110 protein-coding genes, 1 tRNA gene and 2 pseudogenes are annotated in these 110,945 nt (G+C 61.5%); 35 read left to right on the forward strand and 78 right to left on the reverse strand.

Annotated features, from left to right (window positions below; all coding sequences use genetic code 11):
- Positions 1-241, forward strand: a pseudogene (locus tag AC1DS5_RS19000) (IS4 family transposase); the annotation flags it as partial.
- A gap of 160 nt (positions 242-401) precedes the next feature.
- On the opposite strand, the gene lolD reads toward AC1DS5_RS19000, so the two are convergent.
- Complete coding sequence (lolD, locus tag AC1DS5_RS19005; RefSeq protein WP_477719813.1) at positions 402-1,079, reverse strand: lipoprotein-releasing ABC transporter ATP-binding protein LolD; 678 nt, start codon at positions 1,077-1,079, stop codon at positions 402-404.
- Between the two features lie 118 nt (positions 1,080-1,197).
- Positions 1,198-2,454 (reverse strand): lipoprotein-releasing ABC transporter permease subunit, encoded by a 1,257-nt coding sequence (locus AC1DS5_RS19010; protein WP_477719814.1) that lies wholly within the window; start codon positions 2,452-2,454, stop codon positions 1,198-1,200.
- Between the two features lie 174 nt (positions 2,455-2,628).
- On the opposite strand from AC1DS5_RS19010, the gene AC1DS5_RS19015 reads away from it, so the two are divergent.
- Positions 2,629-3,675: a hypothetical protein gene (locus AC1DS5_RS19015; protein ID WP_477719815.1), complete on the forward strand. Its 1,047-nt coding sequence runs from the start codon at positions 2,629-2,631 to the stop codon at positions 3,673-3,675.
- Between the two features lie 76 nt (positions 3,676-3,751).
- The gene (gene recJ, locus AC1DS5_RS19020; RefSeq protein ID WP_477719816.1) at positions 3,752-5,554 is read left to right on the forward strand and encodes a single-stranded-DNA-specific exonuclease RecJ; all 1,803 of its coding nucleotides are present in this window, start codon (positions 3,752-3,754) and stop codon (positions 5,552-5,554) included.
- 303 nt (positions 5,555-5,857) lie between these two features.
- Here recJ and AC1DS5_RS19025 read toward each other — a convergent pair whose 3' ends face one another.
- Positions 5,858-6,529: a glutathione S-transferase gene (locus tag AC1DS5_RS19025; RefSeq protein WP_477719817.1), complete on the reverse strand. Its 672-nt coding sequence runs from the start codon at positions 6,527-6,529 to the stop codon at positions 5,858-5,860.
- Between the two features lie 166 nt (positions 6,530-6,695).
- Between AC1DS5_RS19025 and AC1DS5_RS19030 the strand changes: the two genes are divergently transcribed.
- The 6 genes from AC1DS5_RS19030 (at position 6,696) to AC1DS5_RS19055 (ending at position 11,983) form a co-directional block, all read left to right on the forward strand.
- Positions 6,696-7,556, forward strand: a complete 861-nt coding sequence (locus AC1DS5_RS19030) for a 3',5'-nucleoside bisphosphate phosphatase (RefSeq protein WP_477719818.1) — start codon at positions 6,696-6,698, stop codon at positions 7,554-7,556.
- Positions 7,556-8,461, forward strand: coding sequence for a DMT family transporter (locus AC1DS5_RS19035; protein WP_477719819.1), 906 nt, complete (start codon positions 7,556-7,558; stop codon positions 8,459-8,461). The genes AC1DS5_RS19030 and AC1DS5_RS19035 overlap by 1 nt, the downstream gene beginning before the upstream one ends.
- 9 nt (positions 8,462-8,470) lie before the next feature.
- A complete protein-coding gene (locus AC1DS5_RS19040; RefSeq protein WP_477719820.1) occupies positions 8,471-9,118 on the forward strand; it encodes an L-threonylcarbamoyladenylate synthase in 648 nt (215 codons plus the stop codon).
- A gap of 22 nt (positions 9,119-9,140) precedes the next feature.
- Positions 9,141-9,809 carry a site-2 protease family protein gene (locus AC1DS5_RS19045; protein ID WP_477719821.1) on the forward strand — a complete coding sequence of 223 codons (669 nt, stop codon included), beginning with the start codon at positions 9,141-9,143 and terminating at the stop codon, positions 9,807-9,809.
- The gene (locus AC1DS5_RS19050) at positions 9,809-11,158 is read left to right on the forward strand and encodes a tryptophan--tRNA ligase (protein ID WP_477719945.1); all 1,350 of its coding nucleotides are present in this window, start codon (positions 9,809-9,811) and stop codon (positions 11,156-11,158) included. The genes AC1DS5_RS19045 and AC1DS5_RS19050 overlap by 1 nt, the downstream gene beginning before the upstream one ends.
- Positions 11,159-11,398: 240 nt before the next feature.
- Positions 11,399-11,983 carry a LuxR C-terminal-related transcriptional regulator gene (locus AC1DS5_RS19055; protein WP_477719822.1) on the forward strand — a complete coding sequence of 195 codons (585 nt, stop codon included), beginning with the start codon at positions 11,399-11,401 and terminating at the stop codon, positions 11,981-11,983.
- Here the strand turns inward: AC1DS5_RS19055 and AC1DS5_RS19060 are convergent.
- Complete coding sequence (locus tag AC1DS5_RS19060; RefSeq protein WP_477719823.1) at positions 11,931-13,391, reverse strand: sensor histidine kinase; 1,461 nt, start codon at positions 13,389-13,391, stop codon at positions 11,931-11,933. The two genes, AC1DS5_RS19055 and AC1DS5_RS19060, sit on opposite strands and share 53 nt — an antisense overlap.
- A 147-nt stretch (positions 13,392-13,538) precedes the next feature.
- Positions 13,539-14,393, reverse strand: coding sequence for an XRE family transcriptional regulator (locus AC1DS5_RS19065; protein WP_477719824.1), 855 nt, complete (start codon positions 14,391-14,393; stop codon positions 13,539-13,541).
- Positions 14,394-14,530: 137 nt separating this feature from the next.
- Here AC1DS5_RS19065 and AC1DS5_RS19070 point away from each other — a divergent pair, with 137 nt between their 5' ends.
- Entirely contained in the window at positions 14,531-14,908 is a 378-nt protein-coding gene (locus AC1DS5_RS19070; protein WP_477719825.1) for a helix-turn-helix domain-containing protein, read from the forward strand.
- A 78-nt stretch (positions 14,909-14,986) separates the two neighbouring features.
- Positions 14,987-15,316, forward strand: a complete 330-nt coding sequence (locus AC1DS5_RS19075; RefSeq protein ID WP_477719826.1) for a hypothetical protein — start codon at positions 14,987-14,989, stop codon at positions 15,314-15,316.
- A 77-nt stretch (positions 15,317-15,393) separates the two neighbouring features.
- On the opposite strand, the gene AC1DS5_RS19080 is transcribed toward AC1DS5_RS19075, so the two are convergent.
- From AC1DS5_RS19080 to AC1DS5_RS19090, 3 genes are read right to left on the reverse strand one after another with little or no spacing between them, the layout of a single operon-like run.
- Complete coding sequence (locus tag AC1DS5_RS19080; protein WP_477719827.1) at positions 15,394-16,353, reverse strand: PDR/VanB family oxidoreductase; 960 nt, start codon at positions 16,351-16,353, stop codon at positions 15,394-15,396.
- A gap of 10 nt (positions 16,354-16,363) precedes the next feature.
- Positions 16,364-17,539 (reverse strand): ABC transporter substrate-binding protein, encoded by a 1,176-nt coding sequence (locus AC1DS5_RS19085; protein WP_477719828.1) that lies wholly within the window; start codon positions 17,537-17,539, stop codon positions 16,364-16,366.
- Between the two features lie 36 nt (positions 17,540-17,575).
- Complete coding sequence (locus AC1DS5_RS19090) at positions 17,576-18,655, reverse strand: Rieske 2Fe-2S domain-containing protein (protein WP_477719829.1); 1,080 nt, start codon at positions 18,653-18,655, stop codon at positions 17,576-17,578.
- Between the two features lie 156 nt (positions 18,656-18,811).
- On the opposite strand from AC1DS5_RS19090, the gene AC1DS5_RS19095 reads away from it, so the two are divergent.
- Positions 18,812-19,492, forward strand: a complete 681-nt coding sequence (locus AC1DS5_RS19095; protein ID WP_477719830.1) for a TetR/AcrR family transcriptional regulator — start codon at positions 18,812-18,814, stop codon at positions 19,490-19,492.
- Between the two features lie 18 nt (positions 19,493-19,510).
- Here the strand turns inward: AC1DS5_RS19095 and maiA are convergent, their stop codons facing one another.
- The 12 genes from maiA to AC1DS5_RS19155 are packed head-to-tail and all read right to left on the reverse strand — an operon-like array spanning position 19,511 to position 29,880.
- Positions 19,511-20,161, reverse strand: coding sequence for a maleylacetoacetate isomerase (gene maiA / locus AC1DS5_RS19100; RefSeq protein WP_477719831.1), 651 nt, complete (start codon positions 20,159-20,161; stop codon positions 19,511-19,513).
- Positions 20,162-20,875 carry an ABC transporter ATP-binding protein gene (locus AC1DS5_RS19105; protein WP_477719832.1) on the reverse strand — a complete coding sequence of 238 codons (714 nt, stop codon included), beginning with the start codon at positions 20,873-20,875 and terminating at the stop codon, positions 20,162-20,164.
- Between the two features lie 19 nt (positions 20,876-20,894).
- The gene (locus AC1DS5_RS19110) at positions 20,895-21,650 is read right to left on the reverse strand and encodes an ABC transporter ATP-binding protein (protein ID WP_477719833.1); all 756 of its coding nucleotides are present in this window, start codon (positions 21,648-21,650) and stop codon (positions 20,895-20,897) included.
- Complete coding sequence (locus AC1DS5_RS19115) at positions 21,650-22,702, reverse strand: branched-chain amino acid ABC transporter permease (protein ID WP_477719834.1); 1,053 nt, start codon at positions 22,700-22,702, stop codon at positions 21,650-21,652. The genes AC1DS5_RS19110 and AC1DS5_RS19115 overlap by 1 nt, the downstream gene beginning before the upstream one ends.
- Positions 22,703-22,713: 11 nt before the next feature.
- Complete coding sequence (locus AC1DS5_RS19120; protein WP_477719835.1) at positions 22,714-23,631, reverse strand: branched-chain amino acid ABC transporter permease; 918 nt, start codon at positions 23,629-23,631, stop codon at positions 22,714-22,716.
- Positions 23,632-23,635: 4 nt separating this feature from the next.
- The gene (locus AC1DS5_RS19125) at positions 23,636-24,820 is read right to left on the reverse strand and encodes an ABC transporter substrate-binding protein (protein ID WP_477719836.1); all 1,185 of its coding nucleotides are present in this window, start codon (positions 24,818-24,820) and stop codon (positions 23,636-23,638) included.
- A 57-nt stretch (positions 24,821-24,877) separates the two neighbouring features.
- Positions 24,878-25,198 (reverse strand): non-heme iron oxygenase ferredoxin subunit, encoded by a 321-nt coding sequence (locus AC1DS5_RS19130; RefSeq protein WP_477719837.1) that lies wholly within the window; start codon positions 25,196-25,198, stop codon positions 24,878-24,880.
- Positions 25,199-25,201: 3 nt separating this feature from the next.
- The gene (locus tag AC1DS5_RS19135; RefSeq protein WP_477719838.1) at positions 25,202-25,690 is read right to left on the reverse strand and encodes an aromatic-ring-hydroxylating dioxygenase subunit beta; all 489 of its coding nucleotides are present in this window, start codon (positions 25,688-25,690) and stop codon (positions 25,202-25,204) included.
- Between the two features lie 55 nt (positions 25,691-25,745).
- Complete coding sequence (locus tag AC1DS5_RS19140; protein WP_477719839.1) at positions 25,746-27,023, reverse strand: aromatic ring-hydroxylating dioxygenase subunit alpha; 1,278 nt, start codon at positions 27,021-27,023, stop codon at positions 25,746-25,748.
- A gap of 52 nt (positions 27,024-27,075) precedes the next feature.
- Complete coding sequence (locus AC1DS5_RS19145; RefSeq protein ID WP_477719840.1) at positions 27,076-27,771, reverse strand: fumarylacetoacetate hydrolase family protein; 696 nt, start codon at positions 27,769-27,771, stop codon at positions 27,076-27,078.
- Positions 27,772-27,830: 59 nt separating this feature from the next.
- Entirely contained in the window at positions 27,831-28,877 is a 1,047-nt protein-coding gene (gene gtdA / locus AC1DS5_RS19150; protein ID WP_477719841.1) for a gentisate 1,2-dioxygenase, read from the reverse strand.
- A gap of 19 nt (positions 28,878-28,896) precedes the next feature.
- On the reverse strand, positions 28,897-29,880 hold the full coding sequence (locus AC1DS5_RS19155) for a 2Fe-2S iron-sulfur cluster-binding protein (protein WP_477719842.1): 984 nt from the start codon (positions 29,878-29,880) through the stop codon (positions 28,897-28,899).
- Between the two features lie 164 nt (positions 29,881-30,044).
- Here AC1DS5_RS19155 and AC1DS5_RS19160 point away from each other — a divergent pair, with 164 nt between their 5' ends.
- Positions 30,045-30,950: a LysR family transcriptional regulator gene (locus AC1DS5_RS19160; protein WP_477719843.1), complete on the forward strand. Its 906-nt coding sequence runs from the start codon at positions 30,045-30,047 to the stop codon at positions 30,948-30,950.
- A gap of 114 nt (positions 30,951-31,064) precedes the next feature.
- Here AC1DS5_RS19160 and AC1DS5_RS19165 read toward each other — a convergent pair whose 3' ends face one another.
- Positions 31,065-31,961: a LysR family transcriptional regulator gene (locus AC1DS5_RS19165; RefSeq protein WP_477719844.1), complete on the reverse strand. Its 897-nt coding sequence runs from the start codon at positions 31,959-31,961 to the stop codon at positions 31,065-31,067.
- A gap of 152 nt (positions 31,962-32,113) precedes the next feature.
- On the opposite strand from AC1DS5_RS19165, the gene AC1DS5_RS19170 reads away from it, so the two are divergent.
- Complete coding sequence (locus AC1DS5_RS19170) at positions 32,114-33,634, forward strand: MFS transporter (protein ID WP_477719845.1); 1,521 nt, start codon at positions 32,114-32,116, stop codon at positions 33,632-33,634.
- A 58-nt stretch (positions 33,635-33,692) separates the two neighbouring features.
- On the opposite strand, the gene AC1DS5_RS19175 is transcribed toward AC1DS5_RS19170, so the two are convergent.
- The 6 genes from AC1DS5_RS19175 to AC1DS5_RS19200 all read right to left on the reverse strand — a co-directional run bounded on the left by AC1DS5_RS19175 (position 33,693) and on the right by AC1DS5_RS19200 (position 38,721).
- Positions 33,693-34,217: a GlcG/HbpS family heme-binding protein gene (locus AC1DS5_RS19175; RefSeq protein ID WP_477719846.1), complete on the reverse strand. Its 525-nt coding sequence runs from the start codon at positions 34,215-34,217 to the stop codon at positions 33,693-33,695.
- A gap of 83 nt (positions 34,218-34,300) precedes the next feature.
- Positions 34,301-35,032, reverse strand: a complete 732-nt coding sequence (locus AC1DS5_RS19180; protein WP_477719847.1) for a substrate-binding domain-containing protein — start codon at positions 35,030-35,032, stop codon at positions 34,301-34,303.
- Positions 35,033-35,144: 112 nt separating this feature from the next.
- On the reverse strand, positions 35,145-35,933 hold the full coding sequence (locus AC1DS5_RS19185) for an SDR family oxidoreductase (protein WP_477719848.1): 789 nt from the start codon (positions 35,931-35,933) through the stop codon (positions 35,145-35,147).
- 31 nt (positions 35,934-35,964) lie between these two features.
- Complete coding sequence (locus AC1DS5_RS19190) at positions 35,965-36,936, reverse strand: Bug family tripartite tricarboxylate transporter substrate binding protein (protein ID WP_477719849.1); 972 nt, start codon at positions 36,934-36,936, stop codon at positions 35,965-35,967.
- A gap of 28 nt (positions 36,937-36,964) precedes the next feature.
- A complete protein-coding gene (locus AC1DS5_RS19195) occupies positions 36,965-37,945 on the reverse strand; it encodes a D-2-hydroxyacid dehydrogenase family protein (RefSeq protein WP_477719850.1) in 981 nt (326 codons plus the stop codon).
- Between the two features lie 11 nt (positions 37,946-37,956).
- On the reverse strand, positions 37,957-38,721 hold the full coding sequence (locus tag AC1DS5_RS19200) for an RraA family protein (protein ID WP_477719851.1): 765 nt from the start codon (positions 38,719-38,721) through the stop codon (positions 37,957-37,959).
- Between the two features lie 100 nt (positions 38,722-38,821).
- Between AC1DS5_RS19200 and AC1DS5_RS19205 the strand changes: the two genes are divergently transcribed.
- The 4 genes from AC1DS5_RS19205 (at position 38,822) to AC1DS5_RS19220 (ending at position 42,572) form a co-directional block, all read left to right on the forward strand.
- On the forward strand, positions 38,822-39,745 hold the full coding sequence (locus AC1DS5_RS19205) for a LysR family transcriptional regulator (protein ID WP_477719852.1): 924 nt from the start codon (positions 38,822-38,824) through the stop codon (positions 39,743-39,745).
- 131 nt (positions 39,746-39,876) lie between these two features.
- Positions 39,877-40,638 (forward strand): class II aldolase/adducin family protein, encoded by a 762-nt coding sequence (locus tag AC1DS5_RS19210; RefSeq protein ID WP_477719853.1) that lies wholly within the window; start codon positions 39,877-39,879, stop codon positions 40,636-40,638.
- Between the two features lie 6 nt (positions 40,639-40,644).
- On the forward strand, positions 40,645-41,622 hold the full coding sequence (locus AC1DS5_RS19215) for a Bug family tripartite tricarboxylate transporter substrate binding protein (RefSeq protein ID WP_477719854.1): 978 nt from the start codon (positions 40,645-40,647) through the stop codon (positions 41,620-41,622).
- A complete protein-coding gene (locus AC1DS5_RS19220) occupies positions 41,619-42,572 on the forward strand; it encodes a D-2-hydroxyacid dehydrogenase (RefSeq protein WP_477719855.1) in 954 nt (317 codons plus the stop codon). The genes AC1DS5_RS19215 and AC1DS5_RS19220 overlap by 4 nt, the downstream gene beginning before the upstream one ends.
- A gap of 64 nt (positions 42,573-42,636) precedes the next feature.
- On the opposite strand, the gene AC1DS5_RS19225 is transcribed toward AC1DS5_RS19220, so the two are convergent.
- From AC1DS5_RS19225 to AC1DS5_RS19255, 7 genes are all read right to left on the reverse strand, one after another.
- The gene (locus AC1DS5_RS19225; protein WP_477719856.1) at positions 42,637-43,134 is read right to left on the reverse strand and encodes a GlcG/HbpS family heme-binding protein; all 498 of its coding nucleotides are present in this window, start codon (positions 43,132-43,134) and stop codon (positions 42,637-42,639) included.
- Positions 43,135-43,176: 42 nt separating this feature from the next.
- Entirely contained in the window at positions 43,177-44,052 is an 876-nt protein-coding gene (locus tag AC1DS5_RS19230; RefSeq protein WP_477719857.1) for an alpha/beta fold hydrolase, read from the reverse strand.
- A 43-nt stretch (positions 44,053-44,095) separates the two neighbouring features.
- Positions 44,096-44,827, reverse strand: coding sequence for a molybdate ABC transporter substrate-binding protein (locus AC1DS5_RS19235; protein WP_477719858.1), 732 nt, complete (start codon positions 44,825-44,827; stop codon positions 44,096-44,098).
- 6 nt (positions 44,828-44,833) lie between these two features.
- Positions 44,834-45,754: a fumarylacetoacetate hydrolase family protein gene (locus tag AC1DS5_RS19240; RefSeq protein WP_477719859.1), complete on the reverse strand. Its 921-nt coding sequence runs from the start codon at positions 45,752-45,754 to the stop codon at positions 44,834-44,836.
- Positions 45,755-45,800: 46 nt separating this feature from the next.
- A complete protein-coding gene (locus AC1DS5_RS19245; protein WP_477719860.1) occupies positions 45,801-46,751 on the reverse strand; it encodes a Bug family tripartite tricarboxylate transporter substrate binding protein in 951 nt (316 codons plus the stop codon).
- Positions 46,752-46,826: 75 nt separating this feature from the next.
- A complete protein-coding gene (locus AC1DS5_RS19250) occupies positions 46,827-47,792 on the reverse strand; it encodes an ABC transporter substrate-binding protein (protein ID WP_477719861.1) in 966 nt (321 codons plus the stop codon).
- Positions 47,793-48,031: 239 nt separating this feature from the next.
- Positions 48,032-48,961, reverse strand: coding sequence for a LysR family transcriptional regulator (locus AC1DS5_RS19255; protein ID WP_477719862.1), 930 nt, complete (start codon positions 48,959-48,961; stop codon positions 48,032-48,034).
- Positions 48,962-49,083: 122 nt separating this feature from the next.
- Here AC1DS5_RS19255 and AC1DS5_RS19260 point away from each other — a divergent pair, with 122 nt between their 5' ends.
- Both AC1DS5_RS19260 and AC1DS5_RS19265 read left to right on the forward strand, forming a co-directional pair.
- The gene (locus tag AC1DS5_RS19260; RefSeq protein WP_477719863.1) at positions 49,084-50,058 is read left to right on the forward strand and encodes a tripartite tricarboxylate transporter substrate binding protein; all 975 of its coding nucleotides are present in this window, start codon (positions 49,084-49,086) and stop codon (positions 50,056-50,058) included.
- 31 nt (positions 50,059-50,089) lie between these two features.
- Positions 50,090-50,614, forward strand: a complete 525-nt coding sequence (locus AC1DS5_RS19265; RefSeq protein WP_477719864.1) for a GlcG/HbpS family heme-binding protein — start codon at positions 50,090-50,092, stop codon at positions 50,612-50,614.
- Here AC1DS5_RS19265 and AC1DS5_RS19270 read toward each other — a convergent pair.
- Entirely contained in the window at positions 50,595-50,834 is a 240-nt protein-coding gene (locus AC1DS5_RS19270) for a hypothetical protein (RefSeq protein WP_477719865.1), read from the reverse strand. The two genes, AC1DS5_RS19265 and AC1DS5_RS19270, sit on opposite strands and share 20 nt — an antisense overlap.
- Before the next feature lie 99 nt (positions 50,835-50,933).
- Here AC1DS5_RS19270 and hpaH point away from each other — a divergent pair, with 99 nt between their 5' ends.
- From hpaH to pheA, 3 genes are read left to right on the forward strand one after another with little or no spacing between them, the layout of a single operon-like run.
- Positions 50,934-51,716 carry a 2-oxo-hept-4-ene-1,7-dioate hydratase gene (gene hpaH / locus AC1DS5_RS19275; RefSeq protein WP_477719866.1) on the forward strand — a complete coding sequence of 261 codons (783 nt, stop codon included), beginning with the start codon at positions 50,934-50,936 and terminating at the stop codon, positions 51,714-51,716.
- A 13-nt stretch (positions 51,717-51,729) separates the two neighbouring features.
- On the forward strand, positions 51,730-52,506 hold the full coding sequence (locus tag AC1DS5_RS19280; RefSeq protein WP_477719867.1) for an aldolase/citrate lyase family protein: 777 nt from the start codon (positions 51,730-51,732) through the stop codon (positions 52,504-52,506).
- A 16-nt stretch (positions 52,507-52,522) separates the two neighbouring features.
- Positions 52,523-53,455, forward strand: a complete 933-nt coding sequence (gene pheA, locus AC1DS5_RS19285) for a prephenate dehydratase (protein WP_477719868.1) — start codon at positions 52,523-52,525, stop codon at positions 53,453-53,455.
- 463 nt (positions 53,456-53,918) lie between these two features.
- On the opposite strand, the gene AC1DS5_RS19290 is transcribed toward pheA, so the two are convergent.
- The 6 genes from AC1DS5_RS19290 to AC1DS5_RS19315 form a co-directional block, all read right to left on the reverse strand.
- The gene (locus tag AC1DS5_RS19290) at positions 53,919-54,137 is read right to left on the reverse strand and encodes a hypothetical protein (RefSeq protein ID WP_477719869.1); all 219 of its coding nucleotides are present in this window, start codon (positions 54,135-54,137) and stop codon (positions 53,919-53,921) included.
- 371 nt (positions 54,138-54,508) lie between these two features.
- Positions 54,509-54,596, reverse strand: a tRNA-Ser gene (locus tag AC1DS5_RS19295).
- Between the two features lie 254 nt (positions 54,597-54,850).
- Entirely contained in the window at positions 54,851-56,209 is a 1,359-nt protein-coding gene (gene serS / locus AC1DS5_RS19300; RefSeq protein ID WP_477719870.1) for a serine--tRNA ligase, read from the reverse strand.
- Between the two features lie 343 nt (positions 56,210-56,552).
- On the reverse strand, positions 56,553-57,494 hold the full coding sequence (locus AC1DS5_RS19305) for a threonine/serine dehydratase (protein WP_477719871.1): 942 nt from the start codon (positions 57,492-57,494) through the stop codon (positions 56,553-56,555).
- A gap of 8 nt (positions 57,495-57,502) precedes the next feature.
- Entirely contained in the window at positions 57,503-58,504 is a 1,002-nt protein-coding gene (gene ispH / locus AC1DS5_RS19310; RefSeq protein WP_477719872.1) for a 4-hydroxy-3-methylbut-2-enyl diphosphate reductase, read from the reverse strand.
- A 5-nt stretch (positions 58,505-58,509) separates the two neighbouring features.
- A complete protein-coding gene (locus AC1DS5_RS19315) occupies positions 58,510-58,983 on the reverse strand; it encodes an FKBP-type peptidyl-prolyl cis-trans isomerase (protein ID WP_477719873.1) in 474 nt (157 codons plus the stop codon).
- A 128-nt stretch (positions 58,984-59,111) separates the two neighbouring features.
- On the opposite strand from AC1DS5_RS19315, the gene radC reads away from it, so the two are divergent.
- Together radC and AC1DS5_RS19325 are read left to right on the forward strand one after the other, a co-directional pair.
- Positions 59,112-59,786 (forward strand): RadC family protein, encoded by a 675-nt coding sequence (gene radC / locus AC1DS5_RS19320; RefSeq protein WP_477719874.1) that lies wholly within the window; start codon positions 59,112-59,114, stop codon positions 59,784-59,786.
- Between the two features lie 127 nt (positions 59,787-59,913).
- On the forward strand, positions 59,914-60,588 hold the full coding sequence (locus AC1DS5_RS19325; protein ID WP_477719875.1) for a Smr/MutS family protein: 675 nt from the start codon (positions 59,914-59,916) through the stop codon (positions 60,586-60,588).
- 9 nt (positions 60,589-60,597) lie between these two features.
- Here the strand turns inward: AC1DS5_RS19325 and AC1DS5_RS19330 are convergent, their stop codons facing one another.
- The 16 genes from AC1DS5_RS19330 to apbC all read right to left on the reverse strand — a co-directional run bounded on the left by AC1DS5_RS19330 (position 60,598) and on the right by apbC (position 79,187).
- Positions 60,598-61,692: a patatin-like phospholipase family protein gene (locus AC1DS5_RS19330; protein ID WP_477719876.1), complete on the reverse strand. Its 1,095-nt coding sequence runs from the start codon at positions 61,690-61,692 to the stop codon at positions 60,598-60,600.
- Between the two features lie 218 nt (positions 61,693-61,910).
- Entirely contained in the window at positions 61,911-62,351 is a 441-nt protein-coding gene (locus AC1DS5_RS19335) for a group II truncated hemoglobin (RefSeq protein ID WP_477719877.1), read from the reverse strand.
- A 193-nt stretch (positions 62,352-62,544) separates the two neighbouring features.
- Complete coding sequence (locus AC1DS5_RS19340; RefSeq protein WP_477719878.1) at positions 62,545-65,106, reverse strand: ABC transporter permease; 2,562 nt, start codon at positions 65,104-65,106, stop codon at positions 62,545-62,547.
- Positions 65,107-65,140: 34 nt separating this feature from the next.
- Positions 65,141-66,691, reverse strand: a complete 1,551-nt coding sequence (locus AC1DS5_RS19345) for a C13 family peptidase (protein ID WP_477719879.1) — start codon at positions 66,689-66,691, stop codon at positions 65,141-65,143.
- Between the two features lie 23 nt (positions 66,692-66,714).
- The gene (locus AC1DS5_RS19350) at positions 66,715-67,731 is read right to left on the reverse strand and encodes a formate dehydrogenase accessory sulfurtransferase FdhD (protein WP_477719880.1); all 1,017 of its coding nucleotides are present in this window, start codon (positions 67,729-67,731) and stop codon (positions 66,715-66,717) included.
- A 62-nt stretch (positions 67,732-67,793) separates the two neighbouring features.
- Positions 67,794-68,192, reverse strand: coding sequence for a hypothetical protein (locus tag AC1DS5_RS19355; protein ID WP_477719881.1), 399 nt, complete (start codon positions 68,190-68,192; stop codon positions 67,794-67,796).
- A gap of 24 nt (positions 68,193-68,216) precedes the next feature.
- Complete coding sequence (locus AC1DS5_RS19360; protein ID WP_477719946.1) at positions 68,217-69,392, reverse strand: formate dehydrogenase subunit gamma; 1,176 nt, start codon at positions 69,390-69,392, stop codon at positions 68,217-68,219.
- 47 nt (positions 69,393-69,439) lie between these two features.
- Entirely contained in the window at positions 69,440-69,670 is a 231-nt protein-coding gene (locus AC1DS5_RS19365; protein WP_477719882.1) for a hypothetical protein, read from the reverse strand.
- Positions 69,667-70,287: a formate dehydrogenase FDH3 subunit beta gene (gene fdh3B / locus AC1DS5_RS19370; RefSeq protein ID WP_477719883.1), complete on the reverse strand. Its 621-nt coding sequence runs from the start codon at positions 70,285-70,287 to the stop codon at positions 69,667-69,669. Before fdh3B ends, AC1DS5_RS19365 begins: the two co-directional genes overlap by 4 nt.
- Before the next feature lie 187 nt (positions 70,288-70,474).
- Positions 70,475-73,450 (reverse strand): formate dehydrogenase subunit alpha, encoded by a 2,976-nt coding sequence (locus AC1DS5_RS19375; RefSeq protein ID WP_477719884.1) that lies wholly within the window; start codon positions 73,448-73,450, stop codon positions 70,475-70,477.
- 33 nt (positions 73,451-73,483) lie between these two features.
- A complete protein-coding gene (locus tag AC1DS5_RS19380; protein ID WP_477719885.1) occupies positions 73,484-73,690 on the reverse strand; it encodes a formate dehydrogenase in 207 nt (68 codons plus the stop codon).
- 236 nt (positions 73,691-73,926) lie between these two features.
- Positions 73,927-74,544: a TorD/DmsD family molecular chaperone gene (locus AC1DS5_RS19385; protein ID WP_477719886.1), complete on the reverse strand. Its 618-nt coding sequence runs from the start codon at positions 74,542-74,544 to the stop codon at positions 73,927-73,929.
- A 26-nt stretch (positions 74,545-74,570) separates the two neighbouring features.
- Positions 74,571-76,712 (reverse strand): 4Fe-4S binding protein, encoded by a 2,142-nt coding sequence (locus tag AC1DS5_RS19390; RefSeq protein ID WP_477719887.1) that lies wholly within the window; start codon positions 76,710-76,712, stop codon positions 74,571-74,573.
- A complete protein-coding gene (locus tag AC1DS5_RS19395) occupies positions 76,639-77,379 on the reverse strand; it encodes a DUF3306 domain-containing protein (protein ID WP_477719888.1) in 741 nt (246 codons plus the stop codon). The genes AC1DS5_RS19390 and AC1DS5_RS19395 overlap by 74 nt, the downstream gene beginning before the upstream one ends.
- Positions 77,372-77,944 (reverse strand): DUF3305 domain-containing protein, encoded by a 573-nt coding sequence (locus tag AC1DS5_RS19400; RefSeq protein ID WP_477719889.1) that lies wholly within the window; start codon positions 77,942-77,944, stop codon positions 77,372-77,374. Before AC1DS5_RS19400 ends, AC1DS5_RS19395 begins: the two co-directional genes overlap by 8 nt.
- Before the next feature lie 151 nt (positions 77,945-78,095).
- Positions 78,096-79,187: an iron-sulfur cluster carrier protein ApbC gene (gene apbC / locus AC1DS5_RS19405; protein WP_477719890.1), complete on the reverse strand. Its 1,092-nt coding sequence runs from the start codon at positions 79,185-79,187 to the stop codon at positions 78,096-78,098.
- A gap of 489 nt (positions 79,188-79,676) precedes the next feature.
- On the opposite strand from apbC, the gene AC1DS5_RS19410 reads away from it, so the two are divergent.
- Positions 79,677-80,150: a YbhB/YbcL family Raf kinase inhibitor-like protein gene (locus AC1DS5_RS19410; RefSeq protein WP_477719891.1), complete on the forward strand. Its 474-nt coding sequence runs from the start codon at positions 79,677-79,679 to the stop codon at positions 80,148-80,150.
- A 110-nt stretch (positions 80,151-80,260) separates the two neighbouring features.
- Here the strand turns inward: AC1DS5_RS19410 and AC1DS5_RS19415 are convergent, their stop codons facing one another.
- Both AC1DS5_RS19415 and lon read right to left on the reverse strand, forming a co-directional pair.
- On the reverse strand, positions 80,261-80,653 hold the full coding sequence (locus AC1DS5_RS19415; protein ID WP_477719892.1) for a hypothetical protein: 393 nt from the start codon (positions 80,651-80,653) through the stop codon (positions 80,261-80,263).
- A 167-nt stretch (positions 80,654-80,820) separates the two neighbouring features.
- Positions 80,821-83,190, reverse strand: a complete 2,370-nt coding sequence (gene lon, locus AC1DS5_RS19420; RefSeq protein ID WP_477719893.1) for an endopeptidase La — start codon at positions 83,188-83,190, stop codon at positions 80,821-80,823.
- 419 nt (positions 83,191-83,609) lie between these two features.
- Here lon and metG point away from each other — a divergent pair, with 419 nt between their 5' ends.
- Positions 83,610-85,679, forward strand: a complete 2,070-nt coding sequence (gene metG / locus AC1DS5_RS19425; protein WP_477719894.1) for a methionine--tRNA ligase — start codon at positions 83,610-83,612, stop codon at positions 85,677-85,679.
- On the opposite strand, the gene AC1DS5_RS19430 is transcribed toward metG, so the two are convergent.
- The 12 genes and pseudogenes from AC1DS5_RS19430 to AC1DS5_RS19485 form a co-directional block, all read right to left on the reverse strand.
- A complete protein-coding gene (locus AC1DS5_RS19430) occupies positions 85,628-87,367 on the reverse strand; it encodes a sensor domain-containing diguanylate cyclase (protein ID WP_477719895.1) in 1,740 nt (579 codons plus the stop codon). The genes metG and AC1DS5_RS19430 overlap by 52 nt on opposite strands.
- A gap of 764 nt (positions 87,368-88,131) precedes the next feature.
- A complete protein-coding gene (locus AC1DS5_RS19435) occupies positions 88,132-88,677 on the reverse strand; it encodes an NADH-quinone oxidoreductase subunit B family protein (RefSeq protein ID WP_477719896.1) in 546 nt (181 codons plus the stop codon).
- An 11-nt stretch (positions 88,678-88,688) separates the two neighbouring features.
- Entirely contained in the window at positions 88,689-90,239 is a 1,551-nt protein-coding gene (locus tag AC1DS5_RS19440; RefSeq protein WP_477719897.1) for a hydrogenase large subunit, read from the reverse strand.
- A 4-nt stretch (positions 90,240-90,243) separates the two neighbouring features.
- Positions 90,244-91,707 (reverse strand): hydrogenase 4 subunit F, encoded by a 1,464-nt coding sequence (locus AC1DS5_RS19445; RefSeq protein WP_477719898.1) that lies wholly within the window; start codon positions 91,705-91,707, stop codon positions 90,244-90,246.
- Positions 91,700-92,359 (reverse strand): formate hydrogenlyase, encoded by a 660-nt coding sequence (locus tag AC1DS5_RS19450; RefSeq protein WP_011481876.1) that lies wholly within the window; start codon positions 92,357-92,359, stop codon positions 91,700-91,702. Before AC1DS5_RS19450 ends, AC1DS5_RS19445 begins: the two co-directional genes overlap by 8 nt.
- An 81-nt stretch (positions 92,360-92,440) precedes the next feature.
- A complete protein-coding gene (locus tag AC1DS5_RS19455) occupies positions 92,441-93,388 on the reverse strand; it encodes a respiratory chain complex I subunit 1 family protein (RefSeq protein WP_477719899.1) in 948 nt (315 codons plus the stop codon).
- Between the two features lie 84 nt (positions 93,389-93,472).
- Positions 93,473-95,497: a hydrogenase 4 subunit B gene (hyfB, locus tag AC1DS5_RS19460; protein WP_477719900.1), complete on the reverse strand. Its 2,025-nt coding sequence runs from the start codon at positions 95,495-95,497 to the stop codon at positions 93,473-93,475.
- 128 nt (positions 95,498-95,625) lie between these two features.
- Positions 95,626-95,775: pseudogene (locus tag AC1DS5_RS19465) on the reverse strand (ribbon-helix-helix protein, CopG family); the annotation flags it as partial.
- A 72-nt stretch (positions 95,776-95,847) separates the two neighbouring features.
- Positions 95,848-96,603, reverse strand: a complete 756-nt coding sequence (locus AC1DS5_RS19470; protein ID WP_477719901.1) for a spermine/spermidine synthase domain-containing protein — start codon at positions 96,601-96,603, stop codon at positions 95,848-95,850.
- A 20-nt stretch (positions 96,604-96,623) separates the two neighbouring features.
- A complete protein-coding gene (locus tag AC1DS5_RS19475; RefSeq protein ID WP_477719902.1) occupies positions 96,624-97,391 on the reverse strand; it encodes a fused MFS/spermidine synthase in 768 nt (255 codons plus the stop codon).
- Between the two features lie 278 nt (positions 97,392-97,669).
- Entirely contained in the window at positions 97,670-98,461 is a 792-nt protein-coding gene (locus AC1DS5_RS19480) for a hypothetical protein (RefSeq protein ID WP_477719903.1), read from the reverse strand.
- Positions 98,462-98,575: 114 nt separating this feature from the next.
- The gene (locus tag AC1DS5_RS19485) at positions 98,576-99,388 is read right to left on the reverse strand and encodes a YoaK family protein (protein WP_477719947.1); all 813 of its coding nucleotides are present in this window, start codon (positions 99,386-99,388) and stop codon (positions 98,576-98,578) included.
- 104 nt (positions 99,389-99,492) lie between these two features.
- Between AC1DS5_RS19485 and AC1DS5_RS19490 the strand changes: the two genes are divergently transcribed.
- Entirely contained in the window at positions 99,493-99,690 is a 198-nt protein-coding gene (locus AC1DS5_RS19490) for a CopG family transcriptional regulator (protein ID WP_477719904.1), read from the forward strand.
- A complete protein-coding gene (locus AC1DS5_RS19495; protein ID WP_477719949.1) occupies positions 99,629-99,964 on the forward strand; it encodes a hypothetical protein in 336 nt (111 codons plus the stop codon). The genes AC1DS5_RS19490 and AC1DS5_RS19495 overlap by 62 nt, the downstream gene beginning before the upstream one ends.
- Before the next feature lie 50 nt (positions 99,965-100,014).
- Here AC1DS5_RS19495 and uraH read toward each other — a convergent pair whose 3' ends face one another.
- The 4 genes from uraH to AC1DS5_RS19515 are packed head-to-tail and all read right to left on the reverse strand — an operon-like array spanning position 100,015 to position 102,826.
- Positions 100,015-100,374 (reverse strand): hydroxyisourate hydrolase, encoded by a 360-nt coding sequence (gene uraH / locus AC1DS5_RS19500; RefSeq protein ID WP_477719905.1) that lies wholly within the window; start codon positions 100,372-100,374, stop codon positions 100,015-100,017.
- Positions 100,375-100,402: 28 nt separating this feature from the next.
- On the reverse strand, positions 100,403-100,930 hold the full coding sequence (locus AC1DS5_RS19505) for a hydroxyisourate hydrolase (RefSeq protein ID WP_477719906.1): 528 nt from the start codon (positions 100,928-100,930) through the stop codon (positions 100,403-100,405).
- Positions 100,927-101,454 carry a 2-oxo-4-hydroxy-4-carboxy-5-ureidoimidazoline decarboxylase gene (gene uraD / locus AC1DS5_RS19510; protein WP_477719907.1) on the reverse strand — a complete coding sequence of 176 codons (528 nt, stop codon included), beginning with the start codon at positions 101,452-101,454 and terminating at the stop codon, positions 100,927-100,929. The genes AC1DS5_RS19505 and uraD overlap by 4 nt, the downstream gene beginning before the upstream one ends.
- Before the next feature lie 16 nt (positions 101,455-101,470).
- On the reverse strand, positions 101,471-102,826 hold the full coding sequence (locus tag AC1DS5_RS19515; RefSeq protein ID WP_477719908.1) for an MFS transporter: 1,356 nt from the start codon (positions 102,824-102,826) through the stop codon (positions 101,471-101,473).
- 209 nt (positions 102,827-103,035) lie between these two features.
- Between AC1DS5_RS19515 and AC1DS5_RS19520 the strand changes: the two genes are divergently transcribed.
- The gene (locus AC1DS5_RS19520) at positions 103,036-104,019 is read left to right on the forward strand and encodes a LysR family transcriptional regulator (RefSeq protein WP_477719909.1); all 984 of its coding nucleotides are present in this window, start codon (positions 103,036-103,038) and stop codon (positions 104,017-104,019) included.
- 4 nt (positions 104,020-104,023) lie between these two features.
- Here the strand turns inward: AC1DS5_RS19520 and AC1DS5_RS19525 are convergent, their stop codons facing one another.
- From AC1DS5_RS19525 to AC1DS5_RS19535, 3 genes are all read right to left on the reverse strand, one after another.
- On the reverse strand, positions 104,024-104,521 hold the full coding sequence (locus AC1DS5_RS19525) for a nucleoside deaminase (protein WP_477719910.1): 498 nt from the start codon (positions 104,519-104,521) through the stop codon (positions 104,024-104,026).
- Between the two features lie 43 nt (positions 104,522-104,564).
- On the reverse strand, positions 104,565-105,080 hold the full coding sequence (locus AC1DS5_RS19530; protein WP_477719911.1) for an AmiS/UreI family transporter: 516 nt from the start codon (positions 105,078-105,080) through the stop codon (positions 104,565-104,567).
- Between the two features lie 226 nt (positions 105,081-105,306).
- Positions 105,307-105,825 (reverse strand): outer membrane protein assembly factor BamE, encoded by a 519-nt coding sequence (locus tag AC1DS5_RS19535; RefSeq protein ID WP_477719912.1) that lies wholly within the window; start codon positions 105,823-105,825, stop codon positions 105,307-105,309.
- Between the two features lie 166 nt (positions 105,826-105,991).
- Between AC1DS5_RS19535 and AC1DS5_RS19540 the strand changes: the two genes are divergently transcribed.
- The 5 genes from AC1DS5_RS19540 (at position 105,992) to AC1DS5_RS19560 (ending at position 110,894) form a co-directional block, all read left to right on the forward strand.
- A complete protein-coding gene (locus AC1DS5_RS19540) occupies positions 105,992-106,210 on the forward strand; it encodes a DUF3460 family protein (protein ID WP_011481865.1) in 219 nt (72 codons plus the stop codon).
- Between the two features lie 112 nt (positions 106,211-106,322).
- Positions 106,323-107,204 carry a segregation and condensation protein A gene (locus AC1DS5_RS19545; protein ID WP_477719913.1) on the forward strand — a complete coding sequence of 294 codons (882 nt, stop codon included), beginning with the start codon at positions 106,323-106,325 and terminating at the stop codon, positions 107,202-107,204.
- 11 nt (positions 107,205-107,215) lie between these two features.
- A complete protein-coding gene (gene nadB, locus AC1DS5_RS19550) occupies positions 107,216-108,868 on the forward strand; it encodes an L-aspartate oxidase (RefSeq protein WP_477719914.1) in 1,653 nt (550 codons plus the stop codon).
- Positions 108,869-109,143: 275 nt separating this feature from the next.
- Positions 109,144-110,292, forward strand: a complete 1,149-nt coding sequence (locus AC1DS5_RS19555; protein WP_477719915.1) for an AAA family ATPase — start codon at positions 109,144-109,146, stop codon at positions 110,290-110,292.
- Positions 110,292-110,894: a hypothetical protein gene (locus tag AC1DS5_RS19560; RefSeq protein WP_477719916.1), complete on the forward strand. Its 603-nt coding sequence runs from the start codon at positions 110,292-110,294 to the stop codon at positions 110,892-110,894. The genes AC1DS5_RS19555 and AC1DS5_RS19560 overlap by 1 nt, the downstream gene beginning before the upstream one ends.
- Positions 110,895-110,945 lie beyond the last annotated feature (51 nt).

Raw genomic sequence — 110,945 nt, forward strand, 5'->3', positions numbered from 1 at the left:
TGTGAGCTTCAAGCACACGGTGCAACTGTGGACAGAGTGGGTCTCGCGAGGCCTCTCGGCCACGAAGGATTGCGGGCGGCTATTCACGTTGATCGCACAATGCAGGGTCGGCCATCGACCCGGACGCATCGAGCCGCGAATGCGAAAACGAAGGCCCAAACCCTACCCCTGGTTGAAGGTGCCCCGCGACCAGGCTCGCCGACACGTCCAGAGGCATGGTCATGCCTATGAGCCAAAGTAAGTGCCATTCCGTTTAAGGAAACTCCCATGCGTCGGCGCATGGACAGCCGTTACGACGGCACGGCGCCGAAAAACAGGCCAGCGCGGCGCGATCCACCGGCTACATAACCCGACCTGCGGCAGGTTGACAGACTGAGAGACTGACGGTCAGCAGGTCAGTACTAGTTGGGATCCCACTCCGACAACCGCCCCGACACCAGCCCAAAGCGCCGGCCGCACCGCGTTGCCAGCGTTTCATCATGCGTCACCAGTACAAACGCGGTGCCGAAGTCGCGCGCCAGTTGCAGCATCAGTTCAAACACACCATCGGCCGTAGACCTGTCGAGGTTGCCGGTTGGCTCGTCTGCCAGCACGCAGGCGGGCTGCGTGACCAGTGCGCGCGCAATCGCCACGCGCTGGCGCTCGCCGCCTGAGAGCTCGGACGGGCGATGATGGATGCGGTCCTTCAGGCCCACGCTTGCCAGCATGTTGGTAGCGGTTTGCGCAGATTCCGCTGGGGTTTGGCGCCTGATCCATAAGGGCATGGCGACGTTGTCGAGGGCGCTGAACTCGGGCAGCAGATGGTGGAACTGGTAGACAAAGCCCAGGTGCTGGTTGCGCAAGCGTCCCTGCTCGGCCGCTGACAGCGTTGACAGGGTTTGGCCCATCAGCTCGACCTGCCCGCCGGTGGGCGCATCCAGCCCGCCCATCAAATGCAGCAAGGTGCTTTTGCCCGAACCCGAAGCGCCGACGATGGCCAACGTTTCGCCGGCGTGCACCTGCAGGTCTACGCCGCGCAGCACGGTCAGGTCAATGGGGCCTTCGTGGAAGCGTTTGGTGAGGCCTTGGGCTTTCAGCACGACTTTGTTTTGGAGCGGGGAGCCCTCACCCCCGCCCTCTCCCAGGGGGAGAGGGAGTGAAGCCCCGGGGAGCGAAGCCTTGGGGAGCGAAGCCTCGCGGAGTGAATCCATGTTGTCTTTATTCATAACGCAGGGCCTCGGCCGGGTTCACCTGGCTGGCGCGCCAGCTGGGGTAAATGGTCGCCAGAAATGCCAGCACCAGCGAGATGACAGCAATCGGCATGATGTCGGCGTACTGCGGCTCGCTGGGCATGCGGCTGATCAGGTAGATGTCGCGGGGCAGGAAGCTCGCATTGAGCAGCCGCTCCAGCGCCGGCACGATGACATCGATATTGAGGGCGATGCCCAGGCCCAGCAGCAGGCCCGAGAAGGTGCCGATCACGCCGACCAGGGCGCCTTGCACCATGAAGATCTTCATGATGCTCTGGGGGCTGGCGCCCAGGGTGCGCAGGATGGCGATGTCGGCGCGCTTGTCGGTCACCGTCATCACCAGCGTGCTGACCAGGTTGAAGGCCGCCACCGCCACGATCAGCGTCAGGATGATGAACATCATGCGTTTTTCGAGCTGCACCGCCGCAAACCAGGTCTTGTTCTGCCGTGTCCAGTCGCGAATCAGCAGGTCCCCGGTCAGGCTTCTGGACAGTTCCAGCGCCACCTCGCGCGCCTGGTGCAAATCTTTCAGCTTGATGCGGATGCCGGTAGGGCCCTCCAGCCTGAAAATCCTGGCGGCATCGTCCTGGTGCAGCATGACGAGCGCGGAGTCGTATTCAAAGTGGCCTGAATCAAAGGTGCCCACCACCGTCATTTGCTTGAGGCGCGGCACCACGCCCGCCGGCGTGACCTGGCCGCTGGGCGCAATCAGGGTGACGGTGTCGCCTTCGCGCACCCCCATGGACCGCGCCAGTTCGCCGCCCAGCACCACGCCAAAACCGCCGCTGACCAGCTTGGGAAAGGCGGTGTCCTTCAATTGCGCAGCCAGGTCGGTGACCTGCCCTTCCAGCGCCGGATCGATGCCGCGCACCAGCGTGCCTTTCATGTCTTCGCCGCGCGCGAGCAGGGCCTGCGCGGCAATAAAAGTGGCAGCGCCTGCGACCTGCGGGTTGGCCTTGATCTCGGCCAGGGTTTTCTGCGGGTCGGGCAAGGCAGTGCCATTGGGCGCGAACACCTCGATGTGCGAAATCACGCCAAGCATGCGGTCGCGCACTTCCTTCTGGAAGCCGTTCATCACGCTCAACACGATGATCAGCGCAGCCACACCCAGCGCGATGCCCAGCATGGACACGCCCGAAATAAAAGAGATAAAGCCGTTGCGCCGCGTGGCCCGGCCAGCCCGGGTGTAGCGCCAGCCCAGAATCAACTCGTAGGGGATTTGCATTCTTAACCTGGCAACCGCAGCTGACCGCTTGTGACTGATCTGAACGAACATTTGTAAATTGACATTTCTTGCCTTCACGACCGATATCGTTGAACGAACACGCTGCACACCCGAGGACGGGCGCGTCCAGCTACCGTTACCAGGTTCAATTGTGGCATCCCGGACAATAGCCCCATGCCAGCCCCGTCCTCATCCCCGCCAGCTTCCCCGCCCCCTCACCTGCTGATTCCATTTGCAGCCTGCAGCACGGAGGCATGGCTGCCGGCCATGCAGGCGTTGCCACGCGACAGCACGCGTCATCTCGGCGAGCTGCTGCGCGGCATGAAACAGACACACATGGATACGGGCGAGCCCTATTCGCTGTCGCCGCCGCATGAACGCGCTCTGGGCCGGGCGCTGGGCCTGGTTCAGCCCGGCACGCCGGATGGCCTGATTCCCTGGGCGGCCAGGGATGCAGCCGGGCAGCGGCATGACGCGGGCAACAAAGCCTGGGCCTGGATCACGCCCTGCCACTGGGCCATGGGGCGCGAACACGCCACGCTGACCGACCCGGCCGCGCTGGCCCTGCGCGAAGACGAATCGCGCGCCCTGCTGGCGGCCATGCAACCCTACTTTGAAACCGACGGCATTACGCTGCATTACCTGTCACCCGAGCGCTGGCTGGCCGAGGGCGAGCTGTTTCGCACCCTGCCCACGGCCTCGCTGGACCGGGTGCTGGGCCGCAACGTGGATGCGTGGTTGCCCGACGCCGGCAGCACCAGCCACCGCACGCAGGAGGCACACGATGTGAAAAGCGCAGCGGCCAAAATCATGCGCCGCCTGCAAAATGAAATGCAGATGCTGCTTTACACGCACCCTTTGAATGACGAGCGGGCCACGCGACGCCAGTTGCCGGTCAACTCCTTCTGGCTCAGTGGTACCGGCGCATTGCCGTCCTTGCCGGCGCCCGGGGTGAATGGGCAGGTCAGCGTGCCGCGCGGCCTGGCCCAGGCCGCCTTTCATGATGACTGGGCCGCTTATGCACAAGCCTGGGCCGCACTGGACGCGGGTGAAATCGCCGGCCTGCTGAAACGCCAGCGCATGGGCGAGTCCGTGCGCCTGACCTTGTGCGGTGAGCGCAGCGCCCAAACCTATGAAAGCAGCCGCCCCGGCCTGTTTGCCAGAGTTTCAAGCCTTTTAACCCCCACCCCACCGGTGGAAGAAGTACTCAAACAACTCTGATCAAACAGCTCTAATCAGGCAGTTCCAATCAGGCAGCTCTAGGAATGACAGCAAGAATGACAGTAAGAATCACGCCATGAAAATACAGGTACGCGACGTGCCGCCGCGCAGCGTCTGGGCGCTGCAGCAGGGCGGCGTTCACCCCTTGCTGGCTCAGCTCTATGCGGCGCGGGGTGTTCACTCGATGGACGAACTCGACGACGGGCTGGGTAAATTGCTGCCGCCGGCCTCGCTGCGCGGCAACCGCGAAGCCGCGCAGTTGCTGGCCGATGCCATGGCCGCCGGGAAGAAAATCTGCGTGGTGGCCGACTATGACTGCGACGGCGCCACCGCCTGCGCCGTGGCCCTGCGCGGCCTGCGCCTGCTGGGCGCACAGAACGTGAGCTACCTGGTGCCCGACCGGGTGATTGACGGCTACGGCCTCACGCCGCCGATAGCCGAGCGGGTGAAGGCCACCGGCGCGGATGTGCTGGTCACTGTGGACAACGGCATTGCCAGCCTGGAGGGCGTGGCACGGGCCAAGGCGCTGGGCATGCAGGTACTGGTGACCGACCACCACCTGCCGGCGCTGCATGACGGCCAGGTGGTGCTGCCCGCCGCCGACGTGATCGTCAACCCGAACCAGCCCGATTGCAGCTTTGAAAGCAAATCGATGGCCGGTGTGGGCGTGATGTTTTATGTGCTGCTGGCGCTGCGCGCCGAACTGCGCGAGCGTGGCGTGTTCGGCCGTCCCGCCGCCGGGCCGCCCCTAGGGGGGACAGCCCCCTCGGGGGGCAGCACAGCACACGAAGTGGCAAGCGTGGGGGCCATTCCTCAACCGAAGCTGGACACACTGCTGCCGCTGGTCGCACTCGGCACGGTGGCCGATGTGGTCAGGCTGGACGCCAACAACCGCCGCCTGGTGGCGCAGGGACTCAAGCGCATTCGTGCGGGCGCGCTGCCGGCCGGCCTGGCAGGCCTGTTCACCGCAGCCGGCCGCCACGCAGCGCTGGCCACCACCTTCGATTTCGGCTTTGCACTCGGCCCGCGCATCAATGCGGCTGGCCGCCTCGCCGACATGACGCTGGGCATTGAATGCCTGCTCACGGATGACGCGGCGCGGGCCGGCGAGCTGGCCCGCATGCTGGACGGCATCAACCGCGAACGCCGGGACATCGAGGCGGGCATGCGCGAGCAGGCCCAGCTGGCGGCTGACGCCATGATTGATGAGGATGAAGAACCGCCGCCGGCCATCGCGATTTTTGACCCCGAGTTTCACGAAGGCGTGGTCGGCATCGTGGCCTCGCGCATCAAGGACAAACTGCACCGCCCGACCTTTGTCTTTGCCGCCAGCCAGGCACCGGGCAAGGAGCACGAGCTCAAGGGTTCAGGCCGCTCGATTGCCGGCTTTCATCTGCGCGACGCGCTGGACCTGGTCGCCAAACGCCACCCGGGCGTGCTGTTGCGCTTTGGTGGCCACGCCATGGCGGCCGGCTGCACCATTGCCGAAGAGCGCTTTGAGCAGTTCGAACAAGCGCTGCAACAAGTCGCCCACGAGTGGCTGGATGCCGCCACGCTGACGCGGCGCCTGGACACCGACGGTCCGCTGCCGGCCGAGTACCGCCGTACCGATGTGGTGGACACCTTGCACCGGGAAGTCTGGGGACAGGGGTTTGCGGCCCCCACCTTCAGCGAGGAAGTCGAAGTGGTGTCACAACGGCTGGTGGGTGAAAAACACCTGGCCCTGAAACTGAAGCATCAGGGCCAACCGGTGGACGGTATCTGGTTCGGTCACACCACGGCACTGCCCGCGCGCGTGACGATCGCGTTCAGGCTGGATGCCGATGAGTGGCAGGGCGTCAAGCGCGTGCGCTTTTTGGTAGAAGGCGCCGAGCTTTAGCGTGGTTTTGCAGGGTGTGTCGCGGGGGCTTGCGGGCGAGACGGCAACACCGCGCTGGTTGTCTGCCTGCGTGTAGAGGGCCCTGTCCGACGGTGCTTGGGTGGAGCCGCCTACAGTCCGGCGCAGGGGCGGCGGCAATGATTGGCGTATAGCTACGCTGCATCGGCGCGTCAACCACCCAAAGGACATCATGAACACCATCATTTACATCGTAGGCCTCGTCGTGATCATCGGCGTCATCCTGTCGTATTTCGGTTTTCGCTGAGCTCAGCCTGGCGAGCTGCGATAGCCAACTGGCGATGGCTAGCTGATGATGGCATAGTCTCCGCCACGCTCCAGGGCACGCTGGTAAGCCGGCCTGGCATGAATGCGCTGGAGAAAATCCATCAACCGGGGCCGGCTTGCGTTCAACCCGCCCCGCGCGGCAGCGGCTTCCAGCGGGAAACTCATCTGAATGTCGGCGCCGCTGAATTCGTCACCGGCAAACCAGCCGCTCTCGCCCAATGAGGCTTCCAGATAATCCAGATGCTGCCTGATCTGCGGCTCGATGAAGGATGCCTTGACCTTGCCGGCAATCGCCCGGGCGATCGGCTTGACCAAAAACGGCATGGGCGCGGTCTCAATCCTGTCGAACACCAGCTTGAGCAAGAGCGGCGGCATGGCCGAGCCCTCGGCGTAATGCAGCCAGTAGCTGTAGCGCAGACGCGCCGGCGTACCGGCAGCGGGGGCCAGGCGCCCCGCACCATGACGCTCGATGAGGTAGTCGATGATGGCCCCCGACTCCGCCAGCGTCAGGCCGCCGTCGGTGATGACGGGCGACTTGCCCAGCGGGTGCACAGCGCGCAGCGAAGCCGGCGCCAGCATGGTTTGGGGATCGCGCTCGTAACGCTGAATGTCATAGGCCAGGCCCAGCTCTTCAAGCAGCCAGACGATGCGCTGTGAACGGGAATTGTTCAGGTGGTGAAGGGTGATCATGGGCAATTCCCCGGTGAGATCAAAGGTCAAATCAAAGGCAAGGGTCAAATTGAGCAGCCATGGCAGGCAATGGCCTCTCCCTCTCCAATAGCAAAAACTGGGCCCCACCCGCGCCCGGTCAGCCGTATTCGCTGCAGCCGCAGGTCATAGCGCCTAAAATGGGATTGTGACGTTCAAAAACATCCTCAATGCCGATCTGCATTGCCATTCCGTCGTATCCGACGGCACCTTGACCCCGGAGGCCCTGGCAGAGCGCGCCAAAACCAACGGCGTGGAGTTGTGGGCCCTGACAGACCATGACGAGATTGGCGGCCAGCAGCGTGCCGCGGCCGCCGCCAGTGCGCAGGGGCTGTATTACCTCACCGGCACGGAAATATCGGTCACCTTTGCCGGCGAGACCGTGCACATTGTGGGCCTGGGTTTTGATGCCGACGATGCAGACTTGCAGCAAGGTCTGCGCAACACGCGGGGCGGGCGTGAGCAGCGCGCCATGGAAATGTCTGACGGCCTGGCCAAGGTAGGCATCAAAGGGGCTTACGAAGGGGCCCTGAAGTTTGTCGGCAACCCCGAGCTGATTTCGCGCACGCACTTTGCCCGCTTTCTGGTGGAGTCCGGCGTGTGCCGCGAAACAGCCGACGTCTTTCGCAAATACCTCACCGAAGGCAAACCCGGTTATGTGCCCCATCGCTGGGCCAATCTGCGTGACGCTGTGGGCTGGATCACGAAGGCCCAGGGCGTGGCGGTTATCGCCCATCCGGGCCGCTACAAGTTCACACCCAATGAAGAGTACGCGCTCTTCACCGAATTCAAGACGCATGGGGGGCAAGGGGTTGAAGTCGTCACGGGCAGCCACACCCCGCAGGAATACCTGAAATACGCCGAAACCGCCAGGGAATTCGGCCTGGCGGCCTCGCGCGGCAGCGACTTTCACAGCCCCGACGAGAGCCACACCGACCTGGGCACCTTGCCCTTTTTGCCGGGTGAACTCACCCCGGTATGGGACCTGCTGGCGGACCGGATCCAGTAATGGCCGGCCCCGCAAGAACCGCTCCCCACGCTCTGACCGGCATCGCGCTCCAGGTGGCGGCGATGGCCTGCTTTGCCCTGCTGGACACCACCACCAAATTCATCAGCGCGAGTGTGCCGGTGCTGATGGCCCTGTGGTTCCGCTATGCCTTCCAGGCGGTTGCCACCACGGCGGCCGTGCTGCCGACGCGCGGCCGCTCGCTGCTGCGCACGGCTCACCCCCGCTTTCAATGCCTGCGTGGCGTGCTGCTGCTGACCTCGAGCATGCTGGCGTTCTTCAGCCTCAAGTACATGCCAGTAGGCGAATTCACGGCCATCGTGATGATCTCGCCGCTCATCATCACCCTGCTCGCCTCGCTGACGCTGGGCGAGCGGGTCTCGGTGCTGCGCTGGGCGCTGGTGGTCGGCGGCTTCATGGGCACCCTGATCATCATCCGCCCGGGCGACGACACCTTTGACTGGACGATGCTGCTGCCGCTGGCGCTGGTGGCCTGCCACGCCTGGTTCCAGATCCTGACCAGCCGCCTCGCCCGCACTGAAGACCCCGTCACCATGCATTTTTATACCGGCTGGGTGGGCACACTGATCGCATCGCTGGCGCTGCCGTTTGCCTGGACGTGGCTGGACTCCTGGACGCTGTGGGCCGGCCTGATGCTCATGGGGGTCATGGGCACCGTTGGGCATTTCATGATGATCCTGGCCTATGGCCGGGCACCGGCGTCGACCCTGACACCCTTTCTCTACACCCAGATCGGCTTTGCCATGATCGGCGGCTGGCTGGCGTTTTCACATGTACCCGATCGCTGGTCGATACTCGGCATAGCGCTGATTGCGGTATGCGGTGCAGCCGGCGCGTGGCTGTCTGTGCGCGAGACCCGGGTGCCCGTTGCCCCCCCTGAATCCTGAAACACCGCCATGGCCCAGTTTTTCGAAGTTCATCCCGACAATCCCCAAATACGGCTGCTCAAACAGGCGGTGAACCTGCTTGCGCGCGGGGGCGTCGCAGCCGTACCGACCGACTCCAGCTACGCGCTGGTCTGCCATCTGGACGACAAGGCCGCGGCCGACAGCCTGCGCCGTATTCGCGGGGTGGATGACAAGCACCACCTCACGCTGCTGTGCCGCGACCTGAGCGAGCTGGCCAACTATGCGCGGGTCGACAACAAGCAGTTCCGCCTGCTCAAGGCGGCCACGCCCGGGCCCTACACCTTCATCCTGGAGGCCAGCAAGGAAGTGCCACGGCGTCTGAGCCACCCGTCCCGCAAAACCATTGGCCTGCGCGTGCCTGGGCACAAGACGCTGCAGGCCTTGCTGGAGCTGCACGGCGCGCCGTTGCTGGCCACCACGCTGATCCTTCCCGGACCCGGCAGCCCGCCCCACGAACCGCTCAACGATGCGCGCGAGATCCGCGACCAGCTGGAGCATGAACTGGCCGCCGTGATCGACGCGGGCGCCTGCCACCAGGCGCCCACCACCGTGATCGACCTGACGCCCATGGGCGAGGGCGGCGAACCGGTGGTGGTCCGCAAGGGCCGTGGCGACCTAGCGGCGCTGGGCCTGTAAGCGCGTCTGAGACAATCCGGGGATGGATATCGCCAACCTCATTCAAACCATCGCCATTTATGCGCTCCCCGTGCTGTTTGCCATCACGGTGCATGAGGCGGCGCACGGCTACGTGGCCCGCCACTTCGGTGACAACACCGCCTGGGCGCAGGGCCGCGTCACACTCAACCCGCTCAAGCACATCGACCCGCTGGGCACCATCGTGATGCCCCTGGTGCTGTACCTGGCCACATCGGGCGCATTTTTGTTCGGCTACGCCAAACCGGTGCCGGTGGAGTTCGGCAAACTGCGCAACCCCAAGCGCGACATGGTCTGGGTGGCGTTGGCCGGCCCCGGCGCCAATCTCCTTCAGGCCCTGCTGTGGGGCATCTTGCTGTATCTGCTGCGCGGCGCCAACATGACCGAACCGTTTTTCATCAGGATGTGCCAGGCGGGCGTGCTGGTCAATGTGGTGATGTTTGTCTTCAACCTGTTTCCGCTGCCGCCGCTGGACGGTGGCCGCATTCTGGTCGGTCTGCTGCCCTACAAACAGGCGTTGCTGGTTTCGCGCATCGAGCCCTGGGGCTTTTTTGTGGTGATGGCGCTGGTGATTGCCGGCGTGATCAGCAATCTCTGGATGCGCCCGCTAATGGCGCTGACCTACACCTTTCTGGAAACCGTGTTGATGCCCCTGGCCATGCTGGTGCGATGATGATGACCAACCCACAAACTGACGCCAGTGTGCGTTCCACCCCCAGCGCCTCGCCGCTGCGCTTCCTGACCGGCATTACCACCACGGGTACGCCCCACCTGGGCAACTTCGTGGGCTCGATCCGGCCGTCGGTGGCCGCCAGCCGCCTGCCCGGCGTGCAGAGTTTTTACTTTCTTGCCGACTACCACGCACTGATCAAATGCGACGAGCCCGCGCGCATCCAGCGCTCCACGCTGGAAATAGCCGCCAGCTGGCTGGCCGCCGGACTGGACCCCGAGCGCGTGACGTTTTACCGCCAGTCCGACATCCCGGAAATTCCCGAACTCACGTGGCTGCTGACCTGCGTCACCGGCAAGGGCGTGCTGAACCGCGCCCATGCCTATAAGGCCTCGGTCGACAAGAACATGGCCGCCGGCAGTGATCCGGATGCCGATGTCACGGCCGGCCTGTTCATGTACCCGGTGCTCATGGGCGCCGATATCCTGATGTTCAAGACGCACAAGGTGCCGGTCGGGCGCGACCAGATCCAGCACATTGAAATGGCGCGCGACATGGCGCAGCGCTTCAACCATCTGTATGGCGAGCACCTGGTGTTGCCGGAAGCGGTGATTGAAGAATCCGTGGCGCTGCTGCCCGGCCTGGACGGGCGCAAGATGAGCAAGAGCTACGACAACACCATTCCTCTGTTCACGCCGCGCGAGCAGCTGCGCAAGGCCATCAGCGGCATCGTGACCGACTCGCGCGCGCCGGGCGAGCCCAAGGAAGTCGAAGGCTCCGCGCTGTTCCAGATTTACCAGGCTTTCGCCAGCGTGGAAGAGACGGCCGCGCTGCGCCATGCTTATGCCGACGGCATTGCGTGGGGCGATGCCAAACAGATGCTCTTCGAGCGCATAGACCGCGAAGTGGCGCCCATGCGCGAGCAGTACCAGACGCTGATCAACGATGCCGGCCGCCTCGAAGCCGTCCTTCTGGCCGGCGCCGAGAAAGCCCGCGCTGTGGCAAAACCTTTCATGGCCGAGCTGCGCCAGGCCGTGGGGCTGCGCAGCCTGGGCTCAGGCGCGGTGGCCGCGCCCAAAAACAAGGCGGCCAAAACCGCGGCCCCGGCCTTCAAGCAATACCGCGAAAAAGACGGCCGGTTTTATTTCAAGCTGCTGGACGCCGATGCCCGCCTGCTGCTGCAAAGCCAGGGTTTTGACTCGCCACGCGACGCAGCGCAAACCATTTCAGCCCTGCAGAAAGAAGGTCCCGCCGCGCTGGCCGCGCTGCAGGACAAGGTCGCTGCGGCACCCGGCATTTCAGCCAGTGATGTGGCTGCGGCTTTGCAGTTTTTTGCGGCTGGCGTTCACTGAGGACCGGCGGCACCGGGGGTCGGGACTGCCAGGGAGGCGTGGCGTCTGACCGCCCCGCCAGATGACAGGTATCGGGCATGACCGCAATCACCCGAGAGAAATCAGGGACTCCTTGAACTGTTGTTTTTTTGAAGCAGACCCGAGAAAATATACCGAAACTTCGGGATTTTCCATGCCCTGAATTTGACTTTCACCAGTTATGCTCAGCAGCTGCCGAATCGATACTTCACCCCTGAATTAATGAGCATTTTTGTTATAGACGACCATCCCCTGATGCGGGAAGCCGTTGTCATGCTGATACGCCGTTTGAGCAGCAAGGCCACCGTGACCGAGCTGGACCGGCTGGCCGCTGTCATGCCCGCCGTAGAACAGCATGGCGTGCCGGAATTGATCTGCCTGGATCTCAAGCTGCCCGACACCAATGGCGTGTCCGGGGTGCGCGAACTCAAACGGCAGTTTCCGGATGTTCCGCTGGTGGTGCTCTCGGCTGCGCCTGCCCAGGACTATGAAGACCTCTCGATCGAAGCCGGTGCCGACGCCTATATTCAAAAATCCGCAGGCGCCACCGAAATCTCCAATGTCTTGCGCATCTTCCTGAACGAAGAACTGGAGCCCGCATCCGCCGCTCCCACCGAAAAGCTGTCCAAGCGCCAGAAGCAACTGCTGGTCATGCTCGACAAGGGCATGAGCAACCGTGATATTGCAGAAGAGCTTCAAATCAGCGAGCACACCGTCAAAGTGCATCTGTGGCGCCTGTTCCGGCGCCTCAACGTCAAGAGCCGCTCGCAGGCCAGTCATCTTGCGCGAACCCAGGGCCTGCTGTAGCCGCCGGGCTCGCGCCTCCGGCGTCATCGCCAGGACTCGTCAGCTCTACCCAGAACACACTTCCCCGGCCGGCCCGGGATGACATGCCCACCGGGTGGTTGAGCACGTAGCTCAGACGGGAGACGATGGCCAGCCCCAGGCCGAAGCCATCTTCCGTGCCCTGCCGGGGAATCCGGTAAAACTCCTGAAAAATCGCCTGCTGGTGGGTTTGGGCTATGCCCACGCCGGTGTCCCAGATCTCAATGCAGCGCACACCGCGTCTTTGCCGCACAGCCAGCAACACGCCGCCCTGATGGGTGTTGCGCAAGGCGTTCGACAGCAGGTTGCCCACCAGCCGCTTGAGCAGCACCGGGTCAGACCTGACCTTGCCGGGCACCGTCCGGGTCCTCAACCGCAGGCCACGCTCCACGGCCAAGGGGGCATATTGCACCTCCAGGTCCTGGATAAGGCCCGTCAAGTCAACCTCCTGCAGGTTGACCTTCGACGGATCTGAATCCAGCCCGGCAAGATCAAAAAGGGAGTTGAACAAATCCTGGACGGCCTTGGTAGAGCGGACGATTTTGGGCGCGATCTGCGAGACGAATTGCGGTTCCGCAGCCAGCCAGTCGGCATACAGGCCCAGCGCGTGGACTGGTTGGCGCAAGTCATGGGCAGCACTGGCGATAAACCGGTTTTTGATGTCTACCGCCTCCAGCGCCGCCCGGCTTTTTTCGGTCAGGGAAGCGATCAGTTTCGAATTGTCAAATTGCAATACGAGATTGGACCGCTGCACTTCATGAAACCGTTTACCCGAAATGCGGATCACGGCCCAGTAAATCAGGATCAGTGCCACCATCCCATAGGTATTGAAAGTGGAAGGAATGCCACGCTCCAGGACGAGGTGGTAGACCAGGGCAGCCAGCACCGCAAGCACCAGTCCATTGACATAGCCTGAAAAGTACCGCAGGTAGGCTGAGAAAGTTCCCACGGCGAAACCGGCCATGCCGATCAGAACGGTCATGCAAATAAACTGGTCGTAGACCGGCGCCTTCAGGAAGAACACAAACATGGAGCTTCCCCAGATCACGGCGCTCAACGGCCATATCCAGCCGTAGCGCGCCATGAACGCCTGGAGCGGCGCACCGCTGACCCCCTTGAACTGACTGTGGTAGATGCTGATGACGCGAAAGCGTACCAGGGTGACAGCCACAATCGCCATCGCCCAGAGCCAGAGGCCGACGGGCTCCACGTGACCGTGCAGGATCATCACGATAACGACCACCACGGCCAATGCCGCATGCAAGGCGGGCCGGGCATACCGCATGAAGGTATGGATCAACTCCATTTCAACCCAGGCATCGCGCGGGATCTGCGGAACGCTCTTGGTTTGAACGCTCCTGTCGGTGCCGTTCACTGCAGTGGGGCTCATGGGTGCGAGTTTACCGTCGCACTTTTACTGCGGTCTTTTATTACCGTCTTTTATTGCCGTCTTTTACTGCTCGAGCGGCCACCAGACGAATAGACGGTGTTGCACGCAGCTGACGGCGTTGAAATGTGCCGGCGCCATCCGCAGCCATCAGTTAAAGGTCACCCCGGCCCAACGCACCCGGCCAAGCACCGCAAAATCCCGGTCGGGATCCTCATGGCCCTGAATGTCAAACGGCTCATAGGCCTGGTTATAGCTGCTCACACGCAGTATTTTCCTGGGCAGCCTCTGCAGTTTTTTCACGAGCAAGGCGCCGTCGAGCCTGACAACATGAATGCCTTCGGTGAGGGCATCGCGGTCCTGCAAGTCTGTGAGGACGGCGTCTTTTGAGTGCAACCACGGCTCCATGGAAACACCCACCACCATGGACATGGCAATGTCGTTGTGGGCAATGCCCAGGTCATACCTGATGAAGCGGGCATCAAAGGGACGCATTGCAACCACCGACTCGATGTCTTTGAACGCGTCCTTGCCGACCGAAGATTTGAGGTCGAACAACGGCACATAAATAAATGCGTCCACCTGCACTGCATGCACGCTGTTAGGCACCATGGCGGTGAGCCGGGCCTTGCCTGGCCGCTCATCGCCCAGCAAATGCGCCGGTGTGGTGTTGTATTCCTTGGCGAGCACTTCAAGCTCGAACGCGTCCGGCAGGCTGTCACCACGCTCAATGTTCCAGATGGTGTTGCGGTGAACGCCGACAGTGGCCGCCACGTCATTGATCTCCCTTGCCCCCCGCGCCATCCTGCAGCGCTGGCCAAACTGGCGCATGAAGGCTGTCCTGGCTTCGGTCCGCACTGTTTTCAGGCCAGCCTTGTCCGCTGCCGCAGCAGCGTGATGGAGGTACCAGGCGATCGGCTCCTCAACGCCGACCGGCGGCGCTGGCTCGAAGGAATACGGCTCGGCGTCATCGGGCTCCACCGGCGCTGTTTCTTTTGTGCTCATGAACACTATTCTGTGTCCATAGACACAAAAAAGCAAACACAACTGATCGAATGTCAGGAAAAAATCACAAAAATATCAGCGTTAAATAAATCCTTGAGCAAAAACTTGTTGACTTCATTTTGTTTGTGCTGAAAATAATGGACATGAGCACAAATAAATCGACACCAATACAAGAAGATATGCACCCCGCCGATGTCATTGCTGCTCTGCACAAGCGCGGCTCCAGCCTTCGAAAAATAGCCATTGAGAACGGCTACAGCCATATACAGCGCGTACTGACCAGCCCCTGGTTGGCGGCTGAGCAATTGGTGGCGAAAGCGCTCGATAGAAAGCCGGAAGACCTGTGGCCGTCACGCTACCTGAATCCCGCTGACCGTGCGCTTGCTTTTCAGCAGACCCGCAAGATCACGGTGACCATGCCGCGCCAGCGCAAGCAAACACCCTGCATCACGCACGAGTTGACTGTCGGCAACTTCGGCCCACTCAACGAGGGCATTCCCCATTCCCAGTCATAGCGATAGAGGCTCTGCAAAACAACATCGCAAATGACGCCAGCCGCACCGGGCACTCCAGGGCACAACCGGATGTCAACCATGGGTGACCCCATCACTCAAGACGTGCGCGCACTGTGGCTGCGGCTGCGCAGGGACGGCGGCTGGTGGACGCTGGACATGCTCACGCATCACTGGAAGCCGACCCACACACCGTGCACCGTCCAGCACGCCATGGATGCGCTGGAGGCTGGCGGCTTCGTGGAAAGCCGCGACCAGACGACCCGCCTGAGCTATCGCGTCACTTCGGACTGCGAAACGTTGCCCGGTTTTTTGAGCCGCTATGTCAACCAGGAGGCACCCGATGAGCTCTCGACGAACAACCCGGAAATGAAGCCATCGAAAACGACGCCTCTATTTCCAGTTTTTTGAACCCTGTCTGCTGTTCAGGTACTGCCTGTTGCCAAGGCATTTAAAAAACGGCCTGCTCAAGGATTGAATGTAAAAGGCTACAAATCCAGCACCAGTACTTTCGATCGGGCTCTCGAGCAGCATGGGGTGAATTGATCGTTTCTCTCGTGTTCTTCGCTTGTCAGGTATTGATCATGGTGATCCGGAACGCCCGCTGCCACGCGTGTCAGGCAGGTTCCGCAAATACCTTGCTCGCATGAAACCGGTATCTCTATGCCAAGCCGTGCAACCGCACTGACCACCGTCTCATCGGCAGCAACCACTACAGACTGTCCGGTGCTCGAAATGCGAACTTCGAAGGAATCGCCGGTTGTCGGCTGCGGCGGCGAAAAGGTCTCATAGTGCACCTGGCCGCCCGGCCAATCCAGCGCGGAGGCCGTTTCCAAAACGTGGTGCAGGAAACCGGTAGGGCCGCAGGTGTAAATATGCGCATCGCGCTGCAGGGTTTCGAGACGTGAACGCAAGGGCCTGGCGCCCGCGACAGCCTCATCATCCAGGTGCAACACCACATTTCCGGCAAAGCCGCTGTTCTGGAGTTCGGCAAGGAATGCCACGCGGTCCCTGGAGCGCGCGAAATAGTGCAGCGCAAAGGTGTTGCCCAGCGCGTGCAGCTGATACGCCATCGCCAGCAAAGGCGTCACGCCGATACCGCCTGCCAGCAGAATGCTGGCTTGCTCCCCTGCAGCCAGTCTGAAGAGATTGCGCGGCGCACTGATGCGCAGGGTATCGCCTTCGTGCACCAGGTCATGGACCGCCTCGGACCCTCCACGGGATTTCGGGTCCCTGAGCACCGCGATGCGATAGCGGTCTTTCTGGTGCGGCATTCCGCACAGGGAGTATTGCCGCACGAGGCCATTGGGGAGATGCACGTCCACATGCGCACCCGCCTCAAACGCGGGAAGCGCCTGCCCATTGACGGACACCAATTCATAGGAATTGATGTCCTGCGCCTCGCGGACTTTCCTCGCGACTTTTACGGCAATCTCATTGGCACTCATGACTTGCACATCACTTCAGGGGACATTGGGACGCGTAGGCATCCTGGTAGCTCTTGAACGGCGTGGAAACCGACTTCAGGTTCAGGCGGCCGCTGCCATCCCTGGCTACTTCCATGATGTGCATGCCCTGTATGGGAAAGTTGTTGTTGCCAAACCTGAAGTCGCCCCGCAGTGACTTGAAATCGGCCGCTTTCAGCGCGGCCATGAACGCCTTCTTGTCGGTGACATTGCCCTTGACCTTGCCGATGGCCGAGTCCAGTAGCTGGGCTGCGTCATAGCTCTGCGCTGCGTAGTTCGAAGGTATGCGTTTGTATTTGCGCTCGAATTCCTCGACGAACTGTTTGCTCTGGGCGTTCTGGAAGTCAGGCGCCCAAAAGCCGCCGCTCACGATCCCGATGGCCGAATCACCAATGGCCGGCAGCGACAGCGCGTCGGCGATGAAGGTCGACAGCAAAGGCAGGTTCTTCGACATGCCGGCTTGGGCGTACTGCTTGGCAAACGCCACGCCCAGACCACCGGGGAAGAATGCAAATACCGCATCAGGCTTGGCTGCAGAGACCTGCGACAGCTCGGCCGAAAAATCCATCTGCGTCAGCGAGGTGTAGACCTCGTCTGCCAGCGGCCCCTTGTAATAACGCTTGAAGCCCGCAACGATGTCCTTGCCGGCCTGGTAGTTGGGCGCCAGCACAAAGACTTTTTTATAGCCCTTGTCTTTTGCGTACTGGCCCACGGCCTCCGCCGCCTGGTCACCCTGCCAGGAGGTGATGAACTGGTAAGGCGAACACTGGCTGCCAGCGATCTGCGACGGGCCCGCATTCGACCCAACCAGAAAGACTTCCTTGTCGGTCACGTACTTGTGCACGGCCATCATGATGTTGGAGAAAGACACGCCGGTGATGATGGGCACGTTTTCTTTTTCAATGAGGCGACGCGCGGCCTGGTTGGCCACGTCCGGCTTGAGCTGGCTGTCTTCCTTGACCAGCTGCACCGGCACGCCGCCCAGCTTGCCGCCGTTGCGCTCAAGCAGCAAATTGAAGCCATCGAGCTGGTCTTGGCCCACGCCAGCCGTGGGGCCTGACAGCTCCCCCATGAAACCGATCTTTATCGGCGTCGTCTGCGTCCAGCCGGTGACCAGCGAGAGCATGAGGCCGGCGCCGGCCAGGCATTGAATCACTTGTCTTTTCATCACTGTCTCCGTTTATGAATTCGTGAAATGGTGATTTCAAACACTCGCGGGTGCAGCTCGAACCACCTTGATGGGCACCGCTGGCGTCTCGATGGCGGCGTCTACTTTGACCATGCGTTCGATGGCCCGGCGCATGCGCACCGGACCCGCATCCACACTCAACAGCACCGGCTTCATCTCCCAGAAGTCGTTGTCGCCAATGGCCGCCTGTTGTGCGTTGATGATGGGTTTGTCCTGGGCCTCAAATGCGTGACGGCGCAGGGCGGAAAACTTCGCAGCCTCATCGGGCGTCATCCGGGTGCCCGGCGGCATCGCGGCGGCGAAGTGGTAGTGCACCGTTTTCTCCGACTCGGGTGTGAGGATGTGCACGCCGTAATACCAGCCGTGGTCTTCACGCTTGCCGCCCACTTCATGCACGCCGGAGTCCAACAGAAAGCAGCTTGGCGGAATCCAGGTCATGTTGGTCCACATGTCCACCGGCTTGCTGTCGCGGCGATACACCATGTCGAAGATGGGTGGTACTGAAATGTTGGGCATCCAGCGGTTGCAGTGGATCTTGCCGCCCTCTTCCTTGAGCACCTGGTCGGCGCCAACCTGTTCGGGGCTGCCCAGGTAGCCGTCATGCAGATAGGTGATGTGGCTCAGGTCAAGCAGGTTTTCGCCCATCAGTTCGTAGTTGGCCTCGATGTGGAGGTAGCCACGACTGGTGGCAAAGCCAGCTTCGGACTCGAGCACGCTGTAGTCGGGAATGGTCACGGGATCCGCGGCCTGGCTGCCCATCCAGATCCACAGCATGCCGTGCTTTTCGGCGACCGGATAAGAGCGCACCTTGGCTGCCGCCGGCACCTTGCCGTCGCCGTGCGGGTTCTTCACGCACTTGCCCGAACAGTCGAAGGTAAGGCCGTGGTAGGCACATTCGATGGAATCCCCGACGATTTTCCCGAGGTGAAGCGGAATGAAACGATGCGGGCAACGGTCTTGCAACGCGACGGCCGTACCGTCTTCCTTGCGGTAAAAGACCACCATTTCACTGAGCAGTTTTCGGTGAAACATCTCACCGGACTTAACTTCGTTGCCCCAGCAGGCCACGTACCAGGCATTTTTGATGAAGGCCATTCCAGGCTCCTTTGCTAAAGAATAAATTCAGACTGAATTTTCACATACAGAGCGCACGGTTTGTAAGTTAATCGGAAGAATTTTCTAGGGGTTGACCCGCATACGGGGTCCATAATCACGGCTTTCGAACCCATCAACACTCAAAAGGTTTACCGGATGGCCAGTCCCCAGATCAAACGCGCATCGCCGGCATTCGAGCCTGCGAAAAAGACGGCGACTGTGAAGGCCGTGAAAGCGGTCCGTCGCACCCAGGAGGACCGCAGCCGCACCACCAAGGAGAAGCTGCTGGCCGCCACCATCCAAGTGCTTTTGCGCGATGGCTACAGCGGCCTGACGATGAAGGAGGTGGCCAAGGCCTCGGGCGTATCCAACGGTGCGCTGATGCACCACTATGCCAACAAGGCCGAGCTCGTCGTCGAGGCGACGGCCATGGTGTATGAGGAAGCCATCGTGCGGGGACAGCGCATGGCGCAGACCGCCGGTGCGGCTGAAAAGCCCATTGAAGGCTTCATCACCGACTGCCTGAGCGTCTACTTTGACTGGCCCTTCCTGGCGGCGCTCGAAAGCATCGTCGTCGCACGCACCGACCCGGACCTGATGGCCAGGATCCTGCCGGTGATGGAGCGTTACCGCGTCACCTGCGACGACATCTGGATGGGTGTATTCAAAAAAGCCGGCGTACCCACCAAGCGGGCCCGCGTGCTGCTGAACCTGAGCCTGAACCTCGTCCGGGGCATGGGCTTAAACCGTCTCTGGCGACATGACGACGCGCATTACCAGATCTACCTCAAGGAATGGATCACGATGGCGAACCAGCAGCTGGCGCAGCTGAAGTAGTGAACTCGCCGCCGCACCTCACTCGGCATCGGGCTGGCGCGCAGGAGCCGCCGCAGCGAAAGCAGGCAGTGCCTGGCATGTGTTGAATATCGCGGTCAATGTCGGGCAGCCCGACAAATCAACATTGAAACGCTGGGCGCTGAAAACCTGGGGCACCAGGCAGCAGTCGGCCATTGTCGGCGTGTCGCCAAAACAGAAAGCGCCGGTGCGGTCGTGCTGCTGAATTTGCGCTTCGATCGCCTCCAGGCCCAAAGTGATCCAGTGTGCGATCCATTCGCTTTTCTTTTCTTCCGAAATCTCCATGGAGCCGGTCAGATACTTCAGCACCCGCAGGTTGTTGATCGGGTGAATGTCGCAGGCAATGCCCAGCGACAACTGGCGCACAAAAGCCCGATCAGCCGGCGACGGCGGCAGCAGCGGCACCTGCGGATAAACCTCGTCGAGGTATTCCATGATCGCCAGTGACTGACTGATCTGCACGCCCTCCTCGCTCAACACCGGCACCAACGCCTGCGGGTTGATGGCGCGAAACGCGTCGCCAAACTGTTCGCCGCCATGGCGGTTGAGGTGAATGAACACATGCTCGGCCTGAAGACACTTGAGGTTCATCGCGATGCGCACGCGGTACGCTGCCGAGCTGCGAAAGTAGGTGTGAAGGATACGGCCCATTCAGACTCCGAGGTATTGGTGCACGATTTCAGGCTGGCCGCGCAGGTCGTCCGAGGTCCCCTGCCAGACGACGCATCCCTTTTCAATGACAAAGTGCCGGTCAGCCAGACCCATCAGCGCCTTCACGTTCTTGTCGATGACGATCTGCGACAGCCCGTCCTGCTTGAGCTCGGCCAGTGCGCGCCAGATCTCGTGGCGGATGACCGGTGCCAGGCCCTCGGTGGCCTCATCGAGCACCAGCAGCCGCGGATTCGTCATCAGCGCGCGGCCGATGGCCAGCATCTGCTGCTCGCCCCCCGACAGCTGCGACCCCAGGTTGCCGCGGCGCTCTTTCAGCCGCGGGAAGAAGGCGTAGACACGGCCCAGGTCCCAGGTCTTGCCGCGGCCCTTTTGGTCGTCGCGGGCGGTGGCGACCAGGTTTTCTTCCACCGAGAGGTTGGGGAAAACCTGCCGGCCCTCGGGCACCAGCGCCAGGCCCTGGCGCGCGATGCGGTGCGAGGGCAACTGGTCGACGCGATGGCCGGCCACGTGCACGCTGCCGGCCGCCACCGGCAGCATGCCGAACAGGCACTTGACGGTGGTGGAGCGGCCCATGCCGTTGCGGCCGAGCAGCGTGACGACTTCGCCGGCGCCGACTTCAAAGGAGATATCGAACAGCGCCTGCGCATGGCCATAGGAAGCCTGCAGGCCTTGGACGGATAAAAACGGGTTCATGATGGGGTCCTCGCGCACGTCATGCTTCGGCCTCTTCTTCGCCGAGGTAGACCGCCCGCACTTCCGGGTGGTTGCGGATTTCATCGGGCGTTCCGGTGAACAGAATCTTGCCGTAGACCAGCACGCTGATGCGGTCGGCCAGCGCAAACACCGCGTCCATGTCGTGCTCGACCAGCAGGATGGTGTACTGGCGTTTCAGGCGTTGCAGCAGGGCGACGACGGCGGCGGACTCCTGCACGCTCATGCCGGCCATGGGCTCGTCGAGCAGCAGGAACTTCGGCCCCGCGGCCAGGCTCATCGCGAGCTCCAGCTGGCGTCGCTCGCCGTACCCCAGGTCGCCGGCCATCACGTGGAGCCGGTGCGTGAGGCCGCTCGCCTCCAGCGCTTCTTCGGCGAACTGGCGCGCTTCCTTGCCGGCCAGCATCGGCGCCCAGAACTTGAAGGCGTGCTGGCGCGAGCCGAGCGCCGCAAACGTTGCATTCTCCAGCACGCTGAAGTCCTCAAAAATCGAGGTGATCTGATAAGACCGCAGCAGGCCGCGTACCGCGCGTTTGTGGATAGTCAGCGCGGACACATCGGCACCGTTGAACCAGACGCTGCCGCTGTTCGGTGCGAGCTCACCCGACAGCTGGTTGATCAGCGTCGTCTTGCCGGCGCCGTTGGGGCCGATGATGGCGTGGAGCTCGCCCTCGCCGATGTCGAGCGACACGGCGTCGGTGACCAGCAGCGCGCCGTAGCGCTTGGTGAGGGAGTCGGTGCGAAGTACGCTGGCCATCACAGGGCTCCCTTCGCCACACCCGTCGCCGCCACAGCCGCTGCGGTGGTGGTCGTGGTAGTGGGCGTGGTAGTAGTGGTAGAGATGATTTTGGCGGGCTGCTTTCCACGGGAATCGAAGCGCTGCAGCAGGCCGATGATGCCGCGCTTGCCCAGGAGGGCGACGATGACGATGAGCGGGCCGAAGATGACCATCCAGTGATCGGTGAAGCCTTTCAGGACCTCTTCAAGACCCAGGAAGACCAGCGCGCCCATCAAGGGGCCGAACACCGTGCCAAGACCGCCGATCACCACGATGACGATCAGCTCGCCGGAGACCGCCCAGGCCAGGGTGCTGGGCGAGGCGAAGGCATTGAGGTTGGCCAGCAGCAGACCGGCCACGCCGCACAACATGCCCGACATCACATAGGCCAGCAACTGGTAACGCAGCACCGGGATGCCGGCGGCATTGACCCGGCGCGCGTTCTGTTTGGCGCCGCGGATCACCATGCCGAAGGGCGCGGTGCGCAGCCTGGCGAGCCACCAGATCGACAGCACCAGCACGACAAAGGCGACGACGTAGACACTGGTCGCGGACGACAGATCGAGCGGGCCGAAGCGGCTGGTCTGCGCGATGGACATGCCGTCATCGCCGCCGTAGTTCTTCAGGCTGACGAACAGAAAGTAACCCATCTGCGCGAAGGCCAGCGTGATCATGATGAAGGCGATGCCGGTGGTGCGCAGGCTGATGGCGCCCGTGACCAGCGCGACCAGGCCGCACACGCCCAGGCACAGCGCCAGGTGCACCCAGCCGTTGCCGACCCCATAAAAAGATGCCAGGCCGACGGCATAGCCCCCCAGTCCGAGGAAGAGCGAATGCCCGAAGCTGACCAGCCCGCCGTAACCCAGCGCGATGTTCAGCGCGCAGGCAGCGATCGCGTAGATGATGATGCGCGCAAAGAAGGCCACATAAAACTGCTGGCCGGTGGCCTGCGCCACCAAGGGAACGGTCGCCAGCAGCAGCAATACCAGCAGGGGAACCCAGGCGCTGGGCCGTGAAATAAGGGGAGTCATCGCCATCACCTTCACCTGTTCGCCGGAAAAAGACCTTGCGGCCGCCACGCCAGCACCACCGCCATCAGCAGGTACACCAGCATGGAGGCCAGCGCCGGGCCGGCGGCATCGGCGAACGAGCGCTCGGTGACCTGCCGCAGCATGAAGGGCAAAAATACGCGGCCCATGGTGTCGACGATGCCGACGATGAGCGCCGCATAAAACGCGCCGGTGACCGAGCCGATGCCGCCGATGACGATGACGACCAGCGTGGTGATCAGCACCGACTCGCCCATGCCGGACTGCACCGACAGGATGGGTCCTGCCATCGCGCCGGCCAGGCCCGCGAGCATGGCGCCGACCGCAAACAGCATGGCGTTGAGCAGGCGAATGTTGACGCCCAGGGCCGCCACCATCGCAGGGTTGACGGCGCCGGCGCGGATCAGCATGCCCACGCGGGTCTTGTTGATCAGCAGCCAGGAAGCTATCGCCACCGCCAGACCGACGATGATGATGGCGAACCGGTAGGCCGGGTAGCTGAAGCCGCCGATGTCGATGGCGCCGCCGAGGAATTGCGGCACCTGCAGAAATACCGGCTGCGCTCCCCAGATGATGCGCACCAGTTCGTTGAAGAACAGCACCAGGCCGAAGGTGGCCAGCACATGGTCGAGGTGGTCGCGGCGGTACAGGCGCGCGACGGCGACGAACTCCAGCGCCAGGCCCAGCAGCAGCGAGCCCAGCATGGCCGCCAGCACGGCCAGCCCGAAGGAGCCGGTGTACTGGAAGGCCGTGGCCGCGAAGTACGCGCCCATCATGTAGAGCGAGCCGTGCGCCAGGTTGACGAAGCTCATGATGCCGAAGACCAGCGTCAGGCCTGCAGCCAGCAGAAACAGCAGGACGCCGTACTGCAGGCCGTTGAGCAGTTGCGCAAAAACAAGCGTGCTGTTCATGGCGTCACTTCAGCGCGCATTGCGCGTGGTAGGCATCGGTCTGCCGGGTCAGCGGCGTTGCGACGAGCTTTCCGGCGACGTTGCTGCCGCTCTTGATGGTCTCGAACGCGTAGTAGTTCTGCACCGGCAGGTTGTTGTTGTTGAACGCGAACGGGCCGCGCACCGACTTGAACTCACTGCCGGCCGCCTTGACTGCGACGGCAAGCGCCTTGGCATCGCCGGCCTTGGCTTTGCCGAGCGCGATGTTCAGAATATTGGCCGCGTCGTAGGCCGTTGCCGCGTATTCGCTGGGAGTACGTTTGTACTTGCGCTCGAAGTCGGCGACGAATTTCTTGCTCTCCGGCGTGTCGAGCGCCGCGTCCCACATCGCACCGCTGACGCTGCCCACCGCTGCATCATGCAGGCCCGGCAAGGTCGTGCCATCAACAGTGAAGACGGAATACAGGGGCACCTTGGCCATCAGGCCGGCCTGGCTCATCTGCTTGATGAAGTTGACGCCCATGCCGCCAGGGTAGAACACAAACACCGCATCGGGCTTGGCTGACTGCAGTTGCGCGAGCTCGGCCGAGTAATCGGGCTGGTTCACCTGTGTGTAAACCTCGTCCACGATCTGGCCCTTGAAGTAGCGCTTGAAGCCGGTCATCATGTCCTTGCCGGCCTGGTAGTTGGGCGCCATCAGGTAGACCTTTTTCAGGCCCTTGTCCTGGGCAAACTTGCCCATGGCTTCGGCGGCGCCGTCGTTTTGCCAGGCGGCGGAAAACACATTGGCCTTGCAACCCGCACCGGCCAACGGTGACGGGCCGGCATTGGTGGCGATGGCCACGGTGCCCGACTCGACGATGCGCGGCAGGCTGGCCATCAGCACGTTGGAAAAACTCAGGCCCACGATGGCATCGACCTTGTCCTTGTCGATGAACTTGCGCACGATCTGGCTGCCGATTTCCGGCTTGAGCTGGTCGTCTTCCTTCAGTATGGTGGCGGGTTGACCGCCGAGCTTTCCGCCCAGTTGCCCGACTGCCAGCATGAACCCGTCGACCTGGTCCTGACCCACGATGGCCTGCGGGCCCGACAAGGGCGCCATGATGCCGATGGTGGCGGCTGCGGCGAGCTGGCTGGCGCCTGCAAGTGCCATACCCGCCAGGGCGGCGAGCGCGGTGCGGCGAATGGAAGTCGTGGGTGTCGTAGTCATGTTCTCTTGTCTCATGTTGTGTAGATAGGGTGAGGGAAGGATGGGGCTGCTGCGGGGTCAGTCAGACATCTGCACAAATACGCGCCCGCCTTCGATGCGCACGGGGTAGCTGCGAACATCCTCCGTGACCGGCGCACAGGTGCCACGGCCATTGCGCACGTCGAACTTGCCTTGATGCAGTGGGCATTCAATTTCATAGCCGTCAAGAAAGCCGTCGCACAGCCGCGCATGGCCGTGGGTACAAATGTTGTCGGTGGCAAAAATACTGCCTTCAACCTTGTAGAAGGCAATGTCCCGGCCGCCGACCTGCAGGCCGATCACATCGTCTTCGGGCACACCGTCTTCTTCGGTGGCGTCAATCCAGTTGGAATTGCTCATGGTTTAAATCGGGTAAATGATGGAATTCGGAATCATTTCGCTGTCGTACACGCAGTAGCGCGACGAGAACTTCAGACCTTCCGGCGTGCGCTCGATCACGTCGATGTAGCGGCCGACGTTGAAGACGGTCGATTCCTGCGACAGCTTGGTACGAAAGACCGCGTAGTTGGCCTCGGCCTCGAAACGGTTGTTGCCGGCCTTGTGGATCAGCGGCGCGCCGACGACGTGGCGCTGGTAGTAGGGGTCATGGAACAGCGTCTCGCGGATGCCATAGACGCGGTCTTTCAGCATGCCCTTGCTTTCAAAAAGCAGGGTGGCCAGCGGGAAGCCGCGTTCATGGTTTTCACGCGGGATCAGCTTGTAGGTGCAGTTTTCGGTGAAGAACTCGGGCCACAAATCCCAGTCGCCCGAATCGACCGCCCGGGCGTAATCGGCATATAACTGCGCAACCTGCAGGTAGTCTTCAAAATTGATGTTGACAGCGGTACTCATTGTGTAACCTCCACGCTATGCGTTGCGGTATTCGCCTTGGGAGCGGCCCGGCGGCTCATGCTTCAGCCTCCATCACTTCGCGCCAGTATTGGTACATGCCGCGTATCAGTGTTTCGGTGACCATGTGGTCGGTGTCCTCGACCGTGCGCCCGCCCAGTTCGGCCAGGGTGCGATGGAACGGCTTTTGCTCGAAGCCTTGCTGCGAGAACTCGATCACCTCGCCGTCGTCGGCCGACACGAAGCCGGCCGGGCCGAACAGGTTGGCCTGGCGCAGCCGGCGCTGCGTCATCTCTTCCGTGTCGTCCGCGAAGCCGAAATGCGTCCACACGAAGTCGAAGGAGCCGTGGCCGTCGGGCTGGATGTGGCGCGTTGACACGCTGTTGACCTGCTGCTGCAGGATGACGCTGGGAAAAAGCGTCATCATCACCGCGGTCGGGCCGCCCCACCAGGGCTCGGGCACGATGTCGAGGAAGCGCGGGTCGTTGAGCTCCATGCTCTCCTTGAAGCTGGACACCTGGGTGACCTGATCGGCCTTGCCCGACTGTCCGCGCGTGGAAATCATGGCCGCGTGGCGGTGGCGTGCGTCCATCTTCAGTTCGGACTTGTTGTCAGCGCGCCAGAGACCGAAAGTGACAAACCAGGTGTGCAGCAGGCCGGGATGGTATGGGTCCTTGATGTTCTCTTGCATCAGCTTCCAGTTGCCCGGAATACGCTGGCGGTTGTAGCCCAGGATCTTCAGTTCGCGGCCGTCGAAGAGGCGGTCGAAATAGCCGAGGATGACCGGTCCGAGGAAATCTTCGAGCGATTCGATGTCGTGATCGAAACTGGCAAACACCACGCCGCCGCGCGTCGCGACCTTGAGCTTGTTGAGGCCATGGTCGGTGGTCTTGAAGTCCGCCGGCATGCCGCCGTTGACCTTGCCGTCCTGCTTGACGCCGCGGCGAAACGGCACCCCCTGCAGATCGCCCTTCAGCGTGTAGCTCCACTGGTGGTACGGGCAGACAAACTCTTTTTTGTTGCCATGGCGTTCTCGGCAGAACTGCATGCCGCGGTGGGCGCAAACGTTCTCGACCACACTGACGCCGCCGTCGGCATCGCGCACCATGATCACCGAGCGCTCTCCGACCACCGTGCGCTTGAAGTCGCCGGCGTTGGGAATCTCGGCATCAAGGCCGACGTAGTTCCAGTGTTTGTTGTAGAAGAAGCGTTCAAGCTCTTTCTTGTGCTGGTCCGGGTCGGTGTACGCCATGAAGGGAATCCTGCTGGTGCCTTCGGATTCCCAATGGATCTTGACGGGGAAGGTTCCGGTGGATGCGGTGGTCGATGCAGTCATCGCTGTCTCCTTGGTTTCCGTTTTTCCGTTTGCCGTTTTCCGCGCCTGCGAATCAGGCCTTCACCGCGACCGTGATGCCGGCCAGGCCCGCGATGTCGCCCTGCATCACGTCGCCCGCAACCACGGCGTTCACGCCCTCGGGGGTGCCGGTCATGATGATGTCGCCGGGCTCCAGCGTTTCGTATTCGGACAGGTAGGCAATGCATTCCGAAACCGACCAGATCAGCTTGGCAATGTCCGACGACTGACGGGCGTCGCCATTGACGGTGACGCTGATAACGCCTTCAACCACATGGCCGCTGTCGGCCACGCGTGACAGCGCGCCGACAGGTGCCGACAGCGCGAAGGACTTGCCGAACTCCCAGGGGCGGCCCTTGTCGCGCGCGTCGAGCTGCAGGTCGCGGCGCGTCATGTCCAGGCCCACGCCGTAGCCGTAAACATGGTCCAGCGCATCGGCCACAGCGATGTCGCGGCCGCCCGTGCCGAGGGCGACGACGAGTTCAATTTCGTGGTGGAAGTTCTTCGTTTTCGGCGGATAGGGGATGCTGACGGGCGACGATGCATCGACTGCTGCGTTGGCCGGCTTCATGAAAAAGAACGGCGGGTCGCGGTCAGGGTCTTTGCCCATCTCGCGCGCATGCGCGGCGTAGTTTCGGCCCACGCAGAAGATCCGGTTGACGGGGAAGCGTTCGCTGATGCCTGCTACGGCGAGCGTCGGAATGGTGGCGGGTTCGATGGCGTAGTTCATGTGGTGGTGTTCTGTAGCAAAGTGGCAAAGTGGCAAAGTGGCAAAAGGTTGAAGGATTTTCAAGCGCGGTGTTCGCGCCACAGGCCGAGGGCCTGCTGCACGGGTCGGTCTGAATAGCTGAAGAGCACGGTCTCGGGACCGGCGCGGAACTGGTGGCTGTGCCAGGACGGCACCACCAGCACGTCGTTTTCATCGAGGCGAACGGTCTTGCCTTCGACGGTTGCTTCGGCGCTGCCGCTGAGGCACACGTACACCGTGCCGTCGGTGCAGCGATAAGGCCGCGTCTCGAAACCTGCGGGAATCAGCTGGGAGAACGCCGCGATCGTCGGCATCGGCGAGCGGCCGGTGGCGGGGTTGATGTAGCGCTGCTTGTGGCCGAAGTGCGCGTCGGGCGTACCACCGGCTATGGTTTTCAGCGAGGCCAGCGTGCGCTCCCAGGGATAAACAAACACCTTGGTCGGCTCGGCGGGCTGCTGGTAGAAATCGACCGGGACCATGTTGGAGCCGTAACGCGCCAGCGCATCGCCTTCCGGCCGGACGACGGCCTGGTAGTCGCTGTTGCTTTTCTCCGCAAATCCGGCATCGAGGAAGCGCACGATGGGAATGTCCAGGCCGTCGAGCCATACCACTGGCTGGTCGCCCACGTTGCCATGGTCGTGCCAGGTCCAGGCCGGCGTGATGATGAAGTCACCGCGGCGCATCGTCGTGCGTTCGCCATCGACTGCGGTGTAGGCGCCCTCGCCGTCCAGCACCAGCCGCAACGCGGACTGGGTGTGGCGGTGGGCCGGTGCCACTTCGCCGGGCATGATGAGCTGCAGGCCGGCATACAGCGACTGCGTGATGCAGGACTGGCCGCGCAGCGCGGGATTTTCCAGGATCAGCACGCGGCGCTCAGCCTCGGCCGCGCTGATCAGCGTGCCAGCCTCCATCACACGGTCGCGCACGTCGGCGTACTTCCACAGATGCGAGACCGCCGGCGACTTGGGCGAGTGCGGCACCAGCGCGCCCAGCACTTCCCAGAGCGGCGTCATGTTGTCGGCGCCAATGCGGTCGTAGTAGTCTTTGCGGCTCAGCTGGGATTCGAGGTCGGGATTTCTGGCGTTCATGGCTATTCCTGTTGATTTTTCAAGTGCCGCTGGCGTAAAACGCGTCGGCATAAATTTGTTCGGCAAGCACGCCCATCTGGCGCACCAGCAAGGTGGTGGCCTCAACCATGGGCGGCGCGCCGCAGAGGTAGGCGCGAACGCCTTCGAGGCTGGACCAGTCCTGGGCGATGGCTTCCGTGACCAGGCCGGTGCGGCACCCGGGCGCCTGGCCGGACGTGACTACGACGTGCACATGCAGTTGCGGATGTTGGCGCTGAAGCTCTGCCAGCCATTCGCGGCCGTAGATGTCGCGTTCCGAGCGAACACCAAAATAGAGATGGATGCTGTTGCGCATGCCTTCGGCAATGACGCCGCGGATGATGGACAGGATAGGCGCGAGGCCTGTGCCGCCGGCCACGCACAGCATCGGACCCTCATGCTTGCGACGCAGGTAGGCCGAGCCCAGCGGGCCGCTGACGCGCACCGCGTCGCCAACCTTCAGCGTGTTGGCGATGTAGCCGGTGACCCGGCCATCGGGGACCAGGCGCACATGGAATTCCAGCTCATCCTCCGCACACAGGCCGGCCATCGAATACGGCCGGATGTGGTCAGGCGTGAACTGAAGCTGCGCGTACTGGCCGGGTGAAAACGCGAGGGGCTTGGCGGCCTTCAGCCGGATCCGTTTGATGTCGTGGGTCTGGTCTTCTACCGCCACGACCGTGGCTTTGACGATTTTTGCCGCATGCACCACGACCTCGTCAGGTTCGGGGATTTCGACAGTGCAGGATTCAGTCAGAAAGGTCTGGCACGCCAGCACATAACGGTCTTCAGTCACCAGCGGGCGCTGCGCTTCCCGGCCCGAGTCGAGCACATGCCCCTCGACAACCTTGCAGCGGCAGGTGCCGCAACGCCCGGCCATGCAGCTGTACGACACCGGCACGTCGTTTGCGCGCAGGGCGTCCAGCAAATTGACGCCGGCGGTAACGCTCAGCGTGCGCTGGAGGGGACGTACAAAAATTTCCATCAGGTCTTGTCTCGTGGAGAAATTGCTTTTGCAACGACGGCGGAAACCGTGGTTGCTATGGCGGTGATCTTCGGCCGCGGGGCATAATCAGTCAATACAATGACGTCAATGTTTGATATCATTTAAATCAATAATCATGCGCGGAACGTAGATCGGAGACGCAGATGGAACTCCAGGACATCGACCTGAACTTGCTGGTCATCTTCAACCAGTTGTTGACCGAAAGAAAAGTCTCGAAAGTCGCCGAGAACCTCGGCCTCGGGCAACCCGCTGTCAGCAACGCGCTGGCGCGCCTGCGCAAGCTTTTTGGCGACGAACTTTTCCTGCGCACGTCCAGTGGCATGCAGCCCACGCCTTTCGCCGACCAGTTGGCCGAATCGATAGGCTACGCGCTGGGCATGATCCACGGCGCGGTCAACGCCAGGAATTCATTCGACCCTGCAACCAGCAAGCGGACCTTCTCCATCGGGATGACCGACATCGGCGAAATCTACTTCCTGCCCCTTTTGATGGAAAAGATCCAGAAGGTGGCGCCGGCCGTGTCTATCAGCACAGTACGCAATACCAGCATTAACCTGAAGGACTCCATGGAGGCAGGCCATATCGATCTGGCCATCGGACTGCTGCCCCAACTCAAGGCCGGCTTCTTCCAGCAGCGATTGTTCACTCAGCAATATGTCTGCATGTTCAGACAGGGGCACCCGCTGGACAAGAAAAAAATCCTGCCGTCGGATTTTTTTGCGGCGGACCATGTGGCGATTGTTTCGGCAGGTACAGGCCACGGGATGGTCGATGAAATACTGGACAAAAATTCACCACAGCGGAAGGTGAGATTGACCGTACCGCATTTTGTGGCGGTGGGTCACATTCTTCAGTCAACGGAGCTTGTGGCCACCGTGCCAGAACGCCTCGCAGAACGAATGGCCGTACCTTTCAACCTGAAATACGTCGCACACCCCATCAAGCTTCCGCAGATTGCCATCAATCTGTTCTGGCATGCCAAGTACCACAAAGACCCCGCCAATCAGTGGTTGCGGGGCCTCATCTTCAACATGCATGCAGATGGGTAGTCAGGGGTAGTTGGCTTCATGGCCGAGTGGGTGTAGTACTCTTTTTTGTGAGGCCTGAAGGCGTCGGCGGGCTTGACATCAGCGGTGCACTCCAACTCCGATAAACTTTTCCATTCAGCGGATGTCCGCGCAGGCGTCCCGAACACACCCGCGCAGCCAGCGATGCGCCGGATCGGCATCCAGCCGCGGGTGCCAGAGCAATGACACCGTGATCTCCGGCGTGGCGACCGGAAGGGGAAAACTGTGCATGCCGGCGCGCAGGCTCCCGGTATGCCGTTCGGGAACCGTGGCGATCAGGTCGGAGGCCCGGGCCAGCGCCAGCGCAGCCGAAAAGCCACCGACGATGGTGGCGATCTCCCTTTGCAGCCCGAGCGGCACCAAGGCTTCATCCACCGGCTCCGCGCCCAGACCCCGCCGCGAGACGCCGATGTGCCTGCCGGCCGCATAACGGGCCGGCGTGATCTCGCCCTGGCTCAGCGGGTGCCCCGCTCGCACGACGCCAATGAAGCGGTCCCGGAACAAGGCCTGCACGCGCAGCTCCGGAGCCGTCGCCCTGCCCACCACGCCGGTTTCCAGGTCGACGGTCCCGTCGCGCAGCGGCGTGCTGTCTTTGTCCAGCTTCTGCACGAAGCACAGCCGCACGCCGGGCGCCTCCTGGCCGACGCGGGCAATGAGCGCTGGCCCGAAGTTCTCCACAAAGCCTTCGCGGGTCCGCAGCGTGAAGGTTCGGACCAGCTTTTTGAGCTTGAGCTTCTCCACAGGGCGCAGCACCGCTTCCGCGTCCTGCACGAGCTGGCCGACCTGCTCGCGCAGTGCTATCGCCCGGGGTGTGGGAACGAGACCACGCCCGGCCCTGACCAGCAGCGGATCGCCCGTGGTCTCGCGCAACCGCGCCAGCGCCCGGCTCATCGCCGACGGGCTGAGCCGCAAGCGCCGGGCCGCGCGCGCAACGCTGCCTTCCGCGAGCAGCACATCCAGCGTGACCAGCAGGTTGAAATCGGGTGTCGCCATACGTCGACCATAGCGCAGTTTGGCGATGACATGGCGTCAAACGCACGAATAAAGTGCAAATGGTGCGCCTTCCGCTATGCCAGGCAAAGAACTACGCTTGCATATCAGCTCCATGTCGGAGTCGCCAGTAAACGGAGCAGAAAGCGGAGTTCATGTTGAAGTTAATCATTGCAGAACGGGATGAGGCAGTCGCCGGAAGTGAAGGAAAAAGTGGAAGTTCGGAGCGGACATCTTCGGTTCGGTGGGCGCTCGCCGCCCTTTCGCTGTCCATGTTGCTGTCCTCGCTCGGCACCAGCATCGCCAATGTGGGCTTGCCGACCCTGGCACAGTCGTTCAACGCCTCCTTCGAGGAAGTCCAGTGGGTCGTCCTCGCGTATCTCCTCGCCATCACCACCCTGATCGTCAGCGTCGGACGGCTCGGTGACATCACCGGCCGGAAGCGGCTGCTGCTGGCCGGCATCTTCCTGTTCACGGTGGCCTCGGTCCTGTGCGGCATCGCGCCCACGCTCTGGCTGCTGATTGCCGCCCGGGCGGCACAGGGCCTCGGAGCAGCCGTCATGATGGCCCTCACCATGGCGTTTATCGGTGAGACGGTTACCAAGGCAAAGACCGGTAGTGCCATGGGCCTGCTCGGAACCATGTCCGCGATGGGCACCGCGCTCGGTCCATCGCTTGGTGGCATTCTGATCGCCGGACTCGGCTGGCAGGCCATCTTCCTCGTCAATGTACCGTTGGGTATCCTGACTTTTCTTCTCGCGCATCACTACCTGCCCGCTGATCGCCGGGGGCCGAGGACTGACGGCGCCGGTTTCGACCCTATGGGCACGCTGCTGCTGGCCCTGACGCTCGCGGCTTATGCACTCGCCATGACCATTCGTCATCATGACGGGCGCGGCAGTTTCGGTCCGCTCAACATGGCGCTGCTGTTGGCGGCTGTCTTCGGAGTCGGCCTCTTCGTACGCGCCGAGGCGAGAGCCGCATCCCCTTTGATCCGCTTGGCGATGTTCCGCGATCCAGGCTTAAGTGCAAGCCTCGCCATGAGCGCGCTCGTCTCGACGGTGATGATGGCAACGCTGGTGGTCGGGCCGTTCTATCTCTCCCGCGCGCTCGGGCTCAACGCGGCGCTTGTCGGGCTCGTCTTGTCGGTCGGTCCGTTTGCCGCCGCGCTGACCGGTGTGCCGGCCGGACGCATGGCAGACCGTTTTGGCGCACAACGCATGACCATCGTTGGGCTCATCGCCATAACGGCCGGCTCCTTCGCGCTATCCATGGTGCCGGCGACGCTCGGCATCCCCGGCTACATCGCCCCCATCGTCGTCATCACCGTCGGCTATGCGCTGTTCATGACGGCCAACAACACCGCCGTCATGACCGATATCCGTCCGGACCAGCGAGGCGTCATTTCCGGCATGCTCAGCCTGTCGCGCAATCTCGGGCTCATCACCGGTGCATCCGTGATGGGCGCTGTGTTCGCGCTCGCATCGGCGACGACCGACATCACAACGGCGCATCCCGAGGCTGTTGCCACCGGCATGCGGATCACGTTCGCAGTCGCGGCGATTTTGATCGCCGTCGCGCTCGCCATCGCGGTTGGAACTTACCGCCGCACATGGCGCAATCGGGCGCTTGCTCCTGGAGCAGCGTTGCAGGCGAACCAGAGAGATTCGGGATGACCTTGCGGCGCTTGAAGGCTTTTCTGATCAAGGTCCAGGCCAGTTTCATTGCAGGAGTCTATAACGCACGATCGCTCAAGCCAACTTGCGTGTAGATGTCGTTCACATGTTGCTTCACATGTTCTGGCGTCGTGTCATTTTCAGGCGCATGACGCCATCCGAGCGCATCGCGCGCGTAAGACCCCAGTTCTTCGTCGGTGTCACCAGTAGAGCCGCTGATGCCATACGCACCCACCAATTCGTCTCCGATAAAGACTGGTGCCGACCCACCAGAGGCGAATACTTGACCGTTGGTGAAGACGGATGCGTTGACCAGCATTTGTGGGTTTCGCTCTTTGAACCATTTTTGAATCACTCGTCCGTCAGCAAAACGTGGACTCATGGATCTAAATGCGGCAACAGTGAACGCCTTTGCTCGCGCAGCATCTGGCGTGATAAACCCTGCCTTGTCCATGCGTTCGAGTGCGATCAGGTTCCCTTCAGGACCGACAATTGCAACAGATACATCTACTCCAAGTTCGGCTGCGCGCTCCGAGACAATTTGCATAAACCTTCGGCATTCGGAAATCAATAGTTTGGCCATGTGGGAGTTTGCTTTACTTCAATATGAAAATATCTATCGGGCGGTTGGCATCACTAAACTTATGGCAAAGAAATGCAAACGTACTAAACGGGATGCAAACCCTTTTTTCGAAGAATCTTCCTGGACTCGTTGGTATGCAGAAAATCAATCAGCGCTTGTAAACCTTGCTTGTGCGTCGATCTGGAAAACATAGTTGCGCTGTAAGTCATGGTTTTTTCAAACTCCGGTGGAAGGTCAAGAACCTGAACTCCCGGTATCGGCAGCAGCTCACCAATTTGTTGAATCCCTATGGCTGCATCGCCCCTGGCGACAATCGAGGCGACCGGTTCACCCGGAGCAGGTGCAATTCGTTTTGCAAGGATGGGTTCTGCGACTCCGTATCGTTCGAGCACCTTCACAAAGTGGATACCGCTGGAGCCTGCGCTATATGAGATCGTTGGCAGATCCAACAGGACGTCAATCAGTTTCTTCGCAGTACTAATATCAGGTCTGGGGGTGCGCAACGCAAAGGCAGCACCACTACGTGACGTTGCAAAATTCGATCGTGATTGACTGGTTAATGTGTTTGATTCGATAAGCCGGTCCGACAACTCTTCTGGACCTATAAAGATGTCTGCTTCCAGGCCAGTCATCTCCCTTTGAGACAAGATTGATGCGCCGACATAGGTGATGTTTACGGTCAAGCCGGTTTCACTCAAGAATCGCGGGATGATTTCGATGAGCGCTTCCTTGGCCGACAGCGTGCTGAGAACTACCAACGCCCCAGGAGGACCGGCTCGAAACCCGGTCTCGCTTTTTCCTTTTTGACTACCCACTTTGAGTCTTGCCTTCCGCATGTCCATTGAAAAAGGCGAACGCCAACCTTAGGGCGCGGCGTACGACTGGCGAGCCGGTAAAAGCCGATCAGCCAAGTCCGGTATAAACGCCTCAAACAACCATTGGCGTCAGCGCTCCATCCATCGTGACCAGTGCGCCCGTAACATAGCTTGCGCAGTCAGACGCCAGAAAGAGTGCCGTATTTGCGATTTCTTCAGGATGCGCATATCGTCCCAACGGGATGCGCGCTTCATTGGCCTTGAGCAGGTCCTCTTGGGACTTTCCTGTGAGACGAGATTCCGCTTCCAGAGACATCTGGACCCGGTCTGTGTAAGTGGCACCAGGATTGATGGCGTTGACACGGATCCCGTGACTACCCCACGCATTGGCAAGCCCTGCAGATACGAGCATGAGCGCTGCATTAGCAGCTCCGCCGGGCAGATGCACGGCGCTGGCGACCTTGCCGCCCGTGCCAATGATGTTGACGATGGCGCCCTTCTTTCGACTGACCATCGACTTCATTACAGCATCCATGGCGTGGATGTAAGTGAAATATTTTGCATCCATTGCTGCGCGCCAGGCCTGTGCGTTGAGCTCTGCGGGGATGACTCGCTTTGCACCTCCTGCAGAATTGATCAGCACGTCAACGGGACCGAGGATTGTTTCAATTTCCGCCACGGCTGCGAGCGCACTTTGGGGGTCTGCGAGGTCGGCGACAACTGGACGCACCTGGACGCCATTTTTTGCCAGCGTGGCGACAGCTGCCGCCAGGTTTTCTTCACTGCGCGAAACAATAGCGACACGTGCGCCTTCAAGGCCGAAGGCACGCGCGCACGCGAGTCCTATGCCTTTGCTTCCACCGGTGATGACGACTATTTTGTCGCGAAGATTCAGTTCCATGGATTACCTTTTCTTTATTCCGGACAGAAGCTCACTCTGCCTTGATATTTGCATCTTTGACGACTTTTCCCCAGCGCGCAAGGTCGGCGCGAAGCACACTCGCCATTTGCTCCGGAGAACTCGAGCTCACTTCAACGCCCTGCTTGGCGAATATGGCTTGCACATCAGGCATGGCCAAGACTCGCCGGATTGCGGCGTTTGCCTTATCCACAATTGGCTTGGGTGTGTTGGCCGGCATCACGAAGCCTGACCAGATGTCGACCGAGAACCCAGGTATGGTTTCTGCGACAGTTGGCACGTTAGGCAGCGTCGCATACCGCTTGATACCAGTTCCCGCCAAAAGGCGTAGCTTTCCAGACTCAATGTGCGGGAGCAGTGAATTGGCTTGACCAATGAATATGGGTACGAGTCCACCGAGAACGTCAGGTAGTGCTGCCTGCGCGCCTTTGTAGGGCACATGGACAATGTCCAGACCCGCCATGCTCTTCAACAACTCCGTAGAGAAGTTCTGTGGCGACCCCATCCCTGCTGATGCATAGGTCAGGCGACCCGGTTGCGCCTTGGCCATGGCAACCAGCTCTTGAACGTTCTTGACTTGGAGCGATTGGTGAACGACAAGCAGGTTTTGCACTGAGATGGCAAGACCCAGGGGAGTGAAGCTTTTCACAGGGTCATACGATAACTTCTGCAGCAGCGGCGAAAAGACGAGAACGCTGTTGGGAGCGACCAGCCAGGTGTATCCATCGGCCGGGGCATGCGCAACCGCCTGCGCGCCTATGGCTCCACCCGCACCGGCGAGGTTCTCAACAACGACCGGTTGACCCCACATCTCCTGCAGCTTTTGCCCGACCGTTCGCGCAAGCAAGTCAGGGCTACCACCCGGCGTAAACGGGACAACGATCTTGATGACCTTGTTGGGAAAGGCCCCCTGAGCGCTCGCATGGCCAGCAATCACACCGGAGGCGACCATCGCGGCGATCGCAAGAAATTTCGAAATTTTCATGTCTTTAATGCGCGTGGGGTTAATGGGATTAGACCGACGCAGCGCGTTCGACCTCGGGGTTGTGAACAGCAATGGGGGTCCCCTTGAGATACGCCAATATTTGTCGGAATGCGTTTCCGTAGGCGAACTCGTGGTTATCCTTCTCGACGTAACCAATGTGCGGCGTACATATTGCATTCGGAAGCGTCAAAAGAGGGTCGTTCGCGCCAAACACGGGCTCCTTCTCGAAGACATCGATAGCGGCCATGCCTGGACGCCCATTCTTGAGCGCGGTAGCCAGGACACCCGGGGCAATGAGCTCAGCGCGACTGGTGTTCACAAGCAGCGCGGTGGGCTTCATCTGCGCGAGGTCTTCTGCTGTGACGCTCCCCCTTGTCTCGGCATTCAGCCGGACATGCAACGAGAGAACGTCGGCGCGCTGGAAGAAATCGGTTCGGCTGGATGCCACTTGCAGGCCGTCATCTTTCGCTGACTGGAGGCTGCCGCCCCGACCCCAGACCAGGACCTTCATTTCAAAAGCCGCCGCGTATCGCGCAAGGACCTTGCCAATACGTCCGTATCCAAGGATGCCGAGCGTTCGCCCCCTGAGGCCCAGTCCAATTGTCGATTGCCATTGACCGTTCTTGAGGGCCTCCACCTCAAAGGGTATATGACGCATCGCCGCGATCATCAAGCCCCAGGTCAGCTCCGCAGCCGCGTAAGACGGCTTGTCTGTCAGCGTCGCACTCACCAGCACGCCATGGCGAGTGCAGGCTTTCAGATCGATGTGCGGAACATGCCCGTTTTGGCTGATGATCTTTAGCTTGGGGAGGCGCTGGAGCAGTTCTTCCCCAACGACTGTTCTCTCCCTTAGCAATACGAGAGCTTCAGTGTCCCGCAGGCGTTGCGCCAGCGTTTCTACATCGCCGACGTAATCCGTGTAGACAGTTACTTCGTAACCATTCAACAGCTGGAATGCGTCAAGTTTGCGAACGGTATCCGCATAGTCGTCGAGTACGGCGATTTTCATGGCTGCGGCTTTCAAGCGTTACTGGGCAGGTCAGCCACAGGCATGCCTTCATCGATAAGGCGGCATTTGCGCTCTTCGGCAGCATGCTTTTTGAGGGCCAGCTCGAGAACTTCACGCGCTCTTTCCCGTGGAACGAAGCACACACCTGTTTCGTCCGCCAGAACGATGTCTCCTGGTGAAACGCGGATGCCGTCGATGTTGATATCACCGTTGATTTCCACGGTCTCGATACGCCATTTGCCGGTCACCGGGGTCACTTCGGTAGCCCAGACCGGGTAGTCGACGCTTCTGGAGTGCGCAACGTCACGGATGCCACCGCTGACGATTGCGCCGACTTCCCCTTGGCGCTTGCCGGTCTGCGCGGAGATGCCTCCCATGTTGGAAACACCCGCGACGCCATCGATCACCACCACGTCGCCCGGCAGGGCCAGGTTATGCGCCTCGAACTCTGCCATTTTGTTGACTTTCGCACGGGCCGCTTCATAGGGGTGTTGACGCAACGCGATGTTTCGGACGGTCAGGGCGGGGCCAACCATTCGGGCGCCTTTGATGGTCGGTGCGAACCTGGTGGCCGGGGCAACGCCAGTGATGCCAAGTTCATCCATGATGTCGGAGAGGATGCCGCTGGCATCACCCAGAGAACGGAAGCCCTCAATCAGGTCGGCTTCAGGTCTCGGAACCTCCATCAGGCGGATTCGGTCGGCGGCAATTTTTCCAGTGAGTTTTTTTGTAGTCATAGGGTTTCCATCATGTTGAGCTAACGTTTTGATGGTCATGTGTGGCTGCTTTAGATGATGCAGGCCTCGATAATAGGTATGCCGCACCCGACCGTCCAATGCATAATTGGACGCATCATGATTCAAAATTGGTATTGATATGGATCTACGTCAACTCGCGTGCTTTGTGGCCGTCGCCGAGGAGCTCAATTTCAGCCGCGCCGCCCTTCGGATGCACATCTCTCAGCCGCCGCTGAGCCGTCAGATTGCACGTCTCGAATCTGAACTGAACGTGCGGCTATTGGATCGCTCGCCTCAGGCAGTGACGCTTACGGCAGGTGGTCTCGGCCTGCTGCCAGAAGCCAGGCGAATTCTTCGGCTAGCTGCTGCTGCACCGGAGACTGCCAGGCGTGCCGCGCGAGGTGAAACCGGCACCCTGAAAATTGGATTTGTTGGCTCAACAATTTACACCTCCGTCCCGGCGCTGGTCGGGCGGTTTCGCCAGCTTTACCCGGGGGTCGATGTCACGTTGCTACAGCTGACCGTTGCCAAGCAGGTAGATATGCTGCTGTCAGGCGACCTTGATGTTGGGTTTATTCGCCAGTCCATCAGCAACCCTCACCTGAGAACACTGAGTCTGTTCAAAGAGCCCTTCATAGCAGCGCTGCCTGCTTACCATCCGCTTTCTGCCAAACCAACCGTAAATCTGCGAGAACTCGAGAATGAGAACTTCGTGTCATTCAACCGGCATGAAGCGCCCGCCATCTACGAGCACCTCATGCGCATGTGTGAGGTTGCCGGGTTCACGCCACGAATCGCCCTCGAGGCGCATCCCATGTCTACTGTCATTGGCCTGGTTGCCTCCGGCGCGGGAGTCTCCATCGTCCCCCAATCGATGCACAGACTGCACATCCTGAACGTGGCGTACCGAAAACTCACAGGAACCCGCGCGAGCAGCGAATTCTTTCTTGCGTGGCGCCGTGGCGACGAGTCTTCTATCTTGAAGAATTTCCTGGACGTGGAGCGCACCAATCCTATCAAAGTCGAAAAGCTAACACCTTCAAACCTGGGGCAACCCCGCTGAGATCCCCGCTTCGATGGCCATCGAAGAATCAATACCAAAATTGAATTGTGATCCTCCCCAATATGCATTGGACGGACTAAAGACAAAATCCTAGACTGGCCGCTCCAAACACCAATGGAGCACCGAAGTCAATGGAAACCCTGCAGCAAGCGCCCACCAGCAAGGCCATCAGCACAAGCGAAGCTGCCACGCGCGTCAATCTCGCGGCCCTCTACCGGCTCGCCGTAAAGTATGGCTGGGAGAGCCACATCTTCAATCACATCGCGGCACGCGTACCTGGTGAAGAATGCTTTCTCGTCAAGCCCCATTCACTACTGTTCACAGAAGTCCGGGCATCGAATCTTTTGAAGTTGCGCCTTGACGGATCACCGATGGACGAGTCATCCGATGTGAACGCTGCCGGTTTCACAATTCACACCGCCGTACTTAACTCCCGACCGGATATCAATTACACCCTGCACGTGCATACCAATGCGGGGGTCGCGATGTCTGCACAAAAACAAGTACTGCTTCCCTTCTACCAGCGGTCGATGGTCTTTTACAACCGTGTTTCATATCACGACTTTGAGGGTATTGCCAATGATATTGATGAAGCAACTCGTGTCTCAAGAGATTTGGGACCGCGAAACAAGACACTGATCATGAGAAACCACGGTCTTCTTACTGCAGGGGAAACTGCATCGGAGTCATTAACGCTAATGCGCTATCTGGTTGAATCGTGCGAAATTCAAATGATGCTCCAGCAAGGTGGCAGTGAAATCAACATACCGTCCCACGAAGTCTGCGAGCACACAGCGCAGCAGTATGAACGCATTCAGCGAAAGGTTGAGAAAGAGGAGTGGGCTGCCTATTTGCGAGCCGCCGACGCCCTCGACCCATCCTACAGGGTCTAACGGGCTATGGATACGAGCCGTTCTACTGTTCTCGCATGTCTCTGTGCTGTGGGAGCCATTGCATTTTCCGCTGCATCACCAGCTCAGTCATTCCCGAACAAACCCATCCGGATCATCGTTCCGTATGCGCCAGGCGGTATCGTCGATATCGTCGCACGCGCGGTCAGTTCCAGATTAGCCGATAAAACGCGACAAGCTGTCGTCGTTGACAACCGACCGGGCGCAGCCGGCGCCGTCGCCATGGATCTGGTCAAACAGGCGCCGGCGGACGGCTACACGCTAGTACTGGCAGATCCAGCGCTGGTCATCAACCCAGTCATCCAGCCCAAGTTGTCGTATCGAGTCGCGCGAGATCTGCAGCCAGTCTCGGCGTTTGCCACTACTGGCCTCATTCTTGCGGTCCATCCCTCTGTTCCTGCCAGCGACGTCGCCGGGCTGATCCGGTACTCTAAGCAAAGCTCCTCTGGTCTGAACTTTTCATCTCCAGGCATCGGAACCGTACCGCACATGGCGGGCGAACTTTTTAACGTCCGGAGCGGAATCAGCTCGGTGCATGTTCCATACAAAGGCGGTAGCGCGGCAATTGCTGATGTTCTGAGCGGTCAGATTCAGATGGTGTTCTTCACGCCATCTGTGATCCTCCCCTTCATTCAGCAGCGACGTGTCAGAGGACTTGCCTACACCGGATCGCGCCGGTCGCTGGTAGCACCTGAACTGCCTACGATGGCGGAAGCAGGTGTTTCGGATTTCGAGGCGAACGTGTGGCTGATTTTTGCTGCGGGAGCAAAGACGCCCCAACCAGTCATCGAGCAGCTGAGTCGATTCCTGTCAGAGATTGCTCGCCAGGAGGACGTACGAGCCATACTGGCCAAATCAGATATCCAGCTCATCGGAGGCTCCCCGGAAGAAGCCACACGCATGATTGAGGCAGACGAAAAGCGCTGGCATGCCATTGTGAAGTCAAACAACATCAAACCAGAATGAAAAAAGTCAAAGCGGTGCTTCCAACCCAATTTCGGAAGGAACTTGAGGGCAACTTACCGGACTGGTTGGAGCCAAATTGGTTTTCGTCGCGCGATGAGGGGCTTTTAGCTTGCCGGGATTCTGAAATCGGGTGGCTGGATTTGCCAAGCAGAGCCGATATGTCGGAGCTTATCCAGGCGGCAACTTCACTGCGTTGGTTTAACACCCAGTACGCCGGGTTGGACCAGCTTCCTGTACAGACGCTCCAGACCAGAAATGTCATCGTAACAAATGGCGCCGGACTCAATGCCATCACGATCTCCGAGTACGTGGTGATGGGAATGCTCACCATCGCAAAGGGATACCGCGACGTGGTACATGCTCAAGAACGTCACGAATGGCTCACGAAGGCACCTGGCGTGGTTGAGCTTGCAGGCACCCGCGCATTGGTTATCGGCTATGGCGCGATTGGCCAATTGGTTGCGAAAAAGCTCTCGGCACTAGATGTCGACGTTTCAGTGGTTCGCAGGTCTAGTGGTGGAGAGGGGGCGGATATCCTTGGCCCCCACGAATGGCGCGAGCGCCTTGGGGAGTTCGACTGGGTCATCCTCGCGGTTCCTTCAACGCCCGAAACTTTAAAAATGATCGGTGCGGACGAGTTGGCCTCGATGAAACCAACAGCGGTACTCATCAACGTCGCCAGAGGAAATGTCATCGATCAGGAGGCTCTTGTTATCGCCTTGCGGGAAGGTGTCCTGGGCGGAGCATTCCTGGACGTGACCACGCCCGAGCCTCTGCCCCCAACGCATGAACTTTGGACACTCAAGAATGCCCACGTGTCCATGCACCTTTCGGGGCGCTCTCAAAACCGTATGGCCGATCGGGTCTCTCGACGCTTCCTCGACAACTTACGCCGATATGCGGATGGCACAAGATTGCAGAATGTTGTGGACCTGGTAAGAGGGTACTAAGCGAGATAGGTCAGGTTTGCCTATCGTACAGGGAGCAGTCCAAGAGTCGCTGCAGCGAGACCGCTCAGGTACCTGCCAACGCGCGCCCGATCTTCTCGATCCCGGCTTGTCCACAGGCAGCATCCTTGTCCCCGCCTGGCGCGCCAGAAATGCCAACAGCACCGACCAGGTCGCGACCCGCCAGAACAGGCATCCCACCTTCTGCCAACGTCATGTTCTCGAGTTGAAGAATACTGGCGCCGGCGGGATTCGTTAGAACACGCTTTCCATACTCGCCAGACGGCTGTCGAGAAACAAACGCAGTATGGGCCTTGCGCAAGCTGTGTTCAATGGTATGCAGGGCAGCTCCGTCATCGTGCAAAACCACCGCAGTTCTGCCGGCACCGTCAAGAACGGTAACAGTCACCCGAAAACCATCTTTGCGACAGTACTCGAGTGCTGCAGTTGCCAGCTCCTGAGCTGCATTCAGTGACAGCGTTCGCGTACCTATCAGGGTTTGTGAATGGGCAGACAGTGCAGAGACAGCGGCCAGGGCCGTGATCGCAATTTTTAGTAGTTTCATGGGTCTCCTTTCAGTGGGTTTAATTCGGCTATTCAAACGATCTCAGGCTGCTCCCGAGGTCTCCTCAAGTCCTTGCGTGAAACGCAAAATCTGATCCAGAGTGTTTGATCCGGTCTGATTCGGGGGTAACACATCCCACAACTCCGAATTCGGCATGAGCTCGTGGATCGTCCATGCCGATGACGCGGTGTGGTCATGATCCTTTCCCGACATGACCAGCGCAGGAACATTGATGCCCGTCAGCTGATCCGCAGTCGCACCTGAAGGCATGCAATCGGGGAAAAGTGCGTCCCTGGTGCGTTCGATGATTTCGACATAGTGGTCAACGTCCTGCCGGATAAATGACGCCGAAAAATCAGAATCTCTGGAAAGAGGGGCAGCCCATGGGCCGCTCTCGGGATCAGCCCAGAAATTTCCCTGCTCCGCTGCGCGTTTTGGCACCGCCGAAAGACCTTCAGAAAGCACAAAGTCGATGTGCCTGTTCATCAACGCATGGCCACGCTTCATCCATCGGTAGCCGCCGACAGGCCAATGCAGGAGCAATCCCTTGCAAACACCCGGATATTGCGCCGCGAACGCACCGACAAGTGATGCGCCCATACAGCCACCCATCACATATGCCGACTTGACACCGGCGAAATCGAGTAACCCCTTCGCCTCTTCAACATACAGATCCCAAGTAAGGGGCTCAACACGCCCACCGGACAGCCCCGCTTCGCGTCGGTCGTAGGCGATGAGAGTGAAATACCTGGCAAGAGTTTCCAGTCCGTCCATTTCCTTCCAGGCATTTCGACCTTCCTGCGCAGTCCACTTCCCTATGACGGAGTTGAAACCGCCAGGCGCGAAGAGGAGCAAGGGTGGCCCATTGCCTTTAATCAGGTAGTTGACTTTGATTCCATTGATCGTTGTAAAAGGCATGTCTAATCCTATTGACTACTCAAACGCAAACGCAAACGCAAACTCAAACTGGCTCCAAACCCCTGGTCCGCAGTACGGCGAGCGCAGCGTCGGAGCAAAGGAATCGGAGAAAGGCCTGTGCAAGGCCTGATTGTTTTGTCTTTGAAAACTCAGTGCCCCCGTACATCAGGGCGTGCTGAAACTCTGGAGGAAGACCAAGCACGTGGATGCCGCGAACAGGCAACAATTCACTGAGCTGTTGAATTCCCACTTCGGCCGCTCCGCGCGCAACAACATCTCCCACAAGTTCACCGGTACCAGGCGTTACGCGCTTGGCGGCAACTGCGTCTGCAATGCCGTATCGCCCCAGGGCTTTCTCGAAATGAATCCCACTCACCCCGGCGCTGTAGCAAACCGACCGGGCCGCCCGCAATAACCTGACAAATTTTTCGCCAGAACTGATGTCAGGCTTGGGAGAATCAACCGAAACACCCATGCCGCTGCTGGAGCGAGCAAAGTTTGTTCGACCGCTCTGCATCAATACGCCTCTTGATGCCAGTTGCTCAGAGAACTCTTCAGGACCAATGAACAGATCCGCTTCGGTACCACTGAACAGCTGCCTGGAGAGGACGGATCCTCCTCCATAGCTAATCTCGACCGTGTATCCAGTGTCTTCTTCGAACTTTGGGACGAGTTCGATAAGCGCTTCCCTGACAGACAAGGTGCTGATGACCGTCAAGTTGTGACCAGTCTCAGTTGAAACTTCAGTCGAAAGAGCCGGCTGGGTTTGCGTCATAAGTTGTCACTCCGCAACTTTTGGCGCATAAACAGCCCGATCATATTGATGGCCGATAACAGGCTCGGGCGCATCAACGACATAATTCGAAAGCGTTCCGACACCTTCAATATACATTTCGATCTGGTCACCAGCTTTCAGCCACAAGGGTGGTACTCGTGCAGCACCGACCCCCGATGGAGTACCCGTCGCAATAATGTCGCCTGGTTGGAGCCCCACCGTGTGAGACACAAGAGAAATCAGCATGGGTACGTCAAAAACCAGGTCAGTGGTCGTTGAGTCCTGCACAGTCACACCGTTGACGCGCGTACCAATGCGCAGGCCCTCCGCACCAGCCGGCAGTTCGTCTGCCGTAACCAGCTCAGGGCCTAACGCACCGCTTTTCGGAAAGTTTTTACCGAGCGATACGTTGTTGTAACGACCCTGGAAGTCGCGCACCGATCCTTCGTTCATGATCGTGTATCCCGCGACATAATTCAACGCGTCTTCGATGGACACATATCGGCCTTCGCGACCGATAACTACCGCGAGCTCAACCTCGTAGTCCAACTCAACTGAGTTCGCCGGGCGCTCCAACGCCTGCTGGTGGGCGGAGAACGCAGACAACGTCTTGATGAAGCAACTGGGCTCTTTTGGAAACGGCCGCCCCCTCTCCCGGATGTGTTCCGCATAGTTGCTGCCTACACAGGTGATGCAGGTTGGTTCATTCAGGCGCAGGTACGTGACGGACTCAGGATCCACGAACGCAGCCTCTGGCGCCGCGTCAACGGCATGTTTCGCCGCCGTCAGGCCCTTCTCGCCAAGCGCCAGAAGTTCCGTCAATCCACCATTCCAGCCCATGGCAGTCAACGACAGATCTACGTACTGGTTTCCCTTCCGCACGACAACGAAGCGTCGACCATGTTTTGCGACGTATGCAAGTTTCATTTTTTACCTCAAAGTTTCAGCACAAGCATCAGCGAAGTACACGCACTCACTCTGCCCGTATTCCTGATTTTTTCAGCCAGGGAATCCAGAAGTCGAAATCACGATCCAACTTCGCCTTGAATCCAACGTCATCCCGTGGACTGACATAGCCGATGTTGGCCAATTGCTTTGAAACATCAGCTTGTTTGACAACCTCGTCAAAGGCCTTCACGAGCCTTTGCTTCACCTCAGGAGCAAGGCCTTTGGGAGCCATGACGCCAACCCACGTCGTCATTTGCAAATCTGGCATGCCTTGCTCAGCTGAGGTAGGTACGTTTGGCAGCAGCGGAGAGCGTTTTGTGTCGAAGATGGCGAGTCCCTGGAGGCGACCATCCTTCACATAGGGCTGAAGTAGTGTGACGTCAGCATTGACAATATCAACATTTCCAGCGAGCAGGTCCATAAGGGCTGGAGCCGCGCCCCGGTATGGAATGTTGGTCATGGAAACCTGCGCAGCACGCGTGAATATTTCCGCGCCGAGGTGCATTGTGCCGGCCACACCATTTGAACCATAGCTGAGTTTTCCGTCCTTGGCTTTCGCTGCGAGCTCTCGCAAATTGTTCACTCGAAGCGAGGGACGCGCTGCAAGCATGGTCTGGGCCTCCCCAAAGTAATAAATCGGCTCAAGATCTTTTCGGGGGTCATAAGGGAGATTTGACATCGAACCTGCCGTGAGTACGTAGCTGAACGTCGTAATTAGCAATGTCTCGCCATCTGCCGGCGCCTTGGCAACAAAGTTGGATGCAATGGTTCCACCTGCACCACCGCGATAATCCACAATGACCGGCTTCCCAAGAGCTGCGCTAAGGCCCGGCAGCACGGTCCGGGCAATCCGATCCTGGGGGCCACCGGCCGTAGCCGAAGCGATGAGCTTGATCGTATCGCCGGCGTTCGCACTAAAGCTGACCAGGGCGACAAGCCACGCCAAGACTCCCGTCAATAGAAAATTGTTTTTCAATGTTGGCTCCTATTTATGTTTATGAATCCGCCCATAGCTGCTGCGGGCAAGGCTGACGGGTAAAGACTTCGAAAACTACGGCCGCGTCGCCTCAAGGAAAGACGTGTCGACGAACTCGCGCATATCGAATTTGCGAGTCGCCTCGATCTGCCGCGCATCCTTCAGCGCCTGGAACACTCGGGTTAGCCCAGGAACTGACAAGCTGACGTCGAGAATCTGGTACTTCTCGGTTTCTGCGAGCGCCCTTTTTGCGAGTGCCAAATCTGTACGCAACTCTTGAGCTGCAATCTGAGCTGCCTCGTCGGGATGGCTAACCATGTAGGCCTGGGCATCGCGCATCGCGCGCAAGAATGCCGACACTGCCCGCTGATTCTGTTTTGCCCAGGGGTAATTCGCGTTGACTGTGGTGAACTGCCAATCCGGCACAATCTGAAGCAACGGTCCAAGGTTGGTGAATCCGGCCGCCTCAGCTTGATAGCTCAGCGGAAACGGCTGAAGCGCCGCATCGATCTTCCCGGCTTTCAGCAAGTCCCACCGCGCAGGCGCGCCACCTACAGCCGTTACTTTGAACGAACTTTCCGGTACGCCAGCCGCCCTGGCGATGTCCGCCAAGAGGTAGGTAGTTCCTTCTTCATTGGAGTAGACGCCGAAGTGAGCGCCCTGAAGCTGGGCCATCGTTCGGATCTGCGGCTTTGCGATGATGAAGTGAGGCAGCTTTCCAGCGTTGCCCCCCACGATACGCACACTGCTTTGCGCCTTCGACGAGTCAACAATGACAGATTCCGGCGGGGAAATTGAAAGCTGGTAATCACCAGAACGAAGCTTTGAGTTCAAGTCCTCTGCGTTCGGGGTGAGCTGCAGAGTAAATTCATAGCCATCAATCTTCAAAAGCCCTTTTCGCTCTGCGACCCACGCCGGCATATTGAAAAGAGTCCGCGACACGAGTGCTACCTTGACGACTTGCGTGTTCTCGGCTGGACGAGCGACTGTGGTGATGCAAGCGCACAAGACAGAGAGTAGGCAAAGGATGTGGCGTTTCATTTTTGGCCTCAGATGCAAAGCAAAGTAGTGGACTGACTGCGCGATGTTAGAAACCTCAATGCATGTTGTCTAATGCATAGTTAGTGCATGCAAGATTCAAGATAGGTATCGTTCTGGAAAATGAAGAGCTGACCGGCGCATTTGAATTTGGCAGAGGAAGAAATAAAAAAAGCACTCCGGAGAGTGCTTTTTCTTTGGTCATTTTTCGGCGACGTGCATGCGCGAAGACCAAGATCTGATCAAGACGCTGCCGGGCGCCGCCTTCTGGATTTCGGATGCTGTGATGCCTGCGGCGCCACCATGAAGTCGACGAAACCTTGTGCCGCCGGGGAGAGCGAAACGCCTGCTCGTTGCACGAGTGAAACCTCCCGGTCGATCAGCGGGTTCTCCACACGGTGCCAGCCGATCCGCGCCGGGTCTGTCAGCTTCACTGCGTAGCCGGGGAGGATGGCGACGCCGAGCCCTGCGTCGACCATTCCGATGAGGGAGCCCGCATAGTTAGCCTCCCTCGCGGGCTTCAGTATCAGCCCGGCAGCCGCGAAGCCGGCTTCGGTGAGATCGCGGAACACGCTGCCACGGCTCAATGCGAGCACCGGCTCCTGCGCGACGTCCGCCCAGGTCAACTGCTGCAGGCGGCTGAACGCATGCCCAGCGGGGAATGCGGCCACCATGGCTTCCGAGAAGAGCAAGGTACGCCTGACGTCGACTTCATCCGACGCGAATGTGCCGATACCAACGTCGGCCGCACCGCCACGCACCAGCGGCAGAACCTGGCTGGGCAGCGTGTCCTGGAGAACGACCTCAATGCCCGGGTACTTCGCAAAGAAGGCCGCAAGCAGCGGCGGAAGATAGGTGCTGGACAGAAGCAGTGGAGCAGCCACCACCACGCGCCCGCGCTCCCTCGCCATGAGCTTGTCCACACCTGAAATCGCCGAGTCAAGGTCAGCGAGGATACGCTCCGCCCGAGGGAAGAGGTCGCTTCCCACCACCGTCAGGGTGACGGCTCGGGTAGTCCGGTCGAACAGCCGGCTCTCGATAGCTCCTTCGAATTCGCGCACAAGCAAGCTGAGAGCCGATTGCGTGAGGTGCATCGCCTGCGCGGCCCGGGTGAAGCTGCCAAGCCGGGCGACCAGGACGAAGGCTTGGATCTGGCGAAGAGTGACATTCATGAGCGGAGCCTATCATTTGATTAGAAAGTCTCGTTTGAAATATAGCCCTTTTGATCTTCTAATCACTACCAGTGCAGGGCGGTAAAGACCCGATCTGTACCTATAACAGAAAGACCAGAGACATGAAACGCCGTGAACTTCTCGCCTCCGTGCCGGCGCTTGCTGTCGGCACCTTGCCGCCATGGGCCGCAGCGCAGTCTGCCTATCCGAGCGCGCCCGTGAAGGTGCTGGTGGGTTTTCCTCCAGGTACAGCAACTGACGCGGCGGTGCGCACCTTGGTAGAGCAGATGTCCAGGCGCCTGGGCCAGCCCTTCATCGTGGACAACAAGTCTGGCGGGGGCAGCAACATCGCCGCCAAGGCAGTGGCCACGGCCAAGCCCGATGGCTACACCCTCTTCGCGATCACGATCGCCAACATCATCAACGGCGCGTTCCCGGGCGCCAATGCGGTTGACCCATTGAAAGAGTTCAAGCCGATCACGCTGATCGGGAACGTTCCCAATGTCCTGGTGGTTCATCCCTCGCTGAAGGTCACGAGCGTTGCCGAGCTCATTGCGCTCGCAAAGGCCAAGCCCGGCTCCCTGACCTATGCATCATCCGGCGTCGGAACCTCCCCTCATCTGTCGGGTGAACAGTTCGCGCTCATGGCCAACGTCAAGATGGTCCACGTCCCGTATAGGGGGAGCACGCCTGCGGTGACAGACCTGCTTGGCGGCCAGGTGCAGCTCATGTTCTCACCGGCTTCGACCGTGCTGCCGCACGTCCGGGCGAACAAGTTGGTAGCGCTGGCCGTCACCACCCTTACCAGGACGTCAAGCGCGCCAGAACTCTACACGCTCGACGAACTGGGGCTGAAGGGTTTTAACACCTCTGTGTGGATGGGACTGGTGGCCCCGGCCCAGACACCATCCAGTGTCATCAGCAAGCTGCGCGCCACGGCCCACGCGGCGCTCGATTCAAGCGAGGTCCAGGCGATCTACAAGGCGCAGGCAATCGACACGCTCAAAACCAGCGATGAAGAGCTGTCCCGCTTCCTGCAGAACGAGGTGGCGCGGTGGTCGAAGTTCATTAAACAGGCAGACATCAAGCCCGAGTAAGACAAGCTTTTTTTTCAAAAGGAATACAGAAATGTCCAAACTACACGCCACCGAGTGCCGCGAATTCATTGCGGCGGTAACCGAGAAAGCTGTCGATATGGGTGTGCCTATTTCCGTCGCCATCGTTGGGCCCGAGGGGCACCTGATCGCGTTGGAGCGCATGGACGATGCAGGCTTCATCACCCCGGATATTGCCCGTGCCAAGGCGTTCACCGCTGCGGCTTTCCGCTCGATGAGCCCGCGTTTTAGCGACGGCTTGGTCATTCAACAATGGTTCAAGGAGCGCAATCCGCAGATGTTGGCAAACGCATCGGCCTTCACCAACGGTCAGGTAGTCGCCTCGGGCGGCTGTACGCCGGTGTTCAAGGGCAACGACATGGTTGGCGCCTACGGCATCAGCGGTGCGACTAGCGCCCAAGACGAAGAGATAGGCCAGTACGCCCGCGAGAAGGTGGGCTGGGCGCACATGCCAGTCGACGACACGACGCCGGAAAGCGTCAAAAAACACGTGAACGAGCTTTACGCCAAGGCCGGCATTAAGGACCGATCCCTCTGAACACCGATCCCGGCAGCTGAGGCTGTGCGCGCCGCGCGTCTTCATCCCCGGCCGATGGCTCGTGCAGCACCGACCGCAGCATCGGGAGCAGCTTGTCCCCGTCGAGCCGGTGGGTGTTGGCGCGCCTGGCGTGCCGGTTCACTTCAATGCCGGCAGAGTCGGCCACGATGTTGACGACGTCCTGCTCGAGCAGCGAGCGATGCAGCCACCAAGCGGGCAAGGGCGTGTGGTTTCAATTCGCCTTTGCAACGGAAGTTTGAAATTCTCTTTTTTCTCCGGGGCGTCGTGACGCCTCGTCGCACGCATATAAAGCCAGACAATGATCAATGCCAAACAACGTCAGGACGCCGCAAATGCGTTACTGCAAGCCGAAAAAGACCGTCAGCCCATCCAGCAGGTCAGCAAGACCTGGCCGGAGATGGAGATTGAAGATTCATATGCCATTCAGCAACTTTGGACAGCGGCCCGTGTGAAAGCGGGCGCGCGCGTTGTCGGCCACAAAATTGGACTGACGTCCAAGGCCATGCAGAGGGCATCCAAGATGACGGAGCCCGACTACGGTGTGTTGCTCGATGACATGCTTTATCCGGACGGCGCAAAGATTCCCGCTTCACGATTCCATATGCCGAGGCTGGAGGTCGAGTTGGCCTTCGTTTTGGGCAAACCGCTCAGCGGCAAGAACCTCACCGTTTATGACGTTCTCGATGCAACGGCATATGTCACGCCGGCACTGGAAATCATTGATTACCGCACCGAAGTTCCACGCGAAATTTGCGACACCATCGCAGATAATGCCGCGGCAGCTGCCATGGTGACGGGTGGCCGGGTCGTCCGGCCCATGGATGTGGACCTTCGCTGGATAGGCGCCACGCTGTCCAAGAATGGTGTCATTGAGGAGTCCGGCGTTTCGGCGGCAGTCATGGGTCACCCCGCAATGGGGATTGTGTGGCTTGCCAACAAACTCGCAGTACACGGCATCACGCTGGAGGCGGGGCACATCCTTTTGGCCGGATCATTTACCCGGCCAACCGCGGTTGAGGCTGGTGACACCATCCATGCAGACTTCGGCCCCCTGGGCTCCATCGGCCTCTCATTTTCCTGAGCAGTCGCGCGTCATGCAACTGCCAATAAATCACTTCAAACAAGCCCTGCTTCAGGGTAAGCAACAGCTCGGGCTTTGGTGCACATTGTCCAGTCCCTACGCCATTGAGTTGCTTGCAGGCTCCGGGTTCGACTGGCTGCTGATCGATACGGAGCATTCGCCAAGCGATGTTGTCGGCGTGCTGGCACAGCTGCAAGCGGTCGCACCTTATCCGGTGTCTGCCGTTGTCCGGCCTGCATGGAATGATCCGGTACTGATAAAGCGGTACCTGGACATTGGTGCGCAGACCTTGCTGCTGCCCTATATCCAGAACGCTGAAGAAGCTGAAGCGGGCGTGCGCAGTATTGAATACCCATCCGGCGGCATCCGGGGTGTGTCGGCTTTGACCCGGGCTACCCGATTTGGGCGCGTCAGGAACTACGCGGCCGAGTGCCGCGAGCAACTGTGCTTGCTGGTTCAGGTCGAAACACTCGAAGCCATCAGCCAACTGGAATCAATCGCCAGTGTCAAGGGTGTTGACGGGGTATTCATCGGGCCGGGCGATCTCGCGGCCAGCATGGGACTTTTGGGACAGCCCGGACACCCTGATGTGGTTTCAGTCATCGAAACCGCCATTGCCACCATCAGGAAGCACGGTAAACCCGCCGGCATTCTGACGGGCGACAAAGCCCTGGCCAAGAAATGCATTGAACTTGGAACCACTTTCACCGCGGTAGGCGTTGACGCTGGAATTCTGGCTGCGCAAACCACTCTTTTAAGAGATTCATTCACCCAGGAAAGCCTGTGCTGAATCCCCTGCCATCCCCATGAACATTAACGTATCCGATATCAACAAGCTCGCACCCGTTGGCCGGCTCAGAGCCGTTTCATTGGGAACGGACATCTACCATGGGCAAATGCGAATTGCCGCAGCAAATTTGATCGCTTGCCTGGGGCCTGTAGGCACCTATAGTGAAGATGCTGCGATCCTGTATTTCGGATCGAGTAACAAACGCCTGCTGCTACCTTCGCTGGATGCCATATTCGAAGCGTGCGAATCGGGATTGGCTAGCCACAGTGTCGTAGCTGTTGAGAACAGCACGGAGGGAGCCGTTCCAAGGACCCTTGATCTTTTGTATAAAACAGAGCTTCAAATATGCGGCGAATTGTCGCTGTTACTGCGACATGATCTTTTAACGCAATCTGGACAGCTCCATGGTGTTACTCATGTTCGCGCACACGCACAGGCACTTGCGCAGTGTCATGGATGGTTGTCCACGAATGCGCCACACTTGATACGAGAAGCGGTGTCAAGTAATGCGGAAGGAGCAAGGCTTGCTGCCCAGGACCCAACCTCTGCTGCGATTGGCGGTCTGAGATCGGCTGAGGAATACGGACTATTGGCTGCCTTTCATGCCGTTCAGGACGATCCGAGTAATCGCACCCGTTTTTTTGTTTTAAGTCGCAAAGACAACGCATCAGAAGCTCTCGGGGTCGGGGGTAAGACATCAATTATTGTGTCGGTGCCGAATGAGGTGGGCGCTCTTTTCCGTGTGGTTGAGCCTTTCGCTCGACATGGTGTCTCGATGTCCAGGTTTGAGTCGCGGCCTGTCAAGTCGGGGGCTTGGGACTACAACTTCTATATAGATATCGTTGGTAGTCGTTTGGAGGAGAAGGTGGCGAATGTGCTCGCTGAACTTCAGCGGCAGGGAGCAAAAGTGAAGTTACTAGGCTCTTACTTCGACACGGATCAACATTGATCTGGTAGGGCGTTTTCCATCTCAACGCCACGAGATGTTTGGCAAAGCTGAAGGCGCAGACAAAGGCCAACACATGTGCTTTCAGGTTCTCCAGGTCGGGGGAGGCCAAATTAGGCTAGCGAACACGCGATTGCGCTTTCACAGTTTGAGCGGCGTCACGATAGGGCAAAAGAAGGTGAGCGGCTTCTGGCTGAAGCCGCTAAGTGGCAGCATGCTCAGGAGATTCGAGAATATGTTGCCGAAATCCTCCGACTCGCTGGGCACAGTCCTGCTTCAGCATTAGCTGAGTGGGCAAAGTGGGTGCTGCAGGTGGCGGCAACGGAAGACCCAATACAAGCAAAGCTGGCTTCACTTGGCCCCGGTACCAACGGCTGAATCCCTCAAGGCCTTTATAGCTTTTGCGCGTTGATCGTCGACGTATTTAGCGACATTCGTGATGTGTCCGTGCCACTTCTTTCCAAGCTCATTTGGTTCGGGTGATCTTGACGATGACATATTGATGGCCACCGCTCGCACTTTCTTTGCCAGCGTCGGAAACAGTAAAACCATCTCCTCCGCCAGCTGCAATCCAAGTCTCAACAAGCTTATGAAAGCCTTCACCATCCATTCCTAATATATGGGGGCTGACATAGAAAGAACTCCCAATCGCCGAATCAGCCAAGAGGCTATCAAATTTATTCATGCAACCACCACCCTTTCACCTTTAAGGAAACAGGACGCACAGATCAGCTGCCTGGTCCCGCCCCGTGCCTTGCTGTTCTTCAATAGAACACCATACTTGCCACCGGTGGGCACCACAAGGTACAAACCGCCAGAGTCCGGGTAGGCGCTCTCGGGCCTCGCCCTCAGGGTATTTGGCGTTCTTGCATGCTGTATCTGTCAGGCCATTTTGGGGGACTTTCTGGCTTAGGCGGGGAATTTCCCTGCTTTAGCCCCCAAAAAAAACCTTAGGTGTCAAAAGACGATGCGAGACGACCTGAAACAAAAAAGCCCCGGCTGGCGGGGCTTTCAGGGCATTTTAGATACGTCCTGAGATGTTCTTGGATGCATTTCTGGCGGAGAGGGTGGGATTCGAACCCACGGTACCTTGCGGTACGCCTGATTTCGAGTCAGGTACATTCGGCCACTCTGCCACCTCTCCTGTGTCGAGCCGCAATTCTAGCAGGCTCTGGCAGGGCCCCATGCTTGTCGCTTCGCGTACTGCGCTGCCCCCGAGGGGCTATACCTGCTTCCTGCGGCAAACGGTCAGGGTGCCAGCACCTTCACGCCGCCCATATAGGGCTGCAACACCAACGGCACCTCGACGGTGCCGCCTCTCACAGGTTCAGGTGCTGGTAATTTTGGTTGCGGCCGCTTCGCTTAACTTCGCTGCGCGAAGCTTAGCCTTCACCGAAATTACCCAGCCGACGGTGCAAGCACCGTCACGCCGCCCATATAGGGCTGCAACACCAACGGCACCTCGACGGTGCCGTCGGCGTGCTGGTAATTTTCCAGCACGGCCACCAGGGTGCGGCCGACGGCGAGGCCGGAACCGTTCAGGGTGTGCACGAACTCGTTTTTGCCTTGCGCGTTCTTGAAGCGGGCCTGCAGCCTGCGCGCCTGGAAGGCTTCGCAGTTGGAGATCGAACTGATCTCGCGGTAGGTGCTCTGGGCGGGCAGCCACACCTCGAGGTCGTAGGTCTTGCTGGCGCCAAACCCCATGTCGCCGGTGCACAGCAACATGACGCGATAAGGCAGACCAAGCTTTTGCAAAATCATCTCGGCGTGGCCGGTCATGTCTTCCAGCGCTTCGTAGCTTTTCTCCGGATGCACGATCTGCACCATTTCCACCTTGTCGAACTGGTGCTGGCGGATCATGCCGCGGGTGTCGCGGCCATAGCTGCCGGCTTCGGAGCGAAAGCACGGTGTGTGGGCGGTGAATTTCAGTGGCAGTTGCGCCTCGGGCACGATCTCGTCGCGCACGAAGTTGGTGAGCGGCACTTCCGACGTGGGAATCAAATACAAAGAGCGCTTGGTCAACTCCGCGATCTGCTCATCATGAACAGTCGCCAAACCCAAGCCAGCTTCCACGCGAAACAAATCCCCCTCGAACTTGGGCAGTTGGCCCGTACCGCGCAGGGAGTCGCCATTGACGATGTACGGCGTGTAGCACTCGGTGTAGCCGTGCTCCAGCGTCTGCACGTCGAGCATGAACTGGGCCAGCGCGCGGTGCAGGCGGGCCAGCTGGCCTTTCATCACGGTGAAGCGGGAGCCCGTGAGCTTGGTGCCCAACTCGAAGTCCAGCCCCAGTGGCTGCCCCACGTCCACATGGTCCTTGACCTCGAATGCGAAGGCCGGCGGCTCGCCGCCCGGGCCTTCGATCGGGCTCCATTTGCGCACTTCCACATTGCCCTGCTCGTCGGCACCCAGCGGCACCGATTCGTGCGGCAAATTGGGCACCGCCAGCAGCAGGCCCTGCAGCTCGGTCTGGATCTGGTCGAGCCGGGCTGCGGAGGACTCCAGTTCGGCCTTGGAAGCACTCACCTGTGCCATGACGGCGCTGGCGTCTTCGCCTTTGGACTTGAGCTGGCCGATCTGTTTGGACAGGGTGTTGCGCTGGCTTTGCAGCTCTTCCGTACGGATTTGCAGGGCTTTGCGTTCGGCCTCCAGGGCCTGGAACGCTTGCACATTAAGGAAAGCTTGCGGGCTCTTGCGCATCTCCAGGCGGGCGATGGCCGAGGGCAGGTCTTTGCGGAGCAGGTTGATGTCTAGCATGGGGGGATTGTATTTCGGGACTTCTATAAATCCGATTCCCGGGCGCATGGCAGCGTTGCGCGGTGCTCGGTGCTCGGAATCCTCATGCACTCAAGTGCATTCCGGTGTCCTGCGGCTCCGTGCGCCTTGCCCTGCATCCCGAAGATCGAATTTCTAGTGTGGTGTTGCATGCTTGACGGCGCCAATAAAACCGATGGATTTTTGGTCAGGGCAAGGCGCAAACCACAGCAATAGCCCCGCTATTGCGCGGATTTGCAACGCCGCCATGGACGAAAAGACGCGGTTTTAGGTGCCGGATAGCGTGCAACACCACACCAGAAGCCCCTTTTGCGCCAATTTAATTTCAGACAAGCGACGCCGGGTCCAGGTTGGCGCCGCAAATGATGAGGCAGAGCTTTTCATCAGCGCGCGGCGCGTAGCGGCCGCTGTGCAACGCGGCCAGCGGCAACGCGGCGGCGGGTTCAACGGCCAGTTTCAATTCGTTCCAGAGCCAAGACTGCGCCGCCCGGATGGATTCGTCGCTGAGCAGCAGCGCATCACGCACATGGGCCTGGGTCGCGTCCCACGCCAGCCCGCCAATGCGTTTGGCGCCCAGAGAATCGGCTGCAATGCCGCTGACGGCGACGTCCACCGGCTCGCCGGCCTCGCGGGCCTTGAACAGCGTGGGGGCCAGTTCAGGCTCCAGCGCCACGACACGGCTGCGCTGTTCAAACCAGCTGGCCACACCGCCAATCAGGCCACCGCCGCCGACGCTGACCAGCACGGAGTCCGGCACGCCGCCCTGCTGCTCGATCTCCAGCGCCATCGTGCCGGCCCCTGTCAGCACTTCGGGCTGGTCATAGGCGTGCGTGAGCAGCGCGCCGGTTTCCCGCTGGCGCGCCAGGCAGGCCTGCAGCGCGTCGGCGTAAGCCGCGCCCGTGACCACGACCCGGGCGCCCAGCGCGGCGAGACGGGCGCGCTTGGCCGGGCTGGACACTTCAGGCACAAACACCTCGCAGTGCACACCCAGCTCTTTGGCGGCTGCCGCAGTGGCAATGCCTGCATTGCCACCCGACGCCACGATCACGCCGCTGGGCGGTATAGGATTGGACAGCAGGCGGTTCAGCATGCCACGCGCCTTGAAACTGCCGCCCGTCTGCAAATGCTCCAGCTTGAGCCAGACTTCAGCGCAGGCCACACCCACCGCCTTGCCCGGCAGTTTCCACAACGGGGTTTGACGAATAAAGTGACTGTAAGCCTGATTGAACACGCCCAGGCAGTTCTCGATTTGATAGCGGCTGGTCATGGCCGGCGTCAGGTCAGTTGATGGAGTTGGCTGTCGCCGACGTCCAGCATATGGCCCTGGGCATCGACCTTCAGGCCCTTGGGCAGCGGAAACTTGATGGTTTCCTCTATCCCGTCCATCTTGCGCACGGAGACCGCGCCCAGCGCCCGGATGCGGTCAATCACCTGCTTGACAAGGATCTCCGGGGCCGAGGCGCCGGCCGTCAAACCGACGCGGCTCTTGCCCTCGAACCAGGACTCCTGCAGTTCGCTGGCGTCGTCCACCATGTAGGCTTCAGTGCCCAGCTTGGCGGCCAGTTCGCGCAGGCGGTTGCTGTTCGAACTCGTCGGGCTGCCGACCACGATGAGGATGTCCACCTGCGGGCTGAGCACCTTGACGGCGTCCTGCCGGTTCTGCGTGGCGTAGCAGATGTCTTGCTGCTTGGGCTCGCGCACCTGCGGAAAACGCGCCTTCACGGCCGCGCTGATCTCGGCCGCGTCGTCCACGCTGAGCGTGGTTTGCGTCACCACGGCCAGCCGCTCGGTTTGCGAGGGCGTGATGCGTGCCACGTCGGCCACGTCTTCCACCAGGTGGATGCCGCTGTCGAGCTGGCCCATCGTGCCCTCCACCTCGGGATGGCCCTTGTGGCCGATCATGATGAACTCGTAACCTTCCTTGTGCAGTTTGGCCACTTCGACATGCACCTTGGTCACCAGCGGGCAGGTGGCGTCAAAAATCTGGAAGCCCCTGGCCTCGGCCTCTTGTTGCACCGCCTTGCTCACGCCATGGGCGCTGAACACCAGCGTCGAGCCGGGCGGCACATCGGACAGCTCTTCAATAAAGATCGCGCCCTTGGCTTTGAGCTCGTTGACCACATAGGTGTTGTGCACGATTTCATGGCGCACGTAGATCGGTGCGCCAAACTTTGTCAGCGCCCGCTCGACGATTTCAATGGCCCGGTCGACACCGGCGCAAAAGCCGCGCGGCTCCGCGAGCAGGATTTCCTCAAGCCGTTTTTCTGCGATGCTCATAGGACTCATAGCACCCCAATCACTTGCACTTCAAACACCACCGGCTGGCCGGCCAGCGGGTGGTTGAAATCAAACTGCACCGCATCGCCGCCCTCCTTGACCTGTTGGACTGCTCCGGCGTACTGCCCCATGCCGTCCGGTGTGGGGAACTGCACCACATCGCCGACCTTGTACTGCTCGTCGGGGTCGCCCAGCTCATTGAGCAGCTTGCGCGCCACCCATTGCACCAGGGTGGGGTTGCGCTCGCCAAAGGCCGCACCGGCCACCAGCTCGAACGTGGTACGCGTGCCCTCGGGCAGGCCCAGCAGGCGCTGCTCGATGGCGGGTGACAACTCGCCGGTGCCCAGGCTCAGCGTGGCCGGCTTGCCGCCAAAGGTATTGATGATGTCGGCGCCGTCCGGGCCGGCCATGCGGTAATGCAGGGTCAGGAAAGAGCCGGGATGGACAAGTGCGGGAGCGGTGGTTTCCACGGGGGGCATAAAACTCTCTGGGCCGGCGGGTGCGGCCAACAACTGTTTGTAAACTGCCTCTATTGTAGAAAGTAAGCCATGTCCGGGAGAAAAGCCGGATTTGCCCCGCTCCCCCTCCCTGATCGGACCCCTTCCCCATGCTGCTGAAAGACCTGCCCGAGGACGCCCGCCCCCGAGAAAAACTGCTGGCGCGCGGCCCCGGCGCGCTCAGCGATGCGGAATTGCTGGCCCTGCTGCTGCGTACCGGCCTGCCCGGCAAGAATGCGCTGCAGATGGGCCAGGAGCTGGTGGACACCTTCGGCGGCGTGGCCGGGCTGCTGCACACCGGACCCGAAGCGCTCAAATGCATCAAAGGCCTGGGCCCGGCCAAACGGGCCGAGCTGGTTGCGGTGCTGGAACTGGCCCGCCGCGCGCTAGCCGAAGAACTGAAGGAAAAGGCGCTGTTCGCCACACCGCAGGCCGTGCGTGACTATTTGCAGCTGCAGCTGGGCGGCCGGCCGCACGAGATCTTTGCCGTGCTGTTCCTGGACAGCCAGCACCGGCTGATTGCCCTGGAAGAGCTGTTTCGCGGCACGCTGACGCAGACCAGCGTCTACCCGCGCGAAGTCGTGGTGCGGGCACTGGCGCTGAACGCCGCCAGCGTGGTGCTCGCGCACAACCACCCCAGCGGCGCCGCCACGCCCTCCCGCGCCGACGAGGCGTTGACGCAAACCCTCAAGTCCGCGCTGGCGCTGGTGGATGTGCGCGTGCTCGACCATTTTGTGGTGACAAGTACCCAGGCGGTGTCGATGGCCGAGCTGGGTTTGCTCTAGTGTGGTGTTGCATGCTTGACGGTACAAATAAAACCGATGGATTTTTGGCCGTCATGGACGAAAAGACGCGGTTGTATGTACCGGATAGCGTGCAACACCACACTAACATCGAGGCCATCCATACATCATGAACGCCCCCACCCCTAAACGCCTGAAAGACCTGAAGGATCTCAAGGCCGTCAAGCTGGAGATCGAAACGCGCGCCCGGCAGGCAGCAGAACTGCAGGCCGCGCGTCTGGCCGCTGCGGCAAAAGCCAAAGCCGAAAAAGAACTCTTCTCGCGCGCCGTCGGCCCCGTCAAGGCCTTGCCGGCCAAACACCTGCCCGGCAATCCGGGCCACCGGGCCAGCCTGCCGCTGGCCCAGCCCGCGCCCATTCCGGTGCAGCAGCAGCGCGACGAGCTGGCCGTGATGCGCGAAGCCATTTCGGACGAGTTTGACGTGGAAAGCCTGCTGGATACCGACGAGGCGCTGAGCTTCAGGCGGCCCGGCATGGGGCCCGACGTGGTGCGCAAGCTGCGCCGCGGCGGCTGGAGCATTCAGGGCCAGCTCGACCTGCACGGCCTGCGGCGCGAGGACGCGCGGGAGGCGCTGGCCCAGTTCATCAAGGACGCCCACAAAACCGGCTGGCGTTGCGTGCGCGTGGTGCACGGCAAGGGGCTGGGCTCGCCGGGCAAGACGCCGGTACTCAAGGGCAAAGTGCAGAGCTGGCTGATCCAGAAGCAGGAAGTGCTGGCCTTCGTGCAGGCCCGGCCGGCCGAAGGCGGCGCCGGGGCGCTGGTGGTGTTGCTGGCGCAGGGCTGAGCCAGCCGGTCACAACCCGAACACGGCGCGCCCGATGGCGGCGGATTCGTAGCCGTGCCGGAACACCAGGTCGTAGGTCTGCAGTGGCACCTTCTTCAGCGAGGTCGGGTACGCGGCTGCAGCCTTCACGCCCTCCTTGTCGAGCCAGTTGCCGGCGGGGCATGCGGCGCCTGAGCGCCTGGCGATGTCCTGGGCGGTGGCGCCGAGCCGCAAATAAGCGGCGCGCCCGCTTGCTTTCGACGCATAGGCCATCAGCCCTCTTGCACGCAGCGCTCGGGTCTGGTCAGACATGATGTCGGCCACGCGCTTGAGCCGGAACAGGTTCAGCCGCCCCATGTCAAAACCTTCGGGCAAAGGCGCGCCTGCGTCGGACGAAATGATCACGCCGTCAACTTTCGGTTTCGGGCCGAAACCGGCATCAAAGAACGGCTCAAGCCCGAGGTTGTCGTATACACCGCCGTCGTAAAGATGAATTCTGGCGAAGCGATCTTCCGCCGGCCGGGCCTCATCGCCCGACGCATACATCGGAAGGTCCCAGTCGAAGCTATCGGCTTGCAGGACGTAAGGGCCTATCAGCCCGGGGAAGGCCGCCGACACGGCCATGGCGTCGCGCAGCGGAAACCGCTGCATCTGTGTGGACCCCAGCGTCCAGTCGCGCAACTGGCCGCCTTCAATGCAGGCGCGCTTGCCGGTTTCAGCGGTGGTGGCATTGATCGACCAGACCGGCGATGCAGGAAGTTCATCGAGCAGGGCATCGACACCCCAGGTGCTGCCAATGGCCGAAGCCAGCACGTTGGCGCGGGACAGGGCAAAGCGCCAGTTGGCCGGGCGCAGCATGGCCAGCATCGCGGCCTTTTGCAGGTCTGTCTGCGTCAGCACGTCCTTCAGCTCCGGCAACAGCGCCTGGAGGTACTCGTCGCTGCTGGGCCAGCGCATGCCATTGAGCTGCAGGAGCAGACCCACCAGCAGGCTTCCGCCGGACACGGTGGAGACCTTGCTCACGTGTTCCAGCGCCCCATGCTCCGCCAGGGACTTCAACACGCCACAGTGAAAGACCATGGCGCGCATTCCTCCACCCGAAAGGGCAAGGTAGATGGGCTTCATCTCCGTACCCGCCACACTAGGTTTGGACAGGCGACCGAGGCGAAGCGTCCCGCGAGCCGCAGCCTGCAAGGCCTCGGGAGCTACACGCAGTGAGCAACCGTGGAGGCTCTTCCCTCCAGCCGGGGCCGCGGGACTGGCTTCGCCAGACCGCAGGCGCAGCGGCCCCCTCGGGGGGCAGCGTATTACACGCAGTGAAAAGCGTGGGGGCTAACAACTACTCACTCGCCACGATTTCGCATCCAGTCCGCCGTCTGGAAAAACGAGGCATTGAGCCGGGTGCGCAGGGCGTCGTCCACGCCGGTTTCGCGCATGGCCTGGTCCATGCAGGCCAGCCACTGGTCGCGCTCGAGGATGCCGATAGAGCCGATGGCGCCGCCGCCGGTTTGCTGCGGCATGTGACGCATGCGCAGGCGCGGGTGGCCAAAGCGTTCGGTGTAGTGTTGCGGTCCGCCCAGCCAGCCACACAAAAACCAGAACAGGCGCTGCCGGGCGTTGTCCAGCGTGCTGCCGTGCGCCGCGCGCAGGGCAGCGTAACCCGGCTCCAGGTCCATCAGGTCATAAAAGCGCTCGACCAGGGCCTTGACGCGCTCTTCGCCGCCTATCCAGGCGAACGGGGTTTCAAACGGCGGGTTGCCGGGGGGTTTTTCTTCGATCTGCATGCGGGTGGTTGGATAAGTGGCTGGGTTGAGAGATCTGCGTGCTTAACGTAGAGCCTTCACCCCCGCCCTCTCCCAGAGGAAGAGGGCGTAAAAACTTTCTTGCCTGTCGCTCTCTGGACTGTCTTGCCCCCTCGCCCTTCGGGAGAGGGTTGGGGTGAGGGGCGGCTGGAAGGTGTGCAAGGACTCATGCCAGTCAGGTGGCTTTGCGCAAGGTTTCGACCACCGGGGTGTTCAGCACCGAACGCAAACCCCACCACCCTGCCGCAAGCGCCAGGGCCGCGCCGGCCAGGCTGCCGAAGACAGGCACCGTCCAGGAGCCGGTCCAGCTGAAATCGAATACAAAACGCGCCAGCCCCCAGCCCACTGCCAGCGCGACCAGCGAAGCCAGGAAGCCGGCGAGCAGGCCGACGCCCGCCAGCTCGGCGCGCTGCACCTGCCGCAGCAGCGAGGCGCGCGCGCCCACCGCGCGCATGATGGCGAACTCGCGGGCGCGCTCTTCACGCGTGGCCGTGATGGCCGCAAACAGCACCACCACGCCGGCCGCCAGCGTAAAGCCGAACAGGAATTCCACGGCGCGTATCACCTGGTCGAGCACACGCTGCACCTGGGCCAGCGTGCTGCTCATGTCGACATTGGTGATATTGGGAAACGCCTTGACGAGGGTGTTGTCAAAACTCTGGGGACGGGGCTGGCCGCTCACCGCAAGGACCGGCTCGGGCGCGCGGAAGGCGCTGATGAAGGACACCGGCACATCGGCCGGCAACTGCGCCACCGGGTACATCACAAAAAAGTTGACCCGCATCGAGCTCCAGTCGACTTTGCGCAGGCTGGTGATCTTCGCCTCGCTGAGCTGGCCGCCAATGTCAAAGCGCAGGGCGTCGCCGAGCTTCAGGCCCAGCGTTTTGGCCAGGCCCTCCTCCACGCTGATCGCGTCTTTCTCGCCCGCCGTCCACCGCCCGCCCGTCAGCTGGTTGTGCGTGGGCATCACGGCGCTGTTGGACAAATTGAACTCGCGGTCGACCAGGCGCCTGGCGCGATCGTCCTCAAAGTCATCGGGCGTCACGGCCTTGCCATTCACCGCCACCAGACGGCCGCGAATCATGGGGTACCAGTCAAACTTTTTGACGCCGCCATCGCGCAGGGCCTGCTGGAAGGCATCGCCCTGCTCGGGCTGCACGTTGATCACAAAGCGGTTGGGCGCATCAGGCGGCGTGGCCTTGCGCCAGCTGCTGATCAGGTCAGTGCGCAGCAGCACCAGCAGCATCAGCGCCAGCAACCCCACGGCCAGCGCGCTGGTCTGCACCACCGCATACACCGGGCGTGCCGACAACTGCCGGGTGGCCAGCATCAGCCAGCGCGGCGCGGTGGCCTCGTTCACGCTGACGCGCAGCAACTTGATGGCGGCATAGCTGGCCAGCGCAAACACCAGCACAGCCCCCAGAAAGCCGCCGACCGCGATCAGCCCCAGCTTGAGGTCACTGCTGGCGGCCACCAGCAGCGCAGCAAAACCGGCCACGCCCACACCCAGCACGGCCATGGACGCCGGCTTCAGGTTGCCGACATCGCGGCGAATCACGCGCAGCGGCGGCACCTGGGCCAGCTGCAGCACCGGCGGCAAACCAAAAGCGAGCAGCAGCGTGAGGCCCATGCCCATGCCAAAAGCCACGGGCCAGAAGGTCGGCGCGGGCAATGCCGTTTCCACCAGGCCCGCCAGCAGCACCACAAACCCGTAGTGCACCGCAAATCCGATCATCACGCCGAGCGCACTGGCCGCGAGGCCGGTCAGCGCAAACTCAAACCCGTAGGCCAGGGCAATGGTGCGCTGCGACTGGCCCAGCACCCGCAGCATGGCGCAGTCGTCCAGGTGCTTGGCGGCAAAGCCGCGCGCCACAATGGCCACCGCCACGGCGCTCAGCAAGGCCGCGAGCAGCGCGACCAGATTCAGGAATTTCTCGGCACGGTCCAGCGTCTGGCGCATCTCGGGGCTGCCGCTTTCCAGCGACTCCAGGCGCACGCCGCGAATGCCGGACTGCTCCGCCGGCTTCTTGATCTCCTCGCTTGCCCATTTCACGTAGGCCTTGACGGCCTTGTCGTCCCCCGCGACAGCGAAGCGGTAATTGGTGCGGCTGGCGGGCTGGATCAGGCCCGTGGCGGCCACATCGGCCTGGTTGACCATGACGCGCGGCGAAAAGCTGATGAAGCCCGCGCCGCGGTCCGGTTCCTGCACGATGATGCGGGTCAGCTTGAAGCTGGACTCGCCCATCAACAGGGTCTGGCCCAGTTGCAGGCCCAGGGCGTCAAGCAGCGAGGCATCGGCCCAGGCGGTGCCGGGGGCGGGGATGTCGCGGGTGTCCCGTCCAGCGCCTTCCAGGCTGTCCGAAACTTTCATGGCGCCACGCAAGGGGTAGCCTTCCGGCACGCCCTTGAATGCCACCAGCTTGGCCTGCCCGCCCTCTTCATCGGGGGCCCGGCCCATGGTGGGAAAGGTCACGGTGGACACGGACTGCAGGCCCAGCGCCCGGGCCTTGGCGATAAAGGCGGCCGGGGTCACATCATCACTGCGGACCACCGCATCCCCGCCCAGCAATCGCCCCGCGTCACGCTGCAATCCGCCCTTGAGCCGGTCGGCAAAAAACCCCACCGCGGTCAGCGCAGCCACGGCCAGCGTGACGGCCACAATCAGCAGGCGCAACTCACCGGCCCGCAAATCGCGCAGCAGCGATCTCCAGCCGAGCTTCAGAAACAAAAAGTGCATGTGGCAACCTTACCTCAAAGCGTGCGCCCCCAGTTCAAGGCCGGGCTTTCTCGGTATCGGCCCGGGATGAGGCGCCGGCCGGCGCATTGGCCTGCGGCAACGCATCGAGCCGCTGCTCCAGCGCACGCAGCACCGGGCCGATGTTGGCGCCCACTCTGATCTGGGGGTTGGAAAATCCGTCCTCCTTGCCGGCGTCGATCTCGCGCTGTTTGATCAACGGGACGGCACGGGCAAAGGCCTGCTCAAAGGAATGGGTCTTGCGCAGCTGCTCGTCAAACATCGCCCGGCCAAAAAAGGTGAGCTCGGACAGGCGGCCGCAACCGTACGAGGTGTGGGTGGCGTCCGCTGCCGTCATGACCAGCGTGTTGTCGTTGGCCAGCACGTCCACCCAGCCGCCGGAGTAGCAGGCCGAGACCGCAATCACGCGGTTGCGGATGCCGGCCTTGTCCAGCGCCTCCCGCAACACGCTGGGGCTCAGTGCTTCGACCTCCAGCGGCCAGTGCGAGGCGGCGAGCTTGAAATCGCGGGCGCCGTGGGACGTGAGGTAGACGACCAGCACGTCCTTGTCCCGGTCCATGCGCTGCGCCAGCGCTTCAATGGCCCGCTGCAGATTAAGCGGGGTGGCCCAGGGATGGGTCGCGGCAGTGCTGCCGTGGTTCAACAGGTGAATCACGCGGCCGCCGGCGTCAAAGCGCTCGGCCAGGACGCGGCTCACCAGGGTGCTTTCGCGCAGGAAAACATCTTCGGAGGCATAGGGGGCAAACACGAGCCCGTAGACGTCGGCCACCCCGGGGCGTTCGGGCGCGATGGCGGCGAGGGTGCGCTGCCACAAGGCCTGCTGCATCTCCAGGGTTTGCTGGGTCAGGTGCAGCCTGGGCTTGTCGTCTTCCACCGCAGCTTTGCGCGCATAGTCCGGCTCCCACGCACGGGCCTCGAATTGCCACAACGTCAGGCCCGTGGTCGCGATGAGGGCCAGCGCAAACACCGCCGCACGCCAGGTCCAGCCCGCGAAACGCACAATCAGAAAGAAGCTGATACCCAACGACCATGCGGTGAACACGAGGTAAAACGCCCAATACAGCCAGGGCGCCGAGAACACCCGGCCCTTGACCCAGCCATGGACAATGGCTGCGGTCAGGCCCTCATACAGCAAGGTGTTGGGGAGGGACGCGATCAGCCACAGCACAACGCAGGTGGCGACGCCGGCCAGGCGGGGGCTGTCCGCCGCTGCGGAGACGTCCGGCCTGGGCTTCGCCGGAAAGGCCCACCAGGCCAGTCCGATAAAAGCAGCCAGCGTCCACCAGCCCGACAACCAGGCCTGCACACTGAAGCGGGCAGGCCCATCGATCTCCATGCGCGGCGCGGCCACTTCCACCAGCAAAACCAGCAGCGTCAACAGGAACGCCTGCCACGGTGCAGGCACCTGTCCGGCGACCCGGGGGGTCAAAAAAAAGGCCGCACGCAGACCTTCCTTCAGCCAGCGGCTGACGGACAGGTAGCCGGATGAATCAGGCCTTGGTCTGCTGGAGGAAGCGGGAACGTCCGGAATACCCGGCAGCGTGGACTGGATGGGTTGCTCACTCATGGCGGCATCATGCCACGCCACGTTCAGGATTCGGCCACCGGCGTCCGCAGGTTGGGTCCGGCCAGTTCGGGCTGCAGATGCAGCCGCTCGGGCGTGGCATAGCAGATAAAGCGCTTGTTGGTCGCACGGCCAATGGCGCACAGGCCGACCGACTGCGCCACCTGGTGCCCCATCTGGGTGATACCGCTGCGGGACACCACGATAGGCACGCCCATCTGGGCCGACTTGATGACCATCTCGCTGGTGAGGCGGCCGGTCGTATAAAACACCAGGCCTTCCAGGCCGAGAGCGGTGGGTGAAGTGCCGAGCGTGGAGTCCCCCTCTTCTCCAGCCGGGGCCGCGGAACCGGCTTTGCCGGGCCGCAGGCGCAGCGCCCCCTCGGGGGGCAGCGCATTACGCGCAGCGAAAAGCGTGGGGGCCACATCTTGCATCCACATCCAGCCGGCGATCGTATCGATGGCATTGTGCCGCCCGACATCTTCCACGAACAGCAGCATGCCGGCGCGGTCGTCCGCCACCTGGAACAAGGCGCAGGCGTGGACTGAACCAGCGGACTTGTAGGTAGTCTCCTTCAGGCGGATGGTGTTGACCAGCTCATAGAGCTGGCTTTGCGTGATGTGCGCGTCCGCGGGCAGCTCGATCTGGTCCACCTCGTCCATCAGGCCGCCAAATACACTGCCCTGGCCGCAGCCGGTGGTGACCACGCGCCGGGCTGTTTTTTCCTCGATGTCCTCAATGCCGTGGCGGGTTTTGACGGCTGCGGCGCCCACCTCCCAGTCGACGGTGATGGATTCGATGTCCTGCACCGACTTGACCAGCCGCTGGTTGCGCAGGTAGCCGAGCACCAGCCATTCAGGATGCGCGCCCAGCGTCATGAGCGTGACCAGTTCGCGTTTGTCGACATACACCGTCAGCGAACGCTCGGCGGGAATGGAGACCTTTAGATGCTCGCCATATTCATTGACCGCGTCGATCTCGCAGGTCAGGGGCGCCTGGGCAAGCGTCAGGCGGGGCAAAAGCAGGGGCGGCGGCGGGTACATGAATGAAGACTACAACAAAAAAGCCGGTCCCTCGCGGGCCGGCCTTTCAGGGGTATGAGGTTTCAGGACTTTTTGGCCGGGTTCACCACCGCATCGGGCTGCTTGGTGCTGGGAGGGCTGGTTGCGGTAGGGGCCGGAGAATGCGCGCCCGAGGCTTCGATGGGCTTGGCCGCTTCTGGCGCCGCATAGGTAAAGGCGCCGGGATCCGCGCAGGCCGGCGCTGCCGCGGGCGGCTTGGTTTCCTTGCCTGCCGCCTTCGCGGATTTGTAATAGCTGGCCGCCACTTTGTCCTGCGCCTTGCACAGCTGGTAGGCCTCGACCTTGCCCGTCCACGCGGTCTTGGCAGCCGCCTCGGCGGCTTTGGCCTTGGCTTCGTCGTTCAGGGGCGGCAGCTTGGCCAGCGCGAGCGCAGGCACACCTGCCAGCAGGCTCCAGGTCAAAAGTCGAATCAGTTTTTTCATGGCGTCCTCGCTGTCCTCACTGCTTTAAACCTGTACTGTCTGGCCAGGTGGCGCAGGCTCACTGCGCTGGCGGGGGATCTTGCCCGCCTTCACGTCGTCATACCAGTACTCGTGATGCTCCTTCGCCCAGGTCTCATCCACATAGCCGGTTCCCATGGCCTTGAAGGCGCCCTGCATGCCGAGGGTGCCAATGTAGATGTGACCGAGGAACATGCACATCATGAGCACGGTGGCCACCGCATGCACCATGTGCGCGATCTGCATGGTCGCGCGCTCGTACACCAGGCCCGGCAGCAGCTTGTCGAGGACCAGGCCCGATGACACCACCACCACACCCAGGAAAAACACACCGCCCCAGAAAATCACTTTCTCACCGGCGTTGAACCGGTTGGACGCCGGTTCCGCACCGGAGATCAAGCCACCTCCCTTGAGCAGCCAGTTCAGATCGCCTTTTTGCGGCCAGTTATCGCGCAGGAAGGTCACAAACACAATGAGCAGGGACACGGCAAACACGGGGCCTGCAAAGTTGTGCAGGTTTTTAAGTGCGTAGGTCAGCCAGCCAAACAGGGTGCTGCCCAGGACCGGCAGCAGAAAAAACTTGCCGAAGGCCATCACCACACCGGACACGGCCAAAATGACAAATGCCGTGGCGTTGGACCAGTGTGCCGCGCGCTCAAACGGCGTGAAACGCTCAATCTTTCGGCCTGTCTCCGCACCGTGCGTCTTGATGGTGCCCTTGCTGAAGTAAAAAATCGCGATGGCCAGCACGACGATCAGCAGCAGCGCGCCGCCATACGGAATCAGCCAGTTATTGCGCACCTGCCGCCAGGCTTCACCCGCATTGGTCAGGCGCGAGCCGGGGTATTGCACAAAAGGCTGAATCAGGTTGCCGGCTTCCGGCGCTTCACTTTTGGGCAGGCTGCTGTAGCCGGTGACGCCCTGGCCGACCTGGCGCCACATGGGCGCATTGTTGCCGGGCTGGACTTTGGCGCGCTCCGCGTTGGTCTGCTTGGCATAGTTTGGATCGGCACTCGCGTCGGGTTTGACGTCAAAAATGTTCTGGCCCTGAATCCCGCCGGATGCCCCGGGCGCAGCTGATGCGGCCGGCGCTGCTGGAGCGGGAGTAACAACGCCCGAGGCCTGGGGTGGCTGGGGCGCAGGCGTCTGCGCCCCGGTCAGTCCGGCCCAGGCAAACGCCATGAAAAATACCGCCGATCGCGCGCGTTCCAGTTCCATAGAGCCTCCGCTCACTTTGCCTTGGAATATTCATTCTGGGTGTTCTGTGCACGGGCTTTCAGCCCCTGCTCCCAGCTGGTCTTGTCGCCGCGCTTCCACCCCGGTGCCGCAAACTGGTTCTCAACCCCCTGAAACGGCGCGACATCGCTTTTCACGCCACCCATGGATTGCGGTTTTTCGCCACAGGCTGACAATCCTGCCACGGCAGCAAGGGTTGAGAGAAGGATGAAAAAGCGCGTCATGATTTGCCTCCCGCGGGCGGCTGGCCGGCCTGTTTCGAACCGTACGCTGTTCCCCAGCCCCAGACCTCGGCACCTTTGCCGCGCTGCACCACCCGGTTGCGGAAGATGTCAGCGATCACATCGCCGTCACCGGCCAGCAGGGCCTTGGTAGAGCACATCTCGGCGCAGGCCGGCAATTTGCCTTCGGCCAGGCGGTTGCGGCCATATTTTTCAAATTCGGCCTGGCTGCCATTGACCTCCGGACCGCCTGCGCAAAAGGTGCATTTGTCCATCTTGCCACGCACACCAAAGGTGCCGGCCGCCGGAAACTGCGGCGCGCCGAATGGGCAGGCATAGGAGCAGTAACCGCAGCCGATGCAGACATCCTTGTCGTGCAGCACCACACCTTCATCGGTGCGGTAAAAACAATTGACCGGGCAAACGGCCATGCACGGCGCGTCGCTGCAATGCATGCAGGCGACCGAAATGGACTTTTCGCCGGGAACGCCGTCGTTGAGCGTCACCACGCGTCGGCGGTTGACACCCCACGGCACTTCGTTCTCGTTCTTGCAGGCGGTGACGCAGCCGTTGCATTCAATGCAGCGCTCGGCGTCACAGACAAATTTCATGCGTGCCATGGCGTCTCCAGAAAAAATATTTCGATCGGAAGCTGGCGTGGGGCTCTGCCCCAGCAAGGGGCCGCGAAAGCTGGCGCGGAGGCTCCGCCCAAGCAGGGGCCGCGGAACCGGCTTTGCCGGGCCGCAGGCGCAGCAGCCCCCTCGGGGGGCAGCGTATTACACGTAGTGAAAAGCGTGGGGGCCATATTCAAGCTCTCTCGACGTTGCAGATCGTCGTCTTGGTTTCCTGCATCATCGTCACGCTGTCGTAGCCATAGGTGGTGGCGGTGTTGGCCGCCTCGCCACGCACGACCGGGTGCGCGCCACTGGGGTAGTAGGCCAGCATGTCAGCCCCCTGCCAGCGCCCGGAGAAGTGGTACGGCATGAAGACGGTGTCCGGCCCCACCCGCTCCGTCACCAGGGCCTGCACATTCAGGCGAGCACCGGTCGGCGTGCTGACCCAGGCACGCTCACCATTGCGAATGCCTCTATCCGCAGCGATTTTTGGATTGATTTCGACGAACATCTCCTGCTGCAACTCGGCCAGCCAGGGATTGGAGCGGGTTTCTTCGCCGCCACCCTCGTATTCAACCAGCCGGCCGGAGGTCAGGATCAGCGGGAATTTCTCGTGCACCTTGTCGGCAATGTTTTTCTGCTGGATGGTCTTGTACAGCGTCGGCATGCGCCAGAAGGCTTTCTTGTCGTCATGCGTCGGGTACTTGGCCACCAGATCGGGGCGAATGCCGTAGAGCGGTTCGCGGTGCTGCGGAATCGCATCCGGGAAATTCCAGACCACCGCACGGGCCTTCGCATTGCCAAACACGTGGCAGCCATGGTTTTTCATGGTCACGCGGATGATGCCGCCCGATGAATCCGTTTTCCAGTTCTTGCCTTCGGCTGCGGCTTTTTCAGCCTCAGTCAGCTCATCCCACCAGCCGAGTTTCTTGAGCAGCAAGTGGTCGAACTCCGGATAACCGGTGGTGATGTCGGCGCCCAGCGAGTGCGAGCCGTCTTCGGCCAGCAGGTTGACGCCGTCCTTTTCCACGCCGAAGTTGGCGCGAAAATTACCGCCACCCTCCATGACATGTTTGGAGGTGTCATAGAGATTGGCGGAGCCGGGGTGTTTGAGTTCCGGCGTACCGTAGCAGGGCCACGGCAGGCCGAAATAATCCCCCGCCGTGTCATAGCCGGTTTCCTTGTCGATGCCGCCCCTGGACTTGAGGGTCTTGACGTCAAACAGATGCATGTTGCGCATGTGCGCCTTCAGGCGCTCGGGGCTCTGCCCGGTGTACCCAATGGTCCAGCAGGTCTTGTTGATCTCGCGCAGAATGTCTTCCGGCATGGGCTCGTCCATGCCCTTGACCTTTTGCATCTTGTAGTTCTTGGAGAGCTCTTTGGCAAAGCCCAGCTTCTCGGCGAACTGGTGCATGATCATGTGATCGGTGCGGCTTTCCCACAGCGGCTCAATCACTTTCTCGCGCCACTGCAGGGAACGGTTGGAGGCCGTCACCGAGCCGCTGGTCTCAAACTGGGTTGCCGCTGGCAGCAGGTACACCGCGCGGTTTGGATTGAGGTCTTCAGCCTTGCCCGGCATCGCCGCCATGGCCGCGGTGGCTGAAGGATAAGGGTCAATGACGACCAGCAAATCCAGCTTGTCCATGGCGCGCTTCATCTCCAGGCCACGGGTCTGGGAGTTGGGCGCATGGCCCCAGAAGAACACCCCGCGCAGGTTGGATTCCTGGTCAATGAGTTCGTTTTTCTCCATCACGCCGTCGATCCAGCGGGAGACGGTGATGCCGGGCTTGCCCATCATGGCGGGCGAGGCATAACGCCCCTTGATCCATTCGAAGTCAACACCCCATATCTTGGAAAAGTGCTTCCACGATCCTTCCGCCAGGCCATAGTAGCCCGGCAGGGAGTCGGGATTGGGCCCCACATCGGTGGCGCCCTGCACATTGTCGTGGCCGCGGAAAATATTGGTGCCGCCGCCGGATACGCCGACATTGCCCAGTGCCAGCTGCAAAATGCAGGAGGCGCGAACGATGGCATTGCCAATGGTGTGCTGGGTCTGGCCCATGCACCAGACGATGGTGGACGGCCGGTTTTTGGCCATCGCTTCAGCGGCCATGTAGACGCGCGCTTCCGGCACGCCGCAGGCTTCCTCCACCTTGTCGGGCGTCCACTTGGCCATCACATCCTCCTTGACCTTGTCCATGCCGTAGACGCGATCATTGATGTACTTCGTGTCTTCCCAGCCGTTCTTGAAGATGTGGTACAGCATGCCGAACAGGAACGGGATGTCCGAGCCCGAGCGGATGCGGATGTATTCGTCTGCCTTGGCCGCCGTGCGCGTAAAGCGCGGGTCGACCACGATCATCTTGCAGCCGGTCTCCTTGGCGTGCAGCATGTGCAGCAGGCTGACTGGATGCGCCTCGGCCGCATTGGAGCCGATGTACAACGCGCACTTGCTGTTCTGCATGTCGTTGTAGGAGTTCGTCATCGCGCCGTAGCCCCAGGTGTTGGCGACGCCGGCCACCGTGGTGGAGTGGCAGATACGGGCCTGGTGGTCACAGTTGTTGCTGCCCCACAAACTCACCCACTTGCGCAGCAGGTAGGCTTGCTCATTGTTGTGCTTGGAGGACCCGATGAAGTAGACGCTGTCGGGCCCGCTGGCCTTGCGCAGCTCCACCATCCGGGCCGTGATTTCATTGAGGGCGGTGTCCCAGCTGATGCGCTCGTACTTGCCATTCACCAGCTTCATCGGGTAACGCAGGCGGTATTCGCCATGCCCGTGCTCGCGCACCGCAGCGCCCTTGGCACAGTGGGCCCCCAGGTTGATCGGTGAATCAAACACCGGCTCCTGGCGAACCCAGATGCCGTTTTCAACCACGGCATCAATCGCACAGCCTACCGAGCAGTGGGTGCACACGGTGCGCTTGACTTCGATTTTTCCGCTGCCATCCGTGGCGCCCGGCGTTGCCGCCCCGGCCTTTTTAACCAGTGTCAGCTGCGTGGCTGCCAGGCCGACCCCCACACCCACGCCCGAGCGGCGCAGGAAGGCGCGCCGGTCCATGGTGGGGATGGCATTGGACAGGCCGCGCGAGAGGCTTTCGACAAAACGCGCCGAACCGGCACGATGCGCCAGATTGCCTGGGGTTGCGTGAGGTTTTTTCGTGAGCAGCATGAAGCTCTCCGTGAAAAGGAAAACAGGATGAAATTAGATGCGCGTGGTTTTGTAGTAACGCTTGACGTGCTCTGACAGGCTGTAACCACCGCCTTTTTCAGGTGCCGGCTTGGCCTCCTGGGGCGCGGCTTGCGGTAGCTGTGCGCCCGGCAAGGCCACGATGGCTGCGGCTGCTGCGCCCGTGGCGGCTGCACCGAAGAAGAAGCCCCGGCGCGAGGGCTTTGGCTGGCTGTCCTGCATCTTTGTCTCCAAGGAGGCTGCTGGCATGTATGCAACGGTTTGCATACACACTGTACGTCAGAGCGTGGAGCGCCACAACAATTTGCATCATCCAAACATGGAGATTAGGGGAAAACGATAAGCTTTCTTATCGTCCCTGTGCCCCCCTGGAGACGGCCGGTGTCTCAATTTGAGGCGGACATGGAACGGATGGGGACGGATGGCCTGGAGGCCGTTGCGGGACATGCCAATGCCCTTCAGGCGAGCATGTCAAACCCTTGTGATTCGACACTGATGAAGGCCTGGGTGAAGGTCGCGAGTGCCCGGTAAAACCGGGCCTTGGGGTGCTGCATGATCGCGTCGCACATCAGGGGCACCCAGGGCTGGACATGCCGTGCAAAAAATTCGCGCTGGCGCGTCAGGTTGGCCACCTCCACGTCGTCACCGGCAATCAGGTAGCGCATGACCTCGCACAGGTAGGCCACATGGTCTTCTGTTTCCGGCATGGCCTCGTCACGCGCCAATCCCAGTGCGGCGATGTCGGTACGAAGGGCCGCCAGCGGCCTTTCGTTCAGGAAGCCACTGAGGTAATGGGATCCAAAGAGATACAGCTCGGGTTTGCCCACACCCCCAAAGAGGGTATCGTATTCCTGCCCGATGTCTGCCAGGCTTTGCTCGCGCGCCACGGCGACCAGCTCTTGCCAGGAACTCTCGAGCACGGCCCCCGCCGCCGGTGCTTCGGTGACGGCGACGCGGATGTTGCCGTGCAATTCGGCAGACGGCGCCGCGTAGTACAGCGCCGCGAGCAGCCCATAGACCTCCGCGCGTGCGGTTTCTTCGTCCAGGCCGGAGGATACGAGTTGCGCTTGCATCATGTGTGTGTCGTCGTGTGTGTGCCCGCCTAGCGGATATCGGTGATCTTGAGTTCGTTGTCTGCAGAGTAGATGTCGATGACCCGGCAGTCGCCGCACATCTTGAGGCGGTCCGCAGCCGCGCCCTGAAACATGGCGTGGCCCGCCAGCTTGCCCAGCATGGACTCGATGGCCTTGAGCGTGCCAAAGGGCTTGCCGCAGCGTATGCATTGGTAGGGCTGCGTCTCGTTGAGCACGCGCGCCTCCTTGCGCTGGGGCGTCAGCAAAAGCCGCGGCTGCAGCGTGATGGCGTCTTCCGGGCAGGTAACCGCGCATAAACCACACTGCACGCAGTTCTTTTCAATGAATTTGAGTTGCGGACGTTCGGGGTTGTCCTGCAGCGCGCTGGCCGGGCAGGCACTCACGCAGCTCAGGCACAGGGTGCAGGTGTCGGTGTTGACAACAAGGCTTCCAAATGGCGAGCCTGAGCGGGGAAGCTCAATCGCTTCAGGCACAGTGGCAGGCGCGTGGGCAATCAGGTGGTCCAGCGCCATGTCCAGCGTACTGCGTTTTTCCTGGACTACCGCAAAGCGGGCAGTGACCGCGGGCACCATGGGCCTGGCCTGCGCCAGGGTTTGCAGGCTGGCATCGAGGCCGGCGAGCGCCCGGGCATGGACGCCCGGCTGGGTGCGCACCAGCTGAAAATGAACGCCCGCATAGCCCAGGCCGCCGAGGATGGCCTGCGCCACCCGCATCTGGTCCGCCAAGCCCTCCAGGTAGGCCGGCGCCTCTTCATCGGTGACCAGCACGGCCACCTGTTCGGCGCCAAACGCGAGGGCGCTCAACCAGACGTCCAGCCCCAGGCTGGCGGTATGCCACAAGGCCTGCGGAATGACGTTGGCCGGCACGCCCTGCACGTTTTTTTGCAACCGGGCGGCGCGACCCAGCGCCTCGATGGCCTGCTGGCCGGCGCCCTGGCTGTGGAACAGCAGCACCGGGTGCGCACCGCCGGCCCGGGCATAGGTGGCAAGAAGGGTCTTGAGGCGGACACCCTGCTCGCTGGCGCGGGGATAGGCATAAGTGAGCGCGCCGGTTGGGCAGACGGTGGTGCAGGCGCCGCAGCCTATGCACAGATTGGGATTGACGACGATCTGCTGGCGCTCTTTCTGGCTGCTGACCGCGCCGGCCGAGCAGATGTCGATGCAGGCATTGCAGCCGACGGTTTCATTGCGGCTGTGGGCGCACAGCTTTTGCTTGTAGGCAAAGAATTTGGGCTTTTCAAACTCGCCCACCAGGTCACGCAGCTTGACCACCGTGGCCAGCAAACCGGGCGAGACCAGCCCGGCCGAGGCATCGCATGCAAAGTAGCCCTGGGGTGGCGCGTGCAGCGCGATCAGGGGTTGGCGCCCCAGATCCAGCACGAGATCAAACGCCTCGGTGACTGCCTGCGCTTCGCGGTTGAAGTCGATCGCGCCGGCGGCCTTGCAGACGGCCACGCAGTCCCGGTGCGAGGTGCATTTGCTGCTGTCCACCTGGTAGCTCAGGTCGATGGCGCCTTCGGGGCACACCGCGATGCAGGCATTGCAGCGGGTACACAGGTCGAGGTCAATCGGATTGTCTTTTGTCCATTTCGCTTCAAAAGCGCCCAGCCAGCCCTTGAGGCTCAGGCCGGTACCGCTGATGACCGGGTACTTGCGCTCCTGAGCGGGAAAGCCGCCCGGCGCCGGGTCAGCGACACCTTGCGAAAAAATCGTCACGTCCAGCGCATCGGCGACCAGCGCAGCCACCTGCTCGGCCTGGTCCAGCGGGCCGACAATCAGCAGGCGGCCGGCGCTTTTGTAGGTGACGGTCGAGACGGGTTCTGCCTCAGGCAGGTGCGCGACGGCGAGCAGCGCGGCGATCTTGGGGCTGGCGGTCGAAGCGTCCTTGCTCCAGCCGCCGGTTTCACGAATATTGACGAACCTGACCACCGAGGTCGCCCCCGCGGTCTGCTCGCCCAGCGCCGCAAAGAGGCGCTTTTCCTGGGTGCAGGCCACCACGACGTCATCACCTGACTGGACCGCCTTCTGGAACGCGCCGGCCTCGCGCCGGCACAAGGTCGAATGCCGCGTCAGATCTTCATTGAGTGCCGCGCCCACCGCCTGGGGCTGGAGGGGCATGGTCTGGTTGCAGTCGCAAATCAGTGTGGGCATGGTCTTCTGGGCGTTGGCTGGCGCCGGCGTCAGGCAATGACCCGGCTTGGCTGCGGTTGTCGGGGTTGACAGGGTCTGGCGTTATCATGCCCGCGGTTTCTGATGACTGTGCCACGGTTTCACCATCAGGGTTATTCGCATTTTCCCGCGCTACAGCCGCCTGGATTTTTTCCGGGTCATCCTGGTCATCCTTCTCCGCCTTGTCATCCTTGTCATCCTCCTCGTCATCAAACAGCTTGAGGAATTTCGCACTGGCCATCTGCCGAAGCATGGACTCGGGTATCGGCTCGGAGATGGAATAGTCATCTATGTAGGTGTCCAGTCCATCCATCACATTGAAGTGCGGATCGGCAAACAGCTTTTTCATGGCCGCGTTCCTGACTTCAGGCCCCACCCCCTCGGCCATGAAGGGTTTGAAATCGGAGTCCTTGGTCAAAAACCGCACGTCATTGAGTGACAGCTCTTTTTCCGCGGGCACGATGGCATCGGGAGCGGAAGGTGGCGCCGCAGCCGGTGCGGATTGCGTCCCGTCTGGCGGAGGCACAATGGCGCCGGCGTTACCCCCCGGGGCCACCGCCGGCGCAGGCTCTTCGAGCGGCTTGCCCTGCAGGGCGTCAGACTTGCGGCGAGCCCACCGGCCCAGGAATCCCCCGCGCTCTTCAGCCATGGCCGGGCCCGTCCGGTTTCTTGTCAGTACTCACCCGCGCGGGATTGCCAAAACGATCCTGCAAGGACTGAAAGCTTTGCGGACGCTGGCGCCGCTTGGGTTCCAGCACATGATGCCGGTCCACAAACTCCTGCAGCCACTGCACCACGTCGGGCGGTGCGGGAACCTGTTCGACGGTTTCCTGCGCGTCCAGCCAGCGCCCGGCGTCGTGGTAGCTCAAGGTAACGGTCTGCGGTACGGCCACCGGCTCATCTGCAAGACCCGCCTCTTCCTCCATGCGCCACACCACCCAGAAGCAGGGATGGGGTGCGGTCACATTCAGGTAATAACCCTCGGCATCGCCCAAAAACAGCTCCACCCTGAAGCCCGGGTGCAACCAGCGCTCCTCGCGGTCGTCCTTGAGCAGCAAGCGGGGTTGGTTGCCGAAGGCCTCCTCCTGCGGCACCACATCGGCCAGCACCCAGCGCCAGGGCTGCCAGCGGTTGTCAATGCGCTCCCGGCACATGACCACCGCCACCAGCAGGGTTGGACGGTGAACAGCGTCCCCCGTCTCAGGGGACTGCATCAGGAAATCAGCCATGGCCGCAGTGTACGGCGGACTCCATGAATCCCTAAACCAACAATGCGCGTTGGGGCTTGTCAGGCGCCGACAGCAGGCATCGTCAGCGGGCGCCGGGACGCCCGCCGGTTCGCCTGACGGGAGCTCAGGTATTTTTTCAGGTATTTTTTGAAATCGTGATGGTCGGAAATTTGGCCGAAAAATCTTTCGCCTTGGCCGCCACGGTGATGGCCATTTTGCGCGCCACCGCCTTGTAAATGGCGGCCACGTCGCCGTCGGGGTCTGCCACGACCGTGGGCCTGCCGTTGTCGGCCTGCAGGCGGATGTTGATATCCAGCGGCAGCGCGCCGAGATAGTCCATGTGGTAGTCGGCCGCCAGTTTCTTGCCGCCGTCCTCGCCAAAGATGTGCTCGGCGTGGCCGCACTGGCTGCACACATGCACCGCCATGTTTTCCACGATGCCCAGGATGGGCACACCCACCTTCTCAAACATCTTGATGCCTTTTTTGGCGTCCAGCAGTGCGATGTCCTGCGGCGTCGTGACGATCACGGCACCCGTCATGGGCACCCGCTGGGAGAGCGTGAGCTGGATGTCGCCGGTGCCGGGCGGCAGGTCGACGATCAGGTAATCGAGGTCCTTCCAGTTGGTCTGGCGCAGCAGCTGCTCCAGCGCCTGGGTGGCCATGGGGCCGCGCCAGATCATGGCCTCGTCCTGCGCCACCAGGAAACCGATGGACATGACCTGAATGCCGTAGTTTTCCATCGGCTCCATATTCTTGCCATCCACACTCTCGGGCCGGCCTTCGATGCCCATCATCATGGGCTGGCTGGGGCCGTAAATGTCGGCGTCGAGCAGGCCCACGCTGGCGCCTTCAGCGGCCAGGGCCAGCGCGAGGTTAACGGCGGTGGTGCTCTTGCCCACGCCGCCCTTGCCGGAGGCCACGGCAATGATGTTCTTCACATTGGGCAGCAGCTGCACGCCGCGTTGCACGCTGTGGGCGGCGATCTTGACCGCGATATTGACCGATACGTTGTTCACGCCGGCCACCCCCTTGGTCGCCGCGATCAGCATCTTGCGGATAGCCGCCATCTGGCTCTTGGCTGGATAACCCAACTCCACGTCAAAGGACACGTCGCCGTCGGTGATCTGCAGGTTTTTGAGCGCTTTTGCGCTGACAAAATCCTTGCCGGTGTTGGGGTCAAGCACGCCTTGCAGCGCGTTCAAAATTGCCGATTGTTCTACAGCCATCTGGGAAATCTCCGATTGAATTGGGGGCAGGCCGGGAGCGCTGGGGCGCGCTGCCTGGCGGTCGGGAGATTGTCGGGCATGGGACAGCCAATTGGAAAAAGCCCCCAGCGAGGGCGATTGCCGAGTTTTCCGGCCCCAGCCGGGGCTCGGGACAAAACGACGGTAAAAATGGACCACTCTGGCCGATTTGCAGCCGACGGTGCCCCAACCCGACAGGCTCCCGGGCTTGAAGAGAAGTCTAAGGCAATGCGGATGAGGGCGCATCGCCAGCGCGGAGAAGCCATGACCTGACAAGGCATCGGCAGGCCGGTGTCTTGATCTTGCTCAATCCACGCAGGCTGGAACAGGACCAGAATGTGTCACGGGATGGCAGTGGTGGCGGTGGAAAGATGGCTTCCCGGCCCGCCGTCCGGTGTTTGGCCTGGGGATATTTCATGCCTGTCGACCTGGCACCCCTCCCTTCTTCTCAGTCTTCTCAGGAGATGGTTCATGGAACTGACCTCGACCGCTTTCACGCCCCAGGGCGATATCCCGCAACGCCATACCTGCGAGGGTGAGGACATCGCGCCAGCGCTGCGCTGGACCGGTGTTCCGGACACTGCCCGCAGTCTGGTGCTGATTGTTGATGATCCCGATGCGCCCGATCCGGCTGCACCGCAGCGAACCTGGGTGCACTGGGTACTCATCGATATTCCGCCGGCCGCGCCCGGTTTGCCCGAGGGCGGCGATCCGCTGCCCGCCGGCACGCGCGCAGGCCTCAACGACTGGAGCCGCCCGGGCTATGGCGGGCCTTGCCCACCGATCGGGCGGCATCGCTATTTTTTCAAGCTCTACGCCCTCGACACGACACTGCCCGCGCTTCACCAACCAGCCAAGGCGGCTGTCGAGCACGCCATGCAGGGCCACGTGCTGGCCCGGGCCGAACTGGTCGGCACCTACCAGAAGCAGAAGGCCCGCCCCTGAACTGATTGGTGTCATCGGCGTGATCGACTGCCCCATGCCAGCAGTCGCCAGCGCGCGCAGCCTTGAGCATGGCATGCGCCGCCGACCGGGCGGCGCGGTCATTCACGCGCTCATTCCTCTTCCGGACAAGGCGGACTTGGACCCTCGGCCGGCTCACCGGTCTCGGGGTCCAGCCATTCGGCAATGCCGATCTCGCGCTCGGCCTCTGACAAGGTGATGGCCGGCGCCAGCGCTCGCTCGTCGGCGGCATCCATGTCCTCCCGCGCCAGTTCGACCGTCTCGAACGGGCCGAACTCCTGCTTGCCGTCAGGTGTCAGCCAGTGGTAGCCGTCCGGGCGGGCCACAATCCGGTCCCATCCATTGTCGGCATCGGGTTCCATACCCTCTTCAGGCGCATCGTCCCAGCGCGGAGTGCCTGCCTTGGCCCTTACCCTGGCCTTGACCTTGGCCATTGCCCTGGTTTTCAGCTTGGATTTCAGCCTGGTTTTTGCCGTGCGTGTCATCATCGCCTCCTTCCGTCCCGGCGGTGTCGACAGCGATAGCGCACGTTCTGCGGTCAAGACCGGGGACTCAAGAGTCCTACAGAATTAGTCCATTGTCCCCGCTTCGCCGCCGTCGCGTCACCCGGGCGCGCGGGGCGCGCTGTGCGGTCCAGGGCATGGCGCCGCCCTCAAACCAGCTCGAACCCGGCGCCCCTGATGACGGCGTCGCCCAGTGCCGCGCGAATGGCGTCGTCCACATTGTTCAGCCAGACGAAAGTCAGGTCCTGGCGGCTTGCCTCGGGCACATCGCGCAGGTCCTTCTCGTTGCGCTGCGGCAGCAGCACGGTGTGCACGCCGGCACGCTGCGCGGCCAGCACTTTTTCCTTGACACCGCCGACCGGCAGCACCAGGCCGCGAAGGCTGATTTCGCCGGTCATGGCCACATCGTGGCGTACCACGCGGTTGGCGAACAGGGAGGCCAGAGCGATGAACATCGCCACCCCTGCGCTGGGTCCGTCCTTGGGGATCGCCCCCGCCGGCACATGCACGTGCACGTCGATGTCGTCGAAGGCGTCTGCCGGCAGGTGCAGCATGGCGGCGCAGGACTTCACCAGCGTCAGGGCCGCCTGGGCGCTTTCCTTCATCACATCGCCAAGCTGACCGGTCAGGATCAGGCGGCCCGAGCCGGCCACACGGGTTGCCTCGATGAACAGGATGTCCCCCCCGGCCGGCGTCCAGGCCAGCCCGGTGGCCACACCCGGCACGCTGCTGCGCAACACGGTTTCGTGTTCGAACTTCGTGGCGCCGAGGAGCGCGTCCAGGTCGGCCGCATCGACACACACCTGCGGCGTCGAACCATCGGCGATCTGCACCGCTGCATGGCGCATGACGCGCCCGATCTCGCGCTCGAGCTGGCGCACCCCGGCCTCACGCGTGTAGTCGGCCACAATGGACTGCAGCGCCGCGGGCGTCAGTTCGCACTGGCCGTCGCGCAAGCCGTTGGCCTCGCGCTGGCGCTGCACCAGGTAACGCTGCGCAATCTGCAGCTTTTCTTCCTGCGTGTAGCCCGGCAGGTCGATCACCTCCATGCGGTCGCGCATCGGCACGGGCACCTGGTCGATCACGTTCGCCGTGGCGATGAAGACCACGCGGCTCAGATCAAAGGGCACCCCCAGGTAATTGTCGCGGAAGGTGGCGTTCTGCTCCGGGTCCAGCACCTCGAGCAGCGCGGCCGACGGGTCGCCGTGGGCACTGAGAGACAGCTTGTCAACCTCGTCCAGCATCATTACGCAGTGGCGTGCGCCGGCCTTGCGCAGGCTCTGCACGATCAGGCCCGGCATGGCGCCGATGTAGGTGCGGCGATGGCCGCGAATCTCGGCTTCGTCATGCACGCCACCCAGCGACATCCGCACGAACGGCCGCCCCAGCGCGCGTGCAATGCTCTGGCCGAGCGAGGTCTTGCCCACACCGGGTGGCCCGACGAAACACAGGATGGGCGCGCGCCCCTGCGGGTTGAGCTTTTGCACCGCCAGAAACTCGACAATGCGCTGCTTGATGCGGTGCAGCCCGTAGTGGTCGGCTTCGAGGATCCGGCGCGCCTCGCCCAGATCGATCGGGTTGGCCGGCGGGGCCGCCCACGGCAGTTCGGTCATCCACTCCAGGTAGGTGCGCAGCATCGAATACTCGCCGGACGCATCCGGCATGCGTTGCAGGCGCCCGAGCTCCTTGCGCGCCTGGGCCTGCACATCGTCCGGCATGCCGGCTTTCGCAATGAGCTCTTCGAGGCGCACGATATCCTCGTCCTCGTCCCCGCTCTCACCGAGCTCTTTCTGGATGGCCTTGAGTTGCTCACGCAGCAGATATTTGCGCTGGTGAAGGTCAATCTGTTCCTTGGTGCGCTCGCCGATCTCCTGCGACAGGCGCAGCACCTCGATGCGGTGCTCCAGCATCTGCAATACCTTCGGCAGCCGGTCTTCCGGGCTCTCCGTCTCGAGCAGCATCTGCTTTTCGACCAGCTCGGCATCCAGCAGGCTCGCGACGATGTCCGCCAGGTGCGATGGCGAGCGCACGGACTGCAGCGTGTGGGCCAGTTCGGCCGGCGCACCCGGCAGCAGTGCCAGAATTTCCACTGCGCGGTCACGCAATTGCAGCCCCAGCGCTTCAGCTTGCGTGGAAATCACGGCCGGCTCCGGGATGGGCTGCACACGGGCGGCCAGAAACGGGTAGCCCTCGACCAGTGCCTCGATGCGAAAGCGCTCCACGCCCTGGCAGACGGCGTGCTGCAGCTGCTCGTCGGCGTCAACGTGCTGCAGCACCTTGGCGATGGTTCCCACGTCGTACAGCGCGTCGCGGCCCGGGTCGTCAATCGCTGCGTCCCGCTGCAGCACGATGCCCAGCCCGGCGCCAGTCTGGTGCGCATGCTGCACCGCCGCAACCGATTTGGCGCGACCGACGGTGATGGGCACCAGCACATGCGGAAACAGCACGACATTGCGCATGGGAACCAGCGCAATCACCCCTTCCGGAAGGGCCGGCCGATCATGAACTGGCGCAGTCATGGCATTTCACCCGATGGCCTGGCTGCGCGGGAAGCCCCCGCGGCAAGTGCCGGCAGACTGTTGACGTGGCAGCTGCCCGCAGGGCAGCCCGATTGCAGGGTTCATCGCTCACCTCGACTTGCTCAGGCTCGCCGCCGGGCCGCTAGAAAGCTGATTCCCGCCCGGCGGCAGACCCATCGCCACGGACCCGCAGCCAGAACGCAATCCAGTATAGGCACGTCTTCTGCGGCCGGGCAACGGGCGGCCAACTCCATGCTTGATCTACATCAAGCGCCGGCAAGGCATGGGCGAAGGCTGCACGCAACCCGGCGTGGCGCACTGGACCGAAACGCCCCGGAAAATACCCAGTCACGGGGTGAGAACGGCAAACGCCGTCAGGCGACTTAAAATCATGGGTTAGCCCTACCAAAGCACCCACCATGTCCCAGCGCCGCCTTTTCGTCACCACTGCACTTCCCTACGCCAACGGGAATTTCCACATTGGCCACATCATGGAATACATCCAGGCCGACATCTGGGTGCGTTACCAGAGAATGCAGGGCCATGAGGTGAACTTTGTCGGCGCCGACGACGCGCATGGCGCGCCCATCATGATCGCCGCCGAAAAAGCGGGCAAAACACCCCAGCAGTTCGTGGCCGACATCGCCGCGGGCCGCAAGCCTTACCTCGACGGTTTTCACATCAGCTTTGACAACTGGCATTCGACGGATGGGCCGGAAAACCACCAGCTGGCGCAGCAGATCTACCTGGACCTCAAAAAGGCCGGGCTGATCGAAACCAAAACCATCGAGCAGTTCTTCGACCCCGACAAGAACATGTTCCTGCCCGACCGCTTCATCAAGGGCCAGTGCCCCAAATGTGGCGCGAAAGACCAGTACGGCGACAACTGCGAGGTATGCGGCGCGGTCTATGCGCCGACCGACCTGATCAACCCGTACTCGGCCCTGTCGGGCGCCACGCCCGTGCTCAAGAGTTCGGAGCATTTTTTCTTCAAACTCTCCGATCCGCGCTGCGTGGCTTTTCTGGAGCGCTGGACCCAGGACGGCATGCTGCAAACGGAAGTCGCCAACAAGGTCAAGGAGTGGTTTTCGCCACGCCAAAACGCCGACGGCACCACCAGCGAAGGCCTGGACGACTGGGACATCAGCCGCGACGCACCCTATTTCGGCATCGAGATTCCGGATGCACCGGGCAAGTATTTCTACGTGTGGCTGGACGCCCCGGTCGGTTACCTGGCCTCGCTGAAAAACCTGCTGGACAAAAAAGGGCTGGACTACGACGCCTACATGGCCGACCCGGGGCTGGAACAGTACCACTTCATTGGCAAGGACATCATCACCTTCCACACCCTGTTCTGGCCGGCCATGCTGCATTTCAGCGGCCGCAAGACGCCGGACAACGTTTTTGTGCACGGCTTTCTGACCGTCAACAACGGCGAAAAAATGAGCAAAAGCCGCGGCACCGGGCTGGACCCGCTCAAGTACCTCAACCTGGGCATGAATCCCGAATGGCTGCGCTACTACCTCGCCGCCAAGCTCAATGCCCGCAATGAAGACATCGACTTCAACCCGGAAGACTTCATGGCACGCGTCAATGCCGACCTGGTCGGCAAGTACATCAACATTGCCAGCCGTGCGGCCGGCTTTATCAGCAAGCGGTTTGACGGCCGGCTTGGCGAGCCATCAGCGGACGGCGACGCCCTGCTCGAAGTGCTGCGGGCTGCCGCACCGGCGATCCAGGAGCTCTATGCCGAACGCGAATATGGCAAGGCCCTGCGCGAGGTCATGCAGCTGGCCGATCGCGTGAACGGCTATGTGGACCAGAACAAGCCCTGGGAACTGGCCAAGCAGCAAGGCATGGAAGTGCGGCTGCTCGACGTGTGCACGGTCTGCATTGAGGCTTTTCGCCTGCTGACCATCTACCTCAAGCCGGTGCTGCCCGCACTGGGCGCCCAGGTTGAAGGCTTCCTGAAAACCGGTTCGCTGACCTTCCGGGATGCGGGAGCCAGCCTCGGTAGCGGCCACCTGATCGGCGAGTACCAGCACCTGATGCAGCGCGTCGACGTGAAGCAGCTGGACGCGCTGTTCGAGCCACCGGCTGCCGCTCCCGAGCCTGAGCAGCTCACCCCCGGCGGCGAAGCGCTGGCGGCCCCGATCACGATTGACGATTTTGCAAAGGTGGACCTGCGCATTGCGAAGATCGTCAACTGCGAAGCCGTGGAAGGCTCCACCAAGCTGTTGCGCCTGACGCTGGATGTGGGCGAAGGCAAGATGCGCAACGTCTTCAGCGGCATCGCCTCGGCCTATACGCCCGACCAGCTGATTGGCAAGCACACGGTGGTGGTGGCCAACCTGGCGCCGCGCAAAATGAAGTTTGGTGTCAGCGAAGGCATGGTGCTGGCCGCCAGCCATGCCGATGAAAAGGCCCAGCCCGGCATTTACGTGCTGGAGCCCTTGTCCGGCGCGTCACCGGGCTTGCGCATCCGCTGATCCGGCGGTGTCCCGGGCGTTTGCTTCGGCGCGGCGCGTGAGGCATCCGGCCCGCTGACAAACCGCAGTGCCGTGCCGGCGTGCCCTGCAAGCTCCGCCAGCACAGCCCCCAGTGCCTGCAGCAGCAGCGCGGGGTCACTCGTCTTGAAGGGTGCCTGCGCCACGGCGACCTTGAGCCGCAGCACCGTCCTGGGCGGCAGGCTGGGGCTCTCGGTCAGCCCGCGGGCGATCAGACGCTGTCCGATGGCGGTCAGTTGCTCACGCGTGACATTGCCCGGCAGGATCAGCACGAAATCGCCATCGCGATGCCGTGCCACGGTGTCGCCTTCCTGGGCCACGGCCGTGATACAGGCGCCGGCATGCACCACCGCGCTCTGCGCGGCCTCCATGCCGTATTCCTGGCGAATGTCAATGGCGTTGCCGACGCGGATGCGCAGGACCGCCCCCGCACCCGGGTGGCGCTGCTGGCGAAGAATCAGCTGCTCCAGCCGCCGCAGCAGGACCCGATGGCTGGCAACGCCGGTCAGCGGATCCACGCGGCCGAGCGCGCCCACACGCGCCTGGTTGTCCCGCCGCTCGTTGCTGCGGAAATACAGGGCAATCAGCAGCAGCAGGATTTCAAGGGCAGTGCCAATCTGCGCGCCATACTGGCTGGCGGCACTGAGGGGTACGACGCTGAGCCGGGTCAGCAGCGGGAAGATGGACCCGCCCGCCAGACAGATGATGGCCGCCAGCACCCACAGGCCGACGCGGGGCCTGCGCCGCGCATACCAGCCCGCCACACCCAGGTAGCTGAGCAGGCTGACCAGGTAGTAAGGCGGCGGGAAGACAAAATAGGGCTTGCGGCCGGCCAACACAAAGCCCAGCGCGACCATGGCACCGAGCCCCCCCATGACCAGCAACCACCTGGACAGCCAGGAGGAAACATCCCGCTCCACCACGAGCTGGCGCAGGAGCAGATGCAGCAAAGCCGCGCCCAGCAGTGTCAGCGCCACCGGCGCGCGGTCGTTCCACCAGGCCGAGCCCGGCCACAAATACTCTCCGCCCAGCCCCGTCAGGGACAGCTGGCCCAACGCCACCACCAGCACATAGCCGGCAAAAAAGAGATGGATCGAATCGCGCCAGGACACCGCATGGACGCCGCTCATCATGACAATCAGCAACACCAGGCCGATGTAAATGCCCAGCAGCAGATGCCAGTCTTCGCTGTTTTCCTGAAAACTGCGAGCGTCCGACAGGGTCCAGTACACGTTGATGGGGTAGCTGTGCGCCACGCGCAGGTAGGTAGGCCGGCTTTCGCCCGGCAGCAGCAGCAGCTCGAAGGCCGGGTGTAGATGCCGCAGGGGCCAGGACATGACGGGGATCAGGTCACCCGAACGCTGCAGTTGCCATTCGCCGCCGCCGCCCGCGTGCGACGCCAGACGGTACAGCTCCACGTTGTCCATGCCGGGATACGGCACTTCCAGCACGACCCGGGTAGGCGCGGCCACGGAAGGCAGCTGGAGCCAGTACCAGAGTATGCGGCCGCCACCGGTGGGCATGATCTGCCCGATACCGACAGTTTGCCCCTCGCCCGCCTCAAACCGCGCATGGACCTGATCGACCGTCAGGTCGCCAGCAGTATCGAGCAGCACCAGCGCTTCTTTGTGGAGGCCTGACATGCCGGTGGCAGCGATTTGCGCGTGCACGGGTCGCGGCTCCACCGCTTGAAGGCCCGCAGTCTCCTGGGCAAAAACCTGCCCGTGGACCAGCAGCAGTCCGGCCAGACAGCCTGCCAGCCGCAGGACCCTTGCCAGCGATGAGCGCAAAAAGCGATGCAACTGCTTACCCCCAGACAACCCAGACAACATGGTCAATACGATGCCTTGTTGAAAACGAAGGAGGCCTGGGCACCCCCACCGGAAACAACAAACAGGCGTCACGAAGAGCCCCTGATTCGCACAGCCTCAATCCAGGCTACATCAACAATGTAACAATAATTTACATTTCTGACTACCGGCATATGTCACGGAATAGACTATCTTTTTTGTCCTGTCTTCCCGTTGTTTTCCCGTTGTTCTGACCATGGCGTTTGCCATGGTCTCGGGACTCAAGCCCGAAGCCGGGAGCTGGATGGCCATCCTTGCGGGCGCATGATCTCCGCGCTGGGCGGCTCGGCGGTCCCCACGGGCCGGCCCGCCGACGCCTTCATTTTTCATGGTGCACGGCAGCCTGGGCGCTGCGGCCTGGTCAAGCTGCTGATCTTCACCGCCCGTGCCGACGTGGGCGTCTGTGCGCGCCAAAGGGTCAACTTCCGACCATTTTTTTAAAACCCGACTTGACCCGTGGCGACGATGGCGCTTGCATCGCGCGATGCGGATCAGTGTTCGGTTTTTTGATGGCGTCTGCGCTTTCCAACCGCATTTCACGCTGGCGTCAACGCGGCTTTTTCATTGATCACGACAGGAACCCGTCAGCGGCCTGCCTGGCTAGCTCCCGCCGGACCGGGTCGGCGCTGCCGCACCGCGGTCAGGATCCCCCGCAGAATCTCGATGGGCGGCGGTGGGCAGCCAGGCACGGCGACATCAACAGGAATCACGTTCGCGACGCGGCCACAACTCGCGTAGCTCTCGCCGAAAATACCACCCGTGCAGCCGCAGTCCCCCACCGCGACCACGAGTTTCGGCTCTGGCGTCGCGTCATAGGTGCGCCGCAGCGCCTCGTCCATGTGGCGCGATACCGGGCCGGTCACCAGCAGCATGTCGGCGTGGCGTGGGCTGGCGACGAACTTGATGCCCAGTCCTTCGATGTTGTAGTAAGGGTTGTTGAGCGCGTGGATTTCCAGCTCGCAACCATTGCACGAGCCGGCATCGACCTCGCGGATGGTCAGCGCCTGACCGAGGATAAGCAGAATATCGCGGTGGATGCGCTCGATCGCGGCGCGTTGGGCGTCGTCAATGCCCGGAGCCGGTTCGGTGATGATGCCGGTGCGAGTGATTTGTTTGAGGATGTGCCACATGTCAGGGATCTCTAGAGGTCGTGCCCCGAATAGCTGAGATTGAAGGACTTGTTAATCAGCGGAAAGTCCGGAACGATGTTGCCGATGATGGCATGCTCGAGCACCGGCCAGTTCTGCCACGACGGGTCGTGACAGTGGCAGCGCACGATCCGGCCATCACCCCCCAACTCGAGCGCGACGAGAACCTCGCCGCGCCAGCCCTCCACCCAGCCCGCACCCAGGGATGGCATAGCCGGTGGCCGCAGGTCGACATGCGCAGGATCGCCCGGCAAGCCGGCGCAAATGGCGCGGATGAGTCTCAGCGACTCGAACGTCTCTTCGAAGCGCACCGTCACGCGCGCGGCGACATCGCCGTTACGGTGCGTGGCCATCGCGACCTCGAACCGGTCGTAGGGAGCCCATTCGTGGTCGCAGCGCAGGTCGGCCGTCTGACCGCTGGCACGCCCTGCCAGACCCGTGAGGCCAAGTTGGGCGGCGAGTTGAGGCGTCACCCGCCCGGTGGTGAGCAAGCGGTCTTGCAGGCCCGCATGTTCGTCGTACACGACCTTCAGCGCGCGCACGTCCCGTTCGATGTCGTCGCACTGCTTGCGCAGGCGATCCAGCATCGGCGGCACAAGGTCGACCGCGACGCCTCCAGGTATCACCGCGTCCATCATGAAGCGGTGGCCGAAGGCCTCTTTGGACAAGCGCTGCCAGTCCTCACGCAGGCGCGAAAACTGTGCCAAACCGAAGGCCAGCGCCGCGTCGTTACCCAGGGCGCCGAGGTCACCCAGGTGGTTGGCCACGCGCTCGCGCTCCAGCATCAGCGCACGCAGCCAGGTCGCCCTTGCCGGTATCTCGCTGCCCCAGGCCGATTCGAGCGCCATGCAGTAGGCCCAGGCGTAGGCCACCGTCGAGTCGCCCGACACGCGGCCAGCGAGCCGGTGGCCTTCGATCGGCGCCAGTTCGGTGAAGCGGCGCTCGATGCCCTTGTGCGTGTAGCCCAAGTGCTCTTCCAGCCGAAGTACCTTCTCGCCGACCACCGAGAAACGGAAGTGGCCAGGCTCGATGATGCCCGCATGTACCGGGCCGACGGCGATCTCATGCACCCCGTCGCCTTCAACGCACACGAAGGGGTAATCGTCGGGTAACGTGCCGGCGCTCGCAGCCTTCGGTTCTGCATCGTGTTGCAGCGGGGGCCCTCCGGGCGACCACATGCCATGGTCCAGCCACGGGCGGTCGTCGCGACTGCCGTCGGCATGCAGGCCCGACAGGTCGGCCATGGCGCGCTGCATCCGGGCGGCGCACGGGAACGCGGAGGACAGATCCGGAAAGCCCTGTGTCGCGTCGTCGAGCGGCAGTTCGAGCCAGACCAACCCCTCGAATACGGCATAGGCCGCACAGGCCGCCATGGCGCCGCCGCCGGCCCGGCGGTCCACGCCCCAAACCGAAACCAGTCGCCCGCCGGTGTCCGCGATAGTGCGTGCCACGGCGCTCCAGGCGTCACGACCGACCTGCCCGTGCCACATCGGCAGAGGTGCCGGCAGGCGTCGCAGGTCGAGTCCGAGGTTCGACAGCGCCATATGATCAGCCTCCCAGCATGGCAGCCGCCTGCCGGTACCAGGCGTTGAGATAGGGCGGGATGTACAGGCCCAGCATCAGCCCAAGCGCCAGGTGAACAAACACCGGGATCAGCGCTGGCGGATGCGCCAGAGGCTTGACGTTGGTCTCGCCGAACACCATTGGCTGGATTCGGCTGAAGACTGATGCAAATGCCAGGCCCAAAGCGATCAACAGGAACGGCGTCGCCCAGGGCTGCTCGCGCATCGCGGTCGTGACGATCAGGAACTCGCTGGCGAAGACCCCGAATGGCGGCATGCCCAGGATGGCCAGCGATCCGAGCATCAGGCCCCAGGCGACCGTCGGGCTGACCTTGATCAGCCCGCGGATGTTTTCCATGACCTGTGTACCAGCCTTCTGCGTGGCGTGGCCGACGGCAAAAAAGATCGCGGATTTGATCAGCGAATGCACCGTCATGTGCAGCAGCCCGGCGAAATTGGCGATCGGGCCGCCCATGCCGAACGCGAAAGTCATCATTCCCATGTGCTCGATGGACGAGTAGGCGAACATGCGCTTGACGTCCTTCTGCCGGATCATGAGGAACACCGCAGCCACCACCGACAGCAGGCCGAAGCCCATCATCAGCCGGCCGGCCAGATGACTGTGCAGCGCGCCGTCCGTCAGCACCTTGCAACGCAAGATTGCATAGAGCGCCACGTTCAGCAGCAGGCCCGACAACACGGCAGACACAGGCGTAGGTCCCTCGGCATGGGCGTCCGGCAACCAGTTGTGCAGCGGCACCAGGCCGACCTTGGTGCCGTAGCCGATGAAGAGGAACGCGAACGCCAGCGTGATGATGTTCGGGTCGAGCTGACTCTTCACCGCATCGAGGTTGGTCCAGAGCAAGGCACCGGCCTCGGCGCTGATAACCTTCTCGGCCGCCATATAGAGCAGCACCGTGCCGAACAGCGCCTGGGCGATACCCACGCCACACAGGATGAAGTATTTCCACGCGGCCTCCAGGCTGGCCGCGGTGCGGTAGACGCTGACCAGCAGAACGGTGGTCAGTGTCGCGGCCTCCATCGCGACCCAGAGAATTCCCATGTTGTTGGTCGTCAGTGCCAGCAGCATCGTGAAGCTGAACAGCTGGTACATGCTGTGATAAAGGCGCAGGCGCGGCGGGGTCATCTTGCCGTGGTCGCGCTCGATGCGCATGTAGGGCCGCGAGAAGATCGAGGTGGTGAAGCCGACGAACGCGGTCAGCGAGACGAGAAACACGTTGAGCGCATCGATGTAGAACTCATTGCCCCACACCAGCAGTGGCCCGCCGTCGATGATCTGTATCGTGAGCACGCAAGCGGCGATGAAGGTACCCAGGCTGAAGGCTACATTGACGTCGCGTGCGTTGTCGTGGTGGCCGACCAGCGCCAGCGCGAGCCCGCCGACAAGCGGGGTTGCGAGGAGGAAGGCCAGGGCAAGCAACTCAGTCATCCTTGAGTTTTTCGAGATGGCTGATGTCCAGACTGTCGAACTGCTCGCGGATCTGAAACATGAACACACCCAGGATCAGCACGCCGATCAGCACATCCAGCGCAATGCCGAGCTCCACCACCATAGGCATGCCGTAGGTGGCTGAAGTGGCGGCAAAGAACAGGCCGTTTTCCATCGCCAGGAAGCCGATCACCTGCGGCACCGCCTTCGCGCGCGTGATCATCATCAGGAAGGACAGCAGTACGCAGGCCAGTGCGATGCCCAGCGTGCCGCTGGCCAGCGCCGACGACAGCCGCGCGATCGGCATCGCGAGGTCGAATGCAAAGATCACGACCACGATGCCGATCAGCATGGTCGTCGGTATGTTGATCAGCGTCTCGACGTCCCAGCGAATATTGAGGCGGTCGATGACCCGGTGCAGCAGGTACGGGATCAACAGCACCTTGAGCACGAAAGTCACGCCGGCCGAGATGTACAGGTGCGGCTGGTTCGTCACGTAGCCGACCACGCCGGTCGCCAGCACCAGCGTCGCGCCCTGCATCGTGAACAGGTGAATCAGCGACAGGATGCGCCGCTGCGCGATCATCGCAAACGCGAGCATCAGCAGCACCGCGCCGAGCAGATTGACGAACTGGGTCAGCAAGGCGCTCATCTCAGTACCCGTCCGGCCGCATCAAGGGCACTGGGTTGCCCCCTGGGGGGCGGCGATCGAATTGACCCTGGAGGCATCGCATCATTGCCCCAGTAGCAGTTGCACCAGCATCCCGATCACCGCCAGCAGGAAGGCGGTGGCCAGGAACTCGGGTACGCGGAAGATGCGCATCTTGGCGGAAAACGCCTCCAGCACGGCAAGCAGGAAGCCGCCGATCGCGAGCTTGAACACCAGTACGGGCAGCGCCAGCAGCATGGCCAGCGGGGCCCGAGCCTCGGCCACACCCCAGGGGAAAAACAAGGCCAAACCGATGCAGGAATAGGCGAACAGCTTCAGGCTGGCCGCCCACTCGATCAACGCCAGGTGGCGGCCCGAGTATTCCAGGATGAGCGCCTCGTGGATCATCGTCAGTTCCAGGTGCGTGGCGGGGTTGTCGACCGGCACGCGCGCGTTCTCCGCCAGCGACACCATTGTGAATGCAACACCGGCAAAGGCCAGGCCAGGGTAGATCGCCAGTTCGCGATGGGCGAGCGTCTCGACGATGGTGGTGAGCGAGGTCGATTTTGAGATGAGCGATGCAGAGAACAGCACCATCAACAGCGCCGGCTCGGCCAGGAAGCCGATCAGCATCTCGCGCCGCGCACCCATGGTGCCGAAGGCAGTGCCGATGTCCATTGCAGCCAGCGAGATGAACACGCGCGCCAGCGCAAACAGGCCGACCAGCGCGATCGCATCGGCCGCCGTCGCCAGTGGCAGGTCTGTGGAGACGGTGGGGATGATCGAGCATGCCAGCACCATACAGCCAAACACCACGTAAGGCGCGATGCGAAACAGGCGCGATGCGTTGTCGGCCACCATCGATTCCTTGTTGAACAGCTTGTGCAGCATCCGGTACGGTTGCCAGAGGCTGGGCGCGGATTTGTTCTGCAGCCAGGCATGCCACTGATTGACCCAGCCAGTCAGCAACGGCGCCATCGAGATCGCGAGGATGATCTCGAGCAACTGCGACAGAAAGCCGGAGAAGGTCATGTCTGCCCCCAGGTCACTGCGCGCCCGGCTCCCGGGGGGCGCAGCACTGCATGGAACCGGCCCGGCACTGTGCTCATGATGACCTCATCGCATCACTGCCAGCAACGTGGCGATCAGGGTCAGGAAACTGTACAGCAGGTACACCGCGATGCGCCCCTGCTGCATCAGGCCGATCAGTCGCGCCAGGTACTTGGCCAGATGGGCAATCGGTACATAGAGCCAGCGCCAGAAGTGATCCTCGACCTTGACGCGATACCGCGGCTGTTCGTCGAAGGGCGACGGCAGCTCGCGCTGCATCAGGAAAAAGGGCTCGAAAATCTGGCGAATCGGCTGGCCGAAGCCTTCCGCCGTATCCTGCATGCGGGCGTTGCCCCATGGAAAACCGCAGGCCCAAGGCAGTCCGTGACGCACGCGACCGTGATAGAACCAGCGCACCAGCAGGTAAGCCAGTGCGAAGCTGCCCAGGATGCCGAGCAGGAAAATCACCGGCCCGTAGCTCGCCTGCTCGAGACTGTTCGGCGCCAACAGCCAGCCGCCGGCCGCCACCTTGGCCCCGAGACCCGACGCGACGAGCTGCTGCGTCACTGGGTCGATCAGTTGAATGAACTGGGTCGGCAGCAGGCCGAGCGCGATGCAGCCGAGCGCCAGCCACACCATGCCCGCGATCTCCCAACGTCCGGCGTCGTGGGCACCGGCGAGCTTGCCCTCGCGCGGCTGGCCGAGGAAGATCACACCAAAGAACTTGACCATTGTGTAGCCGGCCAGTGCGGCCACCAGAGCGATCAGCGCGGCGACCACCGGGATCAGCATGGTCAGCAGCGGCAACGGCAGGCTCGGCGTGAACAGAAAGCTCTGCAGCAGCAACCACTCCGATACGAACCCGCCGAGCGGCGGCAGGCCGGCGCTGGCCAGCACGCCGATCAGTGTCAGCCAGCCGACCCAGGGCATGGTGCGGATCAGCCCGCCCAGCTTGCCGAGGTTTCGCTCGGACGTGGCGTGCAGGACGCTGCCGGTGCCGAGGAAGAGCAGGCTCTTGAAGCAGGCATGGCTGGCGACGTGGTAGAGCGTCGCCGTCAGGGCCAGTGCGGCCATCGGATTCATGTCGTAGGCCGAAAAGATCAGCGTCAGGCCGATGCCGACGAACAGCAGGCCCATGTTCTCGATCGACGAATAGGCCAGCAACCGCTTCATGTCGGTCTGCACCGCCGCGAAGACCACGCCGAACAGGGCCGTGGCCAGGCCAACGGCCAGAAGCAGCCCGCCCCACCACCACATGCGCATGTGCAGCAAGTCGAAAGACACGCGCATCAGACCGTAAATGGCCGTATTGAGCATGACACCGCTCATCAGGGCCGACACCGGCGAGGGTGCAGCCGGATGGGCCTCCGGCAGCCATACATGCAGGGGCAGGATGCCGGCCTTGGCGCCGAAGCCAAATACGGCGAGCAAGAAACCGACCGAAGCCCATAAGGGTGTCGGGGCCTGCGCCCGCATGTTGGCGAAGGTGTAGTCGCCGGTGTTGGCCTGCAGCACGCCGAAGCACAGCAGGATGGCGATCGCGCCGATGCGCGCCATCGTGATGTAGAGGTAGCCGGCGCTGCGCACCTCCGGGATGCGGTGGTTCGCGGTCACCAGGAAAAACGACGCCAGCGCCATCGTCTCCCACATCACCATGAACGAGTAGGCGTCGTCGGCCAGCACGACTCCCGCCATGGTGACCAGAAACACGTGGTACTCCAGGCACAACAGGCCCGGCAACGTGCCTTCGCCCTTGCGGAAGTAGCCTGCCGCGAACGTTGAGATGCCAGCCGATGTTGCGCCGATCACCATCAGGAAGTACGCGGAAAGATTGTCCAGTCGCAGATGGAATGGCAATGCCGGCAGACCGATGGGCAGCACGGCGACTTCAGGCGTGCCAAGCACCGCACCGAAAGCCAGGCCGAAAAGCGCCAGCCCGAGCAGGCCGCCGACCGGGAAAAGCACGCGGGACACCAGGACGAGACGATGCAGGGCCATGACCCCTGCGGCCCCCACGATCAGCCAGCCCAGCATGACCACGAGCATCCAGTCGAGGATGAGCCAATGCGCGACGGGGAGCAGGCTGCTCATGAACCAGGCCGGCGCGCTACACGTCGCTTCACAGGAGGTGGTTTACCGCTTGTCAAGGCTGGCGTTGCCAGGGCCGGGGCAACATGATCAACCGGCTCGGAGTCGTTCACAGGTAACCTGCCCGGCGTGTACTGGACACCATGCTGCGCGAGGTAGCCGCGGATAAGTTGTCGCACCACCTGCGATACCGTCAGATCCTGTTGCGCGCAAAGGCGCTCCAGTGCCGCCTTCTTGTTCGGATCAATGAGCAGCGTTAGCCGCGCGGTCTTGAGCTCCATACATCCTCGGCATGACAATGCGATGGTTACATGCGTCACATCGTACATGAATGCCATGTGATCAACAAACGCCTAACGTCGCAGGTCTTTCAGCGCCAGACGAATGCGATTGAATGCCGGAAGAAGATGCGCGCGCACATCGGACTTGAATTCTTGCGGCAATGCTTCCGTGCATACGGAATGATTGAGCATCAGATCGCCTTTGCACACGAACGCCACGACATTCGTACAAGTAGCGGCGCTGACTCGCAAGATGGGAGCGTCAAAGCTTCGGGCGATCCTTTCGATGTATTGCCCAGAATCGCTGTCATCTCCGTCCAGATTAAAAACCGCGATCCCGCCGCGGCGCAATGCTGCAAAGCAGTCATCGTAGAAGCTCTGCGATGACAGCTGATGCGGAATCCCCTCTGCCGCAAAGCCGTCTACAAGCAAGGTATCGAGCAAGTCCTCCGCTGTCCTGACGAAGTCCGCCCCGTCGCCCAAAACCACGGAGAAGCGCTCGCCATCCGGTGGAACATGGAACTTGTCGCGAAGCGAGAGGACGTGCGGATTGACCTCAACCGCGGTGATTCGCGATTCCGTCAGGTACCGGTGGCAGAACTTGGCCAGCGAGCCGCCGCCCAACCCGATGATGGCGATATGCTCGGGCTGGCTCATGAACAGCAGGAATCCCATCATCAAGCGCGTGTATTCCAGGCTCAGCCAGTCCGGCTGGTCGAGAAACATCCGGCTTTGCATCTCCAGGCGGGTGAAATGCAGTGACCGGGTACCCGGTGTCTCGATCACGAAGGGCTCCGCATGCTGCAGGGCTTCGAAGGTATTGGGCATCTTTTCTGCTGAACCGGCTGTTACAGGGTTTCTCGAGGTTGCCATCCTGATGCGTCCTTGACCCTCGCCAGGTCGGGCACCAGCTGGGCCCACGCCTCAGGGGGCAGATGCGGCGGGCAATGCAACGGGCTGTGCAATAGCGTGCCTGTGAGCGCGCCCCTGCATGCAAAGGCTATGGTATTGCTGCGCTCGTGGTCATGGATGACGGTCAGCATACGTTCCTCAAAACTTCTTTTCAGGCGATCCATGCAGACTGCGGAGTCTTGGTGGTGAGAATGAAAATTCGCCACCAGAACACCATGGGGTTCAAGCAGGTCAAAGCAGTTGTCGTAGAAGGTGCGAGAGGCAAGGCACGCTGGCAGCCCATCACTGTCGAATCCGTCGACCAGAATCACGTCGTATCGGCACTGGGCTGTACGGACAAAGTCGGCCGCATCCGCCTCATGAACATGGAAGCGATGGTCGTCTTTGGGAACCTCAAATTTATCGCGCAGGGCGATGACATGGGGGTTGATTTCAATCACCTCAATTCGCGATTTGGGCAGGTACCGGTAGCAAAACTTCGCTAGCGAGCCACCACCAAGACCCACCATCGCGATACTGCCGGGACGGGGAACCAGCAGCAAAAACCCCATCATGAGTCGCGTGTACTCCAGCAACAGCAGGTCTGGCCGGCCGATCTGCATCCTGCTTTGAATGTCGCAGTCCGAGAAGTACAAAGTCTTCGAGGTCAGCGTTTCGTCGACGAATGGCCGCAGATGCTGGTGGTACTCAGGATGGTCTGGCATGGGTGGCTCGAATGAATGGGCGGAACAGCGTCGTTTCGCAAAACAGTTGACTGAACTTGTCACCTTGAATTTCCGTGACGACCAAGGCGGTCGTGCTGGTGGTCATGCACATGGCGGTGGACGGAGTCCGGATATGAATGGACCGTGCACCTCCATTCAGGCGCGGCGCAGCCGATCAGCTGCACGGCTCCTGCAGGAAAAGTTCAAGGCTTCGTTTTGAGGCGAGGTGCACCCGGGATTACCCAGCTGCATTTCTCCCCGAGGCTTGCGGGGCCGTTTCATGGCGACAGCGGTGTAGACCAAACCAGCCGAACCAGGCCGTTTGCTATGTGTGGCAGCCTCATGCCAGTCGCGAGTACTCTGGTGGTCGGCGTGATGGGCAGTGCCGTCTTGAGTTGGGCAAAGACCAGGAACGATACTTCCGATGTGGGAGCCTCGCGGTCCAATCGATCGCTCTCAACCAGCAATTTCGGCAACACATCACCCGGCGGGGTGTCGCGATCAAAGTAGATGCGTACGATTTGATCACCAGGCAGGTGAAGGCGCGCGCATTCATCGGTGCCTTGGGAGATCAGTTCCAGCGGAAGGCCCTTGAGCACTGCATGCTCTTTGACAAGGTGCTCCAGCGTCAGGCTGACAGCAGTCCTGAGCAACTCGACGTCCAGCAACTGCGCCTGGGCCCCCTCTCCTCCGAGCAGGCTGGCGAGATCTTCTCCGCGATCCGGGCCTTTATACCGAATACAGCTCAGCCCCAGATCAGTTTCTGTCTCGCAGGCACGAGCAACTTCAAATGGTTCTCGCGCCGCGTAGCAAACCGATTCCAGCCATGCGACAGCTGCGACGAAGTGGTCAAATTCATAAGCAGCGTCTGGGAAACGGGCAACGAAAGGTTGCGGATCAAACACGTCATCGATTCTTCGCACAATCGGCGACGCCCAGTGAACTTCATCGCGGCGTTTCCAAACCGCACCGAATACACGGCTGAAGCCTCCCGATCGCGGCGTGTACCGCAGCAGCTTGATGTGCCGGTTCACGGGATCCGTCGGCTTGTTCGATTGCCCAGCGCTCATTGGGCAACCTCCGCGCTACGCGCTGCAGTATTCGCCTTGGGAACGGCCCGGCGGCTCATTGGGTAACCTCCGCGCTGCGCGCTGCGGTATTCGCCTTGGGAACGGCCCGGCGGCTCATGGCATTTCCCTTTGGATTTTCTTGCCGAGTGACCAGAAATCTTTCAGGAGCGGAGGTGCGGCCAATACCATGAGCAGGGTGGCCACGGGCACTGTTGCCGCAAAGCCCAAAGCCTTGAACGCCACAGCGCCGATCACGCCCCCAACAAAAAACAACCCGAGAATGGCCGCGTGGATAACCAGCTTGTCGCGATCGGCCTTCACGAAGTGCTCGATATTGGTTTCCCGCGTGCGGTTCCAGTAGATCAGTCGTCCCAGCTCAATGCCGAGATCCGTGATCACCCCCGTCATGTGTGTAGTTCTGATCTCGGCCTTGGATATTTTGGTGACGATCGCATTCTGCAGTCCCATGATGAAGCACAACAGTAGCACGGTGGACGGCACAAACAGTTCACTGAAAAGCTGAAGGTTGGCCCCCAGCAAGCCAAAGATCAGAAGCAGGACCGCTTCGAGCATGAGCGACAGTGCGAACTCGCCATGCATCTGCCGCCGCCGCGCCCAATTAATCAGTACTGCGGTTGTTGCGGCGCCACAAAGAAATGAGGCAAGCGACGCAATTCCTGCGAAAACCAAAACAGTGTGACCCCAGACCAGGTCATCCGCGATGGCAGACAGAATTCCGGTCATGTGAGAGGTATAGCGCTGCACCGCAAGAAACCCCCCAGCATTGATAGCGCCAGCAATACACGCAAGCATTCCGCCCAATTGGCGATTGCTCCGTCGCGTTCTGACGCGATGGGTCAGGCCGTGGAGAAAGTTTGCCGGTGTAAAAAAAACGAGCTTTGCCAGCCCATCGACCTCGTTGCGCATAAATTGAATATAGTGTGCATTCAATTCAATTGCAATTATAATTTCATTATCATGTCACCCGATTAGGTGAATGCGGGCGCATGAGCATGAATATAGGAGCCTCAATGGAGCTAAAGACGGCGCGACTGACGGTCCTGATTGATCCGGCAAAGAAACTGGCGTTCGAGGGCTTGTGTGCAAAACAGGACGTCACCCCCTCCCAAGTCGTACGAAGGCTCATCCGCGAGTACCTGATCGAGCATGGCGTCGAATTCACGCCATCCGGGACTTCAAAATCGTCCAGAAGAGGGCGCACATCTTGAGGATCGGGGAACGAGAGAGGGCTTGCACTGCGCTGCGGCCAAGATTGATCCGATTCTGACGGTCGCGGAAAGCGCCGCGCAAGGGCTGGTAATCCGGCTGAATATGCTGGAGCAGTTACACAAGGCCATTTGCTGCGCGGCGGCCGCTGGTGGTCGCCGGGCTCAATGCACAGCCAAAAACCGTGATGGCGCGCTCAGGTTTTCTGGAAAAGATCGAATCGCTGTAAAAAACCAGGGGCCTGGGACGCAGGGGGTTAAAAAGGATTGCTCCTGAGGGTGAGAGACTTGCTCACAGTGCTCACAGTGCTCGGAGCGCCCAGGCTGTCAGCTGCCGCGATAGGTCGAACAGCTCCAGGGGGTGCACAGCATCGGCACATGGTAGTGCTGCTTCACATCGAAGATGGCGAAACGCAGCGGCACGACCCTGTCGACGAACACGGGGTCGGCCAGGCGCGCCCCCTGGCGCTCGTAAAAGTCGCCGAGGTGAAAACTCAGCTCGTATTCGCCGACCGCCGCAGCCTCCGGCACGAGCACTGGCTGATCGGTGCGGCCGTCGGCGTTGGTCGTCATGGTCTTGACCAGCTTCCAGCTGCCGTCTTGCCCGCGCACCGAGAAGTCGATCCGCATGCCGGCACCCGGGCGGCCTGTGAAGTTGTCGAGCACATGGGTAGAAATGCCTGCCATCGTGGTTGCTCCTGAGTCCTGTGTTGTTTCAGCTACCGCGGTAGTACGAATAGCCCCAGGGCGAGAACAGCGCCGCCAGGTGCACGCGCCGGGAAGCGTCGTGGATCGCAAAGCGCAACGGCACCTTCATGAGGAACGAAGGCTGCGGCAGCTGGGCGCCCATCTGTGCGAAGTACTCGTCGAGATGCAGCAACACCTCGTAGCGGCCGCTACGGTAGGCGTCGCCGATCAGCAGCGGTTCGGCGGGGCGACCGCCGGCGTTGGCCCGCACAGTCTTCAGCAACTGCCAGCGGTCACCGTCGAAGCGGGAGAGATCCAGCCTCAGCCCGGCGCCGGTCGCGCCGTGGAAGGTGTCGATCGCGTGGACCGTCAGCCGCGGCGACACGCCGGCCTGCGAACTCGGCGCGACAGTCAGGCCGGCGGGAACCGCGGCAGGCGCGTCTGCGGCCGCCGCGAACCCCGGTGCCAGCGCCGCGCCCCCTATCAGCAACCCGGCGCGCAGTACGCCGCGCCGCGGCATCGGGTCGGCCGGTGGCGATATCGTTTCGTCTTTCATGCCGCCATCCTGGCTTCCACCCGTAGCCGCGTGATGCAGGCGATTTGCGCCAGCGCTTCGTTGAGTTCGAGCTCGCTCTCCCGTACAAGGCGGCTTCGAAACAGGCTGAAGATCTCGGTCTTGCTGTGGCGACGCACGGCGACGATGAACGGAAAGCCGTGGCGCTCACGGTAACGGGCGTTGAGCTCGCGCAACTCGCCCATCTCACCCTGGCTTAGCGCGTTCAGCCCGGCGCTGGCCTGCTCGCCCACCGACTCACGGGTCATGGTGCCGGCCTGCGCCTCCTTGCCGGCGAGCTCGGGGTGGCCGCACAGAAAGGCGACCTGCGCGTCCCGCGGCGCAGCGCGAACAACACCCATCATGGCCGCATGCAGGGCGTCCAGGCTGGCAAACGGCCGCGAGGCCCACGCTTTTTCCGTCACCCACGGGGAATGCTCGAAAGTTCTGCCCAGTGCGGCGACGAAGTCGTCCTGCTCCATGGTGTTGACAGTGTCGAGATCAAGCGCGAATGTCGCTTCAGTCATGGCGGTTCCTTGTTGATCAGGCTTTTTGAAAGCTCGCCTTGACGGCCGCATGGGTCTTGTGAATGCGCGGGACGAACTTCAGGATCAGCAGCGTCGCGCAGATCTCGAACGCGGCCACCACGTACAGGCCGGAGGACAGCGAGCCCGTCGAGGTCTTGATGAGGCCGAGCATCCAGGGCGCACCGAAGCCAGCCAGGTTGGCCACCGAGTTGATCAGCGCCACACCGCCAGCCGCCGCCGCGCCCGACAGGAAGCGGTTGGGCATTTGCCAGAACACCGGAATGGCGCTCATGGTGCCGACGATGGCCAGCGTGAGCATCGCCAGGGTCAGCAAGGGGCTGGTCTTGAGCACCATGGCAATCACCAGCAGCGAGGCAGACCCGAGTGCCGCTGCAATGCCGCAGTGGTAGCGTGACTCCTGGTGCTTGTCGGAATGGAATCCGTTCAGGATCATGCCCGCCGCGCCGCACAGGTAGGCGCCCGCCATGATCCAGCCGACCGCCAGCGGGCTGGTAAAGCCGACTTCCTTGACCAGCGTCGGGCCGTAGAAGGTCAGTGACGAGTTCGCCGCGATGATGCAGAAATAGATGAGGATCATCAGCCAGATCTTCGAGTCCTTCAGCGAGGCCAGCATGCTGTGCTCGCGATGACCCAGGGCCTTGGCGTCGCGCTCCAGGTCGGCGTGCACCAGATCGCGTTCGCGCTGCGTCAGCCAGCCGGCTTGTTCGGGCTTGTCGGTCAGGTAGAACCAGGTCACGAAGCCCGCAATCACCGAGGGGATGCCTTCCAGCAGAAACACCCACTGCCAGCCTTGCCAGCCGTTGACACCGTTGAAAGTGGTCATGATGAAGCCCGCCAGCGGCCCGCCGATCACGCCCGCCAGCGCCGAGGCCGACATGAACATGCCGAAAGCCTTGGCCCGGCGGTCGTTCGGAAACCAGAACGTGAGGTAGAGGATGATGCCGGGGTAAAAGCCCGCTTCAAATACGCCGAGCAGGAAGCGCAGGAAGTAAAACATCTCAGGCGTCTTCACGAACATCATCGCGATGCTGGTCAGGCCCCAGCCGATGGTGATGCGCATGATGGTTTTTTTGGCGCCGATTTTTTGCAGCAGCAGGTTGCTCGGCACTTCAAAGAAGAAGTAGCCAAGAAAGAAAATGCCGGCGCCCAGGCCGTAGACCGCTTCGCTCCATTTCAGGTCGTCGAGCATGGTCAGCTTGACGAAGCCGATGTTGACGCGGTCTATCCAGGCGAGGATCCACAGCACCATCAAAAACGGGATCAGCCGCAGGAAAATTTTCTTGTACACATTGTCCAGCTCCGTCTTTGCGGGGGCTTGGGCAAGGGGTAGCGTGACGCTTGCTGTACTCATGCTTGTCTCCAATGTCGTTTGGGGTGAACCACGGGCCGGTCGGACCCTGCGGCTTTCGCTTGCGCCTTCGCATTCAGGCGCACAATTCACGCGCCTTGCGAGGAGCAGCCAGTCTACGAAGAAGCGGCGTGCCCCGCGCACGAGGATTGCTATAAGCAGAATTGCGGAATCCGAATACCATGGAGCCCGACGCATAAGAAAACCCATCCATGAGCAGACCCGCCGATCCCGTCGACAGCTACCTGCTGCGCGTGCTTGTGACCCTGGTGACCGAGCGCAACGTATCGCGCACCGCCATCCGGCTCAACCAGTCGCAACCGACCATCAGCATCGCGCTGAAAAAGCTGCGGGAGATTTTTGGCGACCCCTTGCTGGTGCGCGAGAAGGGCGGCATGGCGCCCACCGACCGGGCGCTGGTGCTGCGCGAACACGCCCGGCGTGCGCTCGGCGAAATCGACGCGATGCGCGCCGACGCTGATCAGTTCGATCCGGCGTCAAGCACGCAGACCTTTCGCATCGGTTCGCCGGATTTCATGGCGGCGCCTTTCCTGGCCGGAGCCGTCGAGAATTTTCGGCGTCAAGCACCCCGCGCCCGGCTCATGGTGCAGCCGCTCGGGGCCGACTTCGACTACGAGCGCGCGCTGGCGCAGGGTGACCTGGATGTGGTCATTGGCAACTGGCCCCAGCCGCCGCAGCAGTTGCACCTGTCGGTTCTGCTCGAAGACGAGGTGGTCTGCCTGATGAGCAGCCATGACCGGCGGGCTGCCCGCGGCCTGACCCGCGAGCAGTACCTCGCAGCGCGCCATATCGTGCCCTTGCCGTATTCGCAGGCGCAGCGCGGTGTCGTCGAAACCCATTTCACCAGCCTGCGCGTGTCGCGAGATGCCTGCGTCGTCGTGCCGTTTTTCGAGCTGGCGCCCTACCTGCTGGTGAACACGGATCTGGTGTTCACGACGTCGCGGCATTTTGCGGCCCACTTCGCGCGCACACTGCCGCTGACCATCTCTACGCCGCCGTTTGATTTTCCGCGCATGCGCTTTTACCAGCTCTGGCACGAGCGCTCCCAGCATTCGCCGCCGCACCGCTGGTTTCGCGACCTGCTGTCGCACGCTGCTCGCCGCGTGACGCAGGCGAATCCGCAGCCCGCTCCCACTCCCACTCCCGGCAAGGTCAAGGGTACGAAGAACAGCTGAAGTTTTATTTGCGCACGGAATTGCGGACGCGCAGCGCCGCGGCCTCGCGCAGCACCGCTGCCGCCGCCTCGGCCAGCACCGGGCCGTCCACCTGCACCGCAGGCGAGGCATTGGCCAGAACCTCAGCGCAGCGAATCGGCAGCACCGTGTCAGCGCCCATCAGCCCAGCCATGACATCGTTGGAAGCGGCGTACACCACGCGGCCCACGCCGGCCCAATAGAGGGCGCCGCTGCACATGGCGCAGGGCTCGCCGCTGGCGTACACCGTGCTGCCGCGCAGCGTCGCCTGGCCGAGTCGCGATTCGGCCTCGCGTAGCAGCACCATTTCGGCATGGTTGGTGGCATCGCCGCTGGTTTGCTGGGTGTTGCCGGCCACATGCAGCACCCACCCGTCTGCCGAGACGAGAGCTGCGCCATAAGGGCTGTTGCCCGCCTGGAGCGCGGCCCGCGAGGCGTCGATGGCGAGTTGCATGGGCGTGAGGTCGTCAGGGGAGATGGTCATGCGGTCCTTTCCGGGAAGATGTCTGTCGTCAATCATGGGGGCGTCAAACCATGGCGCCGGTCAACAGCAGATAGCCCGGCAGCCAGCCGGTCAGGACGCCTGTACTGATCGCCACGCAGGCCACCAGGCGAGACACCGGCTTTTGCAGCGCCAGCAGCAGGAAGTACAGCAGCCACAGCACGCCCCAGGCGGCCCAGGACAGGCCTAGCCAGACCTCCCCGGTGCTGACGGCTCCGCGCAGCGTATCGACCGCTACCGGCACGGCGGTGATGGCAACGAACAGGCTGAACCATCCGAGCCCACGGCCGTCAGCTCCGCTCAGGCGGTTGATGGCCACCCACAGGTAGGTGAAGGAAAAAAGCAGGGACAGCGCGGCGGCCTTGATCGACGCGGCGTCGGCGTCCGCGCCGAAAGCGTACTTCAAGGCCACCAGCAGGGTCACTGCGCCGGTGAACAGGTTGATGACCCAAACTTCGCGATCGCCGAAGCGGCCAAGCATCCACAGCCCATTGAGAATGAGCACCGCGCCCACATAAAACAGCACCAGGCCCGGCAGCATGCTAGATCCTCGCCAAGCGTACGCAGCCGGGCAGGGACCGCACCGGGCACTGAAAGCCCACACGAATTACCCGGTCTGCACTCGCAATGAGGTCGGCGGCAAAGAATTTCATGGGCGCATGATAGCCCAAAATTCAAAATTGTATACAGTCTTGTGAACAACACTTTACCCATGCAGGCCTTGGCTTTGCGCCTGCCGCAAGGCCGGTGCCTTGCCCGGCGGCAACCTACCTGTTGCCGCCCAACTCCTTTTTGGGGTCGTCCACCGAGCCGGTCCTGATGACCCGCAAATCAGGATCAAAGACCGCCGTAAAAATCCGTGGGGTATTGGGATCGCTGAGATAACGCCAGTCGTAATGCGTTTCCTGCTTGAGCGAGTAAGGCGTGATCTTCATTGGCTTGCCGAGCATCTTGCGCACCTGCTCCATGCGCATGCCGGGCAGCACCTTGGCAAAGGTCCGCGGCGTCAGCACCTGGCGCAGTGCGCTCATCTTGCCGTCCGCGGCTATGGTGATCATGTAGTTGACCTGGCCCTCGGGCTGGCGGTTGTATTCAAAGGTCCGTGCGCCGGGTTCGGCAGTAACACCCGGCAACGGTGTGTCGGCCATGTCGGAGGCCTCCCAGATTTTTTCGGGCTCGCCGAAACGCGCCCGGACATCGGCCTCGGTGGACACACCTTCCTCCAGTTCGGCAATGCGCTGCGGGTCGCAGCCGGCCAGCCCGAGAACAAATGACAGCAGGCCCATACAAGCAATCGTCCTTCTGGAAGTTTTAGTGGCTGGCGGCAGCGAGGGCCCCTGCGGGCCGACCGGTGAAAAGGCCACCGGAACAGGCGCGGAGACAGGTAACAATGAGCGCAAGGCAGACCCCCGGTAAAATCAGTCAACTACATGTTTTAGGCAGTTTAGACCCATGTCCTTCTTTCGCCGCCCCGACTACACCTCCGAAGTCACCCAGTTCATTGACCAGCTCAAGGCGAAGAAGCCCACACTGGAGGCCGAACAGCGGGCCGGCCGGGCCCTGCTGTGGGACAAAAAGCTGAGCCTGCAGGACGAGGCCGATTACAGCGACGCCCGTGTCCCGCAGCAGCCCTATGTGTACGGCACGAGCAATCACCCCAACGGCAAGTAATTGCCAAACAGGCTTCCGACCCCGAAAAACCGGGAATAAGCAGCTCTATTTTTAGCAGCTATATTTTTTATAGCAAACCTGCCTTGTCACCCCCGGCTGCGGTTGCCGCAATATGTCCAAGAATCCTTCCCTGCCCTCTCCCCAGGATCTGCCGTCCGCAGCCGGTCAGGACCTGCCCGCCAACCTGGACCCGGACATGCCGGAAGTGATCGACCAGGTGGCGCTGGCCCGGCTCTATGGCGAGCCGCTGTTTGCGATGCCGCACGACCTGTACATCCCGCCGGATGCCCTGCAGGTGTTTCTCGAGGCGTTCGAGGGCCCGCTGGACTTGCTGCTTTACCTGATCCGCAAGCAGAACTTCAATATTCTCGACATTCCGATGGCGGCGGTCACGCGCCAGTACCTCACCTATGTCGACGAGATCCGCGCCACCAACCTGGAGCTGGCGGCCGAATACCTGCTGATGGCCGCGATGCTGATCGAGATCAAGTCGCGCATGCTGTTGCCGCCCAAAAAGGTGGCCGAGGGCCAGGAAGCCGAAGACCCGCGCGCCGAGCTGGTACGCCGCCTGCTCGAGTACGAGCAGATCAAGCTGGCCGCCCACAGGCTCAACGAGGTGCCGCAATTCGGCCGCGACTTCCTGCGTGCGCAGGTCTATGTGGAGCAGTCGCTGCAGCCGCGCTTTCCCGACGTCAACGTGGTCGACCTGCAGGAGGCCTGGCGCGACATTGTCAAGCGCGCCCGCCTGGTGCAGCACCATGTCATTTCCCGGGAAGAGCTCTCGGTGCGCGAGCACATGAGCATCGTGCTGCGCAAGCTGCAGGGCCGCAAGTTCCTCGAATTTGAAGACCTGTTTGACGCCACACGCGGCATGCCGGTGCTGGTGGTGACCTTCATCGCGCTGCTCGAATTATCCAAGGAGGGCCTGCTGGAAGTCACGCAGGCCGAGGCCTTCGCACCGGTTTACGTGCGGCTGGCCTACACCCCCGCCTAATTTCTTTTTTCATGTCCACCCTGCCTACACCCAGCCCGCACAATTTTGATGTCTTGATTGTTGGCAGCGGCCTCGCCGGCCTGAGTTCTGCACTGCTGCTGTCCAAGCAATACCGGGTGGCCATCCTCACCAAGCGCGCCGTGCGCGAAGGCTCCAGCGGCTGGGCCCAGGGCGGCATTGCTGCGGTGTGGGACAAGGACGACAGCTTTGCCGCCCATGTGGACGACACGCTGATCGCCGGCGCCGGTCTGTGCGACCTCAAAGCCACCCAGTTCGTGGTGGAGCAGGCCCCCGAGGCGATCGCCTGGCTGCAAAAACTGGGCGTGCCGTTTTCGGAAGAAGATGGCCAACTGCACCTCACCCGCGAAGGCGGCCACAGCGCGCGGCGCATCGTGCATGTGACCGATGCCACCGGCGCGGCCGTGCAGCGCACGCTGATCGAGCAGGTGCGCCAGTCGCCCAACATCACGCTGTTTGAACACCACACGCTGGTGGACCTGATCACCACCGCCAAGCTGCCAGCCGCCCAGCGCGGCGCGGAGGGCGGCAACCGCTGCGTGGGCCTGTACGCGCTGGACGACGAGACCGATGAAGTGCTCACCTTCCAGGCGCCCCACACCATTCTGGCCACGGGCGGTGCGGGCAAGGTGTATCTCTACACCACCAACCCCGACACCGCCACCGGCGACGGCATTGCCGCCGCCTGGCGCGCCGGCTGCCCGGTGTCCAACATGGAGTTCATCCAGTTCCACCCCACCTGCCTGTATCACCCGCACGCCAAATCCTTCCTGATCAGCGAAGCCGTGCGCGGCGAAGGCGGCCGCCTGCTGCGGCCCGATGGCACCCGTTTCATGCCCCAGCACGATGCCCGTGCCGAGCTGGCCCCGCGCGATGTGGTGGCGCGCGCCATCGACTTCGAGATGAAAAAAGGCGGCTTTGACTGCGTCTACCTCGACATCTCGCACCAGCCGCTGGTGTTCATTCAAGAGCACTTTCCCAATATCTATGCGCGCTGCCTGGAGCTGGGTATAGACATGTCCAAGCAGCCCATTCCGGTGGTGCCAGCGGCGCACTACACCTGTGGCGGCGTGATCACCGACTTGTCTGCCCGCACCGCTGTGGCCGGCCTGTACGCCGTGGGCGAAACCGCCTGCACGGGCCTGCATGGCGCCAACCGCCTGGCAAGCAATTCACTGGTAGAGTGCATGGTTTTTGCGCGAGCAGCTACTGATTTAATAGCAAACGAGCTGGCCAGCAACGGCACCACACCGGCCCAGACCCTGCCCCCCTGGGACGACAGCCGCGTCACCGACGCCGACGAGTCGGTGGTGATCTCGCACAACTGGGACGAACTGCGCCGCTTCATGTGGGACTACGTGGGCATAGTGCGCACCAACAAGCGGCTGGATCGCGCGATGCACCGCATCGCCTTGCTGCAGGGTGAAATCCAGGAGTTTTACGCCCACTTCCACGTCACGCGCGACTTGCTGGAGCTGCGCAACCTGGTGCAGGTGGCCGATCTCATCGTGCGCTCGGCCCAGGCCCGGCATGAAAGCCGCGGCCTGCATTTCAGCCGGGACTACCCGGAGATGGCCGCGTCAGCCAAGCCGACGATTCTGATACCGCCACGCCCTGACAACGTGATGACTCTACCGAAAATTTAGCAAGCCACATCGACTACGTATGCAGGCTTATCAGGGCTTGTCTTGCGTTTTCACTGTCGGTGGCGGATAGCTTGCGTCTGATAAGCCTCAAACACACAACTGCAGCGAACGGTATCTACACGGCCATCAGCTATAGTGCACTCCGACCTTGAGACAGTTTCCTGACACGCGTTTTTCGTGATAGTGCCTTTGCAGACGACACGACCAAAGAAAGCTTAACCGCGAATCTTGAGCAGCACGGTATTGTCAAGATGTGCAGTTTTTGAAGGGCTCCAATGCTGACGACCAATATCAAACTTAAAAACTGGCGCAACTTTCGGACCATAGATGTGCCTCTACGTGAAGTCACCTATTTGTTGGGTCCAAATGCATCGGGCAAGTCCAACCTGCTCGATGCATTTCGATTCTTGCGAGATATCAGCAAGGCAAAAGGCGGCGGCCTGCAAACGGCAGTGGCAGACCGAGGTGGCATCACCAAGCTGCGCTGCTTGCATGCTCGTAACGATCCGGAAGTACTGATTGACGTAACTGTGGCAGAAGAGGCCAACACACCGCCCTTATGGCGCTATGTGCTTGCCTTTAAGCCTGAAGGCAAAGGCGCGCAGCGGATTCTGATTTCAAAGGAACAGGTCTATCAGGGCGCAAAGCTGATACTTGATCGTCCTAACGCTGAGGACCGAAAAGATCCGATGCTACTGACGCAGACTTACGTAGAACAGATTCAAGCAAATAGCAGGTTCCGCGAGCTTGTTCAGTTTTTTGGCGCCACAACTTACTTGCATCTCGTTCCACAACTGTTGAAGTTCGCAGAAAAAATAAGAGGCCAGCGCTTAGAAGATGATCCATTTGGTCAAGGATTTTTGGAGCGCTTGGCGAAAACACCGCAGAGGACGCGAGACTCCCGACTCGTGAAAATCGGTAAGGCACTCACTCAGGCTGTTCCGCAATTTAGAGAGCTGCGCTTCGAGAAAGACGTTTTGGGGCACCCCCACCTTCAAGCCTTGTATTCACACCATCGCCCGAACGCTGGCTGGCAATCAGAAGAGCACTTCTCTGATGGGACGTTACGACTTTTGGGCCTTTTGTGGGCACTGTTAGACGGCACGTCTACATTGCTACTTGAGGAGCCTGAAATTTCGCTAAACGACGCGATTGTCAAACAAATTCCCGTCATGTTGAATCGCTTTCAACGTGAAAAGAAGTCACGTCGACAAATTATTGTGAGCACTCACAGCGAAGCCTTGTTGAGCAACGAGGGTATCGATGGGCGGGGCATAGTTCTGTTAGAAAGTGGCCCAAATGGCACGACTGCCCGTTCAATTGACGCAGCAGAAACGAAGGCTATTAATGCTGGTCTTTCAATTGCAGAGGTTGTTTTACCTAAAACAAGGCCAAACACAGTAAGTCAGCTAGGACTATGGTGATGACATCCGTGGCTCTGGCCACCGAGGACGAGCTTAGCGAAGCCGTCGGGATTCGCTTGCTGACGGAGATTGAACACCCCATGGAGGCATCCCTACTTCTCCGGAAAGGGGGATTTGGCTATCTGCGATCAAAGATGAATAGTTGGTGTCAGTTGGCTATCCAACAGCCAGTTGTTCTATTGACTGACTTAGATGATAAAGAGTGCCCGACCATATTGATCGACGACTGGTTCGGTCAAAAATCTCGACCCGAAAACTTGTTGATTCGTGTGGCTGTACGGGAGATTGAATCGTGGTTATTGGCTGATCATGAAGCAATGAGGTCTTTGCTCGGCAACAAAGGAAAGCTACCTGATGATCCGGATGCTTTGCCAGATCCTAAGCAGCGGCTGTTGCAATTGGCGAAGCTTGCTAAGCGAGAGGTTAGATCAGATCTAACGAGTGGCGCGGGCGCCATTGCAAGCCAAGGTATTGGATACAACGCGCGGCTTGGCGAAATGGTTAGGAACGAATGGTCTCCCAAAAGAGCGGCGCAACGTTCAAATAGCTTGCGACGTGCCATTGGACGTTTAGAAGAGCTAGCACTGAGAGTTAATAAATAATTCTCTCTCACTGTCCGGCTGCGAGTATCTCAGCAGATTGGTATTGCAGGC

The organism is Polaromonas sp. P4_H1, assembly GCF_056400945.1.

What these genes read in the sequence shown, in the direction of transcription:
- AC1DS5_RS19470 (WP_477719901.1), bottom strand. Translation starts at nt 96,603, where the DNA reads ATGCCCAATACCTTCGAAGCCCTGCAGCATGCGGAGCCCTTCGTGATC.
- AC1DS5_RS19435 (WP_477719896.1), bottom strand. Translation starts at nt 88,677, where the DNA reads ATGTGGCACATCCTCAAACAAATCACTCGCACCGGCATCATCACCGAA.
- AC1DS5_RS19535 (WP_477719912.1), bottom strand. Translation starts at nt 105,825, where the DNA reads ATGGGCCTGCTGTCATTTGTTCTCGGGCTGGCCGGCTGCGACCCGCAG.
- apbC (WP_477719890.1), bottom strand. Translation starts at nt 79,187, where the DNA reads ATGGCTGTAGAACAATCGGCAATTTTGAACGCGCTGCAAGGCGTGCTT.
- AC1DS5_RS19015 (WP_477719815.1), top strand. Translation starts at nt 2,629, where the DNA reads ATGCCAGCCCCGTCCTCATCCCCGCCAGCTTCCCCGCCCCCTCACCTG.
- AC1DS5_RS19520 (WP_477719909.1), top strand. Translation starts at nt 103,036, where the DNA reads ATGAGCAGACCCGCCGATCCCGTCGACAGCTACCTGCTGCGCGTGCTT.
- AC1DS5_RS19115 (WP_477719834.1), bottom strand. Translation starts at nt 22,702, where the DNA reads ATGACTCCCCTTATTTCACGGCCCAGCGCCTGGGTTCCCCTGCTGGTA.
- AC1DS5_RS19050 (WP_477719945.1), top strand. Translation starts at nt 9,809, where the DNA reads ATGATGACCAACCCACAAACTGACGCCAGTGTGCGTTCCACCCCCAGC.
- AC1DS5_RS19290 (WP_477719869.1), bottom strand. Translation starts at nt 54,137, where the DNA reads ATGAATAAATTTGATAGCCTCTTGGCTGATTCGGCGATTGGGAGTTCT.
- uraH (WP_477719905.1), bottom strand. Translation starts at nt 100,374, where the DNA reads ATGGCAGGCATTTCTACCCATGTGCTCGACAACTTCACAGGCCGCCCG.
- AC1DS5_RS19375 (WP_477719884.1), bottom strand. Translation starts at nt 73,450, where the DNA reads ATGCTGCTCACGAAAAAACCTCACGCAACCCCAGGCAATCTGGCGCAT.
- AC1DS5_RS19410 (WP_477719891.1), top strand. Translation starts at nt 79,677, where the DNA reads ATGGAACTGACCTCGACCGCTTTCACGCCCCAGGGCGATATCCCGCAA.
- serS (WP_477719870.1), bottom strand. Translation starts at nt 56,209, where the DNA reads ATGCTAGACATCAACCTGCTCCGCAAAGACCTGCCCTCGGCCATCGCC.
- AC1DS5_RS19555 (WP_477719915.1), top strand. Translation starts at nt 109,144, where the DNA reads ATGCTGACGACCAATATCAAACTTAAAAACTGGCGCAACTTTCGGACC.
- AC1DS5_RS19135 (WP_477719838.1), bottom strand. Translation starts at nt 25,690, where the DNA reads ATGAGTACCGCTGTCAACATCAATTTTGAAGACTACCTGCAGGTTGCG.
- AC1DS5_RS19055 (WP_477719822.1), top strand. Translation starts at nt 11,399, where the DNA reads ATGAGCATTTTTGTTATAGACGACCATCCCCTGATGCGGGAAGCCGTT.
- AC1DS5_RS19390 (WP_477719887.1), bottom strand. Translation starts at nt 76,712, where the DNA reads ATGCCCACACTGATTTGCGACTGCAACCAGACCATGCCCCTCCAGCCC.
- AC1DS5_RS19045 (WP_477719821.1), top strand. Translation starts at nt 9,141, where the DNA reads ATGGATATCGCCAACCTCATTCAAACCATCGCCATTTATGCGCTCCCC.
- AC1DS5_RS19495 (WP_477719949.1), top strand. Translation starts at nt 99,629, where the DNA reads ATGGCGTCGAATTCACGCCATCCGGGACTTCAAAATCGTCCAGAAGAG.
- hyfB (WP_477719900.1), bottom strand. Translation starts at nt 95,497, where the DNA reads ATGAGCAGCCTGCTCCCCGTCGCGCATTGGCTCATCCTCGACTGGATG.
- metG (WP_477719894.1), top strand. Translation starts at nt 83,610, where the DNA reads ATGTCCCAGCGCCGCCTTTTCGTCACCACTGCACTTCCCTACGCCAAC.
- AC1DS5_RS19440 (WP_477719897.1), bottom strand. Translation starts at nt 90,239, where the DNA reads ATGGCGCTGTCGAACCTCGGACTCGACCTGCGACGCCTGCCGGCACCT.
- uraD (WP_477719907.1), bottom strand. Translation starts at nt 101,454, where the DNA reads ATGACTGAAGCGACATTCGCGCTTGATCTCGACACTGTCAACACCATG.
- AC1DS5_RS19080 (WP_477719827.1), bottom strand. Translation starts at nt 16,353, where the DNA reads ATGAGTGCCAATGAGATTGCCGTAAAAGTCGCGAGGAAAGTCCGCGAG.
- AC1DS5_RS19250 (WP_477719861.1), bottom strand. Translation starts at nt 47,792, where the DNA reads ATGAAACGCCACATCCTTTGCCTACTCTCTGTCTTGTGCGCTTGCATC.
- AC1DS5_RS19525 (WP_477719910.1), bottom strand. Translation starts at nt 104,521, where the DNA reads ATGACCATCTCCCCTGACGACCTCACGCCCATGCAACTCGCCATCGAC.
- AC1DS5_RS19340 (WP_477719878.1), bottom strand. Translation starts at nt 65,106, where the DNA reads ATGCACTTTTTGTTTCTGAAGCTCGGCTGGAGATCGCTGCTGCGCGAT.
- AC1DS5_RS19035 (WP_477719819.1), top strand. Translation starts at nt 7,556, where the DNA reads ATGGCCGGCCCCGCAAGAACCGCTCCCCACGCTCTGACCGGCATCGCG.
- AC1DS5_RS19125 (WP_477719836.1), bottom strand. Translation starts at nt 24,820, where the DNA reads ATGACTACGACACCCACGACTTCCATTCGCCGCACCGCGCTCGCCGCC.
- AC1DS5_RS19480 (WP_477719903.1), bottom strand. Translation starts at nt 98,461, where the DNA reads ATGAGCGCTGGGCAATCGAACAAGCCGACGGATCCCGTGAACCGGCAC.
- AC1DS5_RS19190 (WP_477719849.1), bottom strand. Translation starts at nt 36,936, where the DNA reads ATGAAAATTTCGAAATTTCTTGCGATCGCCGCGATGGTCGCCTCCGGT.
- AC1DS5_RS19085 (WP_477719828.1), bottom strand. Translation starts at nt 17,539, where the DNA reads ATGAAAAGACAAGTGATTCAATGCCTGGCCGGCGCCGGCCTCATGCTC.
- radC (WP_477719874.1), top strand. Translation starts at nt 59,112, where the DNA reads ATGCTGCTGAAAGACCTGCCCGAGGACGCCCGCCCCCGAGAAAAACTG.
- AC1DS5_RS19090 (WP_477719829.1), bottom strand. Translation starts at nt 18,655, where the DNA reads ATGGCCTTCATCAAAAATGCCTGGTACGTGGCCTGCTGGGGCAACGAA.
- AC1DS5_RS19450 (WP_011481876.1), bottom strand. Translation starts at nt 92,359, where the DNA reads ATGAGCGCCTTGCTGACCCAGTTCGTCAATCTGCTCGGCGCGGTGCTG.
- AC1DS5_RS19380 (WP_477719885.1), bottom strand. Translation starts at nt 73,690, where the DNA reads ATGCAGGACAGCCAGCCAAAGCCCTCGCGCCGGGGCTTCTTCTTCGGT.
- AC1DS5_RS19530 (WP_477719911.1), bottom strand. Translation starts at nt 105,080, where the DNA reads ATGCTGCCGGGCCTGGTGCTGTTTTATGTGGGCGCGGTGCTCATTCTC.
- pheA (WP_477719868.1), top strand. Translation starts at nt 52,523, where the DNA reads ATGAACATTAACGTATCCGATATCAACAAGCTCGCACCCGTTGGCCGG.
- AC1DS5_RS19130 (WP_477719837.1), bottom strand. Translation starts at nt 25,198, where the DNA reads ATGAGCAATTCCAACTGGATTGACGCCACCGAAGAAGACGGTGTGCCC.
- AC1DS5_RS19395 (WP_477719888.1), bottom strand. Translation starts at nt 77,379, where the DNA reads ATGGCTGAAGAGCGCGGGGGATTCCTGGGCCGGTGGGCTCGCCGCAAG.
- AC1DS5_RS19280 (WP_477719867.1), top strand. Translation starts at nt 51,730, where the DNA reads ATGCAACTGCCAATAAATCACTTCAAACAAGCCCTGCTTCAGGGTAAG.
- AC1DS5_RS19330 (WP_477719876.1), bottom strand. Translation starts at nt 61,692, where the DNA reads ATGAAGCCCATCTACCTTGCCCTTTCGGGTGGAGGAATGCGCGCCATG.
- hpaH (WP_477719866.1), top strand. Translation starts at nt 50,934, where the DNA reads ATGATCAATGCCAAACAACGTCAGGACGCCGCAAATGCGTTACTGCAA.
- AC1DS5_RS19335 (WP_477719877.1), bottom strand. Translation starts at nt 62,351, where the DNA reads ATGCAGATCGAAGAAAAACCCCCCGGCAACCCGCCGTTTGAAACCCCG.
- lon (WP_477719893.1), bottom strand. Translation starts at nt 83,190, where the DNA reads ATGACTGCGCCAGTTCATGATCGGCCGGCCCTTCCGGAAGGGGTGATT.
- AC1DS5_RS19210 (WP_477719853.1), top strand. Translation starts at nt 39,877, where the DNA reads ATGGAAACCCTGCAGCAAGCGCCCACCAGCAAGGCCATCAGCACAAGC.
- AC1DS5_RS19360 (WP_477719946.1), bottom strand. Translation starts at nt 69,392, where the DNA reads ATGGCGTTTGCCTGGGCCGGACTGACCGGGGCGCAGACGCCTGCGCCC.
- AC1DS5_RS19355 (WP_477719881.1), bottom strand. Translation starts at nt 68,192, where the DNA reads ATGAAAAAACTGATTCGACTTTTGACCTGGAGCCTGCTGGCAGGTGTG.
- AC1DS5_RS19105 (WP_477719832.1), bottom strand. Translation starts at nt 20,875, where the DNA reads ATGAACCCGTTTTTATCCGTCCAAGGCCTGCAGGCTTCCTATGGCCAT.
- AC1DS5_RS19260 (WP_477719863.1), top strand. Translation starts at nt 49,084, where the DNA reads ATGAAACGCCGTGAACTTCTCGCCTCCGTGCCGGCGCTTGCTGTCGGC.
- AC1DS5_RS19185 (WP_477719848.1), bottom strand. Translation starts at nt 35,933, where the DNA reads ATGGAACTGAATCTTCGCGACAAAATAGTCGTCATCACCGGTGGAAGC.
- AC1DS5_RS19235 (WP_477719858.1), bottom strand. Translation starts at nt 44,827, where the DNA reads ATGACGCAAACCCAGCCGGCTCTTTCGACTGAAGTTTCAACTGAGACT.
- AC1DS5_RS19560 (WP_477719916.1), top strand. Translation starts at nt 110,292, where the DNA reads ATGACATCCGTGGCTCTGGCCACCGAGGACGAGCTTAGCGAAGCCGTC.
- AC1DS5_RS19095 (WP_477719830.1), top strand. Translation starts at nt 18,812, where the DNA reads ATGGCCAGTCCCCAGATCAAACGCGCATCGCCGGCATTCGAGCCTGCG.
- AC1DS5_RS19010 (WP_477719814.1), bottom strand. Translation starts at nt 2,454, where the DNA reads ATGCAAATCCCCTACGAGTTGATTCTGGGCTGGCGCTACACCCGGGCT.
- AC1DS5_RS19170 (WP_477719845.1), top strand. Translation starts at nt 32,114, where the DNA reads ATGTTGAAGTTAATCATTGCAGAACGGGATGAGGCAGTCGCCGGAAGT.
- AC1DS5_RS19505 (WP_477719906.1), bottom strand. Translation starts at nt 100,930, where the DNA reads ATGAAAGACGAAACGATATCGCCACCGGCCGACCCGATGCCGCGGCGC.
- AC1DS5_RS19155 (WP_477719842.1), bottom strand. Translation starts at nt 29,880, where the DNA reads ATGGAAATTTTTGTACGTCCCCTCCAGCGCACGCTGAGCGTTACCGCC.
- AC1DS5_RS19145 (WP_477719840.1), bottom strand. Translation starts at nt 27,771, where the DNA reads ATGAACTACGCCATCGAACCCGCCACCATTCCGACGCTCGCCGTAGCA.
- nadB (WP_477719914.1), top strand. Translation starts at nt 107,216, where the DNA reads ATGTCCACCCTGCCTACACCCAGCCCGCACAATTTTGATGTCTTGATT.
- AC1DS5_RS19140 (WP_477719839.1), bottom strand. Translation starts at nt 27,023, where the DNA reads ATGACTGCATCGACCACCGCATCCACCGGAACCTTCCCCGTCAAGATC.
- AC1DS5_RS19195 (WP_477719850.1), bottom strand. Translation starts at nt 37,945, where the DNA reads ATGAAAATCGCCGTACTCGACGACTATGCGGATACCGTTCGCAAACTT.
- AC1DS5_RS19485 (WP_477719947.1), bottom strand. Translation starts at nt 99,388, where the DNA reads ATGCGCAACGAGGTCGATGGGCTGGCAAAGCTCGTTTTTTTTACACCG.
- AC1DS5_RS19160 (WP_477719843.1), top strand. Translation starts at nt 30,045, where the DNA reads ATGGAACTCCAGGACATCGACCTGAACTTGCTGGTCATCTTCAACCAG.
- AC1DS5_RS19325 (WP_477719875.1), top strand. Translation starts at nt 59,914, where the DNA reads ATGAACGCCCCCACCCCTAAACGCCTGAAAGACCTGAAGGATCTCAAG.
- AC1DS5_RS19175 (WP_477719846.1), bottom strand. Translation starts at nt 34,217, where the DNA reads ATGGCCAAACTATTGATTTCCGAATGCCGAAGGTTTATGCAAATTGTC.
- AC1DS5_RS19225 (WP_477719856.1), bottom strand. Translation starts at nt 43,134, where the DNA reads ATGAAACTACTAAAAATTGCGATCACGGCCCTGGCCGCTGTCTCTGCA.
- AC1DS5_RS19120 (WP_477719835.1), bottom strand. Translation starts at nt 23,631, where the DNA reads ATGAACAGCACGCTTGTTTTTGCGCAACTGCTCAACGGCCTGCAGTAC.
- AC1DS5_RS19065 (WP_477719824.1), bottom strand. Translation starts at nt 14,393, where the DNA reads ATGAGCACAAAAGAAACAGCGCCGGTGGAGCCCGATGACGCCGAGCCG.
- AC1DS5_RS19255 (WP_477719862.1), bottom strand. Translation starts at nt 48,961, where the DNA reads ATGAATGTCACTCTTCGCCAGATCCAAGCCTTCGTCCTGGTCGCCCGG.
- gtdA (WP_477719841.1), bottom strand. Translation starts at nt 28,877, where the DNA reads ATGAACGCCAGAAATCCCGACCTCGAATCCCAGCTGAGCCGCAAAGAC.
- fdh3B (WP_477719883.1), bottom strand. Translation starts at nt 70,287, where the DNA reads ATGGCACGCATGAAATTTGTCTGTGACGCCGAGCGCTGCATTGAATGC.
- AC1DS5_RS19545 (WP_477719913.1), top strand. Translation starts at nt 106,323, where the DNA reads ATGTCCAAGAATCCTTCCCTGCCCTCTCCCCAGGATCTGCCGTCCGCA.
- AC1DS5_RS19075 (WP_477719826.1), top strand. Translation starts at nt 14,987, where the DNA reads ATGGGTGACCCCATCACTCAAGACGTGCGCGCACTGTGGCTGCGGCTG.
- AC1DS5_RS19230 (WP_477719857.1), bottom strand. Translation starts at nt 44,052, where the DNA reads ATGCCTTTTACAACGATCAATGGAATCAAAGTCAACTACCTGATTAAA.
- ispH (WP_477719872.1), bottom strand. Translation starts at nt 58,504, where the DNA reads ATGAGCATCGCAGAAAAACGGCTTGAGGAAATCCTGCTCGCGGAGCCG.
- AC1DS5_RS19240 (WP_477719859.1), bottom strand. Translation starts at nt 45,754, where the DNA reads ATGAAACTTGCATACGTCGCAAAACATGGTCGACGCTTCGTTGTCGTG.
- AC1DS5_RS19305 (WP_477719871.1), bottom strand. Translation starts at nt 57,494, where the DNA reads ATGACCAGCCGCTATCAAATCGAGAACTGCCTGGGCGTGTTCAATCAG.
- AC1DS5_RS19415 (WP_477719892.1), bottom strand. Translation starts at nt 80,653, where the DNA reads ATGACACGCACGGCAAAAACCAGGCTGAAATCCAAGCTGAAAACCAGG.
- AC1DS5_RS19455 (WP_477719899.1), bottom strand. Translation starts at nt 93,388, where the DNA reads ATGACCTTCTCCGGCTTTCTGTCGCAGTTGCTCGAGATCATCCTCGCG.
- AC1DS5_RS19060 (WP_477719823.1), bottom strand. Translation starts at nt 13,391, where the DNA reads ATGAGCCCCACTGCAGTGAACGGCACCGACAGGAGCGTTCAAACCAAG.
- AC1DS5_RS19265 (WP_477719864.1), top strand. Translation starts at nt 50,090, where the DNA reads ATGTCCAAACTACACGCCACCGAGTGCCGCGAATTCATTGCGGCGGTA.
- AC1DS5_RS19215 (WP_477719854.1), top strand. Translation starts at nt 40,645, where the DNA reads ATGGATACGAGCCGTTCTACTGTTCTCGCATGTCTCTGTGCTGTGGGA.
- AC1DS5_RS19040 (WP_477719820.1), top strand. Translation starts at nt 8,471, where the DNA reads ATGGCCCAGTTTTTCGAAGTTCATCCCGACAATCCCCAAATACGGCTG.
- AC1DS5_RS19025 (WP_477719817.1), bottom strand. Translation starts at nt 6,529, where the DNA reads ATGATCACCCTTCACCACCTGAACAATTCCCGTTCACAGCGCATCGTC.
- AC1DS5_RS19315 (WP_477719873.1), bottom strand. Translation starts at nt 58,983, where the DNA reads ATGCCCCCCGTGGAAACCACCGCTCCCGCACTTGTCCATCCCGGCTCT.
- AC1DS5_RS19385 (WP_477719886.1), bottom strand. Translation starts at nt 74,544, where the DNA reads ATGATGCAAGCGCAACTCGTATCCTCCGGCCTGGACGAAGAAACCGCA.
- recJ (WP_477719816.1), top strand. Translation starts at nt 3,752, where the DNA reads ATGAAAATACAGGTACGCGACGTGCCGCCGCGCAGCGTCTGGGCGCTG.
- AC1DS5_RS19200 (WP_477719851.1), bottom strand. Translation starts at nt 38,721, where the DNA reads ATGACCATCAAAACGTTAGCTCAACATGATGGAAACCCTATGACTACA.
- maiA (WP_477719831.1), bottom strand. Translation starts at nt 20,161, where the DNA reads ATGGGCCGTATCCTTCACACCTACTTTCGCAGCTCGGCAGCGTACCGC.
- AC1DS5_RS19205 (WP_477719852.1), top strand. Translation starts at nt 38,822, where the DNA reads ATGGATCTACGTCAACTCGCGTGCTTTGTGGCCGTCGCCGAGGAGCTC.
- AC1DS5_RS19220 (WP_477719855.1), top strand. Translation starts at nt 41,619, where the DNA reads ATGAAAAAAGTCAAAGCGGTGCTTCCAACCCAATTTCGGAAGGAACTT.
- AC1DS5_RS19540 (WP_011481865.1), top strand. Translation starts at nt 105,992, where the DNA reads ATGTCCTTCTTTCGCCGCCCCGACTACACCTCCGAAGTCACCCAGTTC.
- AC1DS5_RS19490 (WP_477719904.1), top strand. Translation starts at nt 99,493, where the DNA reads ATGGAGCTAAAGACGGCGCGACTGACGGTCCTGATTGATCCGGCAAAG.
- AC1DS5_RS19165 (WP_477719844.1), bottom strand. Translation starts at nt 31,961, where the DNA reads ATGGCGACACCCGATTTCAACCTGCTGGTCACGCTGGATGTGCTGCTC.
- AC1DS5_RS19365 (WP_477719882.1), bottom strand. Translation starts at nt 69,670, where the DNA reads ATGACGCGCTTTTTCATCCTTCTCTCAACCCTTGCTGCCGTGGCAGGA.
- AC1DS5_RS19400 (WP_477719889.1), bottom strand. Translation starts at nt 77,944, where the DNA reads ATGCAGTCCCCTGAGACGGGGGACGCTGTTCACCGTCCAACCCTGCTG.
- AC1DS5_RS19070 (WP_477719825.1), top strand. Translation starts at nt 14,531, where the DNA reads ATGGACATGAGCACAAATAAATCGACACCAATACAAGAAGATATGCAC.
- AC1DS5_RS19475 (WP_477719902.1), bottom strand. Translation starts at nt 97,391, where the DNA reads ATGCCAGACCATCCTGAGTACCACCAGCATCTGCGGCCATTCGTCGAC.
- AC1DS5_RS19515 (WP_477719908.1), bottom strand. Translation starts at nt 102,826, where the DNA reads ATGAGTACAGCAAGCGTCACGCTACCCCTTGCCCAAGCCCCCGCAAAG.
- AC1DS5_RS19350 (WP_477719880.1), bottom strand. Translation starts at nt 67,731, where the DNA reads ATGTACCCGCCGCCGCCCCTGCTTTTGCCCCGCCTGACGCTTGCCCAG.
- AC1DS5_RS19345 (WP_477719879.1), bottom strand. Translation starts at nt 66,691, where the DNA reads ATGAGTGAGCAACCCATCCAGTCCACGCTGCCGGGTATTCCGGACGTT.
- AC1DS5_RS19445 (WP_477719898.1), bottom strand. Translation starts at nt 91,707, where the DNA reads ATGACTGAGTTGCTTGCCCTGGCCTTCCTCCTCGCAACCCCGCTTGTC.
- AC1DS5_RS19110 (WP_477719833.1), bottom strand. Translation starts at nt 21,650, where the DNA reads ATGGCCAGCGTACTTCGCACCGACTCCCTCACCAAGCGCTACGGCGCG.